A 111324-nucleotide genomic window follows, 5' to 3' on the forward strand; every position below is an offset into this window, starting at 1 on the left:
GCGTCGCCACCCGCCGAGATCGAGCGCGTCACCGAAGCGGTGATCAAGCACACCCGCAAGCTGGCTGCCACTCTGCGCAGGGAGGGCATCCGCTAGACCCCCTCGTTGGAAGGACTGCCGATGCGGCTGGATGGTGTTCTCTTCTTTCCCGTGACCCCCTTCGACGGCGACGGCGCCGTCTCGGAGCCGGTGCTGGCCGAGCACGTCTCCGCCGGGGTCGCGGCCGGGGCGGGAGCAGTGTTCGCCGCCTGCGGCACCGGTGAGTACAACGCCCTCGACCTCGCCGACCACGCCAAGGTCATGGCCACGTCGGTGGCGGCGGCGGGCGGGCGCGTGCCGGTGTTCGGCGGGGCGGGCGGGCCGCTGCCCACCGCCAGGGCCACCGCGCGGGCCGCCGCCGACAGCGGGGCCGACGGGTTGCTGCTGCTGCCGCCGTACCTGGTCAGCGCCCCGCCCGCGGGGCTGGTGCGGTACGTGCGGGAGGTCGCGGCGGCCACCGACCTGCCGGTCGTCATCTACCAGCGGGGGAACGCGCGCTTCTCCCCCGCCGCCGTGGCCGAGCTCGCCGCCCTGCCGAACGTGATCGGCTTCAAGGACGGGCTGGGCGACCTCGACCTGCTCCAGCGCATCATCCTGACCGTCCGGGCGGCCGCGCCCGCCGGGGAGTTCACGTTCTTCAACGGACTGCCCACCGCCGAGCTGACCGTGCCCGCCTACCGGGGGCTCGGGGTGAACCTGTACTCCAGCGCCGTGTTCGCCTTCGCGCCCGAGATCGCGCTGGCCTTCCACCAGGCGGTGACCCGCGGGGACGACCTGCTCGTGCGGCGGCTGCTCACCGGGTTCTACCTGCCGCTGGTGGAGCTGCGGGACCTGGTGCCGGGGTACGCGGTTTCGCTGGTCAAGGCAGGCGTACGGATGCGGGGGCTGGACGTCGGCGGCGTCCGCGCCCCCCTGACGGACCCGGCCCCCGACCATCTGGCCATCCTGCGCCACCTCATCGCGAGGGGCCTCGAACTGGCCACGCCCTGACCCGCTCCTGGCTTCGAGAAGCGCCTGGTGGGCCCGCTTTCCAGGGCCGTGGGCGGCCTGTCACGCCGTCCGCTGGCGGCCTGTCACGCCGTCCGTGGGCGGCCGTCCACCCGGCGCGGGATCCCGAGGGGGTTGGCGTCCTTGAGCTCGTCCGGGAGCAGCGCCTCCGGCCAGTCCTGGTACGCGACCGGCGCCACCCACCGCCCGATCGCCGTCGCCCCCACCGACGTGTACGCCGACGTCGACGCGGGCCACGGCCCACCGTGGTGCATCGCCCAGCAGACCGCCACCCCGGTCGGCCATCCGTTCCAGATCAGCCGCCCCGCCTTCCGGCCGAGCACCTCGACGATCGCCTCGGCCTCGTCCGGATCACCGCCGTGAACGGTCGCCGTGAGCGACCCCTCCAGCCGCTCCAGCACCCTCCTCAGCTCGGAAACTTCCCGATAGGTCACCACAACAGCCGCCGGTCCGAAGCACTCCTCCGCGATCCCCGGCAGCCGCTCGCCGAACGACTCCAGATCGGTCGTGAACACCTTGGGCGCCACCGCCCAGGCCCCCTCCCCCGGCTTCCCCTCCGCCAGCAGGGTCAGCTCGCCGAGCCGGCCGAGCCCGCCCAGATACCCGTCCCTGATCCGCTCGGCCAGCATGGGGCCGCCGCTCGTGCCCTCCACCGCCGCGACCAGCGCCTTGCGCAACTCGTCGTCCTCGGGCACGAACACGAGCCCCGGGTTCGTGCAGAACTGCCCGACCCCCAGCGTCAGCGACGCCGCGAACCCGCTCGCCACCTCCTGCGCCGGCGCCGACGGCAGCACCACGACGGGGTTGACGCTGCCCAGCTCGCCGTAGAAGGGGATGGGCGTCTCCCGCTCGTCGATCAGCTTCTGGATCGCCTTGCCGCCCGCCACCGACCCGGTGAACCCGGCCGCGACCACCCGCGGGTGGCGTACCAGGTCGGCGCCCGCCTGCATCCCCTGCACCAGCCCGAGCAGGTCCGGATAGGGCAGGGCGTTCCGTACGATCTTCGCCACCCGCTCGGACGTGTGCGGATGCCCCGGATGCGCCTTGACCACCACGGCACACCCCGCGGCCAGTGCCGAGGCGGTGTCCCCGCCGGCCACCGAGAACGCGAACGGGAAGTTGCTCGCCGCGAACACCGCGACGACCCCGGGCAGCGGATGGTTCATCCGCCGCACGTCCGGCCGCGGCGGCGTGAGCGCCGGGTCCGCGTGGTCGATGACGGCCTCCAGGTAGCCGCCGTCCCTGACGACCTGGGCGAAAAGCCGGAACTGGCCGGCCGTACGCGCCACCTCGCCCCGCAGCCGCGCCTCTCCGAGCGCGGTCTCCCGGTCGGCGAGTTGCCACAGTTCGTCCACGTGCGCGGTGAGCGCGTCGGCGACGGCCTCCAGCGCCGCCGCCCGCTCGTCCGCCGGGGTGGCGCGCCACGCGGCCCCGGCCGCCGTCGCCGCGGAGACGATCAAGTCGACCCCGGCGCCGTCGGTCTCGGGCAGGCCGCCGCCCACGGTCTCACCGGTCCTGGGGTCGTATCCGTAGATCATCGAGTGGCCCTTCGGAGTCTTGACACTTTCTCCGCCCGATTCTTACAGTTGCGGCAACCTGTCCACAAATCTGGCCATTGTTCACATATATGGACGGCGGTTCTGAAATGATTATCCGGCAGATCCACGTCACCCCCGTCGCCTTCCGGGACCCGCCCCTCCTCAACGCCGCCGGCGTGCACGAGCCGTGGGCCCTGCGGACCATCGTCGAGATCGTCACGGACGAGGGCATCTCCGGACTGGGCGAGACCTACGGCGACCTCGGCCACCTCACCAAGGTCCGCGAGTGCGCGCAGGTCCTGCTCGGGCTCGACGTCCACGCGACCAACGAGATGTACGCGCGCATCGCGGCCACCGTCGGCGACGTCGTCACCGACCTGCACGGACTGACCGGCGTCGCCACCAAGGAGAAGAGCGTCGACCGGGTCTTCTCCCCCTTCGAGGTGGCCTGCCTGGACGTCCGCGGCAAAGCGGCCGGCGTGCCCGTCGTGGACCTGCTCGGCGGGCGCGTCCGCGACGCCGTCCCCTACAGCGCGTACCTGTTCTACAAGTGGGCGGGCCACCCCGGCGCGGAGCCCGACCGCTTCGGCCCGGCCCTCGACGAGGCGGCCCTGGTGGCGCAGGCCACCCTCCTGATCAAGGAGCACGGCTTCTCCTCGATCAAGCTGAAGGGCGGCGTCCTGCCGCCCGACCAGGAGATCGCCGGCATCCGCGCCCTGCACGAGGCGTTCCCCGGCGTCCCCCTCCGCCTGGACCCCAACGCCGCCTGGACCGTCGAGACGTCCATCCGCGTCGGCCGCGAACTCGACGGCGCCCTCCAGTACCTGGAGGACCCCACGCCGGGCATCGCGGGCATGGCCGAGGTGGCCAGGGCCGTCCCGATGCCGCTCGCCACGAACATGTGCGTCGTCACCCCCGAACACCTGCCGCCCGCCATCGCCGCCGGCGCGATCGGCGTGCTCCTGCTGGACCACCACTACTGGGGCGGCCTCGTACGATCCGCGCACATCGCCACCCTCTGCGGCACCTTCGGCCTGGACCTGTCGATGCACTCCAACTCCCACCTCGGCATCAGCCTGGCCGCGATGACCCACCTGGCCGCCGCCACCCCGAACCTGACCTTCGCCTGCGACACCCACACCCCCTGGCAGGACGGCCAGGACGTGGTGCTCCCCGGCAGCCTGCGCTTCGTCGACGGCGCCGTACCGGTGCCCACCGGCCCGGGCCTGGGCGTCGAACTGGACCGCGACGCGCTGGCGGTCATGCACGAGCAGTACGAGACCTGCGGCCTCCGCGCCCGCGACGACACGACCTACATGCGGCGCATCGAACCTTCCTTCTCCGCGAAGATCCCCCGCTGGTGAACGTCGCCTACGTCTACCCCTGGGACGTCGTCGGCGACCCGGCCGCCCCCGCCCGCCTGGCCGAGCTGGGCGTGGACACGATCGCCCTGGCCGCCGGCTACCACTCCACCCGCGCCGCCACGCCGTACCACCCGGCACACCGCGTCCTGGACGTCCCCCATCCCGCCTTCTACCTGCCGATCCGCCCCCATGCCTGGTCCCGCCTGGTCCCCGCCGCCCCCACCTGGACCCCGCCGGACGCCTACCTCCAGGCCCAGACGGCCCTGCGGCAGGCCGGCCTGAAGGTCCATGCCTGGGCCGTCCTCACGCACAACTCCTACCTCGGAAGCCGGTTCCCCGACGTGGTCGTGCGCAACGCCTTCGGCGACCCGTACCCGTACGCGCTCTGCCCCGCCCATGAGGACGTCCTGGCGTACTGCGAGACCCTCGTCACGGAGATCCTCACCCTCGCCGAACCGGACGGCCTGATCCTGGAGGCGTGCGGGCCGATGGGGTTCGGGCATCAGGGCGTGCACGAGAAGACGTCCGGCGCCGACTGGACCCCCACCGACGCCGCCCTCCTCTCGTTGTGCTTCTGCATCGCCTGCGCCCCTCAATACCCCCCGGAAACCGCCGCACAGGTCCGCACCACCATCGACACCGCCAAACCCCCCTCCACCACCCTCCCCCTCCCGACCAGCCCCCCACCCGCCTCGACCAACCCCGCCGCTGCCTCCGAAACCCCGACCACCGCCCCTTCGGCTGCCGACATCTCAACCAGCTCCACCGCGACCTCTCCGCCCCCAACCGCCTCCACCGCAACCTCTTTGTCCCAAGCCGACACCACCGCGACGTCTTTGTCCCCAACCAACACCACCGCGACGTCTTTGTCCCCAACCGACACCACCGCGGCCACACGCGCGAAAGGCGTACCGCCCGCAGCTCCAAGCAGCGCACAGGCCGTCTCCCGTGCCCCCCACCCCCCGAAATCCCCCTCCGCAGGCCCCGGCACCCCGCTCCTGGACACCCCACCCCCGTGGCCCTCGGCCGCGGAGACCCCAGCTCCAGGGCTCTCAGCCTCGGAGACGTCAGCCTCAAAGACGCCAGCTTCCGGTCGGCCAACCTCAGAAATCCCACCCTCAGAGACCCCACCCTCACGGACCCTCACCTCAGAGAACCGAGCCCCAGAAGCTCGAGGTTCGGCGCCCCGAGCGTCAGGGAATCCAGCGCCAGGCCGCCGGGGCGTAGCGGCCGAAAGCGCTGCTCGGTCATTTCAGAGCACCACAGTCCGCACCCCCACCGCCTCGAACACCACCGGCCACCCCACCCCCCACCACCCCATCGACACGATGGACCTCGCCCTCGGCCCCCTCGCCGACGAGGTAAGAGCAACCCGGGTGAGACTGTCGGCCTCCCTCCGCCACCGCCTCATCTCAGCCGCCCGGCGAACAGCGCCGAACATCCCCATCACGCTGCACGCCGACCCGAACCCATGGGCCACCGGCGCCTTCGCCGCCCTCCCCTCGGGCGACCCAAACCTGAACGTCCTCGTGGGCAATTGCTGGGGCGACACCCGCACCGACGCCGCCCGCCTCACAGCCCTGGCGAACCTCTGCACGCCCGGCCAACGAGTAGGCGCCTACGTCCTGGCCCTCCCACCCCGCCCCGCCGACGCAGCCGCCCTGGCCGAACAACTGAAGATGTACGCCGATGCCGGCGCCACAGAATTCCACCTCTACCACGCAGGCCTGGCGTCCCCCCATCGCCTCTCCGCCATCGCAACCGCGCTCCGCCTCTTTGAGTAACCGCACTCCAACGGCCTGCACAAACCCCCGAAGCCCGACCACGAACCACTGGCCGATCACCGATCCGAACCGAGCCAACAGCGGGCCCTGAGCTCCAAGAGACCACCAACGGCGCAGCCCACACCCAGCCCCACACCTCACCACCAACAGGGCAGCCGCCGACAACTCACCGAAACACGGAACCACCTGATCAGTAGCGCCGCTCTGTGACCCGGCACCTCACACCCTCAGACGGACAGACACCAACCCAGCGGTGCCTCACTCCTCACCCGCCGATGCCTCTGTCGCGAAACGAGCCACCGTCGCAGAGAGCAGCGATGCACCAGGCACGCGTCGATCTCCAAGCCCTCGGATTCACACCGGAGAGCCCGCACGAGGTCGCTGACAGCTCGCCCTGCGAGCCGAAGCCCCAAGCGACGATCGACCAGCAAGCGTGATCGGCCATCTGGCGAAGGTCGGCGCAGCGGCAGCAGACGGTTGCGTCCGGTCGGGTGGTGTAGATCCGGCCTTGTACGGCGCGTCGCCTTCAACGACAGGGGGCCATCGCGTGAGTCTCTGTGTGAAACCGCCAAGTGACACGCAGAGGAGAAGCACACGATGGCCCTGGATCAGTCTGCCCTGTTAGAAGTCCTTTCGGTACTGAAGAACTCCGAGGCGAGCGAGCGCATCCGGCACGCCGCCGAGACCATCTACCAAGCCCTCATCGAGGCCGAGCTGACCGCGGTGATCGGCGCCGCCCCGAACGAGCGCACCCCCACTCGGTCGGCGCAGCGGAACGGGCACCGCCCACGCACGCTGACCACCACCGCCGGTGATCTGGAACTGCAGATCCCCAAGCTGCGCACCGGCTCGTTCTTCCCCTCGCTGCTGGAACGCCGCCGCCGCGTAGATCAGGCGCTGTTCGCGGTGGTGATGGAGGCCTACCTGCACGGGGTGTCCACCCGCAAGGTCGACGACCTGGTCAAAGCCCTCGGTGCCGACTCCGGCATCTCCAAGAGCGAGGTCTCGCGCATCTGCGCCGACCTGGACGAGGAAGTATCCGCCTTCCGCGACCGCTCCCTGGCCGGGCAGCAGTTTCCCTACCTGTTCCTGGACGCGACCTACTGCAAGGCCCGCGTCAACCGCCGGGTGGTCTCCCAGGCCGTCATCGTGGCCACCGGGGTGACTGCCGACGGCCGCCGGGAAGTGCTCGGCTTCAGTGTCGGCGACAGCGAGGACGGCGCGTTCTGGACCGCGTTCCTGCGCTCCCTGAAGGCTCGCGGTCTGACCGGAGTGCAGCTGGTCATCAGCGACGCCCACGCCGGCCTGGTCGCCTCCATCGGCGCGGTCCTGCTCGGTGCGGCCTGGCAGAGATGCCGCGTGCACTTCCTGCGCAACGTCCTGGCGACCGTTCCGAGAGGCTCGGCCGAGATGGTCGCTGCGGCCATCCGCACCATCTTCGCCCAGCCCACTCCGCAGATGGTGCGCGACCAACTCGGCGTGATCGCCGGCATGCTCGGCCGCCAGTTCCCCAAGGTCGAGGCGATGCTGCACGAGGCCGCCGACGACATCCTCGCCTTCGCCGCGTTCCCGCCCGCGCACTGGAAGAAGATCTGGTCGACCAACCCTCTCGAGCGGCTGAACAAGGAGATCAAACGCCGCACCGACGTGGTCGGTGTCTTCCCCAACCCCGAAGCCCTGCTCCGCCTGGCCGGCGCCGTCCTGGTCGAAGCCCACGACGAGTGGCAGGTCGCCGACCGTCGCTACCTGTCCGAAAGCTCCATGGCCCTGCTCGCCCCGCCCAGCACCGACCAGCAGGAGGTGGCGCACACCGAACTCATGACGGCATAGTCGAACCAGCAGAGCCTCACGCGAGAACCGAGCTACACCACTCCGCGGGACGTGACCGTCGCAAAACACCGTCGCACACAGACCTCCCTGCCACGATCATCGATTGCCCGCCTTGGCGCAGCAGTAGGCGGGCGAACACTCACCTACCAGCGCGAGCGAAGGAAGCCACAACCAGCCGCTTTCCAAGAGCACACCATGACACAGGCAACCCACCGCACCTCAACGGGCGCAAGATTCACACCACAGACCAGGCGCTCCCCCGCCACCCATCACCATCACCGTCCGGGACCCCAAGGTCACTCACCTGACCAGCGCCAGCCGCCACCCGACACACCCCGCCGTGTCAGCCGCCGGCGCAAGCCCGAACTCGCCGCCCCACTTCGCCCACCACCCGAACCGACGGCACTCATTCCATCATCGCAAGCCACTTCACGTGCGCTCCCCCGAACGGTCCTCTACGAGCCCCGACCGCGTCCATCAGCCACCGCGCGCTCGCCTCCGCCCCGGCGATCAACTCCGGCGGATACCCCAGCACCACCTGATGCTCGGCGAACTCGTCCTCATCGTCGAGAATGAGCCGCCCATCCCGCTTCCTGATCACGTCGAGATCGAGATCCAGCATGGTGACCTCGTCATCCCGCCACTCGGGAACCGTGGTGACATCCACATAGACCTCAGTGCGATGCGGTGCCGCATTGAACGATGCCGTCCACCAGGCATCCCGCGGGAACAGCATGATCGCGTGGTTGTCCCAGGTGATCGCCGGCCCATCCCCCTTGCGGGCTACCGTCCCGCCGGGCACGGCCACCCAAACCCCGTATTGATCGTCTCCGAGCACCGTGCCCGGATGGTTCCAGTGCAACGCCCCGCCGTACTTCCGAAACACCACCCGTACATCACTCATAGAACAAATCTACTTTTCGTCGCCCCCCACCACGAGAACCGAGAGGTCACCTCTCTCCTCCCCTCCTCAGCCCGCCCTCTCCCAGCCCCGTAGGCCCTGCCCTCGCCACAGACTCAGCCCCGCACAGCACATGCCTCAAGCCACGCAACACTCCCCAGAGCCGATGGCCCTTCCCCTTAACCAACTCCTAGAAGACGAGCCACCAATCAGCGGCCGCCCTGGCCGCCCTGGCGTGGATACCGGCAAGTAGTGAACGGAATCCTTTGGCGCCTTGAGACCGGATCGACCTGGCGAGAAATCCCAAAATGCTACGGCCCTGGCAAACCTGCTACGAACGCTACAAAGGCTGGACCGAAGGCGGAACATGGGCACGGGTCCTAGCGAATCACAAACCGAAGAAGCCCCTCCCCCCAGAACATCACCCACCCACCCACCCATCAACCCGCACACCCCGAAACACTCAAAAGACTCAAATCCCACCAGACAACCCCTGAAATCCGCGACAATTGCACCTAAGACGCAAAAAACACCTGGCCCTACTCGCCCCGAATCGTCCACCTTCGCCATTCCACCAGTATCAAGATAAGAATTCGCTACCACAACTAGGCCACCGGCTAGTAATCTTCACCCTGAGCAAGCCGAAACAGCGAACAGCTCCACACCCACCTGTTCAAGTAGGACAGATCGATCCGATACCGGATCCCATAGACACCCGCGCGGGCACTTAGAATCCCCCTCCATTTTGCCCGCGCGGGCACCTACCAGTTCCCCCATTCCGGCCCGCGCGAGCACCAACCCCTACACCTGTGCCCGCGCGGGCCGCTCCTTTGGGGTCGTGCAATGCCGCACAAACCCACCATCGATGTCCACACCCAAGCCCCACGAGCGCGTAAGCCCCCGAAGGGACAACCGCCTCCATCGCGACCAAACAGACCCTGTAACCCACCCCAGCATGTCCATCCTCAGTACGCCCCCATGCCGCTAGCGCCGCCCCCTGCCTACTGCCCCCATCTAGCCATCGGCCAACGACTTCAGCCGCACCTCCCCGAAACTAGACATGCATTTGCACGCCTCAGCACCGACATCACGCGGCTCCAGCGGAAACCCTCCCGCTGCCCCGGCTCCCCTACGCCGGAATACTCTCCCTTCGGCCCACGTCGATGCCGACACAGTCGACGAACACACCTCCTGGTCGAACCCACTGCCCCCGACTCGGTTGACGCGAATCGCCCCAGTACCGCACCCTGAAGCCGAGAACCAAAAGCCCCCTCAGCGGCGGCGACGTCGCCCGCGTCTTCGCGGCGTAGCCATGATCGAGCCTGATCAGTACCTACGCCTCGCATAAGGCCCGAACCAGCCGAGAATCGATCAAGGACGATTGCCGCGCATCTGGCAGACGAGGTTCCCATGGCACCCTGGACCCGCAGCCGGCCGAAACTCGGCCGACTGCCCAGAACCCAGAAGCCCAAATCACGAACGATGCGGCTCTGCTGAAGTGAGCGGTTCCACGAGCGTGGGCCTCGTGGGTGTGCCGAAGTTCATGCGCCAGCGAGGAACTTCGGGGATGTTTGGACCGGATCTCTTATGTGAGCGATGAAGTGCAGAACGATCGGTTCCGGCATCTGCCGGAGCGACCCGACCCGGCCACGTGGCGGTCCGGCGTAGACGAGGAACCGCTGCCGCAAGTCATCCTCGAGCCGGCGGAGGCGGAAGACACCGGCCTGCGCTGGGTGGCGCCCGAACCGGAAGCGGCACGACAGATCAGCGACGCGATCGTACGGCGCCGCAATTCCCATGTCTGAACCGGACAAGATGTAGCTCGTTTCAACGACTGAAGCGATCAAGCCCCTGCTCGGTGATGGTCTCCTCCAGCCGGTCATGGGGCAGCGTTCCGGTCTGCGCATCGGTGAGGTGTCCGATGAGCCAGTTGAGTGCGTTCTTCGCCTTCGCAAAGACGTCAGCTGATACCTCAGGTCCTCCTCCATACGACCGGCGACGCACGATCGCCCAATACGCACGGATCGGCTTCCCCAAGTCTCGACCCGGCCTTACGAAATCCGCCTCTTGTGAAGATCCCTTACGCCCAGAGAAGCATTGAGCACTGGGCGAACCAGGCCCGCTTGAATCACCGCCTTGCAGAGACCAACCCGCTCTCGTACGCCGCGATGACCAACTGCGCTCTGTCACGAGCATCCAACTTCGTGAGCAAGCGGCCGATATGTGTCTTGACGGTGGCCAAGCTCAACTGCAAGTGATCAGCGATCTCCCCGTTGGACAGCCCACGAGCGATCAACAGCAGCACTTCCCTCTCGCGCTCCGTCACCCTGTCCAACCCCTGTGGCCGCTGCGCCACAGGGGTCTTCGTGAACTCCTCGATCAAGCGTCGCGTCACCGTTGGCGCCAGCAAAGCCTCACCGCTGGCAACCACACGAACAGCAGCGAGCAGGTCAGCAGGCGGCGTGTCCTTAAGGAGAAATCCACTCGCACCGGCCCGAAGCGCGTCGTAGACATACGCATCCAGGTCGAACATCGTCACCACAAGAACCCGAGAGACATCCCCGATACGCCGAGTCGCCTCGATGCCATCCATGTGCGGCATGCGAACATCCATCAACACCACATCGGGTCGATGCTCCAGGACGACCGCCACTGCTTCAGCACCGGTTGACGCCTCGCCCACCACTGTCATGTCAGGCTCGGAGTCGACCAGCATCGTGAAGCTCCCCCTGAGCAGAGCTTGATCGTCAGCAACGACCACCTTGATCATGACACCTCCTGATACGGCAGACGCGCGAAGACACGAAATCCTCGTCGAGGCAGACTCGCCGCCTCAAAAACTCCGCCGTACATCATGACCCGCTCCCGCATCCCGATCAGCCCGTGGCCGGAGCCGTCCCCGGGCGACACCCGCCTTCCTGGGCCCTCGTCAACCACCTCGATCCGCACCTCGCCTCCGTCCGTCACGACAGAGACCTGACAGCGAGTCGGTGAGGCATGCTTGACCACGTTCGTGAGCGCCTCCTGCACGATGCGATACACGGACAGCTCGACGCCATCGGGCAACCGTCTTGCCTGCGCCGGCACCCCTCCTCGTCGTCCCCCCACTTCATTCGCGGCGACGGCTCCTCCGAACAAGCCTTCATCCGGCACACGGTCACCGGTCCACGGCATGGCCTGTTCCCCATCAAGAGGCCCACCTACTTCGCCGGGCCCCGTTCTTGGCCGTCCCCGTGGCTTGCTTTCAGCCTGACCCCGCAGACCTGGACTTGCCTGGCCGGCCTCATCTCCACCGATCCGGAGATCAAGGTCGATCTCGACCCCAGCTTGCCTGGCCTGCTCCACCAAACCCTCCAGGCCCGCGATACCCGGAACGGGAACAAGATCTGGCAGTTGGGTCGAACGGAGCATGCCTAGAAGATGGCGCATCTCCACCAGAGCACTCCGGCTGGCGGTCTCGATCACACGCAAGGCGTCGTGTGCTTCTTCAGGCCTGTTCGCCAGCACATGATTGGCCACGCCTGCCTTGACCGCGATCAATCCCACGCTGTGAGTCACGACGTCGTGCAGTTCCCGCGCGATGCGTAACCGTTCCTGCGTCACTGCATGCTCAGCCATTCGCTCGGCCTCACGAGCGGCGTACAACCTGCGCTCCCGGACGGCCCGACCGATGGTCCAGGCTCCGCCGAGCGCCGCGATGCCGACCAGCGGTTGATCGATGTGCACCAGCCAAGCTGGCGAGCCCCCGCGCGGCGCGCCGCCTGCGACCACCAGCCCGAAGACACTGATCATGCTGACCACACCGATGGCCGAGGACGGCAGCACGGCCCCGAACCTGTCGGACATCGCCACGATATAGATCGCATAAGCCGGTGCGATGCAGGCGTACCCCACCACGTCAACTGCAAGTGCGAAGACGGCGAGCGTCAGGGTGAAACAGAAGACGGGCACAGGCCACAGCCTTCGCACCGCCAAAGGCAGGCCCAGCCCGCACGGGAGGGCTATCTTCAACCACGGCGGCATCCCAGGCGCGGTGACCGCTGCTGTGACGAACACGAACGCAAACCCCAGCCCCGCTGCCAGATCGAGCACGATCAGCTGACCGCGGCTCCAACGCCTGGCGAAGAAGGGATGGTTCTCGTTCACGCGTTGAACGGTAGCCTCTCGCCGAGCTGAGCACGTCAGCCCAGGGTCTGACCTTCAAGTTCGAACCGTGGTCTGATGCGCCGCCGGCCCGGCATGCCGCATCTTCTTCAGCGTGATCGAACTTCAGCACCTCACCAAGCGCTACGACGACACGGTCGCCGTGGATGATCTGTCTTTCAAGGTCGAGCCGGGCCATGTGACGGGTTTCCTCGGCCCCAACGGCGCCGGCAAGTCCACCACGCTGCGCCTGATTCTCGGCCTGGACGCGCCGACCTCCGGCCAGGCTCTGATCGGGGGCCGACGATACGCCTCCTTGCGCAAGCCCATGTTCGAGGTGGGGGCGCTGCTCGACGCGAGTGCGGTCCATGGCGGGCGCAACGCCTTCAACCATCTGCTCTGCCTGGCCGCCACCAACGGCATCGGCGCCACACGCGTGGCTGAGGTGCTTGAGCTGGTCGGGTTGGCGAGTGTGGCACGAAAGCGCGTGGCCGGCTTCTCCCTCGGCATGAAGCAGCGACTCGGCATTGCCGCTGCGCTGCTCGGCGATCCTGGTGTGCTGCTGTTCGACGAGCCCGTCAACGGCCTCGATCCCGACGGGGTGCGCTGGATCCGCGACCTGATGCGGTCACTGGCTGCCGAGGGCAGGACCGTTCTGCTCTCCAGTCACCTGATGAGCGAGATGGCGTTGACCGCTGAACGCATCGTGATCCTGGGCCGGGGGCGGTTGGTCGCGCACTCCACGGTCAACGAACTGACCGCACGCCATCCCTCGCTGGAGGACGCCTACATGGCTCTGACGGCGAGCAGCGTCCAGTTCGGAGCAGCGAGATGAGGGCGGCCATGCTGGCCGAATGGCTGAAGCTCCGGTCAGTGACGTCCACCTGGCACGCGATGAGCGCGGCGGCTCTCATGGCGATGCTCGGCGTGGTCTGGACGCTCTACGTCAGCGACCTCGCCGAAGATCGAGGGACGATGCAGGCAGCCGCGCCGGAACAAGGATTCCTGCCCCTCCTTCAGATGAGCCTCACCGTGCTCGGCGTGCTGGCGGTCACGTCCGAATATGCGACAGGGATGATTCGCGCCAGTCTTACCGTCGTTCCGCGGCGCAGCACCTTATTTCTGGCCAAGGCCGTCGTCGTCGGCCTGGCCACGTTGACAGCGGCTCACGTCATCCTTCTGGTCACCTATTCGGCGAGCCGTCTGATCGCCCACGACCACCGGCTGGGCTTCAACGAGACTTCGCTGGCCGACGACGTGCCGATGCTGTTGGCCGCGGGAATCTCGGTGACCGCGCTGGCTCTGGTGGGGCTCGGCCTGGGCATGGCCACGCGGTCGACGGCTGGCGCGCTCATCTCGGTCGTGGCCTTGCTGTTCGTCCTGCCCGGTGTCGTCGTTTACCTACCTGCGCCGTGGAACACGCGTGCCGCATCACTGCTGCTGCCGAACCTGGTTCCCCAACTGGTCGGCGATCGCCTGTCGTCCCGACTTGGAGACGGCCTTCTTCCGCCTTGGGCCGCGCTGCTGGTCCTCCTGGCTTACCCGGTAATCACGCTCGTTGCCGGTTTCATCTCGCTCAAGCGGAGGGACGTATGAGTGTTCTGGCCTCGGAGTGGCTGAAGGTCCGTTCGGTCCGCTCTTCCTATCTCATCGTCGGCGTCAGTCTCGGCACGATCCTTCTGGGCCTTGCCTTGGCCTCCATGGCAGCCGGCATGTACGACGACGCCCCCGTGGAGCAGCGTCCGACTGCTCGGATAGCGGATCTGGAGGAGGTTCTGGTGATCGTCCCGCAGCTTTGCATGGGCATCCTCGGCACATTGGCCGTCACATCTGAATACGCCACCGGCTTGATCAGGACGAGTCTGACGGTCGTCCCCCGTAGATGGCCGCTTCTCGCTGCGAAGGCCGCCGTGGTCGGCGTCTTGAGCCTGCTCATTGGCCCGATGGCGGTGTTCGGGACGTATTTCGTCTCACGTTGGGTGCTTGGCGGCCGATTCTCGGGCGCATATCTGACCTCGTTCGCGGACAAGCTTCCGTTCCTGCTCGTCACCAGTTCCACGGTGGTCGTATTCGCGCTGCTCGGCTTGGGATTGGGCGCGCTTCTGCGTTCCGCCACCGGTGCGATCGCCTTGTTGGTGGGTCTGGTCTACGTCATTCCGATGATCGTGGGCAACATCCCAGAGCCTTGGAGTGAACGGCTGGGCTCGATCATGATCGGCGCACTTCCCCGCGAGATCACCGGCGACATCATCACCACGTCGGTGTACGGGGCACTTCTGTCTCCGCCTGCGGCCGCCACCGTGCTGGTGTTGTACGCGGTTCTTCCCCTGCTGGCCGCCATCTGGCTCATACGCAGGAGGGACGCTTGAAATGCCCACCCCATGGACCTTGTTGCGATGCACCATCTGCCGTCTCGTTCCACAACTGCCGGTACGGCAGGCACAGGTGCCTGCCGTACCGCTCAGTGGCTCAGACTTCGAGCACGACGGGAATGATCATGGGTCGACGGCGGTAAGTGTCGCTGACCCAACGGCCGACCGTGCGGCGCACGACCCGGCGGATCTCCTGCATGTCGACCACGCCGTCCGCGGCCTTGTCCTGAAGAGCTCTTTCGATCTGCGGAATGAACTCCTCGAACTGCGCCGGATCAATGCCGGAGCCTCGTGCGTGGATCTCGGGGCCGGCGGTGAGCTTGCCGGTGGCGGAGTCGACCACGACCACCACCGAGATGAACCCCTCGTCGCCGAGAATCCTGCGGTCCTTCAGCGAGGTGTCGGTGATCTCGCCTACCGAGGTGCCGTCGACATAGACGTACCCGGCGTGAACCGCTCCCACGATCTTCGCTCTGCCGTCGACCAGGTCCACCACAACGCCGTCCTCGGCGATCACGATGTGGTCATCGGGAACACCGGTGAGCGCGGCGAGCTTGGCGTGCGCCCTCAGGTGCCGCCATTCGCCGTGAACCGGCATGAAGTTCGAGGGGCGAGTCAGGTTGAGGACATAGAGCAGCTCGCCTGCGGCCGCGTGGCCGGAGACGTGCACCTTCGCGTTGCCCTTGTGCACGACACGAGCGCCCCACCTGGTGAGCCCATTGATCACCTTGTTGACCGCGGTCTCGTTCCCCGGCACCAGCGACGACGCCAGCAACACGGTGTCACCCTCGGCGATGCGGATCGGATGATCGCGATTGGCCATCCGCGACAGCGCCGCCATGGGCTCGCCCTGCGATCCGGTGCAGACGAGCACCACATCCTCCGGCGGCCACTGCTCGATGTCGCGCGAGTCGACGATCAACTCCGGCGGCACCTTGAGGTAGCCCAGATCACGAGCCACCCCCATGTTCCGCACCATCGACCGGCCCACCAGGGCCACCTTGCGGCCGTGCCTGGCCGCGGCATCCATCACCTGCTGGATGCGGTGCACGTGCGAGGCGAAGCTCGCCACGATCACGCGCTGCTCGGAGGTGCGGATCACCTCGTCGATGACCGGCCCGATCTCCCGCTCGCTGGTGACGAAGCCCGGCACCTCGGCGTTGGTGGAGTCCGACATCAGCAGGTCGACGCCCTCGGTGCCGAGCCTGGCGAAGCCGCCGAGGTCGGTGAGCCGGCCGTCGCTCGGCAACTGGTCCATGCGGAAGTCGCCGGTGTGCAGGACGATGCCGGCGGGCGTCCTGATCGCCACGGCCAGCGCGTCGGGGATCGAGTGGTTCACCGCGAGGAACTCGCAGTCGAAGGGCCCGAAGATGTGCCGTTCGCCCTCGACGACCTCGACCTTGGTCGGCTGGATCCGGTGTTCCGTCAGCTTGGCCTCGATCAGGGCCAAGGTGAGCCTGGATCCGATGAGCGGAATGTTGCGCCGCTCGCGCAGAAGGTAAGGCACCGCCCCGATGTGGTCCTCGTGGGCGTGGGTCAGCACGACGGCTTCGATGTCGTCGAGCCTGTCCCTGATGTATTCGAAGTCGGGCAGGATCAGATCGACGCCCGGCTGATCGGGCTCGGGGAACAGCACCCCGCAGTCGACGATCAGCAGCCGGCCGTCGTATTCGAAGACGGCCATGTTCCGGCCGATCTCCCCCAACCCGCCGAGCGCGACGATGCGCAGGCCACCGTAAGGCAGCTCCGGCGGGGGGCCAAGCTCAGGATGCGGATGGCTCATGCCCGGCCCCCATGGTCAAATCGTGTTCTCAAAACTCCCGGTTCCTCCCCGTTCCTATGCGTCTGTCAACTTCACCCCGCCGGCCACCAGGCAAGCACGCAGCTCGGCGATTTGCTTCTCTGTCGCGGCAACGAGCGGCAGACGCACCGGTCCCACCGGCACACCCACCAAGCTCAGCGCCGCCTTTGCCATGATCGCGCCACCGGCCTTCAGCATGATCCCGTCTACTACAGGGGCCACCTGGCCGTGTACCTCCAGCGCTTGCTTCACGTCACCGCTCCTGTGCAACTCGATCATGCGAGCCAGTTCGGAGCCCACGACATGTCCGACGACGCTGACGAACCCCGCGGCGCCGAGGGACAGCCAGGCGAGGTTGAGCAGGTCGTCGCCGGAGTAGAAGACGAGATCGGTCGCCGTCATGACCTGGCTCGCGGCAAACAAGTCGCCCTTTGCGTCCTTCACTGCCACGATGCGGTCGTGCTGCGCCAGGCGGATCAAGGTCTCGGTCTTGATCGGCACGCCGCTGCGCCCAGGGATGTCATAGAGCATCACCGGGAGCTCGGTGGCGTCGGCCACGAGGGTGAAGTGCTGATAGAGCCCCTCCTGCGGGGGCTTGCTGTAGTAGGGCGTCACCACCAGCAGCCCGTGGGCGCCCACCTCCGCCGCCTGCTTCGCGAGCTTGACGGTGTGGCGTGTGTCATTCGTCCCCACCCCTGCCACTACGGCGGCGCGGTCGCCAACGGCCTCCAGGACGGCGCTGACGATTCGTCGCTTCTCATCGTCCGAGGTGGTGGGCGACTCGCCTGTCGTCCCATTGACGATCAGGCCGTCGTTGCGCTGCTCGTCCACCAGGTAGGTGGCCAGGCGTCGTACGCCTTCGTAGTCGACGTCGCCGTCAGAGGTGAACGGCGTGACCATCGCGGTCAGCATGCGACCGAAGGGCGCTTCGGCGGTTCCAGTTGGCGATGCCATAGTGCGAACGCTACCTGGATTCGGAAAAACGTTGGACGTCGCCACCCCGCTTTGCCTGCCCGACGGAGCCATTTGCCCTCATTCGCAGGCATTTGGAGGAGCAAGGTGACAGGGATGACCGCATGGGGTAACCCGATCTACTTCGCTCGCGATCACCTCGCCAGCAGCCGAGTCTCCATCATATCCGCCCACGTCCACCTTTCCCTGGGCGGGGCCGAAGAGGGAAGATCAGCCACCACCCGGCGCCCCCTACCGGGACAGTTCGATCTGGTACCTGATGAAACCTCTGTTCTCGGCCACCTTGTCATACAGGCGGCGCGCGGTGCTGTTGGATTCGTGGGTGTTCCAGTAGACACGGGAGCAGCCGCCATCCCGAGCCCAGTCCGCAACAGCCTCGATCAGTTTGCGTCCCACTCCCTTGCCTCGGACATCGGGAGCGGTGAACAGATCCTGGAGGTAGCAGACGTCGGCGTCAGGGGCCGAGGTGCTGGCATGGACCAGGAAGTGGGTGATGCCGACGAGCCGCCCGTCCAGTCTCGCGCCGAAGGCGTGCATCCGAGTGTCTGCCTGGAACTCCTGCCAGGCCCGTCCATACATCTCGTCGGGTTCGACTCTCTGGTAAAAGTCGATGTACGCCCGGAACAAGCTCTCCCACGCATCCCGGTCGGACGGCATGAGCTTGCCAATGCTGATCACGTGGTCTCCTTACAGGCGCGGCCTCAGACAGCCGAGCCCAAGGGATGGACCGGGCCGACAACTAAGACGAAAGGCGGAGCTCACAACCTAGGGAGAAGGTGGCTCTCTACGACACGGCCACTTCTTCGGGATACCAGAAGACCACTCTTCCTGAGCCGACCACAGCCCGGGGGTATGCGGCACGAAATCCCGCCGCTCTCACCAGCCACCAATCCAGAGAGGCACTCCGACGCTGCACCGCCGCACAACCCCTCGGCGAGAGCACTGAGCTGCGGGAAATCCCGCCGACCGACAGCTCCTGTCGGCGCTAAGGCTCTACAGGCGCTGATGGCACTGGAGTGCCCCTGATGACGTTGCGCGTGTTGATGACCTTCTGGGCGCTGGTGGCCCCTGCGGGCGTTGGTGGCCCTGCGGGCGTTGGTGGCCCTAGGGGTGCAGGGGCCTTGCGGGTGCCAGGGGCCTTGCGGGTGCCGGCGGCCGGTGCTGACGGCCGTGCGGGTACCGATGACCCTACGGGGAGTGAGCGCTGTCCTCGGCTGCCCTCTTGGCCGCTGAGCACCACAGCTGGGACTCCTGCCGGGGCCGATCACGTGCGCCCGTTCAGCCCGTCACTCTCCGCGTTTGCGGGCACGCGCGGCTGCGGCCGTCTCGTGGTCGCGGGCAGGGACAGGGCAACTGGGTGCTGTTTCCGTTCCCATCCGACAGGTTCTTCTCTCAGCGCTCCGCTGTTGCGCGTCCCCCACCGTCCATCCGGCAAGTTGGGTGGGACATGCCGTGAAAAGACAGGAAGCGGAGCTCGACGTACTGAATGAGCTGCACAAGCGTGCCTCGACGGCTGCATCTGAGGGCGCGCATTGGAAGAGGTCGTCGATATGTGCTCGGGGGTACACACATCGACGACCTCTACCGGAGAATCGGTGTCCCTTACATCAGCGTTACAGGGTTTCTCCGATAATTTTGCGCCATCGCAAAGTTGGGGCTCCAGCAGTCATCGATGACGGTCGGTTACCTGTCGAATACGGCAACATGGGGCAACGCCTCACACGAACCCCCAGGGATGGACTAGTGGCCACCTCAGATCCGGTCTACCTGCGTGTCGTCGAAGACATCCGGCGGCAGATCCTCGACGGCACCCTCCCCCCAGGCGCGCCCATTCCCTCACGGGCGCAACTGACCCGTAAGTATCAGGTCGGTGAGACCGCTGCCCGTCACGCTCTACGCGTCCTTGCGGGCGAGGGTCTCATCATCGGCCGTGTTGGTTCAGGCCATTACGTCAGGGACCGTCCAAATTTGACCCCCTTGCATCGGTGGCGCTTCCTGGACCACCCTGCGCCGTTCGCATCCGACCTGCAGTCCCAAGGCAGGCGTGTGACGTGGGATTGGCACAGCGAACCGGCCGACGCCAGCCCCGATATCGCCAGACGTCTACGCATCGACGAACATTCCACGCTGACCAGAACGCACTACGTCTTTCGCGGCGACGGCAAGCCGATCCAACTTGTCACCGCCTACGAGCCGATGGCGTTCGTCGCCCACACTGAGGAGGAACGCCGTAGCTTGGTCGCGAGAATGTACGCGCATGGCATAAAGATCACCGAGGTCGTCGAGAGCATCCACACCCGGGTGCCCCAACCGGCCGAGAGCGATGCGCTCGATCTGGCGGCAGGGGTTCACGTTCTGCATGTCGAACGTACGCACTGGGCCGGCGAACGTCCTGTCGAAACGAGCGACATCGTCATCCCGGGCGATCGCTTCAGAGTGATGTACAGCATGCCCGTCTGACCGGTTCAGGGCTCCGGGTGGCGCCGCACCTCGCCGCCTGGAGCCTCACGTACCCACACAAAGGCCCCTGGGAAGCGACACCTCAAGGAACCGAAGGACCGCAGGCCGGATCGCCATCCGCCTACTCATCGGCCACAGGGCGCGGTAAGACTGGCCCTGCCCCATCGCCCTCGTGGCCCCACATGGGGACTACGCGCCATGAGGCTCCGATGTTCCGGTACTCGGTCGCCTCACAACCAATCCTCTTCCGACCGTGAATCACCTACAGCTTTGGCGCGAGGATCGCATCAGACCACGTCAAGAGCCGCTGCAACCTGAGCCGCGGATCACGAGTCTCGCCTGCTTGTGATCAGCGTTGGTGACGGGCCTCCGCGCCACTGCACAGGCTCACTGTTCGTAGATCAAGTCCGGCATCCGTCGTAGATGGCGGCTTGCGCCTGCGGGCGAGGAACGCCTCACTGCTTGCCCCGTCAGTAGTCGGTGTCCTGCACAGCCCCGGGCAGTCGGACGCGATCAGCCGCGCAGCCGCACGCGAATAAACCTGGCGACGTCGGTGGTCATCCTCGCGATAATGGCCGACGTGGAGCAGATCGAGGTCGTCGTCGCGCATAACGAGCGCGCGACCCTGCGTGCCGGGGACGTGTTTCTGAAGATCGACGCCGACCAGACGCGCACTGACGTCGAGGTCGAAGCCATGGCCATAGCGCCGATCCCGACGCCGAAGGTTCTGTGGCGCAAACCGCCCGTGCTCGCGCTCGCCACTGTTCCAGGGACGGCACTCGGTCGCCTGGGCGAGCCGTCCGTCGCGTCGCCGGCGGCATGGGCCGCGGTGGGTGCCGCCGTGCGGATGCTGCACGACGCACCCCTGCCACCATGGCCTGGTCAGAGCTTGGACGCGGTCACCTCGCGTCTCGACGCCGAATGCGAGTGGCTCGTCACGAATGGCGTCCTTTCGACCGATCTGGTCACGCGCAATCGCGAGGTGGCCGCGGCTGCGCTCCGGCCATGGAAACCGGTGTTCACGCACGGCGATCTTCAGATCACGCACGTGTTCGTAGAAGGCGACGAGGTCACCGGCGTAATCGACTGGTCCGAGGCGGGCCAGGGCGATGCGCTGTTCGACCTTGCCATCTTGACGCTCGGACATGAGGACCGCCTGGGCGATCTGATCGCCGGCTACGGGGCCGATGTCGACCTCGACGTGATCCGCGGGTGGTGGTCCTCGCGAAGCTTGCTGGCGATCAGATGGCTGATCGAGCACGGCTTCGACCCGTTTGCGCCAGGCTGCGAGATCGACGTGCTGAAAGCCCGGATGTGAGCTGGACGAGCTGACGGCCAGGAGCGCTGCTCCGCCGGGTCGAGTGAGGCGTATCCGCAAGCGCGTCGTCTTCCTGGCAGACGATGTGATGGCCTCGATGACCGCTAGCAGGCGGTCAACGACATCGGGCTGCCGAAGCACGACTCGAGGCGACGATACGCCTCGACTGCCGAAGGCGTGCGTCGCGAACATGCCCGCGACGAAGCCTCGGGGGTGTTGGTGTGGCTCGCGCTCGGCGGGATCTCCGAATCGACGCTAATGAAGCTCACTGCCCTGTATCGGAATCAGCGCGATAATCACCGCTTCGGCGAGCGAGCCTCCAACGAAGCCATCAACACGGCCCCTGGAAACATAGGCTTGAATGACAGAAATCCGGATATCCGATCGATTTCTCCTGCATAGAATCTGATGTCCGCGCATTCTGTCACTTTTTCGGACGAACAAGAGCGGTCGAGAGCAAGCAGTAGATCGTAAGTGGCGCTGCCGGGCACCCCGAGGCGAGCGCCTAGAGCACCCACCAGCGTCAATGGTCCCAACATCGACGCCGACCAGCCGCGTGTTCCAGCTGGCGACCATGCAGTGGCTGGGGAACAGCTCTCTCATCATGCCACGCAAGATCACTCGCCGGCTGGTTTGATGCGCGTCACGCCATTGCGAAGACGGTCATTCTTCGCAATCGTGGATCGCGGTTGCCATCAACGTAGCTCAAGCGCGATATATCCGCCCACTGCGTCCTTATCGGCCTGGATATCAGAGCCTGAGATTGTCGGTCCTCGTTGATAGAACGGGTGCGGAGGTTGCGAATGCGAGTCAAAGATCTGTGCGAGCGCGATCGGCCGCGAGAAAGGCTCATGTCGAGCGGCGCGGCGGCGCTTGCCGACCGGGAGTTGCTGGCCGTTCTGCTCGGCTCCGGCTTCCGCGGGGCGAGCGCGCTGGAACTGGCCAGTCAAGTCATCGAACACTGCGGCGATCTCGATGCGCTCGGGCGCGCTGATCCGCACCGGCTGCTCAGACTGCGAGGCATAGGGCCGGCCAAGGCCGCGCGCGTGGCGGCGGCCTTTCATCTCGTACGACGTGCGGCGTCGGAACCTGCGCGGATGCGCATCGCCAGCACATCCGACCTGGCGAAGGTCTGCGCCCCCTTACTGCGTGGCCTCGGGCATGAACGCTTCGTCGTGGTGGTGTGCGATACGCGCGGTGGTGTGCTGAAACGTTCGGTGCTGACAGAGGGTGGCGCCGATCACACGACGGTGCCCGTGCGGGAGACGATCTCCCTTGTGCTCACCACCGGTGGCGCCATGTTCGGCGTCGCCCATAATCACCCTGGAGGCTCTCTCGATCCCAGCGAGGCCGATCTGGAAGTCACCGCCCGCCTCGCCGAGGCCGCCCGGACAGTCGGGCTACGTCTCCTCGACCATCTCATCATCACGGATGCGGCTTGGAGGCGGATCTCCATGTGAATCATTTCATCCAGGACCTCGGCGGACGTATTAACGCGTGGCGCCCAAAAGGACCCTTCCTCCGGCAGCGCCGAACAGGAGAAACACATGAGGCGGCCATGAGAGCCTAATGGCACGAGTTGCGGCGCTAATGGACGTCGGCCGGCCAACACACTCATTCAGGCGTGGTCCCGCACACCCGGGAGAGCACGGGACCACGTTCTCCTTTCTTGCGAATAGATTTCGTGGTGCGAGAGGTCGGCGGCAAAGAAGGGACCGCGGCCCCTGAATCTGCTCGATGGCCGGCAGCACACGGCAGCCTGCGCCTGCACCCGTCCGTCCGTCAGTCCGCCAAGGAAGCCTGACGGGTGGCGCCGGGAGAGATCGCATGTCCGAGGCTCGCTTGACTACTCAAAGGACATGGGCCGGATTGTCCATCATCTCTAAAATGGTGACTGTTCGGGTTGCAGATTACTGTTGAGCGCAAGACGGTAGTCATGAGGAAAAGTCGTTGATGGCCTATGTCCTCGTCACAGGTGCTCGAGAATTTTGGCCAATCCTTGCCGATCTGCTGCGCTGGCCATGACGGAGAAGGCACACTGGTTCCTGCGGCCATTGCAAGCCTCCTTCACCCCTTGAATCGTTGCTATTCGAAGGAGCTTGCGATGGCCGTCCTTATTGTCCTGGTGACGAGGGTGAGAGCAGAAAGCAGCCGAGGATAGGGATAAATGCGCCATACGGACCTGACGAATGCGGAGTGGGAACGGCTGGTGCCGTTGCTGCCTGACGGCGACGTTGGACGCCGGCGGCACGGAGACCAGCGAACGCTGATCAACGGGGTGCTGTACCAGGCGCGAACCGGGTCGCCTTGGCGCAGCCTCCCGGATCGGTTCGGATGCTGGATCACGGTCTACAAACGGCAGCGCCGCTGGGCGGCGGATGGGACCTGGGGGCGTCTGCTCAGGGATGTGCAGGCCGCGCAAGGCTGCGGCAGGCACGTGAACGGAGATGTTGTGGTGCACCCTGGCGCTGTGGTGACCTACGACATCGGGCCGTCGGCTGGGGCTGCTCGCGAGACGGGGTCCGGATCGGTACAGCAGAGAGATCCGGTGTTGGCGAGCTTGGAACTCCGGCTGACCGAGGTGATCAAGATGGGGAAACGTAAGGGTTGATGTGAGGGCGCTGGTGCCGGCAGGCGCCTGTTGGTTGCCTGGGAAGGGGGGCCTGCCGTCCCGACTTGATCGGCTGTGTGATCAAGGGGCGGCGGGAGACTCGGTGTGGTGCTTCGCCTATGGGATCCATCCGGCCCACGGGCAAGTATCAAGCGTCCGGCTGATCATCGCCTACCTCCGCTCGGAGGGTCACTGGTGGGGGTGAGCGAGCTTGTTCAGTCGCTGACAGGTCGCGCCAATGCGGACAAGGGGCGCGGGAGTGCGGTGGCGGCCTGGGCGCCTCGGTCGTAGCTTTGGGCGCCGAGCGGCGCGGGGGGCCGCACTCGACGAGGCGGCGGAGGTCTCGTGACGTCCTGGTCGACGGTCACTTTGTGTGCAAAATGGTGATCACGAGTGTTGTGTGCAGCAGCCCGGGCGAGACCCAGCTTCCGCTTTTTACCAACGGCTCGCCTGTACGTCGGGAGGTGGGCCAGTCAGCAGGGTGTGATGCCCACGCATTTAGCCAATTCTGCGGTCCCTGTTTCGGGAGGCTGCTATCTCATATCCAACTATATGCCAGGCATGGCAGGACATGACGGTGCTACGTCCGCACTTCTGCGTGCTTCTACAGGCGGGCGAGCGAGGCTGAACGATGGCGTACCTTCGATCTGGCTGCTCATTTAAGCGCTCCGGCCCGACTGCGGCCCTTTGCCGCGGGCGGCGGCAGATTGATCCACCTTATCTAGGTGGTCTTATTTCCCCCGACAAGGCGGGCGAATGGGGATGTTCACTGGAAAAGCGTCGGTGGGCGGAGGAAGAAAACCACTCCGGGGCGCTTGTCGGGGATCGCTTCAGGCAGGGACGTCTTGCCAATATGTGCTCGCAGCAAGTGGGGGCCGGCCGCTGTGGGTGGGCTCCCTTGTCGTCCGCTGGTAGGGGGGTAGGGGTACGTGAACGTTGAGGTGGAGATCCTCGATCTACAACTCCGTCTGCAGGCGCTGGAGGCTCGCTCGTGCACGGGTGGGCGGGATGCGGTGTTGGCAGGGCTGGCTACGGCGAGGGCGGAGATCGTCGAGGTTCGCTCAGGGGTCGGTCGTGACTTTGAGATCCTCAACTTCGAGATCGCGCGCCTTCGCGAACGGTTCGACGAGAGCTGCAAGGCCAGCCTGGCGGAGACGTTGACGATGCTTGAGGGGCTACGGTTCCAGCTCGATGATCTCGGGCTCAGACTGGATCGCCTGTTGGCGAAAGATGATGCCTGAGCGGCCTTGAGCCCCCGGTCTGAGTCGGAGGCTCTTTGTTGGGGTCGCTCGACTGCTCCAACATTTGATGGCGATGATACTGGAGGTCGTCTTCAGAGCTCGTTTGGACCGGATCGGCCAGGAGAGGCGTCGGGAAATGGTGACGGCCATCCCGTGCTCCTTCTAGGGCCTTGTCCGAGAACGAAGGAGCCAACGTGATGGCCGCGAGGAACAGTGTGCCTTCTTCGAGATGGCGTGCAAAGCCGTTTCGAAACTGTGGCTCCTACTTCTCTCTTCTCGGCCTGGCTTCGGACGGAATGCCAACGCGTCCCTCTTAGTCAGGAAAATCGGGCTTGAGTGACAGCTTGTTGGCGAATTGCAGTACAGCGACCGGGCCGTTGAACGTTGCCCAGGATGGCGCAAGAATATCTTCAGGGGGCAAAGGGTCTCGGCAAGCCCTGGTGTGCAACTGCAGGCTTGTAGAGGTGCCGCCATCGTCGTTGGCCGGCGCTGCCGGCCACTCAGACGACCGCACGTAAGTAGACATTGTTCGTGTCGCGAGACGAATAGGTCCGCGGGGGCCTACGCAGGGCCGCAGAGCCGCGCTTGAGCGGCACAGGGAGCCTTGGGGGTGCGTTCGAGCGGGAGGGCTGGTTTTGTCAGGCTCTCCCGATAGGTTGCCTCAGGTGGGCGAACAACGCGGGGTTCGTGCTGCTGGAGGTAGCGACTCAGGGGCGGGGGCTTCTCTACGCCTAGAGGATGAGCCGAAGGTGAGTGCTGGTCTGGCGCGTGCCCGGGCTATCGGGCGTTGCCGGTCAGCAGACAGTCCCAGAGCAGCTGGGTTCTGAGGGCGGAGCCCCGGAAGGTCTCCTCCAGGATCGGGATGCTGCCATTCTTGCGGGCTCGGCGGATGAAGCGCTGCCCTCCGATCTGGCAGAGCTCGTAGATCATGGGCTCGCAGTGGCAGGTGTATGCCCGGACCCGTACGCGTTCGTAGGGGGAGCGGGTGGGATACCAGCGGATGGCTGTGCGGCCTGGGCGGGGTTCTGGGAGGTGGATGCCCATGCAGGGTTCGTAGTCCAGGGAGAGTACGGCCATGACCGGAGAATACGTCTGGTTGTATCCGGTCGTCTATTCGGAAAGATGACTCTGTCTGAGTAGGCAGGAGGATATGGGAGGGCTCGTATACCTTCGTCTATGTTGCCGGTGTGCTGGACTACGACGGCGACACCCACATCTACGTACAGATCGCGGAGATCCTTCGACGGCGGGTCGAGGGGCTCGTGTCTGGGCATCCCGTGCCGAGCGAGGCCGACATTCAGCACGAGTTCGGGGTCGCGCGGACGACGGCCCGCCGGGCCATCCACGTGTTGCGCGAGGAAGGGCTCATCTACACGGTCCAGGGCGAGGGAACGTTCGTCGGCGCGCCTGATGAAGCACCGCGTAAGCAGCGGAAAGTGCCGCTCTATCGGCAGATCGCTTCCGATATGGCCAAGCAGATCAGGGCGGGGCATTTCCAGCCCAAGCGGGCGATCCCGGGTGAGACAGCGTTGGTGCAGCAGTACGACGTGGCGCGGGAGACGGTGCGGCGGGCCATGGCGTTGTTGCGAGAGCAAGGGTGGATCTACACCGTGCCGCAGCGTGGGAGTTACGTGTCGCCGGAAGAGTCGTGGCCCCAGGATTGAGATTCACTCATCTGCTTGTATCCAGACGTCTAAGGTATGAGCATGCTCGACCGAGACGGCCCTGTGCCGATCTATGTGCAGATTGCCGAGATGATCGAGGGTCAGATTCTGAGAGGTGAGCTGCTGGCCGGCGAGGCGGTGATGAGCGAGCTGGCCATGGAGGCCGAGTTCGACGTGGCGAGGTCAACCGTCCGGAACGTGGTGCGGGAGCTGCGTCGGCGGCAGCTCGTGCACACAGTGGCAGGGAAGGGGACGTTCGTCGGAGGCGCCATGGATGGGGTGTGAGACGACGGCACAGGGAACGACGGAGGGGGAAGTACGCGGGAGTTGGGCGGGGCGGTTCGCTGAGGGCGCCGGTGCGGGGTGACGGCGGCGCGAGTTGTATCGCCTGCGCAGCAGGGCTTGAGTCCGGGGGCCTGCGAATGCGTGCCTGGCGAGAGGCGGATGCTTGGCCGGGAGTGGATGCTCGGCCCCAGGGGCGGATGCTTGGCCGGGAGTGGATGCTTGGCCAAGGGCGGATGCTCGCCCCACTGATGGATGCTTGGCTGGGAATGGGTGCTTGGCCGGGAGTGGACGCTTGGCCGAGGGGCGTGGTCGGGGTCTGTATATAGGTGGTTGATGGGCACGCTCCCCCCAAGCGTGGGTTGAGGGGCGTTGCGGTGGGGGGTGGTTGTTCGGGGGCTGGTTGTGTTTGGGGGGCTTGGTGTTTGGGCGCGGGGGCTAGGCGGGGAGTAGGCGGTAGTGGAGGCAGACGATTGTGGAGGTGTCGTTCACCTCGTGGCCCAAGGATGACCAGTAGCGCTGGTGGACGTCCCGCCAGTGCTGGATCGAGGTGAATCCTTCGCCTTCCGCCTCGGCGAACTCCCACGGCACTTCGGCGAACGGCACCAGCGCCACTGAGGTGATCTCGATCGTGGCGGCCTTCTCGCCGGCGTCGTTCACGAGGATCAGGTGTTCGCCGACGTGCTCGACCTCTTCGCCCTCCGCCTCGTAGTCGAGGGGTAGGAGACCGGCGGTGGCGGTCTTCGCGCCTGAGAGGGTGAGGTCGGTCAGCAGGGTGCGCACCTTGCCGGGCGTGCCGAGGGCGAGGACTCTGCGTCCGTCGATGCGGGGCCACATACGCGCATCCTAGAAGACGGGGATGATCTCCTCCGGGTCGATGACGTTCACCTCGACGCCTTCCAGGTCCAGTTCGGGTATGGCGGGGAAGGCGATGCCCCATCGTTCGACGATCGCGCGGACCTTCGCCATGGCCACGCCCCAGTTCTCCTTCTGTTCCTCGTACGACAGCACGCCCAGTCCCGCTTCCCTGGCGTGGTCCATCAGGACGCGGTGGTTGTCGAGGAAGTAGGGCGGGAGTTCCCAGAAACCTTCCGGAGGCTCCCAGAGAATCATGGAGAGGAACACGAAACCGGCCCGCAGCTGGCGGGTGATGAGGCTGCGGGTCTCGTCGGTGAGGCCCGGCCATTCGTTCTCCAGAATGGTCATGCAGATTTGCAGATGACGGGACTCGTCGAGGCCGATGCGCTGGAACATCTCGCCGAAGACCGGATGCCGGGTGCCCGTGGCCATGCCTCTGAACAGCGTGGAGGCGGCCATCTCGCCCATCATGAAACTCGTGAACAGGACCGGCAGCGAGTATCTTCCGACGGCGCTGGTGTAGCCGTTCCAGTAGCGGCCGCCGTTGTGGTAGAGCCAGCCGATGTTGTTGTGTGCGGCCTTTTCGAGATCGTCTTCGGGGGTCCAGTTCAGGGGGCCGCCGGGCCACAGCCGGGCTATGGTGCGCTGGCAGCACTCCTCATGGTTCATCTCGTCGCGGGTGATGGAGAAGAAGCACTTCCGGACCGGGTCTTCCTCGTGTTTCTCGAAAGCCTGGATGGTTGCGCGGGCGAACACGGCCGGGCCCGAGGCGTCGAAATTGGCGAGGACGGCGAACCAGTACATGATGCCCAGGCGCTGTTCGCGGGTGAAGTCGTCCGGATCGAGGCCGTCCCATGGGAGGTCGGCCGGGTTCCAGAGTTTGCGCTTGGACTTCTCGTAGATGGCCGCGAGTTTCTCGGTCTCCACGCGCCATTCCATCGGATAGATGTTGGGCTGCGGGATCTCCGGCGCGGGCCAGAAGCCGCCTTCCGGGATCGTGAGGTCCGCCATGGTTGTGACACCTCCCCTGCCATCCTGCGTGGCGGCGTCACGCCATGCAAGCTTCGCCGCGGCCCGGTGCGCACGTCGTCGTGCCAGGCCTTTCCCTACGAGCGGGTGCGCTGCGTGACGGCGACGCAGGCCAGGACGGCGAGTGCGGCGGCCACGGTGGCCGGGCCGAAACGTTCGCCCATCAGGACCCAGGCCCAGATGAGGGTCAGCAGCGGCTGCGCCAGCTGGGTCTGGCCGGCTCTGGCGATGCCGCCTCTGGCCAGGCCGGCGTACCAGGGGATGAAGCCGAGGAACATCGAGATCAGCGCCACGTAGGCGAAGCCGGCCAGGGCGGGGGCGGTCGTCGTGATGGGGGTGGTGAGGACCAGGACCGCGGTGATCACGGCGGTCAGCGGGAGGGAGAGGACGAGGGCATGGCTGATCACCTGCCAGCCGGGGGTCGTCCTGGTCAGGCGGCCGCCTTCGGTGTAGCCGAGCGCGGCTGACAGGAGGGCGCCGACCAGGAGCAGGTCCGGCCAGGCGGCGCCGGCCTGGCCTCGGGTGAGGGTGAAGGCGATGATCGCGGCGGCGCCGGCGGCGCAGGCGGCCCAGAACAGGGGGCGGGGGCGTTCGCCGGCCCGTACGACGGCGCAGGCGGCGGTGGCGGCGGGGAGCAGGGCGATGACCACGGCGGCATGGGAGGTGCTGGCGCCCAGGTCGAGGGCGAGGCTGCTGAACACTGGGAACCCGAAGACCACGCCCAGGGAGATCACGGCGTAGGAGGGCCAGTGGCGGCGTGGCGGGAGGAGGGGCAGGCGGGCGGCCATGAGGCAGACCAGGGCGATGAGGCCGGCGACGGCGGCGCGGCCGATGGCGACCAGCCAGGGGTCGAAGCCGCGCATCGCGTAGACGGTGCCGGGGAAGCTGCCGGAGAAGGCCAGGACGCCCAGGAAGGCCAACATCGTCCCTTGCCGGGCGCGGGCGGCTCCGCCGGCGCCCTTCAGGGCGTCGCGAAGGGTGGGGGCGCCGTTGGAGGTCCCGGTGCCGTTGGAGGTCCCGGCGCCGTTCGAGGTCGCAGCGCCGTTCGAGACCCTAGCGCCGTTCGAAGTGGCGGTGCCTTTGGAGATCTCGGTGCCTTTGGAGGTGGCGGTGCCGTTGGAGGTGGCGGGTCCCTTCAAGAGGGCCGGAGAGAAGGCGGGAGGGGCGGCGGGCTCCAGGACAGGAGCTGGGGAGGGGGAGGGTGAGGTGCTGGTCCTGTCGGACGGGCTGGAAGAGGTGGCCGGGTTCTGAGGGGCGGCCGGCTGGTTGTGGGTGGCGGAAGAGCCGGGGGTGGAAGAGCCCGGGGCGGGAGGTGGGGTGGGGGTTGTCTTGGGGCGAGGGGTGGGCGGGGGTGCTACTGCGTTTTGGGCGGTAGCGCTATCCTTGTCCTTCATGACCAACGATAGCAGTATCGCCCAGATTGCTGCGATACTGCGGGAAGAGGCCGCCCGTCTGGGGCCTGGTGCGCGGCTTCCGTCCAGCCGGGAGATCATGCGGCGGCACAACGTCAGCCCCGTGACGGTCTCGCGCGCCATCGGCCAGCTCGCCGCCGAAGGGCGGGTGGTGTCGCGTCCGGGAAGCGGCGCGTTCGTGGCGCCGCGGCAGGTCGTGCGCGGTCAGGACCCTCTGGACCTGTCCTGGCAGACGGTCGCCCTCGGCGACCGGGTGGTGGACGACGGGTCGGTGGCGGCGCTGCTCGCGCAGCCGCCCGAGGAGGTGGTGCCGTTGACCGGCGGCTACCTGAACCCGGGGTTGAGGCCGGACAGGCAGCTTGCGGCGGCCGCCGCGCGGGCGGTGCGCCGTCCGGACGTCTGGGCGACGCCGCCGTTGAACGGCCTGCACGAGCTGCGCGGCTGGTTCGCCCGCCAGGCCGGGGGCGACGTGACGGCGGCGGACGCGCTGATCGTCAGCGGCGGCCAGGCGGCGCTGACGCACGCGTTCAGGGCGCTGGCGGCCCCCGGGACGCCGGTGCTGGTCGAGACGCCCACCTATCCCGGAGCGCTGGCGGCGGCCAAGGCGGCCGGGCTGCGGGCGACGGCCGTGCCGATGGACCGCGACGGCGTACGGCCGGACCTGCTCGCCGAGGCGTTCGCCGTCACCGGCGCGCGGGTGTTCTTCTGCCAGCCCACCCTGCACAACCCCACCGGCGCGACGTTGCCCCTGGAGCGGCGCGCGCAGGTGCTGGAGGTGGCCAGGGCGGCGGGGGCGTTCGTGATCGAGGACGACTACGCCCGCTACCTGTCCCCCGCCGCTCCCCCGTCGCTGGCCTCCATGGACGCGCACGGCACGGTCGTCAACGTGGGCTCGCTGACCAAGATCCTGTCCCCCAGCCTGCGGGTGGCCGCGGTCGTGGCCCGTGGGCCGGCCGCGCACCGGCTGCGGGCCAGCCAGCTCGTCGAGTCGTTCTTCGTGGCGCGGCCGTTGCAGGAGACGGCGCTGGAGTTCGTGGGCTCGGCGGCGTGGGGCAGGCATCTGAACGCCGTGCACGCCGAGATCGCGACCAGGCGGGACGCGCTCGCCGCGGCGCTGGCGGCCCACGTCCCGGGGGCGGAGGTGCATCTGCTTCCGATCGGCGGTCTGCACCTGTGGCTGCGGCTGCCCGCGGAGGTGGACGAGAACACCCTGGTCGAGACGGCCCGGCGGTACGGGACGCTGGTGAGCCCAGGGCGGATGTACTACCCGTCGGAGCCGCCGGGCCCGCGGATCAGGGTGACGCACATGGCCGCCGCCAACCTGACGGTCCTGGCGGAGGGGGTGCGGAGGCTCGGGCGGGCGCTGGACGCACAGGTCCGGTGATGGGACGCCCGGTTCGGGCGACACGGGCGCGCCCGGCCGCGATCATCGCCCCACGGGCCGCCCCACCTCAGTCGGTGGGCGGGGATCGACACGCGCGGATCAACACGCGCGGATCGACACGCGCGGATCGACACGCGCGGACGTGACCACGGGCTGGCGCGGACGGGCTGGCGCGGACCAGCCGGCGCCGAAGAGCGGACGCAGATGGGCGGACGGCTGGCGGCGGGCGCGGAGGCCGTTGGAGCGGGTCGTCGTACGGGTGGGGGGAATGTGTCGGCGGGTGTTCAGCGACGTGCCCGGGAATCGTTCGCGCTCATGGTGTTCGATGCGGGTATGCGGTGACAACACCAAGACACGCGCATACCGGGCGTGGAAGCGGGGTTCGCGTCATCTCCAAGGCTCAAACACCGATACGGTGTAACTCGTGCCTTGTGGCACGAACGGCAGGCGAAGGAGCGGGCCGAGATGGCAGACGTAGGCGTCCGGGCGGCCCGGCGCGAGGATGTTCTCCAGGTTGCGAATACTCAGATCCGCGCCTGGCGCTACGGATATCGGGAGTTCCTCCCGGAAGGCCCACTCGAGCAGATGACGGGGCCGGCGGCCGAGAAGATGTGGCTGCGTCAGTGGGACGAGGCGATCGTCGCCCCGCCCGGCCCCTCGTGCCGGGTGCTGGTCGCGGTGGAGACCATCCTCGACACCGAGGGTTTCCCCGCGCTGGGTGCGGGCGGCAGCGCGGCGCTGACGACCCCGCGCGGCGGCGAGCGGGTGGTGGGGCTGGCCTCGCACGCCCCCGCCGAGGACCCCGACCTGGATCCCAGCAGGGTCGCCGAGATGCTGACGCTGCTGGTCGATCCCGACTTCGTCCGCCGCGGCCACGGCAGCCGCCTGCTCAACGCCACCGTCGACTACCTGCGTGAGGACGGCTTCCGCCAGATCGTCACCTGGGTGTTCGCCGACAACTACGCTGTGCTCGGTTTCCTGGAGTCGGCCGGCTGGGGCGAGGACATGGCCGAACGCGTCCTCGACATGGGCCGTCCGATCCGCATGGTCAGGCTCACCACGGATATCAGCTAGAGGTTCGACAGCATGGCAACCCCCGGTCAGTGGACCGCAGGCGCGCGCCCGCGCACGCTTCCCAACGCCGTAGTCCCCGTCATGGTCGGTACGGGCGTGGCGATCGGCGACGGCGGATTCGTCTGGTGGCGCGCGGTCCTGGCGCTGCTCGTGGCGCTGTCCCTGCAGATCGGCGTCAACTACGCCAACGACTACAGCGACGGCATTCGCGGCACCGACGACCAGCGCGTCGGCCCGATGCGGCTCGTGGGCTCGCGGGCGGCCACGCCCCGGCAGGTCCTGACGGCGGCGCTGGGCTGCTTCGCGGTCGCGGCGGTGCTCGGGCTGGTGCTGGTGGTCGTGACGCGGGCGTGGTGGATCCTGCTGGTGGGGGTCGCGTGCATCGCGGCGGCCTGGTTCTACACCGGCGGCAAGCGGCCCTACGGCTACCGCGGCCTGGGCGAGCTGGCGGTCTTCGTGTTCTTCGGCGTGGTCCCGGTGATGGGCACCGCGTACGTGCAGACCGAGCAGCTGAGCTGGACGGCGTTCCTTGCCTCGATCCCGGTGGGGTTGTTGTCCTGCTCGATGCTGGTGGTCAACAACCTGCGCGACGTCCAGACGGACGGCACGTCGGGCAAGCGCACGCTGGCGGTGGTGCTCGGCGCCGAGCGCACCCGGGCCTTGTACGTGTTGTGCCAGGTGGTGCCGTTCGTGGTGGCGCTGGCGATGATCGCGGTCACGCCGTGGGCGGCGCTGGCGGCGCTGGCCGCGCCGCTCGCGGTCACGCCGATCAGGACCGTGCTGGGCAAGGCCGTCGGGCCGGCGCTGATCGCGGTCCTGCAGCAGACGGGCAAACTGCAGATGGCGTACGGCCTGCTGTTCGCGGTCGGCCTGGCGATCACCCTGTAGCCAGTCACAGCAGTCGGCCTGGCGATCACCCTGTAGCCAGTCACAGCAGTCGGCCTGGCGATCACTCTCTAGCCAGGTACGGCGGTCGGCTTGGCGATCACTTTGTAGCCGGGGCACAACTGGCTCCCAGCACGCTCGTATGTCCCGATAACTCACCAGGTCACCCCCCTACGGTTCACTGTGTGCGCACACACCCAGCGACCCTCAGGAGGGGCCATGGAACAACGCGGGATCGAACTGGTCTCGGCCGGCGAAAGGTACGGCCGCCCGCGTGACCTGCTTTTCCTCTGGTCCGGGACGACGATGGGCATCTTCACCCTCGTCTACGGCATCACGATCGTGGCGGCGTTCCAGCTCAGCTTCACGCAGGCGGTCATCGCGATCGTCATCGGCAACCTGCTGTCGTTCCCGCTGGTCGGCCTGACCAGCCTGCAGGGCCCGGCCACCGGCACCTCCACCATGGCGGTCTCCAGGGCCGCCTACGGCCCCAAGGGCGCCCGCGTGCTCAGCTTCTTCGGCTGGCTCAACATGGTGGGCTTCGAGGCCGGCGGCATGGTGCTCATCACGTTCGCGGCGCTGTCGCTGCTGGAGCAGGCGGGGGTGAGCGACCAGGGGCTCGGGCTCAAGGTCGTGGTGATCCTGGTGGCGGCGGCGATCCAGCTCGTGCTGCCGCTGATCGGGCACGCCGCGGTGATGAAGGCGCAGAAGTACTTCACCTGGGTGTTCGTCGTGCTGTTCGGCCTGATGGCGATCCTGATCGCGCCCAAGGTGGAGCTCGGGGGCGGCGGCGGGTCGGCGGACTTCGCCACGTTCACGATGGCGATCGCGATGATCATGTCGGCGGGCGGGCTGTCGTGGGGGCCGCTGGGCGGCGACTACTCCCGCTACCTGCCGGCGAACTCCTCCAGGAAGGCGGTCTTCGGGTACGCGGCCCTGGGCGGATTCGTCCCGTACGTGCTGCTGATGACGCTCGGGGCGGCCGTGGCGACCGTGGTCAAGGACAACACCGACCCGATCTCGGGGCTGCCGGGCGCGCTGCCGCAGTGGTTCGTGGTGCCGTACCTGCTGCTGGCGATCGTGTCGCTGTTCGCGGTCAACACCACCGACCTGTACTCCTCGGGGCTGAACCTGCAGGCGGCCGGGATCAAGGTCAAGCGCTGGGTGGCGGTCGTCGGCGACCTCGTGCTCTGCGTGCTCATCACGTTCGTGGCGGTGACCTCGAACAGCTTCAACACCATGCTCAACAACTTCCTCGCGCTGCTGATCATCTGGCTGGCGCCCTGGGCCGGGGTCTACATCACCGACTGGCTGCGCAGGAGGGGACGCTACGACGCCGAGGCGCTGTTCGACGAGCAGGCGCCCGGCCAGGTCCGGTGGCCGGCGATCATCGCGCAGGTCCTGGGCATGGTGGCGGCGGCCCTGTGGATCAACTCGGCCGTCTTCGTCGGGCCGCTGTCGGAGGCGACGGGCGGCAGCGACTTCAGCATCTTCGCGGGCTTCCTGGTGGCCGGTGCGGCGTACGCGCTGCTCGTGCCGCGGCCCGCCGTACGGACTGTGGAGGCATGATGGACCGCGACCTGCTGGACGTGGCGTACGGGCGGCGGCCCGCGGACACGATCATCACGAACGGCACGCTCGTCAACGTGCTGACCGGCGAGCTCTACCCGGCCGAGATCGGCATCGTGGGCGGCCGGATCGCCGCCGTCGAGCCGGTGCTGGAGCGCGGCCCGGACACCGAGGTGATCGACGCCCGCGGCGGCTACCTGGTCCCCGGCCTGATCGACGGGCACCTGCACATCGAGTGCAGCAAGTTGTCGGTCACCAGCTTCGCCGACCTGGTGGTGCCGTTCGGCACGACGAGCGTGGTGTCGGGGCTGGACCAGATCCTCGTGGCCGAGGGGCTGCCGGGCGTCCGGCGTTTCCTGGACGAGTCGGCGGCGACCGGCATGCGAATCTGGTGGGGTGCACCCGCCAAGGCGCCCTACACCGTGCCGGAGTCGACCGTCGGGCATCCGTTCGGTCCGGCTGAGCACAGGATCGCCCACGAATGGCCGGAATGTGTGGGGATCTGGGAGACCGTCCAGGAGATGGTGGAACACTCCGATCCTGCCGTCATGGAAGCCCTCGACCTGGCTCGGGAGCGGCGCCTGCCGGTGTTCGGCTGCGCGCCGCTGTCCGACCCGCGCCGGATCAGCGGGCTGGCGGCGGCCGGGGTGCGGCTCGACCACGAGTCGTACTCGCATGAGGAGATGCTGGAGAAGCTGCGCCGCGGCATGTACGGCATCATCCGCGAGTCCTCCGTCGCCCACTTCCTCGACGAGAACATCAAGGCCGTGGCCCTGGCCGGCGCCCGCAGGCTGGCGTTCTGCACCGACGACGTGCACGCCGCCGACGTGCTGGCGGGCGGCCACATGGACAAGCTCGTCCGGATGGCGGTCGCGGCGGGGGTCGACCCGGTGACGGCGATCCAGATGGCCACGGTGAACTGCGCGGAGATGTACCGCATCGACCACCTGGTGGGCAGCCTGTCCCCCGGCCGGTTCGCGGACGTCCTGATCGTCGACTCGCTGGAGGACTTCCGGGTCCGCGAGGTGATCGCCAACGGCGTGCCCGCCGCCCGCGACGGCCGGATGGTCACGCCGACGCCCGCCCCCGAGCGCGGCCCGGTCCGGCCGTTCCCGATCGCCCCGGTCACCGCCGGCGACCTGGTGCTGCGCGCCGAGGGCGAGCAGGCGACCGTGCTGACCCTCGGCTTCACCGAGCAGGTCTTCGTCCGCAGGAGGCGCGACGTGACCCTGCCGGTGAGCGACGGCGTCGTGGAGCCGTCCGTGGAGCAGGACGCGCTGCTCGTCACGGTCGTCGAGCGCTACGGCAAGACCGGCAACAAGCCGGTCGCCATGGTCAGCGGTATGGGCCTGCGGGCCGGCGCGATCGCCACCAGCGCGGCGCCCGACGACAACAACATCATCTGCGTGGGCGCCTCCCGCGAGGACATGGCGCTGGCCGTCAACACCGTCGCCGAGCAGGGCGGCGGCCAGGCCGTGGTGGTGGACGGCGAGGTGCGGGCGCTGCTGCTGCTGCCGGTCGGCGGCATCGTCTCCGACCTGCCGGCCGCCGAGATGGCGGTGCTGGAGGAGCGGCTCGACGACCTGGCCCGCGAGCTGGGCTGCACGCTGCCGGCGCCGCTGATGTACCTGTTCTTCCTGTCGATCACCGCGATCCCCGACTACGCCGTCACCGACCTCGGGCTGGTCGACTGCGTACGGCTCGAGGTCGTCGACCCCATCCTCACGGAGGTTTGATCATGAAGGACTTCATCGCCGGTCTTCCCAAGTGCGAGCTGCACCTGCACATCGAGGGCACGCTGGAGCCGGAGCTCAAGTTCGACCTGGCCCGGCGCAACGGCATCGCGCTGCCCTACACGTCGGTCGAGGAGATGCGGGCCGCCTACTCCTTCGACGACCTCCCCTCCTTCCTCACGGTCTACTACGAGGGCATGCAGGTGCTGCGCACCGAGCCCGACTTCTACGACCTGGCCATGGCCTACCTGCGCAAGGCCGCCGAGCAGAACGTGCGCTACGCCGAGATCTTCTTCGACCCGCAGGCGCACACCTCGCGCGGGGTGCCGTTCGACGTGGTGATCCGCGGGCTGCGGCGGGCGCTGATCGACGCCGACCGGCAGCTCGGCGTGCGGGCCCAGCTCATCATGTGCTTCCTGCGCGACTTCCAGGCCGAGTACGCGATGGCGACGCTGCTGGAGTCGCTGCCGTACAAGGAGTGGATCGTCGGCATCGGCCTGGACTCCGACGAGAAGGGCAACCCGCCGGCCAAGTTCGCCGCCGTGTACGAGCGGGCCCGCCAGGAGGGCTACCTGCTGACCATGCACTGCGACGTCGACCAGGACAACTCGATCGAGCACATCCGGCAGGCGATCGAGGAGATCGGCGTCGACCGGATCGACCACGGCGTCAACATCCTGGAGGACCAGCGGCTGGTGGACCTGGTGCTGGCCCGCGGCATCGGCCTGACCTGCTGCCCGATCTCCAACGGGTACGTCACCGACTCCATGAAGGCCGAGGGCATCCGCAAGCTCATGGAGCTCGGCGTGCGGGTGACGATCAACTCCGACGACCCGGCGTACTTCAACGGGTACGTGGGCGAGAACCTGGTGGCACTGCAGGAGGAGCTGCAGCTCACCCGCGAGGAGCTGGCCCGGCTGGAGCGCAACGCGTTCGAGATCACCTGGCTGCCGCGGCACCTGAAGGACGCCTACCTGGCCGAGGTCGACGCCTACCTCGCCTGAGAAGTCCCGGGAAAACCTCCGGCGGGGGCCGCTTAGAACCCCGCTGGAGGGGCAGGCTGTCTGGTCGCAGGCGTGAGCCGCAGCCGAGCGCGAGGGATTTGTTGAACAGGACCGCTGTTCCGGCCGGAATCGACGAGTTCGAACGGGCACTGGCGCGGAGTGTCGTCGTCGCCGCCCGTGCGATGCCCGACTCTCCGCTGGTCAGCGTGACGTTGTGCACCGAACGCGGCATCCGTTCGGCGGCGTGCGCACACGCCCGTGCCAGGGTGCTCGACGGCATGCAGTCGGCGGCCGGGCGGGGGCCGAGCTTCGACGCGATCGAGGCCGGGCGCGCGGTCACGGCGGCCGGTCTGGCGGCCGGCGACGCCCGCTGGGGGTCCTTCTGCCCGCAGCCGCACGGGATCCTCAGCCTGCACGCCGAGCCGCTGACCTCCGAGGGGCGGCTGCTGGGCACGCTCAACCTCTATTCGGCGGGCGCGGGCGGCTTCGCCGCGCGGACGCACGTCGCGGCGCAGGTGAGCGCCGCGACGATCGGCGTGCTGTTCGACGTGGCGATCGGCGCGGCCCGTACGCGGGAGGTGGCGGCGCAGCTGAAGGAGGCGCTCGGCACCCGCCCGGTCATCGACCAGGCGATCGGCATCGTCATGGCGCAGCGCCGGTGCACCGCGCACCAGGCGTTCGAGATCCTGCGCAACGTCTCCCAGGACCGCAACCTCAAGGTGCACCACGTCGCGGCGACGATCGTCCGGTCGGTGAGCGGCGGCCCGCCGCAGCGGCCGCGGTTCGAGGATCCGCCGCCCGACGACCACGGGCACCCGGCATAATCGCCCTATGCCCTCCTTTCTCGCCCACGACGGGACCGAGCTGGCCTACCACGTATCCGGGACGGGCGAGCCGCTGGTGTGCGTGCCCGGCGGCCCCGGCCGCGCCTCCCGCTACCTGGGCGACCTCGGCGGCCTGCCCCGGCGGCTGATCCGGCTGGACGGCCGGGGCACCGGCGACTCGGCGATCCCGGCCGACCCCGGGACGTACCGGTGGGACCGGCTGGCCGAGGACGTCGAGGCGTTGCGGGAGCACCTTGGGCTGGATCGCATGGACCTGCTGGCGCACTCGGCGGGCGCGAACGTGGCCGTCCGGTACGCCGGGCTGCATCCGGCCCGCCTGAGGTCGTTGTGCCTGGTCGCGCCCTCACCGGTCGCCGTCGGCTTCATGGCGACCGAGGAGGACTGGCAGGCCGGTCTGGAGCTGCGCGCGCACGAGCCGTGGTACGCCGCCGCCCTGGCGGAGTTCCTGGCGGACGAGGGCGTGGAGCGCCACCGGTTCTTCTACGGCCCCTGGACCGAACGCGCCGCGGCCCATTCCGCCAGTGCCGAGGAGGAGTGCGGCGAGGCCGCGGCGGACGGCTTCTACGCGCCGTCCCCGGTGACGCCCGAGGAGGTCGGGGCCGGGCTGGCCGCGCTGGACGCCCCGGCGCTGCTGCTGACCGGCGACCTGGACGTCCACCCCTGCCGCCTCTACGCGCGGCCCTTCGCCGCCCTGTTCCGCGACGCCACGCCGGTGACGCTGCCCGGCGCCGGGCACTTCCCGTGGGTGGACGACCCGGGCGCGTTCGTCTCCGCGGTGTCCGGTTTCCTGGACAAGACGGCCTGACGCGCAGGGCATGATGGGGGTGGACGCCGGGACAGGAAGGACTCACCACGTGCGGCAGGAACTCGCGGTCACCAACGGGCAGGCCGCCGGGGTGCGCGGCGCGCTGGCGGGCAACCTGCGGCGCACGCGGCTGGCCCGGGGGTTCAGCGTCCGCGAGCTGGCCGAGCTGACCGGGGTGAGCAAGGCGCTGATCTCACAGATCGAGCGCGGCGTGGCCAACCCGACGATCGAGGTGCTGACCCGGCTGGCGGGGGCGCTGGAGCTCACCTTCGCCGAGCTGACCCGTACCCGGCTCGCCGAGCCCGAGGTGCTGCGCAGGAGCGAGGGCCTGCCGGTGGCGGTGGGCGACACGACTGTGCGCGGCCTGTTCGCGGCGGCCGACCGGCGGCGGTTCGAGCTGGCCGAGGGCGAGTTGCCGCCGCTGACGCGCAGCGCCAGGAGCGCCCACGGCCACGGGTCCGTGGAGCACGCCTACGTGGTGTCCGGCGAGGTGACGGTCGAGAGCGACTCGTGGTCGGTGCGGCTGGGCGAGGGCGACGCGGTGCGGTTCGGGGCCGAGGTCGACCACGTCTACTCCACCGGCGAGCGCGGCTGCCGGATGCTCACGCTGATCTCCTACGACTAGCCGGGCCAGCGGCTGCTTCCGTCGGGCACGCTGGCCAGCAGCTCGCGGGTGTAGGGGTGGGCGGGGGCGTCCAGCACCCGGTCCACGTCGCCGGTCTCGACGCATTCGCCGGCCCGCAACACGTACAGGCGGTCGGCGAGCTGGCGGACGACGGCCAGGTCGTGGGTGATGAACAGCAGGCCCATGCCCAGGCGTTCCTTGAGCCCGGCGAGCAGGGTGAGCACCTGCGCCTGCACGGAGACGTCGAGGGCGGAGACGGGCTCGTCGCAGACCAGCAGGCGGGGCTCGCCGGCCACGGCCCGCGCGATGGCCACGCGCTGCCGCTCGCCGCCCGACAGGCCGGCCGGGCGCTTGCGGGCGAGTGCGGGGTCGAGGCCCACCAGGCGCAGCAGCGCGCCGACGTCCGTGGGGCGTCCGTCGGCGGCGAGCGCCTCCTTGAGCGTCGCACCGACGGTACGCGCCGGGTTGAGCGTCGAGTACGGGTCCTGGAAGATCATCTGTGCCGTCCGGCGGGCCTGGCGCACCGCCTGGCGGGACATGCGGGTGGGGTCGGAGCAGTCGAGCCCGTCGAGGGTGATGACGCCCGCGTCGGGGCGTTCCAGGCCGGTGACGCAGCGGGCCAGCGTGGTCTTGCCCGACCCCGACTCGCCGACGACGGCCACGACCTCGCCCGGCGCCACGGTCAGGTCAACACCGGCCAGGGCCGGCCGCGACGCGCCCGCGTACGTCTTCCGCAGGCCTGTCACCGCCAGCAGCGGCGCGGCGGCGGTGCGCGGCGGCGACGGCACGCCCGGCGGGGGCGGCGGCGCCTCGGGCAGCGCGGCGGCCCGTACGCAGGCCGACAGGCGAACCTCCGCGCCCGGCACCGGAACCAGGGCCGGGACGCCCGCGCGGCACTCCTCGCCCGCGTGCGCGCACCGGTCGGCGAACCCGCAGCGCCCGGCCACCGCGTCGTGAGCCGGCACCGAGCCCGGCACGGACGGGATGACCGGCAGCCGCCGGTCGGCGGGCGGCTCGGCGGCCAGCAGCGCCCGCGTGTACGGATGCCGCTGCTCCTTGCGCAGCTCGGCGGCGCGCCCGACCTCCATGACCCGGCCCGCGTACATGACCACGACCCGGTCGCACATCGAGAACGCCAGCCGCAGGTCGTGCGTGATGAGCAGGAACGTCATGTCCCGTTCGCGCTGGATGCGGCGGATGAGGGCGAGCACCTCGCGCTGCGTGGTGGCGTCGAGGGCGGTGGTCGGCTCGTCGGCCAGCAGGATCCGCGGCGCGGCGGCCAGCGCGCAGGCCAGGCCCACCCGCTGCCGCATGCCGCCGGAGAGCTGGAACGGGTAGCGGCCCGCCACCTCGGCCGGCAGGCCCACCTCGGCCAGCAGCCGCGGCACCTCGGTGTTGGGGTCGGCGCCGTCCGGCAGGCCGTCGGCGATCTGCTTGCCGGCCCTGCGCAGGGGGTTGAGCAGCGTGAACGGGTCCTGCATGAGCAGCGAGACCGTGCCGCCGCGCTGCCGCCGCCTGGCCCTGGGGTCGTCGTCGACCCGTCGCCCGTCGATCTCGACCAGGCCGGTGGACTCCAGCCCGGCGGGCAGCAGCCCGAGCAGCGCGCGGACGGTCAGCGACTTGCCCGAGCCGGACTCGCCCACGATCGCCACCGACTCGCCGGCGGCGACCTCGAAGGACACCTGCGACAGCAGCGTACGGCCGGTGTCCGGCTGCCGTACGGTCAGGTCGGCCACCCGCAGCATGGTCACCGGGCCCTCCGCTCGAAGCGTTCGTGCAGCCAGTCGCCCACCAGGTTGAGCGCGGCGGCGGTGACGATCACGGCCAGGCCGGGCGCGATGACCGCCCACGGGTTGGCCAGCAGCTGGGTGCGGTTGTCGGCCAGCGTGCGCCCCCAGTCGGGCGATCCGGCCGGGACGCCCAGGCCGAGGAAGGACAACGACGACAGCGAGACCAGGGCGAAGGCGAAGTTCAGGAAGGCCGAGGCCAGGCTGACCGGGACGATGTTCGGCCAGATGTGCCGGGTCATGATCCGCCAGGACGACAGGTTCTTCAGCAGCGCCGCCTCGACGTAGGGCCGGTGCCGCTGCTCCAGGACCGCGCCGCGCACCACGCGCGTGTCGGTGGGCGCGAACAGCACCACCAGCACGGCGACGGCCAGGCCGTAACCGCCGCCGAGCACGCCCGCCACGACGATCGCGACCAGCAGCGCGGGCAGCGAGAACATCAGGTCGGCCCAGCGCATGACCAGGGTGTCCGTCCAGCCGCCGAAGTAGCCGGCGGCCAGGCCGAGCAGGTTGCCGATCAGCATGGAGCCGGCGGCCACGGCGAACGCCCCCGGCACGGCGGTGCGGGCCCCCGCGACGAGCAGGCTCAGCACGTCGCGGCCCAGGTCGTCGGTGCCGAGCGGGTGGCCGGGGCCGGGCATGGAGATGCCGGTCATCAGGTCCTGCGCGGTGGCGCCGGGGACCAGCCAGGGCGCGAACGCGGCGGCGGCCACGACGACCACGAGCACGGCCAGCGCCAGCGGCACGGCGATCGGGAACCGGCGGATCACGGCACGCCCGCGCGTGCGGGCCGGCGCGGTCACGACGCGCCCCCGCCGAGCCGCACGCGCGGATCGGCCACCGAGTAGGCGACGTCCACCAGCAGGTTGACGGCGGCGATCAGGAGGGTGAGCAGCAGCGCAAGCGCCTGCACCACCGGCACGTCCTTGAAGGTGACCGAGTCGACCAGCAGCGACCCGAGCCCCGGCAGCGCGAACGTGACCTCCACCAGCACGGTCCCGGCGAGCATGCCGGTGACGACGAGCCCGGCCGCGGTCAGCACGGGCACCAGGGAGTTGCGCATGGCGTAGCCGAGCACGACGGGCGCGCTCAGGCCGCGGGCGCGGGCGAAGACCACGTAGTCCTGGTCCAGCTCGCGGACGAGCGCGGCCCTGCTGAAGCGCAGCAGCATCCCGGCCGCCCCGGCCGCCAGCGCGACGGCGGGCAGCGTCAGGTGCCACAACTCGCTCGCGAACCCCTCCCCCGTGCCGTAGACGGGGAACCAGCCGAGCCCGAGCGCGAACACCACGAGCAGCAGCAGGCCGACCGCGAACGGCGGCGCGCTCAGCCCCACCACCCCGGCGGTCACCACCAGGCGGTCGCTCGCCCGGCCCTTGCGCAGCGCGCCCAGCACGCCGAGCGGCAGGCCCGCCAGCGCGGCCAGGAGCGTGCCGTAGCCGGTCAGGACGAGCGTGCGCGGCAGGCGTTCGCCGAGCATCCCGGCGACCGGCTGGCCGGTCCTGATGGAGGTGCCGAGGTCGCCGCCGAGCACGCCGCCGAGCCAGCGCAGGTACTGGACGGCGACGGGGTCGTCGAGGTGGTAGCGGCCCCGCAGGGCGGCGATCGTGTCGGCGGTGGCCGGACGGGTGCCGAGCAGGGTCTGCTGGATGTCGCCCGGGGCCAGGTAGAGCAGGCCGAACACGCCGGCCGACAGCAGCAGCACGACGGCCGCGGTGCCCGCGGACCTGCGCAGCAGGAACCCGGCCCAGCCCATCACAACACCCCGCCCCCGGTCAGCCAGCCGATCACGCGCTCCGCCGCGTCCCTGCGGTGGGCGGGCTCGACCAGCTCGTGACCCTCCCGAGGGTAGAGGACCAGCTGAGTGCTCACGCCCGCCGCCGACCAGGCACGATAGAGCTGTTCGGCCTGGCCGGGAGGGGTGGTGCGGTCGCGCTCGCCGTGCAGGATCAGGGTCGGGGTGGCGGCCTCGGCGGCCTTGGCGGCGTGGTGCACGGGTGAGCGGGCGGCCAGGCGTTCGCGTCCCTCGCTGGTGGCCGGGTCGGCCCCGGCGTGGTAGAGCGGGTCGAAGCCGCCCGCGAGGTTGCTGGCGGTGGAGAAGCTCAGCCAGTCGCTCACGCCGGACATGACGACGGCGGCGCGGAAGCGGCTCGTGCGGGTGACGGCCCAGGCGGTCAGGTATCCGCCGTAGCTCAGGCCCATGACCGCGGTCCGGCCGGGGTCGGCGACACCCGCGGCGACCAGGTGGTCCACGCCGGCCAGCACGTCGTCCAGGTCCGCCGCGCCGACCTGGCCGATGACCGCGCGGGCGTAGTCCTGGCCGCGGCCGCTGCTGCCCCTGGGGTTCGGCAGCAGGACGGCGGCGCCGGCGTGCGCGAGCGGCACGGCGAGCTGGTTGGACTCGGCGGGCGCGAACGAGCTGGACCACAACCAGGTGGGCCCGCCGTGCACCATGACGACCAGCGGCCTGGGTCCCTCTCCGGCGCCGGGGGTGGTGAGCAGCAGGCCGCTGACCGGCAGGCCGTCGCGGCCCGTCCAGGTGATCTCCTCCTGGTGCGCCGCCAGCCCGGCCAGCCCGGCGTTGAGCGCGGTGACCGCACGCCAGTCGCCTTCCCGCAGGACGGCCACGGCGACCTCGGGCGGCTGCTCGGGGCTCTCCCAGCAGGCCGCGGCCACCGTGCCGGTGCGGTCCACGGACAGCGAGGGCTGGCCGTCGCGGCCGCCCAGCGTTCCCCGGGCCGTCCAGCGGCTCAGGACGCGGCCGTCGGCGGCGCTGAGCACCCCGCCGTGCACGCCGGTGCCCGACCAGCCGGTGAACCACAGGGTGTCGTCGTCCAGCCAGCCGAGGTCGGTGACGTCGTCCAGGTCGCCCAGGTGGGCGACCTCCCCCGTGACCAGGTCGGCCCGCAGGACTCGGCCGGAGACGATCGACAGCCCCTCGACCACCACGGCGGCCCGTCCGCCCGGGGCCAGCCGGGGCCGGGCGAGCTGCCAGGACGTGCGGTGCAACGTGCGCACCTCGCCGTCCTCGACCAGGTCGAGCCGGGGCCGGTAGTACCCGGCGGGCGTCTCGTCTTCCGAGGTCACGGCCAGGGCGCGGCGTCCGCGCCAGTCGGCGTCCCACACGGTCAGGCCGGGCAGCGCGAGCCGGCGCGGGCGGTCGTCGCCGATCTCGAACCAGGCCAGGCGGCGCAGCCGGCCGCCCGGCGTCAGGACGAAGGGGTCGGACGGGTCGTGCACGCGCAGGCCCAGGTGGCTGCCGTCGCGCTCGCTGCCGGGGTCGGCCAGCCGGACCAGGACGGTGCCGTCGTCGCCGGGGATCAGGTCCTCGATCTCGCCGTCCACGCGGGCCCGCCAGCCCTCGACGGCCAGCTCGGACGGCGACGGCGTGCGCAGCAGCCGCCCGTCGGGCAGCCAGCGGACCGGTCCGTGGCAGTCGCCGTCGGCCTCCATGGCGCCGTCGAGGCCGACGACGTACGCGACGCCGTCGATCACGCAGGCGACGCGGTCGCCGCCGGGGTGCAGCGACACCGACTCGGGATAACGCATCCCGGCCAGCGCCTGATGCACGTCGATGGGGTCGCGCGTGCCGGCCGTCCGGCTCGCGTGGATGGCGTCGGTCATCAGCGTGCGGCCACCTTCGTCGCCCACGGGCCGACGAAGAAGTAGGGCCCGAAGCCCTCGGCGGCGACCGCCCTGCCGAACGCGGTGGCCGCCTCGCCCCACCACAGCGGCTGGTACGGCACGTCCGCCGCCGCCCTGACCAGCGCCTGGCCGAGCAGCTTGCCCCGGGCGGCGTCGTCGGTGCCCGCCTTGGCCTGGTCCAGCAGGCCGGTCACCTCGGCGTTGTCGTACTCGGCGATGTTGGTGCCGTTCTCGCCGGTGGCGCCGCCGTGCAGGAGCTGCTGGACGTACTCGGCGGGGTCGCCGGTGGTGGCGAAGTACCAGCCGAGGTAGACGCCGGAGCCGTGCTTGCCGAGGTCGGCGATCCACTGTTCGAGCGGCACCTCCTTGACCTCCAGCGTGATGCCGATGGTCTTGAGGTTCTCGGCCAGGGTGAGCGCCGCCCGCCCGAGCTGCGGGCCGCTGCTCGGGTAGGTGAGCGTGTCGGCGAACCCCTGCGGCGTGGCCGACTTCGCCAGCTCGGCCTTGGCCTGGGCCAGGTCGAAGCCGTACTGGGGGATGGCCGCGTACAGGGCGGCGACCTCCGCCTCGTCCAGCACGCCGCCCCACTGGGCCGGGTCCGGGACGGCGGTGGCGACCTTGCCGTGGCCGCGCAGCACGCTCCTGACGATGCCCTCGCGGTCCACGGCGTGGGCGACGGCCCGGCGCACGTGCACGTCGTCCCAGGGCTTCTTGGCCGTGTTGAAGGCCAGCGTGACCAGCGAGCGGTCGGCGGCGGTCAGCACCTGCGCGCCGGGCACCGCCTTCCACTGGTCGATCTGCTCGGCCGGCACGTTGAGCGCGACGTCCACGTTGTCGCCGCGCATGGCCAGCAGCCGGGTGGACTCCTCGGGGATGAAGTCGATCCTGATCTGCCGGAAGGCCGGCCTGCCGCCCCGGTAGGCGTCGTTGCGCTCCAGCGTGACGTGCGAGTCGGGGGCGAACTCGGCCACCTTGTACGGCCCCGTCCCCAGCAGCTTGCCCTCCGGCGTGCCGATGCGCTCGCCGGTGGCCTCGATGAACTTCGCGCTGGTCACCAGCAGCGTGCCGGGCGTGGGCACCCACGCGAACGCCGCGTCGGGGCTCTTGAGCTTGATCGTCACCTCGGCGTCGCCGGTGGCCTCGATCGTGTCCACGTTGGCGTAGGCGTAGGCGAAGGCGGTGGTCGAGCCCTTCCTGGCGTGCAGGTTCAGGCTGGCGACCACGTCGGCGGCGGTGAGCGGGCTGCCGTCGGAGAAGGTCACGCCGGGGCGCAGCTTGTAGACGTAGGTGGTGGCGTCCTTCCTGGCCCAGGACTCGGCCAGGGACGGCTGGAGGCTGCCGTCCGGGCCGACGCCGACCAGGGACTCCTGCACGAGGAGGGCCACGACGTAGTTCATGATGCCCGCCTCCTTGGCCGCGTCCAGCGACCCGATGGAGGAGGGCAGCGCGACGCGCAGGACGTCGAGGCTCTTCTTGGCGGCCGTCCCCGCCTCCTGCTCGGCCGGCCCGCACGCCGACAGCAGGCCGGGCAGCACGGCGAGCGCCCCCGCGAAGGCGGCGGACCGCAGGACAGAACGCCGGGAGACAGGCAGATCGGCCACCGGGGGACCCTACTTTCACACGACCGGTCAACCCGCCTAGCTGCAGTGTCTACCGGTAAACTCCAGTTGGCACATGAGAGTATTCGGCGTCTGCGCCACCAGTCAAACCCACCTAACGAATCGGAAATACATGATCACCGTGTACAGCGCTCCCTGGTGCGGTCACTGTCACCGGCTGAAGGCGCAGCTCTCCCGCGCCGGCATCCCGTACACCGAGATCGACGTGGACGAGACCCCCGGCGCCGTCGACCTCATCGCCGAGCTCAACGGCGGCTCCTGGCTCATCCCCACGGTCGTCTTCCCGGACGGCTCCGCCCTGGTCAACCCGGGTGTGGAGGAGGTGCGGGCGCGGCTCAGCGCATCCTGAGGGCCAGCATGAAGTCGACCCGCTCGTCCCAGGAGTTGAGCGACCTGCCGGTCAGCTCCTCGATCCGGCGCAGCCGGTAGCGCAGCGTGTTGACGTGCACGTGCAGGCGCTCGGCCGTGGCCGCCCACGAGCCCGACTCCTCCAGGTACGCCTGCAACGTCTCCAGCAGGTCCGTCTGGTTGGCCGCGTCGTACGACTCCAGCCGCCCCAGCAGCCGCGACCGGAACGCCCGGCGCAGCTCCCCCGGGATGGCGGCCAGCAGCGTGCGGTGGGAGCTGACGTCGTCGCCGGTGATCACGCTGACCCGGTCGCCGCTCAGGCCGGCCAGCGTGAGCGCGTGCCTGGCCTCCTCGATCAGGCTGCTCAGCGCCGCCGGGCCGGTCGTCACGCTGCTCACCCCGAGCGTGATGCGGCCCTGACCGAGCCCCGCCTCCAGGGTGCGCGCGCCCCTGAGCACGTGGGCCGTCAGCTCGTCGGCCGTGTTGCCCGCCAGCGGGACGAGCGCGACCGCCTCGGCGGGGCCGGTGGCCGTGACGATGCCGGGCGCCAGCGGCCGCAGCAGCTCGTCCAGCACGGGCACGGCGACCTCGTCGCCGCCGCCGTCGAGCCGCGCCGACAGGGCGACGGCCAGCAGGCCGTGCTCGGTCTCCACGTGCAGCGTGTGCAGCCGCGACACCACGCCGGGCAGCGCCGCGTCGCCCGACTCCAGCAGCGTCAGGAGCTGGTCGAGCACCCGCCGCTCGATGCGCTGCGCCGCCTCCAGCCGCGAGCGCTCCAGCGCCACCAGCGCGGCCAGCTCGACGACCAGGTCCTCGTTCTCGCCCTGCACCTGCTCCCCCGCGTACGCCAGGAACCAGTTGGCGATGCGGTGCGGCGCCCCCTTGCTGACCGGGAACACCGACAGCGCCGTGCCGTCCTCCTGCGTCACCATCCCGGGCAGGAAACGGGCGGTCAGGAACGTGTGCGCCAGCCGCAGCCGGGCCGCGGCGTCCAGCGGCTGGGAGCCGACGACCACCCGGCCCGTGGGCGAGAGCACCCAGCAGGGCACGTCCAGCTCGCCCGCCACCGCCGTGACGAGCTTGGTGAGGCTGCCGCCGTCGACCAGGGTGCTTGCCAGCCGCCTGCGGGCGGCGTACGCGGGCCGCGGCGGCGTGCCCAGCTCGGCGATCAGGGCCCGCAGGACGTGCTCGGTGACCTGGCTGAACGGCACGTCCACCGGCAGGGTGAGCAGTGGCAGCCCGGCCTCGGCGCAGGCGTCGATCAGGTCGGCCGGCGGCACCTTGAGCGCGGTGCCGGCGACCAGCGCCGCCACGTCCCCGAGCTTGGCGACGAAGTCGCGCGAGGAGGACGGGCCGGTGTGCCAGGTCAGCTCGGTGAGCACCAGCTCGCCCGCCTTGACGAACATGGCCGGGTCGGGCAGGTCGGTCGTGGCGACGCCGCGTACGCGCCGGTCGAGCAGGTCGTGCCCGGTCAGCACCTTCAGGGCGAGCTGGCCGGCCTGGAGGAGGTCCCTCAGCCGCATGGCCAGCCTTCCCGGCGCCAGGCCGCGTCCCAGAACATCCACTCGTAGCGGGCGGTGGTGAGCGCGCGGTCGAGCAGCCGCAGCCGCTCCTCGCCGGCCGGCGCCAGCCCGTCCAGCAGATCGAGCACTCCCGCCACGGTCTCCTGGTAGCCCTCGCCGCCGTAGGTGTCGATCCACCAGGCGTAGAGCGGGTCGGGAGAGGACCGGCCGAGCAGGGTCTCGCCGACCCGGGCGTAGATCCAGTAACAGGGCACGATCGCGCCCAGCGCCTCCGGGAACGTGCCCAGCGAGCACGTGCGGACCAGGTACGACGTGTACCCGACCGTCGTGGGCCCGGCGGGCGTCTTGCGCGCGTCGGCCTCGTCCAGCCCGAACGCGGCCAGCAGCTCCACCACCAGGCTGTGCTCCACCTCGACGGTCATGGCGGCGTCGCGGGCGAAGCGCTGCACACCGGACGGCTCCGGCGAACGCGCCGCGCACGCCGCCAGCGCCCTGGCGTAGTCGGGCAGGAAGTGCGCCTCCTGCACCACGTAGTGGCGGAACGCCTCCCGCGGCAGGGATCCGTCGGTCAGCCCCGACAGGAACGGGTGGGCCAGGATCTGGTCGTACACACCGCCGACGACCTGCCACAACTCATCACGAAACCGGCTCACCCGCCCAGGCTATCGGCGCATCACGACCCGCGGCGCCACCTCGATGCCCAGCTCGCGCTCGTGTTCCACCAGCGCCCGCAGCTCCGGCCCCCACTCGGCCTCGGGCAGCACCGCGAAGCCGTGCCGCTCATACCAGGGGGCGTTCCAGGGCACGTCGCGGAACGTCGTCAGCGTGACCGCCGGCGCCCCGACCGCCCGCGCGTGGTCGGCCACCGCCTCCACCAGCCGCCCGCCGATGCCCTGCCGCATGTGGTCGGGGTGCACCGCGAGCTGGTCGAGATGCAGGTTGCCGTCGACCCGGCCGATCAGCGCGAACCCGGCCGGCGGGTCGCCCTCGACCAGCACCGAGGTCGCGTCCGTGACGTCCTCGACCATCGTCGTGCCCGCCGGGAAGACTATGCCGGCCTGCTCGAACAGCTTGTCGGCGGCCAGTTCCACAGAGATCAGCCCGGCCAGCTCGCCGGGGTCGGCCCATCGCACCATGACGACACGGTCTCATGTTTCGGGTGGACCACGCCGCTGGTATTAGTGTTGATGATCGTAGGCCCGGCTGTGCGGAGCCGGGACCCTCTCCTCACGACGTGCCCATGACCCCAGTCACATGCGGTCATGGGCACGTCGTGCAGCGGTCACAGGTCGAGCAGGGGCTCCAGGCCCACGGTGAGGCCGGGCAGCTCGCGCACCCGGCGCACGCCCAGCAGCACGCCCGGCGTGAACGCCGACCTGCTCATCGTGTCGTGCCGGATGGTGAGGATCTCGCCGTCGCCGCCGAGCAGCACCTCCTGGTGGGCGATCAGCCCGGACAGACGCACCGCGTGCACGTGCACCCCGCCGACGTCGGCGCCGCGGGCGCCGTCGAGGGCGGTGCTGGTGGCGTCGGGCATCCCGCCGAGCCCGGCCTTGCCGCGCGCCTCGGCCACCAGCTCAGCGGTACGCCGGGCGGTGCCCGAAGGGGCGTCGGCCTTGTTCGGGTGGTGCAGTTCGATGATCTCGACGGACTCGAAGTGGCGGGCCGCCTGCTGCGCGAAGTGCATCATGAGCACCGCCGCGATGCCGAAGTTGGGGGCGATCAGGCAGTTGACGCCCGGCGAACGCTCCAGCCACCCGCGCACGGTCTCCAGCCGGCCGGCGTCGAACCCCGTGGTGCCCACCACCGGGTGCACGCCGTGGGCGATGGCCCATTCCAGGTTGCCCATGACCACGTCGGGATGGGTGAAGTCGACCACCACCTCGGCGCCTTCGAGCCCCTCGACGGGATCGTCCTTGTCGAGCGCGGCCACCAGCTCCAGGTCGTCCGCAGCCTCGACCGCCTTGCACACCTCGACGCCCACGCGACCACGCGCGCCCAGCACACCAACCCTGATCACGCCCCCAACCCTATTACGCCCGCCACCCCCTCCCAAGCACCCCCCGGACCGTGAAGGGGGAGAGCGGAATCCCGCTCTCCCCCTTCAAGACGACCCCGGCCGGGGCGAACCCGGTCAGGCGATGGCCTCCGAGAAGTCCTTGTCCCCGTACGGCCCGATGACGGCCAGCGTGAGCGGCCGGCTCAGGACGTCACGGGCGACCTCCCCGATCTCGTCGGGGGTGACCGCCTCGATCCGGGCCAGCACCTCGTCGACCGACATCAGCTCGTCGTAGACCAGCTCGTTCTTCCCGATCCGCGACATGCGCGACCCGGTGTCCTCCAGCCCGAGCACCAGCCCGCCGCGCATCTGCCCCTTGCCGCGCATGATCTCGTCGGCGGTGATGCCTTCGGCCACCACCCGGGACACCTCGTCGCGGCAGATCTTGAGCACGTCGTCGATCTTCGAGGGCAGGCAGCCCACGTAGATCCCGAACTGCCCGGTGTCGGCGTAGGCCGAGGTGTAGCTGTAGGCCGAGTAGGCCAGCCCGCGCTTCTCCCTGATCTCCTGGAAGAGCCGGGAGGACATGCCGCCGCCCAGCGCGGCGTTGAGCACGCCGAGCGCGAACCTGCGGTCGTCGGTGCGGGACATGCCGGTCGTGCCGAGCACCAGGTTGGCCTGCTCGGTCGGCCGGTCCAGCACCCTGACCCCGGAACGGGTCTCGGCGCCCGGACCGCTGGTGCGCGGCGGGGCGAACTCGTAGGGGCCCTCCAGCGCGCCCGCCCGCTCGTACGCGCGGGCGACCAGCTCGACGACCTCCTCGTGCCGCACGTTCCCCGCCACCGACACCACCGTCGTACGCGGCCGGTAGTACCGGTGGTAGTACTCGGCGATGCGCTCCTGGCCCAGGGCGTTGATCGAGTCGACCGTGCCCAGGATGGGCCGGCCGATCGGCGAGTCGCCGTAGAGCGCGGCGGCGAACTGCTCGTGCACCACGTCGGACGGGTCGTCGTCGTGCATGGCGATCTCTTCCAGGATCACCCCGCGCTCGGACTCGACGTCCTCCTCGGTGATCAGCGAGCTGGTCACCACGTCGGCGAGCACGTCGACCGCCACGGGCAGGTCCTCGTCGAGGACCCGCGCGTAGTAGCAGGTGTACTCCTTGGCGGTGAAGGCGTTGATCTCGCCGCCGATGCCCTCGATGGAGGCCGAGATCTCCATCGCGTCCCGCGTGGGCGTGCCCTTGAACAGCAGGTGTTCGAGGAAGTGGGTGGCCCCCATGTGCTCGGGGGCCTCGTCACGCGAGCCGATGCCGACCCACATGCCGACCGCGACGCTACGCACGGTCGGCATGGTCTCGGTCACCACACGGAGCCCGCCCGGCAGGACGGTGCGCCTGACGACCCCGGCTCCGTCCTTGCCGGGGTGCAGCGTGGTGGTCATCACGAGGCCTCCTGCTTCGGGGGTGCCGAGAACTGTGGTTGCCCGGTCACGAGTTGCGGTCGTCGCCCTCGTTGGGGCGGCTGGTGCGCACGCGGGTCCGGGTGCGGCGGGGCCGCTCCGGCTTGTCCTCGGCGGCGGCGGAGTCGGCCTCGGGCGCGGGAGCCTCGCCGTCCTCGGCGCCGGCCGCGGCCTTGGCCTCCTTCTCGGCGGCCTCCTTCTCGATGACCTCGACGGGCACGAGGGAGAGCTTGCCCCGGCCGTCGATCTCGGCGATCTCGACCTGGATCTTCTCGCCGACGCCCATGACGTCCTCGACGTTCTCGATGCGCTTGCCGCCGTGCAGCTTGCGGATCTGGGAGACGTGCAGCAGGCCGTCCTTGCCGGGCATGAGCGAGACGAACGCCCCGAAGGCCGCGATCTTGACGACCGTGCCCAGGTAACGCTCGCCGACCTCGGGCATGTGCGGGTTCGCGATGCCGTTGATCGCCGAACGGGCCGCCTCGGCGGAGGGCCCGTCGGTGGCGCCGATGTAGATCGTGCCGTCGTCCTCGATGGTGATCTCGGCGCCCGTGTCGTCCTGGATCTGGTTGATCATCTTGCCCTTCGGGCCGATGACCTCGCCGATCTTGTCGACCGGGACCTTGATCGTGATGATGCGCGGCGCGGTCGGGTTCATCTCCGCCGGGGAGTCGATCGCCTCCTGCATCACGTCGAGGATCGCCAGGCGGGCGCCCTTGGCCTGCTTCAGCGCGGCGGCCAGCACGGAGGCGGGGATGCCGTCGAGCTTGGTGTCGAGCTGCAGGGCGGTGATGACGTCCTTGGTGCCGGCGACCTTGAAGTCCATGTCGCCCATGGCGTCCTCGGCGCCGAGGATGTCGGTCAGCGTGACGTAGCTGCCGCCCTCGCTGATCAGGCCCATCGCGATGCCGGCGACCATCTCCCTGAGCGGCACACCGGCGTCCAGCAGCGCCATCGTGGACGCGCAGACCGAGCCCATCGAGGTGGAGCCGTTGGAGCCGAGGGCCTCGGAGACCTGGCGGATGGCGTACGGGAACTCCTCGCGCGAGGGCAGCACCGGGATGAGCGCCCGCTCGGCCAGTGCGCCGTGACCGATCTCGCGGCGCTTGGGCGAGCCCACGCGGCCCGTCTCACCGGTGGAGTACGGCGGGAAGTTGTAGTTGTGCATGTAGCGCTTGGTCCGCTCGGGGTTGAGCGTGTCGATGTTCTGCTCCATGCGCAGCATGTTCAGCGTGGTGATGCCCAGGATCTGGGTCTCGCCGCGCTCGAACAGGGCCGAGCCGTGCACCCGGGGCACCACGTGGACCTCGGCCGACAGGGCGCGGATGTCCTTGGTGCCGCGGCCGTCGATGCGGACGCCCTCCTTGACGACCCGCTCACGCATGAGCTTCTTCATCACCGAGCGGAACGCGGCGGAGATCTCCTTCTCGCGCCCCTCGAACTCGGGCAGCAGCCGCTCGGCGGCCAGCGCCTTGACCTTGTCGAGCTCGGTCTCGCGCTCCTGCTTGCCGGCGATGGTCAGCGCGGCGGCCAGCTCGGTCTTGATCGCGGCCTCGACCGCGTTGTAGACGTCGTCCTGGTAGTCGAGGAAGACCGGGTACTCGGCGGTCTCCTTGGCGGCGACCTGCGCGATGCGGGACTGCGCCTCGCACAGCACCTTGATGAACGGCTTGGCGGCCTCAAGGCCCTGCGCGACGGTCTCCTCGGTCGGCGCGACCGCGCCGTCGGCGACCAGCTTGAGCGTGTCCTTGGTGGACTCGGCCTCGACCATCATGATCGCGACGTCGCCGTCGTCGAGCAGGCGGCCCGCCACGACCATGTCGAACGTGGCCCGCTCCAGCTCGGGGTGCGTCGGGAAGGCCACCCACTGGCCCTCGATCAGCGCGACCCGCACGCCGCCGATCGGGCCGGAGAACGGCAGCCCGGCGAGCTGCGTGGACAGCGAGGCGGCGTTGATGGCGACCACGTCGTAGAGGTGGTCGGGGTTGAGCGCCATGACCGTGGCGACGACCTGGATCTCGTTGCGCAGACCCTTGACGAACGACGGGCGCAGCGGCCGGTCGATCAGGCGGCAGGTCAGGATCGCGTCCTCGGACGGACGGCCCTCACGGCGGAAGAACGAGCCGGGGATGCGGCCCGCGGCGTACATGCGCTCCTCGACGTCGACCGTGAGCGGGAAGAAGTCGAAGTTCTCCTTGGGAGCCTTGGACGCGGTGGTGGCCGAGAGCACCATCGTGTCGTTGTCGAGATAGGCGACGGCGGAACCCGCCGCCTGGCGCGCGAGACGACCGGTCTCGAACCGGACCGTGCGCGTGCCGAAAGAGCCGTTGTCAATGACGGCTTCAGCGGTGTGGACACCCTCCACGGGGGACCTCCTTGTGGTCGGTCACCCGCGCCCTCTTTTCTCACCGGCACCCTCGTGCCTATGAAGGGACCCGCTCGTCGGACGGCTGCCCATCCGTCGTGCCCGGTGGCACGGTGGCGGCGATCCGTCAGCGTGTCCCCCATAGAAGGTGCAGCGCCGGTCTTCGATCGAAGCGCCCGGTCGTTCGTACCGGAAGCCACTACCGAGGACCGGCCCGCAGGCGTCGCGGGTCGCATGGTGCTGAATCGGACGCGGGGGCTGTGTGTCTCGGATATTCAGTTGTACGCCGACGGCGCGGCGGCTCGCCGCCACGACGCGCCGGTCGTGTGTGCTCCTACCCACATGGGCGGAGCCATATGAGAAGGGAGCGGCGCCGGGCGCCGCTCCCTTTCATGCTATCGGCGCAGACCGAGTCGCTCGATGAGCGAACGGTAACGCTGGATGTCGACCTTCTGCAGGTACTTCAGCAGACGACGCCGGCGACCGACGAGCAGAAGCAGGCCACGACGGCTGTGGTGGTCGTGCTTGTGCGTCTTCAGGTGCTCGGTGAGCTCGCTGATGCGCTTGCTGAGCAGCGCGATCTGCACCTCGGGCGAACCGGTGTCGCCTTCGGCCGTCGCGTACTCACTGATGATGGTCTTCTTGGCAGCGGTGTCGAGGGACACGGCTCTCCTTCGATCTACGGACACGCGCGAATGAGATGAGAGTGCGAACGACCGTGCGTGCCTACAGTCGCCGCGTGAAGGCCGTCATGGGCAGCGCAGCAGCGCCACCGTTACAGAGCCGACATGCAAGGTTACCATCGGAGTCAAGCGTTTCGCGCCCGCGAACGTCCCGCGCCCGCCGCGGCCGGTGTCACGACGTGATGCGGCGGGCGGCGTCGACGTCGGCGTGGATCTGGTCGATCAGCGCCTCGATCGACTCGAAGCGGGTGTTGCCCCTCAGCCGGGCGGCGAACTCCACCGCCACGTGCACCCCGTAGAGCTCCAGGTCGTCGCGGTCGAGCGCGTACGCCTCCACGGTACGCGGCACGCCCTCGAACGTCGGGTTCGTGCCCACCGAGATCGCCGCCGGCCACCGCTCGCCCTCGTACGGCGCGGGCAGGTTGGCCACCGGGACGCACTCCAGCCACCCCGCGTAGACCCCGTCGGCCGGGATGGCCGTCTGCTGCGGCGTCTCGACGTTGGCGGTCGGGAAGCCGAGCTGCCGCCCCCGCTGGTAGCCGCGCACCACCACGCCCTCCACCCGATGGGGACGGCCCAGCTCGGCCGCGGCGCCCTCGACGTCACCGGCGACGATCAGCTCGCGCGCGGAGGTCGAGGAGACGCCGTCGAGCAGGGGCACCACCTCGACCTCGAAGTCGTACTTGTCGCCCAGCGTGCGCAGCGTCTCGACGTCGCCGGCGGCGTGGTGCCCGAACGTGAAGTCCGCACCCACCACGACCACCGCCGCCCCGAGGCGCTCGCTCAGCACGCCCTGGGCGAAGTCGTCGGGGCTCGTCCTGGACAGGTCGAGGGTGAACTCCACCACCTCGACGTCGTCGATGCCCAGCTCGGACAGCAGCTCGGCGCGCCGCTTGAGCGTGGTCAGCCGCGCCCGCCGGGTGCCCGGCCGCACCACCTCGTCGGGATGCGGCTCGAACGTGACCGCCACGCTGCGCGCCCCCCGCTCACGGGCCAGCTCGACCGTCCGCTCGATCACCTTGCGATGCCCGCGATGGACCCCGTCGTACACGCCGATGGTCACCACAGACCTTCTCGAACCCCGCACGCTAGGCCCCATTCGTTCGTGGCAGATCAATCCGACACAAGCCTGCCATGCACCTCCCGCTCACCTCCAATCGAGGGGCGGAGCGCGGTATTCCCGCAAGTAGGATGAGCCATCATGCCTCGATACGCGCTCCTGATCCTGCCCGCCTTCAACCGGGTCTACGGCGAGAGCTCCCCACGTCTGACCAGGGGCGAGCTGGCCGTCTTCAGCGACCACGCCATCGAGAACACCGTGCTGGACAGCGCGGAGACCACCATCGGCGGCGTCCCGTACATCACGTTCGAGACCGCCGAGCCGCTCTCCGAGCCCGACGTCGCGCTGCTGTCCAACCTGTCCTCCGTCTACGCGGTCTTCGGCGTCGAGGGCGACCTGCTGCGCCCGCTGGCCATGCGCCCCCTCGACCGGCTGAGCAGCGACCTGCTGACCATCCAGAAATACGCCGGCAAGACCAACGAGCACTTCACCAAGCTGCTGCTCAACGTCACCGTGCTCGCCTCCGACCGGCCCATGTCCGGCAGGTTGTCGGTGTTCGACCCGATGTGCGGCCGCGGCACCACCCTCAACCAGGCCCTCATGTACGGCTACGACGCCTACGGCCTCGACGTCGACGGCAAGGACTTCGAGGCGTACACGACGTTCATCAAGACCTGGCTGCGCAACAAGCGGCTCAAGCACACCGCCGAAACCGTGCCGGTGCGGCGGGCGCGGGCGCTGGTGGGGCGGCGGCTCAACGTCACGTTCGGGCTGTCGAAGGAGGCCGTCAAGGCGGGCGACGTGCAGCAGCTGGCCGTGGTCAACGCCGACACGCTCAAGAGCCGCGAGTTCTTCAAGCCCCGCACGTTCGACGTCGTCGTGACCGACGCCCCCTACGGCGTCCAGCACGGCAGCAAGGGCGGCGGCGGCCTGTCCCGCAGCCCGCTGGAGCTGCTGCGGCAGGCCGTGCCGGTCTGGGCCGAGCTGCTGCGCCCCGGCGGCGCGATGGGCATCTCCTGGAACACCTACGGCGGCAAGAGCGCCGAGCTGGCCGCGATCCTCGCCGGCGCGGGCCTGGAGGTCATGGACTACCCCGACTTCGAGCACTGGGTCGACCAGGCGATCGTCCGCGACATCCTGGTCGCCCGCAAACCCGCCTGACGAGCGAAGGCCGCGGCTCAGCCCGTCAACCCGCCTGACGAGCGAAGGCCGTGGCTCAGCCCGCGAACACGGCCAGGGGCTTGGCGATCCGGCCCTGCTCCTCCACCAGCGCCAGCAGCTCGCCCTCCGGCCCGAACACGCCGATCGGCCCGGCCCCGAGCCCGGCCGCGGGCAGCCGGCCGCCGTGGCCGATCACGCGCGCCTCCTCGGCGGTCACGTCCCGGCGCGGGAACGCCGCCGACACCGCCTCGCCGATGGGCAGCACCACGCACTCCTCGGCGAGCTGGTCGATGCTGCGGGCCAGCGACAGGTCGTAGGGGCCGACCCGGGTCCGGCGCAGGCTCGTCAGGTGGCCGCCGACGCCGAGCGCGGCCCCCAGGTCCCGGGCCAGGGCCCGGATGTAGGTGCCGCTGGAGCAGGTGACGACCGCGTCGACGTCCACGACGTCGCCGACGGCCCTGATGTCGAGCACGTCGAAGCCGTACACGGTGACGGGCCGGGCCGCGAGCGCGACCTCCTCGCCCGCGCGGGCCATCTTGTACGCCCGCTGCCCGTTGACCTTGATGGCGCTGACCTGCGGCGGCACCTGCATGATGGCGCCGGTGAGCGCCTCGACGCCCTTGTGCACCTCGGCCGCGCCCACCTCCGCCGCCGACGCCGTGGCGACGGTCTCGCCCTCGGCGTCGTCGGTGTTGGTCGACACGCCCAGCCGGATCGTGGCCTCGTAGACCTTCTCGGTCAGCGCCAGGTGCCCGAGCAGCCGGGTCGCCTTCTCCACCCCGATCACCAGCACGCCCGTGGCCATCGGATCGAGCGTGCCGGCGTGCCCGACGCGGCGGGTGCCCGCGATGCGCCGCATCTTGGCCACCACGTCGTGCGAGGTCCACTCGCCCGGCTTGTCGACGATGATCAGACCGCTCTCGGCCATCCAGCCTTCCCCAGCTCTCGTCTGAACTTGGCCATGGTCTCCTCCACGCTGTCGTAGGAGGTGAACCCGGCCGCGTTGTGATGCCCGCCGCCGCCCAGCGCGGCGCACACGGCCGCCACGTCGACCCCGCCCTTGGACCTGGTCGACACCTGCCAGTCGCCGTGGTCGTCCTCCTTGAGCACGACCGCGATCTCGGCCTCGTCGGTACGGCGGACGATGTCGATCATGCCCTCGATCTCCGAGTACGGCAGCCCGTACGCGGCCCGATCGACCCGCGGCACGTACGTCCAGACCATCGAGCCCTCCAGCTGCACCCGGTCGAGCGCCCTGGCCAGCACCTTGAGGTAGCCGAACGGCGAGCGGTCCCACAGCTCGCGGGCGATCTCGTCGGTGTGCAGGCCCGTGGCCACCAGCCGGGACGCCATCCGGTGCACGGCCGGCGTGGTGGAGGCGTAGCGGAAGGAGCCCGTGTCGGTCACCAGGCCGGTGTACAGGCAGGTGGCGATGTCCCGGTCGAGGCTGCCGCCGAGCCGGTAGATGAGCTGCTCGGCCAGCATGGCCGTGGCCGCCGCCCGCGGGTCGATGAGGCTGTGCGTGCCGAACCCGGCGTTGGACGGGTGGTGGTCGATCACGATGACCTCCTCCGCCCTGGCCGCGTTGGGGCTGAGCAGGCCCAGCCGCTCGAACGTGGAGGAGTCGAAGGTGATCATCAACGCCGGGGCCTCGGGATAGTCGGCCGGCGGGCACAACATCTCCTGCCCCGGCAGGAACCGCAGGATCCGCGGGACCGCGAAGTACTGGTCACCGAAGGAGGCCACGACCCGCTTGCCGATCGAGCGCAGCACGTAACCGACGGCCAGCATCGAGCCGAGCGCGTCGCCGTCGGGCGACACGTGACAGGCCAGGGCGACCTCGTCGACCTGGCCGATGAGCTGGACCGCGCGCTCCCAGGCGGCCTCGGGGATGTCCGTGGCCTCCTGGGAGGGCTGCTCGGCTCGGGCGCGCACGTGCGACGTCACGCCTGGTCGTCCTCACCCTCATCGGGCTTCTTGTAGGGGTCGGCCTCGCCGGCGTAGGCCGCGCCCTCGGCCCGGCGCGCCACCTCGGCGTCCCGCGCCCTGGCGGCGTTGATCAGGTCGTCGAGCTGGCGGGCGCTGTCGGGCAGCGGGTCGTGCCGGAACGTCAGCGTCGGGGTGAAGCGCACGCCGGTCTGGCGGCCCACCTCGGCGCGGATGATGCCCTTGGCACTCTCCAGGGCGGCCGCGGTGTCGGACCGCTCCGCGTCGGAGCCGAACACTGTGTAGAACACCGTCGCGTCACGCAGGTCAGCCGTGATCCGCGTGTCGGTCACGGTGACGAAGCCCAGGCGCGGGTCCTTGATCCGGCGCTCCAGCATCTCGGCGACGATCTGCTGGATGCGGTCGGCGAGCTTGCTCGCTCGTGCGGCATCCACCATGTTCGCTCCCCCTCACGCACGACCTGGCCGTGCTGTCGTTCAATCTTCGTCGTTGTAGAGGCGCTGTCTGGCTGACAGCAACTCGATCTCAGGGCGGAAGGCCACCATCCGCTCGCAGGCGTCCATCACCTCTTTGCAGTTACCCGCGGAGGCGGAGATCACCGCGACGCCCACCTCGCACCTGCGATGCAGGTCAAGATGGCCGGTCTCGGCCACCGCGATGGACGGGTAACGTCGCTGCAGCTCGGCGATCAGAGGACGGACGACAGAGCGCTTCTGCTTCAGCGAACGCACGTCGCCGAGCAGGATGTCCAGGGTCAGAGCACCCACATACATCGTGTGAAACCACCGCTTGGCCTGGTGGGGTGGAAGCACGACCGGCCCGCTGCGGTGGGAAGGGGGCCCGGGCGTGCGAGAGGCGCCCGGCGGAGGTTCCGCCGGGCGCCCGGCCGCGGGTCAGACCCGCGGCTTCTCCCGCATCTCGAACGTCTCGATCGTGTCGTCGATCCGGATGTCGTTGTAACCGACACCGATGCCGCACTCGAAGCCCTCGCGGACCTCGGTGGCGTCATCCTTGAAGCGACGCAGGGACGAGACGGTCAGGTTGTCGGCGATGACGACGCCATCGCGGATCACCCTGGCCTTGCTGTTGCGGACGATCGTGCCGGAGCGGACCAGCGAACCGGCGACGTTGCCGATCTTCGGCACCTTGAAGACCTCGCGGACTTCTGCGGTGCCCATCTGGACCTCTTCGAACTCGGGCTTGAGCATGCCCTTGAGCGCCGCTTCGATCTCCTCGATCGCCTGGTAGATGACCGAGTAGTAGCGGATGTCGACGCCCTCGCGCTCGGCCAGGTCGCGCGCCCGAGGCTCGGGGCGGACGTTGAAGCCGATGATGACCGCGTTGTCGTCGGCGACGGCCAGGTTGACGTCGTACTCGGTGATGGCGCCGACCGCGCGGTGCAGGACACGGAGCCTGACCTCGTCGCCGACGTCGATCTTGAGCAGGGCGTCTTCCAGGGCCTCCACCGAACCGGACACGTCACCCTTGATGATGAGCTTGAGCTCGTCGACGCGACCCTTCTCAAGGTCGCTGAACAGCTCTTCGAGGGTGCGGCGACGGCTCGACTTCGCCATGTCGGCGCTGCGCTTGCGCGCCGCGCGCTGCTGGGCGATCTGGCGGGCCATCCGGTCGTCGGTGACGACGATGAAGTTGTCACCGGCGCTCGGCACGGCCGTCAGACCCATGACCAGGACCGGACGGGACGGCGTGGCCTCCTCGACCGGGTCGCCGTTGTCGTCGAGCATCGCGCGGACGCGGCCGAAGGCCTCGCCACACACGATCGAGTCGCCCACGCGCAGCGTGCCGCGCTGGACCAGGACGGTCGCGACGGGGCCGCGGCCCTTGTCGAGGTGCGCCTCGATCGCGATGCCCTGGGCGTCCATCGTCGGGTTGGCCCGCAGGTCGAGCTCGGCGTCGGCGGTGAGCAGGATCGCCTCGAGGAGGTTGTCGATGCCCGTGCCGTTCTTCGCCGAGATGTCGACGAAGAGGGTCGAGCCGCCGTACTCCTCGGCGACCAGGCCGTACTCGGTGAGCTGGGCGCGGACCTTGTTGGGGTCGGCACCCTCCTTGTCGACCTTGTTCACCGCGACCACGACCGGCACGTCGGCCGCCTGGGCGTGGTTGAGCGCCTCGATCGTCTGCGGCTTCACACCGTCGTCGGCCGCGACCACCAGCACCGCGATGTCGGTGGACTTGGCGCCTCGGGCACGCATGGCGGTGAACGCCTCGTGACCCGGGGTGTCGATGAAGGTGACCTTGCGGTCTTCGCCCTCGTGCGTCGTGGCGACCTGGTAGGCACCGATGTGCTGGGTGATGCCACCGGCCTCGCGCGCCACCACGTTGGTCTTACGGATGGCGTCGAGCAGCTTGGTCTTACCGTGGTCGACGTGACCCATGACGGTCACGACCGGCGGACGCGCGGCGAGGTCGCCCTCGTCGCCCTCGTCCTCGCCGAACTCGATGTCGAAGGCCTCGAGAAGCTCGCGGTCCTCCTCCTCCGGGCTGACGACCTGGATGTTGTAGTCGAGCTCGGCGCCGAGGAGCTGCAACGTCTCCTCGTTGACCGACTGGGTCGCGGTCACCATCTCGCCGAGGTGCAGCATGATCTGCACGAGCGAGGCGGGGTTCGCGCCGATGCGGTCGGCGAAGTCGGACAGCGACGCGCCGCGCGGCAGGCGGATCGTCGCGCCGTTGCCGCGAGCGACCTGCACACCGCCGATCGCCGGCGCCGACATGTTGTCGAACTCCTGGCGCCTCTGACGCTTGCTCTTACGACCACGCGCGGGACGGCCGCCGGGACGCCCGAACGCACCCGCCGTGCCACCGCCGCGGCCACGGCCACCGCCACCCGGACGACCGCCGAAGCCACCGCCGCCACCACCGGGACCACCGGTGCCGGTACGGGGACCTGCGCCGCCGCCACCGGGACGACCGGCGAAGCCGCCGCCGCCGCCGGGACGACCGCCGCCACCGCCGGGACGGCCACCGCCGCCACCGCCGCCGGGACGACCGCCACCGCCGCCGCCACCGGGACGCGGGCCACCGCCCGGACCGGCAGGACGACCCTGCGGCATCATCATCGGGTTGGGACGCGGCCCACCCGGACGCGGACCACCGGCGCCGGGACCCGGACGCGGACCGGCCGCACCGGGCGGACCGGGACGCGGACCCGCAGGACGCGGACCGGCCTCGCCGCCGCCACCGGGACGCGGCGGACGCGGCATCGCGCCGTCACGCGGCGGACCCTCACGACGCTCGCGCTGACCGGGGCCACCGCCGTCGCGGTTGCCGCCGGGACGCGGCGGACGCGACTGGCCCATGCCGCTGGCGTTGGACGAGAACGGGTTGTTACCCGGACGCGGGCCACGCGGACCCGGCTTGGGACCGGGACCAGGACGCGGGCCGCCGCCTGCGGGCGCACCCGGACGCGGAGCCTGCTGCTGACCGCCGCCGCCACCGCCGGAAGGCTGCCCGGGACGAGGCGCCGGACCGGGCTTGGGACCCGGACGGGCGGCGGGACCCGGACGCGGCCCCGGAGTCGGACGGGCGGGCGCGCCGGAACCGGCCGCGCTCTCGAAGCGGGCCTGCGGAGCCCCGGAGGTCTCGCCGCGCGCAGCCTCGGGCTGCTGCTGCGGCTGGTGGGGCATCGGCACCGGCGGACGCGGCTGCGCGCCGCCCGCGGGAGCCGCGGGGCCGGGCCGCGGCCCTGGCCTCGGAGCCGGACCCGGACGCGGAGGAGTAGGGGTCGGCGCCTCCGCGGCGCCGTTGCCGGCCTGGTGTTCTGCCGGACGGGGCGCAGCCTTGGGCGGCTGCGGCCTGTTGGACGACGAACCGCCGCCCCTGGAGGGCCCACCCTTCGATGCGCCCAGAGCTTCGGTGAGCCTGCGGACCACCGGCGCCTCGATGGTCGAGGACGCCGAACGGACGAACTCCCCCATCTCTTGGAGCTTGGCCATGACGACCTTGCTCTCTACGCCGAACTCCTTAGCGAGCTCGTATACCCGGACCTTCGCCACTGCACTCCCTTACTCGGCCCGGGAGGCTGGCTGTGCCGTCCGGACCGTCGTTAACTTGACGTCTTCATCGCCGCGTGCTCATCAGGCGCTCATAGCAATCTGACTCCGCCCATCAACTCGGCGTCCTACATGACATTTCGTGATTCCTCCTCCAGGTGTGCCCGCACTCGCGAGACGTCAAGCGGCCCCGGCACGCGGAACGCGCGCGGGAACGCTCGGCGACGCTCGGCAAGCTCCAGACAGCTCAAGGACGGATGCAGCGATGCACCGCGGCCAGAAAGCCGTCCTCGCAGATCAGGGACCAGATGGTCCTCGATCCGCACCAGGCGGAGCAGCTCGGACTTAGCCGTGCGAACCCTGCAGCCCACACAGGTGCGCTGTGGGGCCGCGTGGCCACCATATTCCAGCTTACCGTGTTGACGCATCTACGGAACCGGCGGCATCCTCGGCTTGTGTGTCAGGCCGGATGTCAATGCGCCATCCGGTGAGCCTGGCGGCAAGCCGGGCGTTCTGCCCTTCCTTGCCGATGGCCAGCGAAAGCTGGTAGTCGGGGACCGTCACCCGTGCGACCCGTCCTTCGAGATCGAGAACCTCGACATGGGAAACACGGGCCGGCGACAGCGCATTCCCGACGAACTCGCCCGGATCCTCGGACCAGTCGATGATGTCGATCTTCTCGCCGTGCAGCTCGGCCATCACGCTGCGGACGCGCGAGCCCATCGGGCCGATGCAGGCGCCCTTGGCGTTGACGCCCGGCTTGCGCGACCGGACCGCGATCTTCGTGCGGTGGCCGGCCTCGCGGGCCACCGCGGTGATCTCCACGGTGCCGTCGGCGATCTCGGGCACCTCCAGCGCGAAGAGCTTCTTGACCAGGCCGGGGTGGGTGCGCGACAGCGTCACCGACGGCCCCTTGTGGCCCTTCTTCACCTGCACCACGTAGGCGCGGATGCGCTCGCCGTGCACGTAGTCCTCGCCCGGGACCTGCTCGGCGTGCGGCAGCACGGCCTCGATCTTGCCGAGGTCGACCAGCACCACGCGCGGGTCCTTGCCCTGCTGGATCACGCCCGAGACCAGCTCGCCCTCGCGGCTGGCGAACTCGCCGAAGTTGATCTCGTCCTCGGCGTCGCGGAGCTGCTGCAGGATGACCTGCTTGGCGGTGGTCGCGGCGATCCGGCTGAAGTTGCCCGGAGTGTCGTCGAACTCCCTGACGACGTCGCCCTCGTCGTCGAGCTCGGCCGCCCAGATCGTGACGTGGCCGCTGCCGCGGTCGAGCTGGGCGCGCGCCTTGGGCGCCGCGCCCTCGGTGCGGAAGTAGGCGATCAGCAGCGCGTCCTCGATCGCCTTGACGACCAGGTCGAAGGAGATGTCCTTCTCCCGCTCCAGGCTGCGCAGGACGCTCATGTCGATGTCCACGAGGCTTCCCCCTTAGCCTTCGTCGCCGTCGACGTCGTCGGTGTCGTCGATCCGGCGGAACTCCACCTGCACCCGGCCTCGGGTCAGGTCCTGGTAATCGAGCCGGCGGGCGGAGCCGGCGACGTCGAGGTCGACGCCGCTCTCGTCCGCCGCCAGAACGCGGCCCTCCACCACGGTGCCGTCTCTCATCTCGGCCTTCACCAGCCGCTTGGCGGCACGGCGCCAGTGGCGCGGCTCGGTGAGCGGGCGGTCGACGCCCGGAGAGGAGACCTCAAGGGTGTACGCGGCCTGCCCCATCACGTCGTCCTCGTCGAGCGCCGTGGAGACGGCCTGGCTCACGTCGGCGATGTCGTCGAGGCTCACGCCGCCGTCGCGATCGACGATCACGCGCAGCAACCGCCTCTTGCCCGCCTGGGTGACGGTGACGTCCTCCAGATCGAGGCCCTCCGCGCCGACCACGGGCTCCAGGAGCTTCATCAGGTGGTCGCGGGATGATGCGCTGCCCATATCGACCTCCCCTATTGTCATGTCTCAGCCGGGCGGACCTCGCCACTGGCTCTCCGCCGTCTGGCTGCGCAGCCAGCGACGACAGTTGACACCCTATCTGTACGGAGGCACGGAGAGAGCGCCACTCGTCGTGGTCGAGTGGCGGAGCGTCGCCTGACGGCGTTCCCGGGCACCAGCCCGTACGATGCTATCTGCGTCCGCAGTCACCTGGAGCCGTCGCCGTCGGCGCCCCGGTCACTGGGGTCCCTCGTCACCGGGTCCGTAGTCACCGGAGGTCCAAGCCCGTGCGCCCGCGTCACCTCTCCAGGCGAGCCGTGCTGGCGGGCGGAGCGGCCGCCCTGACGGCCTGCAGCGCCTCGGGTCCCGCCGGGCCCGCGACCCCGGCGCCCGACTCTCCCGAGACCGTCCTGCTGCGGCAGGTGGTCGCCGACAAGGAGCGCACGGTCGCCCTCTACTCGGCGCTGATCGCGGACGGCGCCGACTCTCTGGAGCCCTTCCGCGCCCGGCACCAGACGCACCTGGCGGAGCTGCGCAAATACCTGCCCGCCGGGCCGCCGCCCGCCTCGCCGCCCGTCTCGTCGCCGGCTGTCTCCGCGCCCGCCTCGCCGGGCGCGGCGCCCAGTGCCACGCCGTCGAAGTCCCCCAAGCCCACGCTGTCACGGCTGCGGGACGTGGAGCGCCGGGCCGCGGCGCAGCGGCCCCGTCAGCTCGCCGGTCTGTCCCCCGGCGTGGCCCAGCTCCTCGCCAGCATCGGGGCGTGCGAGGCGGTCCACGCCGTGTCGCTGCCCAAGTCGTCGTGAACGGGATCGTGATGAACAGGATCGTGGTGGCAGCGTCGTGACGGCCGGGGACGACGTCGAGAAGCTGCGCAAGGCTCTGGCCGCCGAGCACGCCGCCGTGTTCGCCTACGGGCTCCTGGGGGCGCGTACGGGCGGCTCCCTGCGGGACCTGACCGGCGCCGCGTACGAGGCCCACCGGGCCCGCCGCGACCAGCTCCGCAATCTGATCATCGGCCGCGGGGGCCGCCCGAACGAGTCGGAGCCCTCCTACGCGCTGCCGTACGTGCCCACGGGCGCCGCGCAGGCCGCCCGGCTGGCCGTGCAGCTGGAGAACGGCATCACGGCCGCCTACCTGGAGCTGGCCGCCGCCGCGGACCCGGCGCTGCGCAAGTACGCCGCCCTGGCCATGCAGGAGTCGGCGACCCGCGCCTACGCCTTCCAGCCGGCACCGCCCGCGGCCTTCCCCGGCATGCCGGGCAGCACCCCGCCTCCGACGCCGCCTCCCACGCCGGCACCGTCCCGCTCCGGCGGCTGACGACACCACGCCCGGCCCGGCACCACGGCCCCCCATCACGGGCCCGGACAGCGGTCCCGGCCCCATCACGGGAGCCGGGACAACGGACCAGTCCCATCACCGGAGCCGGACAGCCACCCGGCCCGCGGGGGTGTGGGTCAGCGGCAGGCGGCCAGGATGCGGGTGGCGGCCTCGGCGAGGGGGATCTCCTCCTTGACGCCGGTCACCCGGTCGCGCAGCTCGATGACGCCCTGCGACAGCCCGCGCCCGATCACCACGATCGTGGGCACGCCCAGCAGCTCGGCGTCCTTGAACTTGACGCCCGGCGAGACCTGGGCGCGGTCGTCGACGAGCACCCGCAGCCCCTGCGCCTCCAGCTCGCCGGCCAGCTCAAGGGCGGCCTGGACCTGGTTCTCCTTGCCGGTGCCGACGATGTGCACGTCGGCGGGCGCGACCTCGCGCGGCCACACCAGGCCGAGCTGGTCGTGGGCCTGCTCGGCGATGACGGCCACGGCCCGCGAGACGCCGATGCCGTAGGAGCCCATGGTGATGCGGACGGGCTTGCCGTCGGGGCCGAGGGCGTCGAGACCGGCGGCGTCGGCGTACTTGCGGCCGAGCTGGAAGATGTGGCCGATCTCGATGCCGCGGTCGATGGACAGCGGGGAGCCGCAGCGGGGGCAGGGGTCGCCGGCGCGCACCTCGGCGGCCTCGATCGTGCCGTCGGGGACGAAGTCGCGCCCGGCGACCACGTCGGCGGCGTGCTTGCCGGGCTCGTTGGCGCCGGTGACCCAGGAGCTGCCGGTGACGACGCGGGGGTCGACGAGGTAGCGGATGCCGAGCTCGCGCAGGATCTGCGGGCCGATGTAGCCGCGGACGAGCCCGGGGTGGGCGGCGAAGTCGGCGGCCTCGAAGATGGCGGGCTCGCCGGGCGCGAGCGCGGCCTCCAGGCGCTTGAAGTCGACCTCGCGGTCGCCGGGCACGCCGATGATCAGCGTCTCGACCTTGTCGGAGCCGGGGGTGGTGACCTTGACGACGACGTTCTTCAGCGTGTCGGCGGCGGTGACGGACAGGCCGTGGCGCTCGTTGACGTAGGACACCAGGGACTCGATGGTCGGGGTGTCGGGCGTGTCGAGGACCCGCATCGGCGCGGCGCCGTCGAGGTCGCGGGCGGGCGGCGCGGTGGTGGTGACGGCCTCGGCGTTGGCCGCGTAGCCGCAGGAGTGGCAGGCCACGAACGTGTCCTCGCCGGTGGGGGTCGGCGCCAGGAACTCCTCGGAGGCCGAGCCGCCCATCGCGCCCGAGGTGGCGAACACGATCTTGTACTCGATGCCGAGCCGCTCGAACGTGCGGATGTAGGTCTCGCGGTGCTGCTCGTAGGAGCGCTTGAGACCGTCGTCGTCGAGGTCGAAGGAGTAGGAGTCCTTCATGAGGAACTCGCGGCCGCGCAGGATGCCGGCCCGGGGCCTGGCTTCGTCGCGGTATTTGGTCTGGATCTGGTAGAGCGTGACCGGGTAGTCCTTGTACGAGGAGTATTCGCCCTTGACCATGTCGGTGAAGAGCTCCTCGTGCGTGGGGCCGAGGAGGTAGTCGGCGCCCTTGCGGTCCTGGAGCCGGAACAGGGTGTCGCCGTATTCGGTCCAGCGGCCGGTGGCCTCGTAGTACTCGCGGGGCAGCAGGGCGGGGAAGAGCACCTCCTGGCCGCCCATCCGGTTCATCTCCTCGCGGACGATCCTGGTGACGTTCTCCAGCACCAGCTTGCCGAGGGGCAGCCACGAGTAGATGCCGGGGGCCACGCGGCGGACGTAGCCGGCGCGGACGAGGAGCTTGTGGCTCGGCACTTCCGCGTCTGCCGGGTCGTCCCGCAGGGTGCGAAGAAACAACGACGACATGCGCAGCAACACGGCTACTCCTTGCTCGGGCCTGGATCTGAAGGATTACAGGCTATCGACTCGGGGAGCCGCGCCGCGCGGCGTTAATCGGGCGCGGGTCCGGATCGGCCCGGATCGCCGGATTCGCGGCCGGTACGCGGGCTCAGGCCGAGAGGGGCAGCCAGCCGCCCACGAAGACGCCCAGGCAGAGGGTGAACAGTCCGGCGAAGACGGCCGAGACCGCCAGGGCGCGCACGCGGGCCCGCCGGTTCCTGCGCAGCACCGCGACCAGGGCCACGGCCAGCAGCGCGACCACCGTGGCCGGTCCGGGCCAGAACGACTGCTCGCTGTCGATGAAGCCGGGGGTCGCCCGGTCGACGACGTCGGCGATCAGCAGCGCGCCGATCGCGCCCGCGGCCAGGTCGCCCCAGCGGTCCCGCCTGCGGGTGACGTAGGCGAGCAGGCCGAGTCCGACGAGCAGGCCGACCGTCCAGTTCAGCCCGGCGACGCCGCCGCCGATGACGTCGAAGCCGTCCACACCGCGCAGCGCGCCCGCGCCCATGGCCGCGACCAGGGTGGACACGGCCGCCAGGAACGTGGTCAGCAGCGCCCAGCCGAACCCCGACGCGGTGGCGCCCACGACCAGCGCGAGGGTCAGGTAGGCGTACGGGTCGTAGAGCTGGCCGAACCATTCGGGGCCCTTGCCGGCGGTGAGCATGCCGATGAGGCCGACGGCCAGTCCTGCCAGGAAGGCCGCCAGCACATGGCGTTCCATGCGGCGCAGACGCCGGTCGCATTCGGCGAAGTCGGCGTACTCGATCGCGGTGTGGTTCATCTTCATTCCCTGGTCAATCCCTCCCCCGGAAATGTCTAGGGATGACCGCATCCAGATTATGTATCCATCCAAAAAAGGCAAATTTCGGTCATCCGTATCTAAGACAAGCAATCGCTTGGTTTACCATGCTCGGGTGACCCTCTCCGATGAGCTCGGCGCCGTCGTCCGTGCCTACCTCGCCGACCGGCCGGACGCGACCTGGCAGGCGTTCGCGCGGGACGTGGGCGCGGCGGGGCTGCTCGTGCCCGAGCGGTACGGCGGCGCGGGCTGCGGCCCGGCCGAGGCGGCGGCCGTGGCCGAGGAGCTGGGACGCGCGCTGTCACCCCACCCGTTCCTGCAGTCGGCCGTGCTGGCCGTCGGGGCGCTCATGGCCGACGGGGACGAGGACGCGCGGGCCCGGCTGCTGCCGGAGCTGGCCTCGGGGGCGGCGACGGCGACCGTCGTGCTGCCGGACGACGGGGACCTGGCGCTGGCGGACGACCGGCTCTCGGGCTCGGCGCCGTACGCGCTGGACGGCGAGATCGTGCTCGTCTACACCGGCGGGCACCTGGTCGAGGCCGAGCCGACGCGGCGGACGGCGTACCCGACCATGGACGAGACCCGCCCCCTGGTCTCCCTGACCTTCGACCGCGCACCCGTACGAAGGCTGGGCCCGGGGACGTCGTGGGCCCGCGTACGCGACCTCGGGATCGCGGCCCTGGCGGCCGAGCAGACCGGCGGCGCGGCGCGCTGCCTGGAGATGGCCACCGAGTACGCACGCTCGCGCCGGCAGTTCGGCCGGCCGATCGGCTCCTTCCAGGCGATCAAACACAAGCTGGCCGACGTCCTGCTGCTCGTGGAGTCCGCCCGCTCGGCGGCACGGGCGGCGGCGGAGGCGGCGGCTGCGGAGGCGGCGACGGCGGACACAGAGGCGGAGGTCTTCGCGGCCGTCGCGGGGTCGTACTGCGCGGAGGCCTACCTGACGGCGGCCGGCGAGAACATCCAGGTGCACGGCGGGATCGGGGTGACCTGGGAGCATCCGGCGCACCGGTATCTCAAGCGGGCCACGTCCGACGCCCAGCTCCTGTGCCCGCCGCGGACGCACCGCGCCCGCCTGGCCGCGCACGTCTTCGGCGAGGCGTGAGGCGGCTCAGCCGCCGAGCAGCTCCTCCCACGGATGGCGGGTGTTGGTGCGGCGGGTGGTGTCGAGCGCCTCGGCCAGACGCCACAACCCCGGCCGCGCGCGCACCCGCGCCCGGCCCATGGGGTCGATCGCGCGCAGCTCGAAGCGCACCCCCAGCACCTCCAGCACCGCCGAGCCCGCGCCCGCGGGGCCGGCGGCCGTGAGCGGCGCGCCGCCGGCGTCGCCGACCTGGCCGGCGAGCAGCGCGGCCACCTCCGAGGCGTACGGCCCGTCGCGCCACTCGATGTGCCAGCTCCGGTCGGCGCCGCGCCACCACGTCAGGTCGCGGCACGACTCGATGACGTCGGCCTCGGTCGCGAGGGCGGCCATGACCCGGCCGAAAGCCTCGTAGCCGCGCGCGTCGGGGAGCGAGGGATCGTCGTCGCCATGGTCGTGGAACGTGCCGTCCTTCGACCGCCGCAGCGCGTGCTTTCGCCTCACAGCAACCACTCTGATCGGCGGCGCGCCCTTCCCGCAAGTGTTCGGCCCTGATACGCTCTACCAAGCGAGCGCTTGGTTCACTACTTTCGCCGGAGGCGCGATGACGTCCCTACGGATCAGCCTGGGGTACGAACTGGAGGTCCGCGGCCGCACCCGCGAGGTCGAACGACAGGCGTTCCAGAACGTGATCGAGCAGGTCGTCCTCGGCGATCGGCTGGGGTTCGACACGGCCTGGTTCGTCGAGCACCACTTCACCAGGGGCTTCTCCCACTCCTCCGCCCCCGACCTGGTCCTCGCGGCCATCTCGCAGCGCACCGAGCGCATCCACCTCGGGCTCGGCGTGGTGCTGCTGCCGTTCCAGTCGCCCATCCGCACCGCCGAGCGGGTCGCCACCCTCGACGTGCTGAGCGGCGGCCGGGTCGAGTTCGGCACCGGACGCGGCGCCTCCCCCCTGGAGTACCAGGCCTTCCAGCGGCCGTTCGAGAAGTCGCGGCAGATCTGGGAGGACTCGCTGGAGGCCACCCTCGCCATCTGGCGCGCCGACGGCGAGCCGATCAGCAGGTCGACCGAGTTCTTCGAGATCCCCGACGTGGCCGTCTACCCCCGTCCGGTCCAGGAGCCGCACCCGCCCGTGTGGGTGGCCTCCACCTCGCTGGAGGGCTACCTGGCCGCCGCCCGGCACGGCTACAACCTGCTGGGCATGACGATGCTCAAGGGCCTCGACGACGTCGCCGCCGACATCGCAAAATACCGGGAGTGCCTGGCCGAGAGCGGTTTCGACCCCGCCTCCCGGCGCGTGGCGCTGATGATCCCCTGGTTCGCCGCCCCCACCCGGGACGAGGCCACCGCCACCGCCGCCGACGCCGTCCTGTGGTACATCCGCCGCCAGGTCAACCTGGTCACCCCGCCCGACTACTACGACGCCCGGCACGCCACCCACCGCGTGCTGGGCCAGCTCGCCGCCGGGATGCCGCCGGAGGAGGCGATGGCCACCCTGCGCGAGCACCTCATGGTCGTGGTGGACGACGTCGAGGGCTCGCGCAAGGCCCTGGCCAGGATCGCCGAGGCCGGCGCCACGGACCTGATCATCCAGGCGCAGGTCGGCGGGCTGGCCCACGAGAAGGTGTGCGAGTCGATGACGCTGTTCATGAACGAGGTGGCCCGTTGACCGCCGCCCGCTGGCTGACCCGCGACGACCTCGCCTCGTCCGCACGCACCGCCGAAGGGCTGCTGCTCGTCGCGCCCGACCTGTCCAGCGTGTTCCCGCTCGGCCCGGAGGACGCCGCCGCCGCGACCGGGCTCACCGCGGCGGCGCTGCGCGCGGCCGGCGTCGGCGGGCGCGACCGGGTCGTGGTGGCGCTCGCCGAGCCCGCGGGCGCGTTGTGGACCGCCGCCGCCGCGCAGGTCGCGCGGGCCGCCGCCGCCGTCGAGCCGCGCGGCCGCCTGCGCCTGCACCACGCGCTGACCGCGCTCGGCGCGACCACGCTGGTCAGCACCCCGACGGGCGCGATGGACCTGCTGGCCCGCCTGCACCTGGAGTTCCTGCTCGACCCGCTCGACCTCGGGCTCGACCACATCGTCCTGACCGGCGAGATCGCCTCCAGGCGGACGATGGGACATCTGGCCGGCGAGTTCGGCTGCGCGGTCACCGAAGTGCTCGCCAGCCCGTTCGGCGGGGCCGCGCTCGCGTTCAGGGCCGCCGAGGACGCGCCGCTCACCCCGCTCGCGGACGGCGTGCTGGGCCTCGCCTCGCTGACCAAGGACGACCTGGCCGGCCCTCAGGACGCACTCGCCGAGGTGGTCCTCACGCCGTCCGGGCACTCCACGCTGGGCGACGCCGTGCTCAGGACCGGCCTGGTGGCCAGGGCCGACGGATCCGGCGGCTCCGGGCTGCCCGCGCCCGCGCACACCGTCGGCGACCACGTGCTGGTCAGGGGCGTGTGGCTGGCGTTGCCGCGGGTCGAGAAGGCGCTGTCGAAGATCGACGGCGTGACCGGCTGGGAGCTGTCGGTCGAACGCCAGGGCACCCTGGACGCCGCCGCCCTGACCGTCTCCTTCGGCCGGGAGAGCCTGGTCAGGAACCCGATGTGGCGGTCGAGGATCGAGCAGGCCGTGCGCGCCCTGACCCCGATCTCGATCGACGTCCGCATCGCCCAGGACGTCCTGGAGACCCCCGTGCCCGGCACGGTGGACGACCGGCGCGGCCACCATCTCGGCCGGGACAGGGCCCTCGTCAGCTAGCGCGACGGAGTAGCCGATGGCATCGATGCCCGACTGGGGGACGCTCCCCCGCATGCTGCGCGACCAGGCCGCACGCCACCCGGACGCCGTCGCGGTCGTCGAGGGCGGCGCGCGCGTCACGCTGTCGGAGCTCAGGACGGGAGCCGCCGAGGTCGCCCGCGGGCTGATCGCCCTCGGCGTGGAGCCCGGCGACCGGGTGGCGATCTGGGGCCCGAACTCGGCGTCCTGGGTGCGGCACGCGTTCGGCGTCTGGGACGCGGGGGCCGTCCTCGTGCCGTTGTCGTCGCGGTACAAGGGCATCGAGGCGGCCGGGCTGATCGGCCGGACCGGGGTGAAGGTCGTCATCGTCGGAGATCCGCCGCTCGCCGGCCTGCTGCCGCCCATGGACGCCCGGGTGGCCGTGCGCGCGGCCGGCGACCTGGAGGCGGGCGGGGTGAGCGCACGGGCGGCCGAGGAACGGGCGCTGGCGGTCGGGCCCGGCGACCTGTGCGAGATCATGTCCACGTCCGGCACCACGGGCACGCCCAAGGGCGTGATGCTCGACCACGCCCAGGTCCTGCGCGGCTACTGGGACTGGGCGGAGATCGTCACGCTGGACGAGCACGACCGCTATCCGGTGATCGCGCCGTTCAACCACGGGTTCGGGCTGAACGCCGGGCTCGTCGCGTGCGTGCTGCGGCGGGCCACGATGTTGCCGATCCCGGTGTTCTCGCCGGACGCCCTGATGTCGCTGATCTCCTCCGAGAAGGTGACGATCCTGGCCGGGCCGCCCACCCTGTTCGCCCGGATCCTGGACGAGCTGGACCGCGCCGACCGGGACGTCTCCTCGCTGCGGGTGGCCATCTGCGGGGCCGCCTCCGTGCCCGCCACGCTGATCACCCGGCTGGCCGAGCGGGTCGGCCTGGAACGGATGATCAACGCGTACGGGCTGATGGAGGGCACGGTCGTGTCCATGACCCGGGCCGGCGACCCCATCGACGTGATCGCGAACACCACCGGCAGGGCCGTCCCGGGCATCGAGGTCAAGATCGTGGACGACGACGGCAAGGAGGTCGCGCCCGGCCGGCGCGGCGAGATCCTGCAACGCGGCTACGGCGTCATGCGCGGCTACTGGGACGACCCCGCCAGGACGGCCGAGGTGATCGACGCCGACGGCTGGCTGCACACCGGCGACGTCGGCGTGCTGGACGAGGCGGGCAACCTCGCCATCGTGGACAGGAAGAAGGAGCTCTACATCGTCAACGGGTTCAACGTCTCCCCCGCCGAGGTCGAGTCGCTCCTGCTGCGCGAGGGCTCGCTGGCCCAGGCCGCCGTGGTCGGCGTGCCCGACCCGGTCTCCGGCGAGGCCGGCGTGGCGTACGTGGTGCCCCGGCCGGACGCCCGCGTCACCGCCGACGCGCTGCTGGCCTGGGCGAAGGCCAACATGTCCAACTACAAGGTGCCCAAGCGCGTCGAGGTGGTGGACGCGCTGCCGGTCAACGTCAACGGCAAGGTCGACAAGCTCGCCCTGCGCTCGCGGGCCGTCCCCGGATAGCGGCGTTTCAGGGGCTGCCATGAGGGGCCCCGTGAGCGAGAATCCGGTTGGACGGGTATTCACGGGAGACGGGTTCACCTGCGGGCGACCGGGGATACATCGAGCACACGGGCCGGTTGCACCTCTAGGGACGCGTCCTCCGCGTCGCACCTTCACCGGCATGAGGAGGCAGCGTGGCGTTGCACGTGGCGGTCATCGGGTCGGGGCCGGCCGGGATCTACACGGCCGAGGCGCTGGTCAAGCAGTCGGCCGAGCCTGTGCTGGTCGACGTCCTGGAACGGCTGCCCACGCCGTACGGGCTGGTCAGGTACGGCGTGGCGCCCGACCACACCTCGATCAAGTCGATCGCGAACTACCTGCGCAGGGTCCTCGAACTGCCCCAGGTGCGCTTCCTCGGCGGCGTCACGCTGGGCGACCACGTCTCGGTCGCGGACCTGCTTCGCGTCTACGACGCGGTCGTCTACTGCACGGGCGCGATGGTCGACCGGCGGCTCGGCATCCCCGGCGAGGACCTGCCGGGCAGCGTCGCGGCCACCGACTTCGTCAACTGGTACTGCGGCCACCCCGACGTCGATCCCGGCCGCTTCACGCTGGACAGCTCCGAGGTCGCGGTGATCGGGGTCGGCAACGTGGCCGTCGACGTCGTCCGCGTGCTGGCCAAGACCGCCGAGGAGCTGCGGCACACCGACGTGCCCCACGACGTCCTCGACCGGTTGAGCCAGAGCCAGGTCAAGGCGATCCACATGGTCGGCAGGCGGGGGCCCGAGCACGCCAAGTTCACCCTGAAGGAGCTGCGCGAGCTCGGCGAGCTGGCCAACGCCGACGTCTGCGTGCGCCCCGACGAGGCGGCCGTCCTCGGCGCCGACTTCCCGCGCCAGGTCCAGGGCAACATCAAGGTCCTGCAGTCGTGGGCCGGCCGCGAGCCCGTGGGCCGGCCGCGCCGCCTCGACGTGCGCTTCTGGCTGCGGCCGGTGGAGATCCTGGGCGCCGACCGGGTCGAGGGGCTCCGGCTCGAACGCACCCGCCTGTCGGAGGAGGGCCGCGTCGTCGGCACCGGCGAGTACGAGACGCTGCCCGTCGGCATGGTGCTGCGCTCGGTCGGCTACCAGAGCGTCCCGCTGCCCGGCGTGCCGTTCTCCGAGCGGACCATGACCGTGCCCAACGAGGCGGGCCGGGTGCGTCCGCGCGAGTACGTGGCGGGCTGGCTCAAACGCGGGCCGACCGGCGTCATCGGCACCAACAAGTCCGACGCCGCCGAGACGGTCCGCACGCTGCTGGCCGACCTGGAGGGCGAGTCCCTGGAGGGCGGCGCGCCGGTGTCGCGGCCGACGGTCGAGTCGCTGCTGGCCGAGCGGGGCGTGCGGCCGGTGACCTACGACGACTGGCTGGCCATCGAACGGGCCGAGGGCGAGCTGGCCAGGTCGCTCGGCCGGGGCGAACGCGTCAAGCTGGTCGGCGTCGACACCATGCTCCGCGCCTGCGCCCACCCGGAATGAGCCCGTACGTGCACGACGAGCCCGTGCCCGGCTTCGCCGAGGTCCACGCGGCGCAGCAGGCCCGCTACCCCATGGCCGAGCCGGGCTGGCAGCCGGTCCACACCGTCTACGTGCCGGCCGACCGTTTCTCCGCCTCGACCGTCGCCGAGTGGGGAGGGCGGGCGCTGTCGCTGGCCGAGGCGCATCTGGAGGCGTTCGCGCCCGGCGTGCGCGACCGGGTGCTCGGCAAGCTGGCCCGCGAGCCGGTCGAGGACCTGCGGATCGACTTCGAGGACGGCTACGGCGTGCGCCCGCACGAGGAGGAGGACGGGCACGCCGAACAGGCCGCGCGGGCCGTGGCCCGCCTGCACGCCGCCGGGACCCTGCCGCGGCGGTGGGGGCTGCGGGTGAAGTCGTTCGCCGACGGCGACCCGGCGAGGTCGGTGCGCACGCTCGGCGGCTTCCTGGCCGGGGTGCTGGAGCGGGCGGGCGAGCTGCCGGCGGGGTTCACGGTGACGTTCCCGAAGGTGCTGATGGAGGCGTACCTCGGACAGTTCGCGGGCGTGCTGGAACGGCTGGAGACGCGGCTCGGCCTGTCCGGTCTGCGCTTCGAGATGCAGGTGGAGGCACCCCAGACGCTGCCCTTCCTGCGGGCCGAGCTGCCCGGGACGCTCGGCGGGCGGCTGGCCGCGGCGCACTTCGGCGTGTTCGACTACACCGCCGCCATCGGCCTGCCGCCGCACGAGCAGCGGCTCGACCATCCGGCCTGCGACCACGCCAGGCACGTGATGCAGACGGCGTTCGCGGGCACGGGCGTGGAGCTGTCCGACGGCTCGCTGGCCGCCGGGCCCGCCTCCGACCGGGCGGACGACGTCCACGCCCTGTGGGGCAGGCACGCCCGGCTGGTCGGCCATTCCCTCGCCCACGGCTTCCACCAGGGCTGGGACATGCATCCGGCGCAGCTCGTCAGCAGGTTCGCCACCGTCTACGCCTTCCACCTCGCCCACTACGACTCCTACCGGGAGCGCGTACGGGCCTGGGAGGAGCGGCGGGCGGCCGGGGGCGGCGTCATGGACGAGCCGGCCACCGTCAGGACGCTGGCCGCCGCCCTCCGCCGCGCCGACGCGGCCCTGTACCCCTGAGGCGCGCGTCCAGAGGATCCGCGGGGCCCTGAGGGGCTCAGTCGCGCTCGACCAGGGAGCGCCACTGCCGGACCAGCCGCCACTCGACGGGGTCCGTCCAGCTCGCCCGTACGGCCGAGCCCACGTGGAAGGCGCGGATGCCGTAGTCCAGCAGGTCGGGCACGTGAGCGGGCTTGAGCCCGCCGCCGGCCAGGATGATCGACCCGTCGCCGGCCTCGGCCCTGGACCTGAGCGTGGACAGTCCCGCGCCGACGCCCTGGGGGGAGCCGGAGGTGAGCACGGTGGCCAGGTTGGGCAGCAGCCGCACGGCCCGCCAGGACGCCTGCACGTCGGCGGCGTGGTCGACCGCGCGGTGGAAGGTCCACGGGAGCGGCGAGACGGCGTGGATGAGCGCCTCGGTGGCCGCCAGGTCGACCACGCCCGCGTCGTCGAGGAAGCCGAACACGAACCCGGCCGCGCCGGCCTGCGCGAGCGCCTTGGCGTCGCGGCGCAGCCGGTCCAGGACGTCGGGGTCGGCGGTGAAGTTGGCCTCGCAGCGCAGCATCACCATCTGGGGAAGGGGGCACTCCGCGGCGATCGCGGCGACCGTCTCCGGTGCAGGGGTGAGCCCGTCGGCCGCCATGTCGGCGACGACCTCCAGGCGGTCGGCGCCGCCCTGCTCGGCGGCCACGGCGTCGCGCACATTGAGCGCGATCACCTCAAGGAGGGATCCGGTCATGGCAAAGAGGTTATATGGCGCTCTGTCCACTTGCGCCGGAAACGCACGTGCCCATCGGGGCCGCTGCGGTACATGCCGACGAGGTGACCTGCCGCCTGACGTGAGGTGGCGCGCGACCACCGGCCGGGCCCGGCCCCCTTCCGGACCGGGTCCGGCCAGAGGGGTTCGCTAGGCGCTGATCAGCTCCGCGACCGTCAGGTCACGGAAGGCCGTCGTGGACAGGTCGCGCGACGGCCGCTGGAACAGGGCCCCGGACGAGCGGTGCGGCAGGTCCACCGTACGGACGTGCCGGAAGCCGCGCATGCGGTAGTACTCCTGCAGCCGCGGGTTGGCCTTGGCGCAGTCGAGCCGGAGCCAGGGCAGCCCGGCGGAACGGGCCGCCGAGCAGGCCCAGTCGAGGAGCGCGTCGCCGAGCCCGCTGCCGGACCACGGCCTGGCCACGGCCAGCTTGTGGACGTAGAGCGCGGCCCCCGGGTCGTCGGCCGGGGTCCAGAACTCCGGGTCGGCGTTGCCGTCGAGGGCGATGGTCGCCACGGGCGGGGCCTGGACGTCGGGGTCTAGATAGCGCAGCTCGTCGTCGAGCAGGTACAGGACCCGCTCCTCGATGAGCGGCTCGATCCGCTCGGGGCCGAATCCCTGCCGCGGCCACTGCCGCACTCCCTGGGTGTGCAGCCACTCGGCGGTGTCCGCGAGCAGCCTGAGCACGCCGGGAAGGTCCGCGGGCTCCGCGCGCCGGAGTGCGAGCGGGTGAAGGAGGGTGTTTGTGTGCATAATACAGCCCTTCGATGCGTTGGGTGCCCATGCCGACACACAGCGTGATGACGCAATGTCGCGCAGGGGCGATATGGGTCCTCAACCCGATATATATGGATAAATGGCGATTTAGGGGAGTATGCACGACTCCCCTAGGCCAGCGAGGCGGCTTTCTCGCTGCGCCCGGCCGGCGGGATCACCCCTTCAACCGAGCCCGTCAGCGGCGACGATCGAGCTCGTATCTGATCAGATGTTTGTCGGCGGGCAGCACCGACACAGCGACACGCACTGGCATGTCGGCCCCGTCGTATCCGACTCGGACGTAGACCATGACTGGCGTGCCGAGTTCGAGTTGGAGGCGCTCGGCCTCCTCCTGGTTGGGCATACGGGCCCAGATGTCGTCGACGACGCGTATCTGCGCGTGCCCGAGTTCTTCCAGAACCCTGTTCGCCCCGCGCGCGATGTCTCCGGGCCTGGCGATCTCGGAGTCGGCGACCAGATCACGGGGGAAGTAGGAGTCGTTGGTGTTGTACGGCTGGCCGTCGACGAACCGCAGGCGGCGACGCACGACCGCCAGCTCTCCGTCGGCCAGTTCCAGCCTGCTGGCGATCTCCTCGACGGGAGAAACCGTCAGCACTTCAATGTACTGGCTCGGGGCCCGGCCTTCCTGCGCAACGGCGTAGGCGAAGGCCTCCTTCAGTTCTCCGGTGGGCTGCGGCTCCAGCTCGCGCTGCGGGTAGATGAGCAGCGGCCTGCGGTCGCGGACCACCGTGCCGCGCCTCGGCGTGCGCGTGACCAGCCCCTCGTTGACGAGCTCCCCGAGAGCCAGCCTGACGGTGTTCCTGCTCACCCCGTGGTCTTCCATGAGCTGTGCCTCGGTCGGCAGCTGCGCCCCGGGGCCGAGGACACCCGAGTAGATGGCTCGACGCAATTCCGCCGCCACCTGCTGATACAGCACCGACCTTGCCACTTTCACCCCTTTTGTTCCAACAATTTAGACGATCTGGTTCTAGCAGGCCACAACCCCTTGACCGAAGCCCCTCGACCGGCCCATCATCCATTCGTTGGTACAAATCCATCTAAAGGCCGGTGAGGGGGTGGAGGCCAAGTGTTGCCGGTTCACTCGGACACGCCGTTCCTGCCCTGGCAGGACCCCCGCGAAGCAACTCGTTTACTGCGTTACGCGTTGCGGCGCGACGGGTTCTCCCACAAGCACCAGAGCAAGGAAAAGGCGATGTCCGTGCTCTCGGTGTCGACCGAACCGACCGTGTGGTGCATAGACGGATCCTTTGTCTGGAACGAGGAGGGTGGCGCCCCCGTCACGCACCCCATCGATGACCCTGTCGGTGCGGCTCGACGCAGCACCGTTCGTCACCGGCGGCACGTGCCTTCGCACACCCCCACCGACTCCGTGCGCGAACTCGCGGCCTAGGACTCCATCCCTCGCCGGAGTCCTGGCGTCGCCGCGCACGGGGCAGGAAGCGCGTCCTGGCGGGTCCCCCACGCCCGCCAGGACGCGCCTTCCTCCGAGAGGGACCCTCTTGCGCCGCCGTACCGCCCCCGTGCCCGGAGGGCTGCGCGCCATCCGAGCCAGGCCCGGGCCGGCGGCAGGAGTCAGCGGTCGTGACCTCGGTGTCACGTCTGTCGCCGAGTCGCTACCGCACACGTACGCCGCCACGTCCGGGTCGCCTCCATGGTTGACGCCTCAGCTTCATCATCAACCCTCACGGGCCAACCTGTAGGCACCTTCGCAATGGTGGGACTGGTGGGAATTTCCGGTACGAATCGAATGTCCGGTTCTGGACCGATCAGCGGGAGGATGTGCGCTCGGGCGAATGGGCATCCGCGTCCCCGTCCAGGGGCTCCCAGTCGAGCAGGGTCAGCCGGTCGTCGATGCGCGTGCGCACCCCTCGTACGCGCTGGCCGGGCAGCGGCTCGGGAGCGACGCCGCGCCAGTTCCCGTGCACCAGGCAGCCGGGGACGGCGTCCAGCCGGACCATCACCACGACGTACGGCTCCTCCGAACCCGGCAGGAAGGCCCGGCGGTTGACGATCCAGCTCTCGACCACGCCCTCGGCCGGCACCGGGAGCCACCGCCACGCCTCGCCCCGGCAGGACGGGCAGAAGGCCCGCGCCGGGAAGCGCGCGGTGCCGCAGCCGTCGCAGCGCTGCACCGCGAACCCCTCCCGCGCCAGGCGCTCCCACCACTCGGCGGAGTCGCGGTCGGGCTCGGGACGGGGACCGTGGGTCATGGGTCACGACCTCCTGAGGATCAGCGCGGAGGTGGCGGGCAGGATGTAGCCGGGCTGGGCCGTCGAGAGCGCCACCTCGGCGCCGGGCACCTGACGGTCGCCGGCCTCGCCCCGGAGCTGGGCGACCGCCTCGGCGACGTGGTTGAGGCCGTGCACGTACCCCTCCGACAGGAAACCGCCGTGGGTGTTCACGGGCAGCTCGCCGTCCGGCGCCGTGGCGCCCGACTCCACGTACGGGCCGCCCTCGCCCTTGGCGCAGAAGCCGTAGTCCTCCAGCTGCACGATCACCGAGTACGTGAAGCAGTCATAGATCTCGGCCACGTCCACGTCGCCGGGGCCGAGGCCGGCCTGCGCGTACAGGCGCGGGGCCAGGGCGGCGGCCGCGGTCACCGTGGGATCGGCCGGGCCCGTGCCCGACAGGTGGGACGTGCCGCCGCCCCAGGCCGCCGCCGAGATCAGGACGGGGTGGCGGCGCAGGTCGCGGGCGCGTTCGGCGGTGGTGACGACGAGGGCGCAGGCGCCGTCGGTCTCCAGGCAGCAGTCCAGGAGGCGGAACGGCTCGGCGATCCACCTGCCGGCCAGGTAGTCCTCCAGCGTGATCGGGGTGCGCATGAGGGCCCGCGGGTTCTTGACCGCGTTGGCTCGCTGGGTGACGGCGACGCGGCCGAAGTGCTCGGGCCTGGTGCCGTACCGGAGCATGTGGGCGCGGGCGTACATGGCGTACTGCTGCGGCGGGGCGAAGTAGCCGTACGGGGCCTGGTACTGGACCTCGGGACTGACCGGCACGCCGCGCCCGGTGCCGCCCATGCGGAACTCGGAACGGGCGTTGATCGCGCGGTAGCAGACGACGGTCTCGGCCATCCCCGTCGCCACGGCCAGGGCGGCCTGGCCGACGACGGCGTGCGAGACGCTGCCGCCGCCGAACTGGTCGAGGTGCCAGGCGAGGTCGGGCAGGCCGAGGGCGGGGGCCACCAGGGAGGGCGCGGCCGAGTCGCCGACGCGGTGGGTGGCCAGGCCGTCCACGGCGTCCGGGGGCAGGCCGGCGTCGTCGAGGGCGGCCAGGACGGCACGGCAGGCCAGGGTGAGGGTGCTGACGCCCGAGTTCTTGGTGAAGGGGGTGTAGCCGATCCCCGCTATGGCGGTCACATCCCGGAAATCAAGCAAGCGCTTGGGCACACAGAGCACGCTAGACCCACCTTTTTCCCCATGTCAACCGCGGGCGACCCGGTCACCGGACGGCGGGCGGCAGCCGGGGCGGGGTCCGGCGGGTTGACAGGGTCTCCGGAACGAGCCTAGTGTCCAAGCAAGCGCTTGGTATGTATGATGGGCGCAGTCGGTGACGAGGAGGCGGACCCCATGAGCACACACGCTGCCCGGCTCATCGCGCCGGACGGCTGTCGCGGCCTTCCGACGCCCTACCAGCGCAGCAGGACTCGTAACGGAGCCGCCATGCCGCCCGGCCCTACACAGCACAACGGGAACGGCCACATCGACGGCCGCCGGTTCCGTCAGGTCCTCGGCAGGTTCGCGACCGGCGTGGTGGCGATCACCGCCCTCGACCCGGCGAACGACCAGCCGTGCGGCCTGGCGGCCAACTCCTTCACCTCCGTCTCGCTCGACCCGCCGCTGGTGGCCTTCTGCGTGGCCCACACCAGCACGAGCTGGCCCCGGGTGCGCGGCGCGAAGGTCGTCACCGTGAACGTGCTGGCCGAGCATCAGCAGCCGGTCTGCGCGCAGATGGCGGCCAAGGGCGGCGACAAGTTCGCCGGCCTGGCCTGGACCGGCTCCCCCGGCGGCAACCCGGTGCTCGAAGGCGCGCTGGCCTGGCTCGACTGCGTGATCGAGGCCGAGCACCCGGCCGGCGACCACATGATCGTGGTGGCCCGGGTGCTGCAGCTCGACACGCACGCCGACGGCGGCCCCCTGGTCTTCTTCCAGGGCGGCTACGGGGGATTTGTTGAGCCTTCGTGAGCAGGCCCGCGCCTGGCTGGAGGAGAGCCTGTCCGGCGAGTTCGCGCACGTCCGCGGTCTCGGCGGCCCCGGCAGGGAGCACGAGGGGCACGACCTGCGCCTGGCCTGGGAACGCCGGCTCGGCCAGGCGGGCTGGACCTGCCTGAGCTGGCCCGAGCGGTACGGCGGCCGGGCCGCCTCCCTCGACGACCAGGTCGCGTTCTACGAGGAGTACGCCAGGGCCGACGCCCCCGCCCGGGTCGGCCTGATCGGCGAGGGGCTGATCGGCCCGACCATCCTGGAGTTCGGCACCGACGAGCAGAAGGACCGGTTCCTCCCGCCGATCCAGCGCGGCGAGGAGCTGTGGTGCCAGGGCTACTCCGAGCCCGAGGCCGGGTCCGACCTGGCGAACGTCCGGACCAGGGCGCGGCTCGAAGGCGACGAGTGGGTGATCACCGGGCAGAAGGTGTGGACGTCGCTGGCCCACGTCGCCGACTGGTGCTTCGTCCTGTGCCGTACCGAGGAGGGCTCGCAGCGGCATCGCGGGCTGTCGTACCTGCTGGTGCCGATGGGCGGGCCGGGCGTCACCGTACGCCCGATCAGGCAGCTCACCGGCACCTCCGAGTTCAACGAGGTGTTCTTCGACGGCGCGCGCACGGCGGCGGGGAACCTGCTCGGGGCGCCGGGCGAGGGCTGGCGGGTGGCCATGGCCACGCTGGGCCACGAGCGCGGCGCGTCCACGCTGGGGCAGCAGATCGGGTTCCGGCGGGAGCTGGCCGAGGTGATCGCGACCGCCCGACGGACCGGGGCGGCGAAGGACCCGGTGCTGCGCGACCGGCTCGTCCGGTCGTGGCTGGAGCTGGAGATCATGCGACTGAACGCCCTGCGGATGCTGGGCCCGGACCCGGGCCCGGAGGCGTCGATCGCCAAACTCTACTGGTCGGAGTGGCATCGACGGCTGGGCGAGCTGGCGCAGGAGGTGCAGGGCAAGGCCGGGCTCGTGGCGGCGGACGGCCTGAACGACCTGCAGCGCTTGTATTTGTTCAGCCGGGCGGACACGATCTATGCCGGGTCGAGTGAGATCCAGCGGAACATCATCGCCGAGCGCACTCTTGGACTCCCCCGCTGATTGGAGCACGGATGGCACCGCCCTATCCGAAGTCGCACGGTCTGCTCGACGGCAAGGTCACGCTGGTGACCGCCGCCGCGGGCGCGGGCATCGGCTACGCCACCGCCAGGCGCTGCGCGGAGGAGGGGGCGACGATCGTCCTGTCCGACCGGCACGAGCGCCGCCTGGCCGCCGCCGCCGAGGCGCTGACCGAGCTGACCGGCGTCAAGCCGCTGGCGGTCCCGTGCGACGTGACGTCGGAGCCGCAGGTGCTGGCGCTGTTCGACGCGGTGGTGGAGGCGCACGGCCGGCTCGACGTGGTGATCAACAACGCCGGCCTCGGCGGTACGGCCCCGCTGGCCGAGATGACCGACGAGCAGTGGCACGCGGTGCTCGACGTCACCCTCAACGGCACCATGCGCTGCACCAGGGCGGCGGTCCGGCACATGATCGGCCAGGGCTCCGGCGTGATCGTGAACAACGCCTCGGTGGCCGGCTGGCGGGCGCAGCGCGGGCAGGCGCACTACGCGGCGGCCAAGGCCGGGGTGATGGCGCTGACGAGGTGCGTCGCGCTGGAGGTCGCCGAGCACGGCGTCCGGGTGAACGCGGTGGCGCCGTCACTGGCCGTGCACCCCTTCCTGGCGAAGGTGACGAGCGAGGAGCTGCTGGCGGAGCTGGCCGCCAAGGAGGCGTTCGGGCGGTCGGCCGAGCCTTGGGAGGTGGCCAACGTGATCGTCTTCCTGGCCAGCGACTACTCCTCGTACATGACGGGCGAGACCGTCTCGGTGTCCTCGCAACATCCCTGACCTGGCCCTGTCAGGGAGAATTCGGGGTAGGCGGCGGGCATCGGGCGGGCTACCGTCCGTTGCATGGGCACACGCTCCTCCTTCCTGCTCGACGTCCTGATCAGCGAGTTCGGCGAGTCGATCAAACGGGACCCGGCCGCCTTCCGGCGCAAGTTCCGCAAGATGGCGGCCTCCCCCTTCGCCTTCTACCGGGGCAGCGCCGGCCTGTTCTACGCCGACCTGACCGGCGACTTCGCCGACGGCTCCTACCTCGACGAGCCCACAAGCCGGGTGTGGATCCACGGCGACCTGCACGCCGAGAACTTCGGCACGTACATGAACGCCTCCGGGGTGCTGGTCTTCAACGTCAACGACTTCGACGAGGCCTACGTCGGCCCCTACGTCTGGGACCTCAAGCGCTTCGCCGCCAGCGTGGCGCTGATCGGCTACGCCAAGGCGCTGTCGGACGAGACGATCAGCGCGCTGGTGACCGAGTTCGCGCGGGCGTACCTGGCCGAGCTGCACGGCATCGCCACCGGCGGCGACGAGGCCATCGGCTCGCTCACCCTGGAGACCACCGGCGGCGTGCTGCACCGGGTGCTGCAGACGGCGCGGCTCAGCACGCGGGTGGCGATGCTCGACGTGGAGACCGTGATCGAGGACTACGACCGGCGCTTCGCCCTCATGGACGGCCGGGAGGAGGTCGACGCCGCCACCCGGGAGCGGGTGCTGGCGGCGTTCGAGGGCTACCTGGCGACGCTGCCCACGCCGTCCAGCCCGGTCGAGCACGTCGTCAAGGACGTGGCGCTGCGCAAGGGCGTGGGCATCGGGTCGGCGGGGCTGCCGTCGTACAACCTGCTGCTGGAGGGGCGTTCGCAGGCGCTGGAGAACGACGTCATCCTCTACATGAAGCAGGCCCAGGCCCCGGCCGTGGCCCGGTACGTCGACAACGAGAAGGCGGCCTCCTACTTCCTGCACCAGGGCCACCGCACGGCCGAGTCGCAGCGGGCGCTGCAGGCCTACGCCGACCCCTGGCTCGGGTACGCCTCGCTCGACGGGGTGGGCCAGCTCGTGGCCGAGGTGTCGCCGTACTCGGCCGACCTCGACTGGGACGACGTCAACGAGCCCGACGAGCTGCGTTCCATCATGCGCGACCTGGGACGGGCGGTGGCCCGCATGCACTCGGTGGCCGACGACGAGTCCAGCCACGACCTGGTGGACTTCTCGACGGAGGAGGCGATCGTCGCGGTCATCAATGGCGATCAATCCGGATTCATCGGCATGTTGGTGGATTTCGCCCACCGATATGGGGCACAGGCTCGTGAAGACCATCAACGGTTCGTCGACCTGTTCAGGAACGGTCGCCTGCCCGGCCTGTGAGCCCTCGCGGCGGCCGCGGAGGAGCATCGTGCGTCATCTCATTGGGCTGCTGCTGGGAACCGAGGAGGACTGGCCGGCGGCGTTCGAGACCGTGTTACGCCGGTTGGGGCCGATCAAGGGGGTGGGCGAGTTCGACGTCGAGCGCATCACGATCGAGCCGTTCGACCTGCGTGCCAAGCCACGTCACGAGCTGGTGATCGACCGGCTGGCGTACTGGTACTACCACCCCCGCGAGTGGCTGAAGAAGATCGCCATGATGGACGACGTCTATCTGCTGAACAGCCCGTTCACGTTCCAGTCGATGGAGAAGCACGCGGCCTACTGCGCGATGATGCGGCTCGGGCTCAAGGTGCCGGAGACGGTGCTGGTGCCGTACAAGAACCCGCTGGACAACTCCCGCTACGCCTACACCGCCGAGCGCTACAACCGGGCCTTCGACCTCGACGCGGTCGCCGAGCGCATCGGCTATCCGCTGTTCATGAAGCCGTACGACGGCGGCGCCTGGCGGGGCGTCTCCCGCGTCCGCGACCGCGACGAGCTGCACCGCGCCTACGACCAGAGCGGCGAGATGCTCATGCACCTCCAGCAGTCCGTCGAGGGGTACGACGCCTTCGCCAGGTCGTTGTCGATCGGCGCGGAGACCATGGTCATGCGCTTCCGCCCCGACGAGCCGATGCACGCCCGGTACGCCGTGGACCACGAGTTCCTCTCGCCGTCCGTGGGTGAGGAGGTCGTCACCGTCGGGCGGCTGGTGAACGCGTTCTTCCGCTGGGAGTTCAACTCCTGCGAGACGCTGGTCAAGGGCGCCGACGTGCACCCGATCGACTACGCCAACGCCTGCCCCGACGTGGCCCTGACCAGCCTGCACTACTACTTCCCCTGGGCGATCAAGGCGCTGGTGAAGTGGAGCGTGTTCTGCGTGGCCACCCGCCGCCGGCCGCGCATCGACCTGGAGACGCACGACTACTTCGAGGTCACCGGCGACTACGGGGAACGGCTGGCCCGGTACCGGAAGCTGGCCGACCGGTATTTCGAGGTGGACCGGTACGAGGAGTTCTGCCGTACGCATCTGGGACACATCGACGAGATCGTGCTGGATTGGGTGGCCGGGCCGGAGTTCGACCGGTTACTGGTCGACACGGTGGCGGCCACGTACCCGGCGGCCGAGCGCGAGCGGTTCACCGAGCACTTCCGGGGGCTGCTGCGACTCTGGGTGAAGGACGAGGGCAGCTAGTAACCGACCAGTCGGTATGGCATGCTTCCGGAACATGAGTCTGTTCTCGGTGGAAGGCAAGACGGTCGTCGTCACCGGCGGTTCGCGCGGCATCGGCCGCATGATCGCCGCCGGGTTCGTGGCGGCCGGCGCGACCGTCGTCATATCGGCACGCAAGGCGGCGGAGGTCGACAAGACCGCCGCCGAGCTGGGCTGCACGGCCGTCCAGGCCGACCTGTCCACGCCCGAGGGGGTGGACACGCTGGTCACGGCGGTGGGCGGCCCGCTGCACGTGCTGGTCAACAACGCCGGCGCCACCTGGGGCGCGCCTCTGGAGGAGTATCCGGAGCACGCCTTCGACAAGCTCTGGGACATCAACGTCAAGGGCGTCTTCTACCTGACCCAGAAGTTCCTGCCGAACCTGCGCCAGGCGGCCGGCCCGGACGACCCGGCCCGGGTGATCAACGTGGGCTCGATCGACGGCATCCGGGTGCCCGCCCTGGAGAGCTACGCCTACTCCTCCACCAAGGCGGCCGTGCACATGCTGACCCGCCACCTGGCCAGGCAGCTGGCCAAGGAGCACATCACGGTCAACGCCATCGCCCCCGGCCCGTTCGACTCCAAGATGATGGCCTTCGCCCTGGACGACCCCTCCACCCGCGCCGCCATCGCCTCGACCGTGCCCCTGGGACGGATCGGCCGGCCCGACGACATGGCGGGCGCGGCCGTCTTCCTGTCCTCGCGGGCGGGGTCGTACCTGACGGGCACGGTCATCCCGGTGGACGGCGGGATCTCCTGCTGATCAGACCAGCTCCCCCAGAGCCCTGGCGAAGTTCGCCGGGGCGTCCGGCGCGTAGCGCAGGAACAGGTACGGCTCGGTCAGCTCCAGCTCGATGACCACCGGCGTGCCGTCGGACAGCCGGACCAGGTCGATCCTGGCGTAGAGAAGGGCGTGGGGAATGGCTGCTAGCACCTTCTCGGCCAGGTCGACCTGGTCCGGGGCCGGGGTGCGGAGCTCGGCCCGCGCGTTGTAGTCGAGGGTGGTCCCCGCCGCCAGCATCGGATGGCGGCGGACGGCGTGGCTGAGGCGGCCGTTGAAGTACAGCAGGGAGGTCTCGCCCTCCGACTCCACCATGTCGAGGTAGGGCTGGACCATCGGCTGCCGCCCCGCGGCCTGGAGCGCGGCGGCCAGCTCCGCCGCCTTGTCACGGTCGGTGGTCCTGGTCGTGTCGCGGGCTCCGGCGGAGATCGCGGGCTTGACGACGTACTCGGGCCAGTCGGGCAGGTCGTGGGCGGACCAATGGGTCGGCACGGTCGGCACGCCCAGGTCTCTCAGGTACGTCTTGTCGGTGTTGCCCTCCAGGACGACGGCCGGGTTGAGCAGCTTGGTGACGGACTCGACGCGGCGGGCCCAGGCCAGGAACTCCGCGCGCCGGTCGATGTAGTCCCAGGCCGATCGCACCACGACGGCGTCGTAGGCGCTCCAGTCGGCGGCGGGGTCGTCCCAGCGTTCGGCGCGGCCCTCGATGCCGTTGGCGTGCCAGTGGGAGAGCGCGAGGTCACGCTCGTCGTCCTGGCCGGTTGGGTCATCAAAGGTGACATATGCACAGTTCGTCATCCAGGGATGGTAGTGGGGGCGGGCCGGGCCGCCTCGACCCGGCCCGCACGGGGACGCCCTCTCCGCGCCGGAGGGCGCCCCCGGGCCTGGCTAGGAGTCGACGCTGGTGCCGGCGTGGCCGGCGTCGTCGGCGGTCGTGGCGTTGCCGTTGACGTTGTTGACGCTGGTGGCGTCGGTGCCGCTCACGTTGACGTTCACGACGTTGCCGAAGTTGTTGCCCGACTGGGAGGTGTCGTGATTGGAGCTGGAGTTGCCCGCGGTGACGTCGGCGTGGGCCGGGGCGGACAGGAGCGTCAGGGCGGCGGCCGCGGCGACGGCGCCGGTGGTCACGCAGAGCTTCTTCATCATGTCGATGTCCCTTCCTCGGAGCTGTACGGAGGTCAGTAGAAGATGTAGGTCACCGCGATGCCGCCGTCGGTGGCGGTGGTCGCGACGCCGTTGATGTTGTTGACGTTGGTCGAGTCCCAGCCACCGCGGTTGGCCGCGGAGACGTCGCCGAAGTTGTTGCCCGACTGCGACGAGTCGCTGTTGCTGCTCCAGTTGTCGGACCAGGTGTCAGCGTGGGCGGGAACGGCCGATATGGCGACGCCGGCGGCCGCGGCCAGCACGGCACCTGCGGCGCACAGCCTTTTGATCACTTCTGCTCCTTCACCGGTGTGGACCCCTGCGAGGCGGCGGGCGCCAAGATTCTGGGCAGCCGCCGCCCCCTTTTTGACCTTCTGTGACCCATTGGGATCAAGGTCAATGCGACTATATAACTCTGCGTTGCCGTTCGGTAGCACAGAGTTATCAGAACATTGTTCGCCGCCGACGCTGACATGAGGTGGCAGTGACCCGGCCCTAACGTCCGGCCATGATCTACGAACTACGGCGGTACACCCTTCACCCCGGACGGCGCGACACCCTGATCACGCTGTTCGAGCGCGAGTTCGTCGAGCCGCAGGAGGCGCTCGGCATGCGCGTCGCGGGCACCTTCCGCGATGCCGACGCGCCCGACACCTTCACCTGGCTGCGCGCCTTCCCCGACATGCGGGCGCGCCGGGCGGCGCTGGAGGGCTTCTACGACGGCCCCGTCTGGCGGGCGCACCGCGACGCCGCCAACGCCACGATGATCGACTCCGACGACGTGCTGCTGCTCCGCCCGTCCGGTCCGGAGCTGCCCTCCTGGGAACGGCCGCCCGCGGGCGCCGCCGAGCCGCCCGCCGCCCTGTACGTCGCGACGATCTGCCACGTCGGGGAGGGCTTCGCCGAGTTCTTCGCAGGTCAGGTCGCGCCCGCGCTGGCCGAGGCCGGGACGCCGCCGGTCGGCTGCCTGGAGAGCGAGCACGCCGAGAACACCTTCCCCCGCCTGCCGGTCCGGGCCGGGGAAAACGTGTTCGTGTGGTTCACCCGGTTCGCCCGGCCCGAGGACGAGCGCCCGGCGGACCTCTCCATGCTGACCCCCCGCCTGACCGCGCCGCCGGTGCGGCTGCGCCTGCGTCCCACCGCCCGGTCGTCGATGCGCTGACGACTTCTTCCAACTTTCGGGCCCTCGGCGGAGTTGATGTCCTACATGGACCGCTACGAGGGGTTCCACGAGTTCGTACGCGCCCGTCAGCAGTCGCTGATGCGGACCGCGTACCTGCTCACCGGAGACCCCCATCTCGCCGAGGACCTGTTGCAGACGGTCCTCACCCGTGTCGCCTCGCATTGGGGCAAGCTCGCCGAGGACGGCAGCCCCGAGGCGTACGCGCGCCGGGCCCTGGTGAACCAGACCATCTCCTGGCGCCGGCGCAGGCGGCGTACGCGCTGTCCAAGCTGCGCGCCCTCACCCCCGCGGAGGTGTACCGATGAAGACGCTGCGCGAGGACCTGCACGCGCTGGCCGAGCAGGCGCCGGTCGTCGACCTGGGGGCGCGGGCCGTCCTGCGCGCCCGGCGCAGGCGCGCGACCCGCCTGGCCGTGAGCGTCGCGGCGGCGGTCTGCGTGATCGGGGGCGGCGGCGCCGTGCTCCTGCAGCAGGCGCGTCCGGCGCCGCCGATCGTGCTCACCCCGCCGGCGGCCACCGTCCTTCCGCTGCCCGCCAAGGGGGTCGCGCCGGCCGAGCAGTTCTACCGGCCGATCTGCCGCACCGGCGGCCCGGCGTGCCCGTGGCGGCTGGTGACCCGGGACGGCGCCACGTACGAGCTGACCGACGGGCCGCAGAACGGGCCGGTCGAGGCGACGGCCGACGGGCGCCGGATCGCCTACTACAGCCCCGGCAGGCGCGCGATCGTCGTCCGGGACCTGGCCGGCGGCCAGATGTGGACGTCACCGCTGCCGCAGGACGACCAGGACTTCGCCGCCGAGTACGCGCTGCGGCTCTCCCCCGGCGGCCTGCGGTTCGTGGTGGCGGCGACGGGCGCGCCCCGGCTCGTGGACGTGGCGGGCGGCACGTCGATCTCCCTGCCGAAGGGCTCGTGGCCGGTGAGCGTGGCCGACGGGACGGGCCCGGTCGTGCTGGCCAGGGCCAAGGGGGACACCACGGCGCTGTGGGTGCTCGGCCGCGACCCGGTGACGGTCGCGGAGCACACCTACGACTTCAGCGCCCTGGCCCCGGACGGGCGCACGATCGCCCGCGTCGGCACGACCCTCGACCGGAGCCGCGAGCCCATGGTGCAGCGCGACGGCACGATCGTCGTCTTCGACGTCAAGGGAGGCGCGGAGCGCCGGGTCAGGCCGTCCGGGCTCGCCGAGGGGCTGCGGCCGGCCAAGCTGGGCGGCTGGACGTCCTCCCGCGAGGTGACGTTGCTGGCCCATCCGGACGACGACCCCCGCGCCGTCGCCGTGGTCTATGCGGTGGACGTGACCTCGGGGCGCGCCACCGAGCTGTTCGCGCTGCGGGGGGACGGCCAGACGTCCGTGCCCGGGCTGGTCCGCTAGCCGGCGGGGATCAGGGGGCCGCGCCGTAGACGGGCTCGGGGGCGGGCGCGGCCTCCAGGAGCGTGGCGACGGCCTCGCCCACCTCCTCCGGCGACCAGCGGGCGCCCCGGTCCGCGGCGGGGCCGTGGCGCCAGCCGGTGGCCAGCGCGATCGTGCCGCCCTCGACCTCGAAGACCCGGCCCGTCACGTGCGCGGAGGCCGCCGAGCCGAGCCAGACCACGAGCGGGGCGACGTTCGCCGGGTCCATGGGGTCGAACCCGGCCTGCGGCCTGGCCATGGTCGCCGCGAACACCTCCTCGGTCATCCGGGTGCGGGCGGCCGGCGCGATGGCGTTGACGGTGACGCCGTAGCGGGCCAGCTCGGCGGCGGCGACCTGGGTGAGCGCGGCGATCCCGGCCTTGGCCGCCGAATAGCCGGCCTGGCCGACGCTGCCCAGCAGGCCCGCGCCCGAGGAGGTGTTGACCACCCTGCCGGACACCTCCTCGCCCGCCTTCGACCGCTCCCGCCAGTACGCGGCCGCGTGCCGCAGCGGCAGGAAGTGGCCTTTGAGGTGCACGCGGACGACGTCGTCCCAGTCCTGCTCGGTCATCGAGACCAGCATGCGGTCGCGCAGGAAGCCGGCGTTGTTGACCAGGACGTCCAGCCGGCCGTACGCGCTGACGGCGGTCTTCACCAGCCGGGCGGCGCCGGCCCAGTCGGACACGTCGTCGCAGTTGGCCACCGCCCGGCCGCCGAGGGCCTCGATCTCGGCGACGACCTCGTGGGCCGGGCCGGCGGACGCGCCGCCGCCGTCGCGGGCGGTGCCGAGGTCGTTCACCACGACGCGGGCGCCCTGCCGGGCGAACTCCAGGGCGTGCTGCCTGCCGATGCCGCGTCCGGCGCCTGTCACGATCACCACGCGGCCAGCGCAAATGCCCACAAGACCTCCCAAGGGGATCATGCACAGATATCAAGAAATATCGTCAGAAGCTAGGTGTTGCCAGGCGGGGATCTCGCCGCCGCCGTCCACCCGTACCTCGGCGCCGGTCACGTAGCCGGGGGCGGCCAGCCACAGGCAGGCCGCGGCCACGTCGGCGGGCGTGGCGGGGCGGCCCGCGGGGATGGCGGCGTCCGCCCGCCCCTGGCCGGTGTACCGCTCGGCCGCCGTGGTGTCGGCCAGGCCGACCACGACCGAGTTGACCCTGACCTCGGGGGCCCATTCGGCGGCCAGGCAGCGGGCCAGGTGGTGCAGGCCCGCCTTGGCGGCGCCGTACGCGGCGGTGCCGGGCGAGGGACGGGCGCCGCTGACGCTGCCGATCATCACGATCGCCCCGCGGGCGGCGGCCAGCAGCGGGTGGGCCCGCTGGGAGACCAGCAGGGGGGCGGTCAGGTTGAGCTCGATGACGCGGGCGTGCAGGCGCGGCGAGGTGCCCGACACGGGGGCGGGCGGCGAGCCGCCGGCGTTGTTGACCAGCACGTCCAGCCGGTCGAACCCGGCGACCAGCCGTTCGACGTCCGCCGGGACGCGCACGTCGGCCTGGACGAAGCGCAGGCCGTCCAGGGGGCCGGGGTCCTTCCTGGCGCAGACCGTCACGTCGGCGCCGGCCGCGCGGAAGGCCCTGGCGATGCCCGCGCCGATGCCCTGGGTGCCGCCCGTCACCAGCACGGACCTGCCCGTGTAGTCGTAAGTGACCGTCACGGGTGCTACCGTACCAAGCAAGCGTTAGGTGCGACCAGGGAGCGCGATGGGGATCACACTGCGGGACGGGCCGATCGCCGAGGTCGTGGTGGACGTGCCGCCGGTGAACGCGTTGACCGTCCAGGGCTGGGCCGACCTGGCGGCGGCGGTGCGCGCGGCCGGGCGCGACCCGGCGACCAGGGTGGTGGTGCTGCGGGCCGAGGGCCGCGGGTTCAACGCCGGCGTGGACATCAAGGAGATGCAGGCTGATCCCGGGCACACGGCGCTCGTCGGCGCGAACCGGCAGTGTTTCGAGGCGTTCGCGGCCGTCTACGAGTGCGAGGTGCCGGTGCTCGCCGCCGTGCACGGACACTGCCTGGGCGGCGGCGTCGGCCTGGCCGGCAACGCGGACGTGGTGGTGGCCAGCGAGGACGCCTACTTCGGGCTGCCCGAGGTGGACCGCGGCGCGCTCGGGGCGGCCACCCACCTGGCCCGGCTGGTGCCCCAGCACCTCATGCGGGCCATGGTCTACACGTGCCGGAACGTCACGGCGGCCGAGCTGCACGCGTTCGGGTCGGTGCTGGAGGTGGTGCCGCGCGACAAGCTGCGCGCGGCGGCGATGGAGGTGGCCGGGCTGATCGCGGCCAAGGACCCGTACGTCATCCGCCGCGCCAAGGAGTCGCTGAACGGCATCGACCCGGTGGACGTGCGGCGCAGCTACCGCTTCGAGCAGGGCTTCACCTTCGAGCTGAACCTCATGGGCATGGGCGACGAGCACAGGGAGCGGTTCCGATGAGCAAGGTGATGTCCGTCGAGGAGGTCGCGGCCTCGGTGGAGAGCGGGATGACGGTCGGGATCGGCGGCTGGGGCTCGCGGCGCAAGCCCATGGCCCTGGTGGGCGGCCTGCTGCGGACGTCCGTCCGGGATCTGACGGTCGTCTCCTACGGCGGCCCGGACGTCGGCATGTTGTGCGCGGCGGGCAAGGTGCGCCGGGTCGTGGCGCCGTTCGTCACGCTCGACTCCATCCCCCTCGAACCGCACTTCCGGGCGGCCAGGCAGGCCGGCACGGTCGAGTTCACCGAGTACGACGAGGGCATGTTCATGTTCGGGCTGCTGGCGGCGGCGCACCGGCTGCCGTTCCTGCCGACGCGGGCGGGGCTGGGGTCCGGCGTGCTGCGGGTCAACCCGGAGCTGCGGACCGTGCGCTCGCCGTACGGGGACGGGGAGGAGCTGGTCGCGGTGCCCGCCCTGACCATGGACGTGGCGCTGGTGCACCTGAACCGGGCCGACGCCCGCGGGAACGCGCAGTACCTGGGCCCCGACCCGTACTTCGACGACCTGTACGCCAAGGCGGCCGGGCGCTGCTACGTGTCCTGCGAGCGGCTGGTGGACACCGCCGACCTGCTGAAGGAGGGGCCGGTGCAGTCGTTGCTGATCAGCCGGTCGATGGTGACCGGCGTGGTCGAGGCGCCCGGCGGGGCCGGGTTCACCTCCTGCGAGCCGGACTACGGGCGCGACGAGGAGCGGCAGCGGCGGTACGTGGAGGGCGGCGTCGATGAGTGGAAGTGAGACGAGCAGGGCTGACGTGTGTGTGCTGGCCTGCGCGGAGGCGTTCAGGGGCGACGGGGAGATCCTGGCGGCCGGGATCGGCGGGGCGATCACGGTGCTGGCCGCGCGGCTGGCCCGGCTGACGTTCGAGCCCGATCTGCTCACCTCCGACGGCGTCTGCCTGCTCACCGGCGACGTGCCCGCGCTGGGGGCGGCGCCCGGGGTGGTGGAGGGGTGGCTGCCGTTCCGGGAGCACCTGTGGCTGGTGCTGAACGGCCGCCGGCACGTGATGCTCGGCGCGAGCCAGATCGACCGGCACGGGAACAGCAACATCTCCTGCATCGGCGACTGGGCCCGCCCCAAGGCGCAGCTCCTCGGGGTGCGCGGGGCGCCGGGGAACACGCGGTGCGACCCGACGAGCTACTGGATCCCGCGGCACTCGCGGCGGGTGTTCGTGCCCGAGGTGGACATGGTGAGCGGGCTGGGCACCGACCGGGGGGCGTACGAGCTGCGGCGGGTGGTGACGGACCTGGCGGTGCTCGACTTCGGCACGCCCGACGGCTCGATGCGCCTGGTGTCCACGCATCCGGGGGTGAGCGTGGCCGACGTGCTGGCCGCCACCGGCTTCGACCTGGTCGTCCCGCCGGAGGTGCCCACGACGCGGGAGCCGGACGCGGTCGAGCTGGCCGTCCTGGACCGGCTGGATCCCGGCCGGGCGCGCGACCGCGAGGTGGCCCGGTGAGGACGGCGCTGACCGAGCTCACCGGCTGCCGCCATCCCGTCGTCCAGACCGGCATGGGGTACGTCGCGGGCGCCCGGCTGGCCGCGGCCGTCTCGGCGGCGGGCGGGCTGGGCGTGATCGGCGCCGCCACCATGTCGGTGCCCGAGATGACGGCGGCGGTCAGGCGGGTCAAGGAGCGGACCGACGCCCCCTTCGGGGTGAACATCCGCTCCGACGCCGACGACGCGGCCGAGCGGGTGGCGGTGATGATCAGGGAGGGCGTGCGGGTGGCGTCGTTCGCCCAGGCGCCCCGGCGCGAGCTGATCGCCCGGCTCAAGGACGCGGGGGTCGTCACCATCCCGTCGGTGGGAGCGCGCCGGCACGCCGAGAAGGTGGCCGCGTGGGGTGTGGACGCGGTGATCGTGCAGGGCGGCGAGGGCGGCGGGCACACCGGCCCGCTGGCCACCACGCTGCTGCTGCCGCAGGTCGTGGACGCGGTGGACATCCCGGTGATCGCGGCGGGCGGCTTCTTCGACGGCCGGGGCCTGGTCGCCGCGCTGGCCTACGGCGCGTGCGGGATCGCCATGGGCACCCGGTTCCTGCTGACCCGCGAGTCCCCGGTGCCCGGCGCGGTCAAGGACGTCTACCTGGCCGCCCGCGAGACCGTCGTGACGACCAGGGTGGACGGCGTGCCGCACCGCGTGCTCAGCACCCCGTTCGTGGCCTCGCTGGAACGGTCGCGGCTGCTGCGCGCGGTGCTGAACGGCGCCCGGTTCCGGCGGCTGTCCGGCCTGTCATGGGGCGCGCTGGTCCGCGAGGGACGCCGGATGCGCCGCGGCCGGGAGCTGACCTGGGCCCAGGTGCTCCAGGCGGCCAACACGCCGGTGCTGCTGCGCGCGGCGATGGTGGACGGCCGGGCCGACCTCGGGGTGATGGCCTCGGGTCAGGTGGTGGGCGTGATCGAGGACCTGCCGTCGTGCGCCGAGCTGATCGGCCGGGTGATGGCCGAGGCCGAGGAGGCGCGCAAACGCCTGGCCTGACCCCACGCGGAGCCTGACCCCACGCGGAGCCTGACCCCACGCGGAGCCTGGCTCACAGGACGGTGATGCCGCGGGCCAGCAGGATGGCGTTGGCCTGGGTCTGGTTGATGATCGCGCCGGCGAAGGCGCGCAACTTGGCGTCGTCGGGCTGCCCGAGGTCGGCGCCGCGCAGGTCGGCCTTGGCGAACGTGGTGTTGAGCAGCCGCGTGCCGATGAGCCGGCAGTCGCTGAAGGTGGCCTCGGTGAAGTCGCAGCCCGACAGGTCGGCGTCGTCGAAGCGCACGCCCTCGATGAACTCGCCGCGCAGCGAGCAGCCGCCGAGGTTGGCCAGCGTCAGGTTGCACCGCGCGACCTTGAAGCCGGTGCCGCGCGAGGCCGTGAGCGCGGCGCCGATCATGCGGCAGCCCTGGAAGGAGGCGTCGGTGAGCAGGGCGCCGCCGAACTGGGCCGAGGACAGGTCGACGTCGGTGAACGTGGCGTCGATCAGGTCGGCGTCGTTGAACCTCGGGCGCATGCCGCCGCCGCCCGCGAAGACCGCGCCGTCGAGGTCGGCCTTGCGCAGGTCGGCGCCGTCGAGCACGCAGGACTCGAAGCGGGAGCCGGCGAGTGCGGCTCCGGACAGGTCGGCCTCGGTCAGGTCGCAGCCGCGGAAGACGTGCGGCCCGTCGTCGGGGAGGGCGGGGCGGCTGTGGGAGAGGTCTTCGCCGTCGAGGATCACGGTGTCACAGCGTACCGGTGAGCACCTCCGCCGCCGCCTGGCCGCAGACCCGCGCCGACCCGTACGTGGCGATGTGCACGGCGCCGAGGTCGGAGCGGGCGGGCAGGCCCATCTCCACGACGACGGCGTCCGGCCGGGCGCTGAGCAGGTGCCGCAGCGCCTCGCCCTGCCAGGCGTAGCGGTGGGCGTCGCGGACCACGATCACCAGGGGGCGCTGCGCCGCCTCGCCGATCAGCCGCTCCAGCCTGGCCCCGGTGGTGTCCCCGGCCGCCAGCCGGGTGACGGCGGTGCCGGGCAGCAGCCGTCCGAGCGGCTCGCCGACGCCCCACGGGGTGCCCTTGTCGATGGCCAGGTTCATCTCGGGCGTCAGCTCGACCACGTGCGCCGCCCCGGTGAGCGGCAGCACGGGGGCCGTGGACCTGCGGGTGACGCGGACGGCCCGGCGGGCGGCGGAGAGCCCGAGGTAGCCGTCCTCCGGTACGGGGCTGCCCGAGGAGGTGGTCCAGGCGGCCAGCTCGCGGACCCTGCGTGCGGCGTCGGCCAGTCGCTCCTCGGGCAGCAGTCCTTCGGTCACGGCGGCGGCGATGGCGTCGCGGACCTCGACGGCGGTGGCCTCGTCGGCCCGCTCGCCGCCCACGCAGATCGCGTCGGCCCCCGCGGCTATGGCGCGGGCGGAGGCGCCCCCGATCCCGTACGCCCCCGACACCGCGGCCATCTCTATGCCGTCCGTGATGATCATTCCCTGGAAGCCCAGCTCCTCGCGCAGCAGGCCCGTGAGGACCTTGGGGCTGAGCGTGGCGGGCAGTTCGGCGTCGTAGGAGGGCACGAGCAGGTGGCCGGTCATGATCGACCTGACCCCCTCCTTGATCGCCTCCCGGAACGGGAAGAGCGCCTCCTCGATGCCGGCGTCGGCCACCACGGGCACGCCGTGGTGGGAGTCGACGGTGGTGTCCCCGTGGCCGGGGAAGTGCTTGGCGCAGGCGGCCACCCCGGCCGACTGCATGCCGCGGACGAACGCCCTGGTGTGCCGGGCGACGAGCGCGGGGTCGGCCCCGAAGGAGCGCAGGCCGATGACCGGGTTGTCGGGGTTGGAGTTCACGTCGGCGGACGGGGCGAAGTCGATCGTGATGCCCGCGGCCGCCAGTTCGCCGCCCATGTCCCTGGCCAGCGCCTCGGTGAGGCCGACGTCGTCCACGACGCCGAGCGCGTACCCGCCGGGACGGCTGCTGCCGGTGCTCACCTCCAGCCGGGTGACCTCGCCGGACTCCTCGTCGGTGCCGACGAGCACCGCGGGGTTCTCCGCGCGCAGCGCGGCGGTGAGCCGGGCGACCTGCGCGGGGTCGGCGATGTTGCGGGAGAACAGCACCACGCCGGCCAGTCCCTCGCCGAGTCGGCGGCGGAGCCAGTCCGGAGGCATCTGTCCCGCGAAACCAGGGAGGAGGACGGCGTCGGCGAGGCGAAGAAGGTCACCGCTGAGGGGCATGACCCGAAATCTAATAGGAAAGTTTCCTATTTGCTAGAGGCATTTTCTGATGTCAGCCCGGTTCCTTCCGTGTCTTATTCAACCATTGCCGCAAATGCTCACTTCAGTTGCGCGGCGCGGCGTTTCAGCCGAGGCGTTCGATGACGGTGACGTTCGCCTGTCCCCCGCCTTCGCACATCGTCTGCAGGCCGTACCGGCCGCCGGTGCGTTCGAGTTCGTGCAGCAGCTTCACGGACAGGACCGCGCCGGTCGCGCCGAGCGGATGGCCGAGCGCGATGGCGCCGCCGTTGGGGTTCACCCGGGCCGGGTCGGCGCCGGTCTCCTTGATCCAGGCCAGCACGACGGAGGCGAACGCCTCGTTGATCTCGATCGCGTCGAAGTCGTCGATGGCCAGGCCGGTCCGGCCCAGGGCGTGGGCCGTGGCGGGGATGGGCGCGGAGAGCATCATGATCGGGTCCGCGCCGCGCGCCGAGAGGTGGTGCACGCGGGCGCGCGGGGTCAGCCCGTGGTCGCGTACGGCCCGGGGCGAGGCGACCAGCAGCGCCGCCGCGCCGTCGGAGATCTGGGACGCCAGCGCCGCCGTGAGCCGCCCCCCTTCGGTCAGCGGCCGGAGCGCGGCCATCTTCTCCGGCGTGGTGTCCCGGCGGGGGGCCTCGTCGTCGGCGACGCCCTCGCAGGGGACGATCTCGCGCCGGAAGCGCCCCTCGTCCACGGCCCGCAGCGCGCGGCGGTGGGACTCGTAGGCATAACGCTCCATGTCCTCGCGCGACAGGTCCCAGGCCACCGCCATCTGCTCGGCCCCGGCGAACTGGGAGACCTCCGCCGTGCCGTAGCGGGCGGACCAGCCCTTGGACCCGGCGTACGGGGTCTCGTGCCCGAGCGGCCGGCCCGCCAGCATGGCCGAGGAGATCGGGATCATGCTCATGTTCTGCACGCCGCCCGCCACCACCAGGTCGCTGGTGCCCGACAGCACGGCCTGGGCGGCGAAGTGCAGGGCCTGCTGCGAGGAGCCGCACTGGCGGTCGACGGTGACGCCCGGGACCTCCTCGGGCAGCCCGGCGGCCAGCCAGCAGGTGCGCGCGACGTCCCCGGCCTGCGGCCCGATCGTGTCCACGCAGCCGAAGATGACGTCCTCGACGGCGGCGGGATCGGCGTCCGCGCGGTCCATCAGCTCGCGGAGCACGTGCGCGCCGAGGTCGGCGGGGTGGGCCGCGGCCAGCCCGCCGTTCCTGCGCCCGACGGGGGTACGGACGGCGGCGACGATGTAAGCCTCATTCATCCCCGCATCCTAACAAGCGCTTGGTAAGCAAGATAATGCCCTACGAGCTGGGGCTGACGTGTGAACAAGCGATTGTCTGAGGGCTCATAATGGGAAACGTGACCACGCGAAAGAACTCCGGCACCACCACGTCACCGGCGAAGCGTCAGCGCGCCTCCTCCACTGGGGCGGCCTCAGAGCGGCGCGACCACCTCGTCAAACTCGCCGCGGAGCTCTTCGCGCGCAAGGGCTTCCAGGCCACGACCGTACGCGAGATCGCCGACGAGGCGGGCATCCTGTCCGGCAGCCTCTACCACCACTTCGACTCCAAGGAGACGATCGTCGACGAGGTGCTGTCCACCTTCCTCGACGACCTCATCGCCCGCTACCGCGCCGCCGTCGACACCAGCTCCGACGCCCGCACGGTCCTGTCGGAGATGGTCCGCATCGGCTTCGGCACGCTGGAGCCCCACCGCGCCGCGATCACCGTCATGCAGAACGACTGGAACTACCTGCGCCAGTTCGAGCGCTTCAACTACCTGGTCAAGGCCGAGGACGAGGTCGAGCAGATCTGGGTGACCCAGATCAAGGCCGGTCAGGCGGCCGGGCTGTTCAGGGCCGACGTCGATCCCAAGCTGACCTACCGGATGATCCGCGACACCATCTGGGTGGCCGTGCGCTGGTTCCGTCCCGGCGGCAGGCTCAACACCACCGCGCTGGCCGAGCACTACATCACGGTGCTGTTCGACGGGCTCGCCACCGGCGAGCGCACGACCCAGCGTCAGGGATGAGCCTGGGCAAGGCGGTGCGGCTGGCCCTTGAGGAGGCCGCCGAGCCGGACAAGGCCGAGCCGATGCGCGCGTACATGAAGTCGGAGATGCCCTTCCTCGGCGTGCAGGCCACGCCGAGGCGGGCGGCGCTGCGGCGGGTGTTCGCCCGCCACCGCATCGACTCCGCGCCCGAGTGGCGGCGCGCGGTGCTCTCGCTGTGGCGGGAGGCCGAGTACCGCGAGGAGCGTTACGCCGCCGTCGAGCTGACCGGCCACCACTACTACCGCGACTTCCAGACCCTCTACACCGTGCCGATGTACGAGGAGATGATCGTCACCGGCGCCTGGTGGGACCTGGTCGACGAGCTGGCCACCCATCGCGTCGGCGACCTGCTGGCGGCCTTTCCCGACACCATGCGCCCGCTCATGCTGGAGTGGGCGGCCGACGCCGACCTGTGGAAGCGCCGCACGGCGATCCTGTGCCAGAACCGCTTCAAGTCCCGCACCGACACGGCCCTGTTGTACGCCTGCATCGAGCCCAGCCTGTCCGACACCGACTTCTTCGCCCGCAAGGCCATCGGCTGGTCCTTACGCGAGTACGCCAAGACCAACCCCGACGAAGTCATCCGATACGTCCGCGCCAAGGGCATCTCCGGCCTGAGCCGCCGCGAGGCCCTGAAGAACCTGCCTGTGAGTTAGCCGTCCTCATCTGGTCCAGAGCGCGTCCTGCACCGCCTGCACCAGCGCCATCAGCTCCGGCGTCACGCGCTCCCGCGCCCAGGCCAGCGCGTAGGTGATGCGCAGCTCCCCCGCCTCCAGCGGCACGAACCGCACGTCGTCCCGTCTGACGGACCTGACCAGGAGCTGCGGGATCGGCAGCACCCCCGCCCCGGCGGCCACCAGGTCGAGCGCGGCGGCGAAGTCGTCGTCGGCCACCATCCGCGCACGCCCCGGCAGCCCCGCCCACGGCCGGCTCCCCGGCGTCAGCAGCACCTGGCCGCCCAGGTCGTCCGGCGTGACCCTGCCGTGCCCGGCCAGCCGGTGCCCGAGCGGGACGGCCAGATGGTCGACGGACACGTGGAAGCGGGCCGCCGTGACGAACTGCGCGGGCGCCGGCGTGGCCAGGATCGCGGCCGAGACCTCCCCGCCGCCCAGGGCCTGGGCCGCGGCGCCCCGTCCGGCCACGACGAGTTCCACGCCGATCGCCGGGGCGCGCCCGGCCAGCCGTCTGGCGATGCGCGCGGCGAGCGTGCCAACCAGCGGTGGATAAGCCAGGTGAATCGTCGGCCGGGCCAGTCTGGCGGCTTCCGCGGTGAACGCCTGGGCCGATTCGAGCACCTGCCGGGCGTACGGCAGCAGGCCCTTGCCCTCGGCGGTCAACCGCACCTCGCGGGCGTTGCGCTCGAAGAGCCTGACCCCGGCCGCGCGTTCGAGCCGGGTGATGGCCTGGCTCACGGCGGGCTGCGACATGCCCAGGTCGGCGGCGGCGGCCGAGAAGCCGAGCCGCTCGGCGACCAGGAGGAAGCAGTGGATCTCCTTGAGCATAAGCAGCACTTATCGATGATGCACCACCTCGGTCCCGCCGGACACGATTCCCGCATCTGACCGACGTGATCGAGGAGCTGAGATGTCGCCATTCCCCACGTCCACGGTGCTCGGGTACCCGAGGATCGGGCCGCGACGGGAGCTGAAGCGGGCCCTGGAGTCGTACTGGGACGGGCGGTCCGGCCGCGCGGAGCTGGAGCGGACGGGCACGGAGATCAGGGAGCGGACCTGGCGGCGGCTGGCCGAGCTGGGCCTGGACGGGCTGCCGTCCAACACCTTCTCCCTGTACGACCACGTGCTGGACACGGCGGTGCTGCTGGGCGCGGTGCCCGAGCGTTACCGCGCGGCCGAGGACCCCTACTTCGCGATGGCCAGGGGCACCGAGGGGCTGGCGCCGCTGCGGATGACGAAGTGGTTCGACACCAACTACCACTACATCGTGCCGGAGATCGGCCCGGAGACCGTCTTCAAGCTGGACGCCGCCAAGCCGCTCGCCGAGGTGCGCGAGGCCCGCGCACTGGGCTACGAGACGCGGCCCGTCGTGGTCGGGCCGGTGACGTTCCTGCTGCTGGCCGGGGCGCCCGAGCGGCTGGAGGACGTGCTCGGCTGCTACGAGGAGCTGCTCGCGGCGCTGGCCGCCGAAGGCGTCGAATGGGTGCAGCTCGACGAGCCGGCGCTGGTCGGCGACCGCACGCCCGAGGAGCTGGCGGCCGTGCGGCTCGCCTACGACCGGCTGGGGTCGGCGGCCGTCCGCCCGGGGCTGTTCGTGGCCTCCTACTTCGGCGACCTCGGGCCCGCGCTGCCGGTGCTGGCCGGCACGCCCGTCGAGGCGGTCGGCGTGGACCTGGTGCGCGGCGGCGCCATGCCCGACCTGCCGGGCAAGACCGTGGTCGCGGGCGTGGTGTCGGGCCGCGACGTGTGGCGCACCTCGCCGGAACGCGCCCTGGCCGCCCTCGGCGGCGTGCGCGCGGACCGGGTGACGGTGAGCACGTCCTGCTCGCTGCTGCACGTGCCCTACGACGTGGACGCCGAGCCCGACCTCGATCCGGCGCTGCGGGAACGGCTGGCGTTCGCCGAGCAGAAGGTGGCCGAGGTGGTGGCGCTGGCCCTCACCGTCGCCGAGGGGCCGGACTTCCGGGGGCCGGTCCCGGCCGCGCCCTCGGTGCCGCTGACCGCGCCGGCCGCGCCGCAGGAGCGGGCGCCGTACCCGGTGCGGGCCGCCGCCCAGGCCGCCCACCTGGGCCTGCCCGTGCTGCCGATCACCACCATCGGCTCGTTCCCGCAGACCGGCGAGCTGCGCGCGGCGCGGGCAGCCGTGGTGGCCGGGACGCTGCCGGAGGAGGACTACGAGCGGCGCGTCGAGGCCGAGATCGAGCGCGTCGTCAGGGTGCAGGAACGCCTCGGCCTGGACGTGCTCGTGCACGGCGAGCCCGAGCGCAACGACATGGTGCAGTACTTCGCCGAGCACCTGGACGGGTTCGCGGTCACCAGGAACGGCTGGGTCCAGTCGTACGGGTCGCGCTGCACCCGGCCGCCGATCCTGCACGGCGACGTCGGCCGTCCCGGGCCCATCACCGTGCGCTGGGCCTCCTACGCGCAGTCGCTCACCGCCAAGCCGGTCAAGGGCATGCTCACCGGGCCGGTGACGATCGTGGCCTGGTCGTTCGTCCGCGACGACCTGCCGCTGCGGGACGTGGTGTTCCAGGTGGCCGACGCGGTGCGCGAGGAGGTGCGCGACCTGGAGGCGGCCGGGGTGTCGATCATCCAGGTGGACGAGCCCGCCCTGCGCGAGCTGCTGCCGCTGCGGCGGGCCGCGCAGGCCGACTACCTGGAGTGGGCGGTGGCGGCGTACCGGCGGGCCACCTCGGGCGCGGCCGACCGCACCCAGATCCACACCCACCTGTGCTATTCGGACGCCGACCAGATCCTGGCCGCCATCGACGGCCTGGACGCCGACGTCACCACGATCGAGTCGGCCCGCTCGGGGGCGCGCATCCTGGGCGCGGTGCGCGCGTTCGGCCGCGGCCTCGGCCCCGGCGTGTACGACATCCACTCCCCGCGCGTGCCCGGCGCGGACGAGGTCGAGGACCTGCTGCGCAGGACGCTGGCGGCGCTGCCGGCCGAGCGGGTCTGGGTCAACCCCGACTGCGGGCTGAAGACGCGCACGTACGAGCAGGTGGAAGCCTCGCTGGCGCACGTCGTCGAGGCGACCGGGCGGCTGCGGGCCGAGCTTCAGCCGTAGCGCTCGGTGAACTCCTCGACCGTCATCCCGAACAGGATCCCGTCGTCGTAACGCCCGGCGGCGAAGCGGCTCCTGCGCCGGCGGCCCTCCTCGACGAAGCCGAGCCGCCGGTGCAGGGCCTGCGACGGGTCGTTGGAGCTGTAGACCCACGCCTCGGCCTTCTGGAAGCGGCGCTCGGCGAACATGTAGCGCAGCAGCAGGACGATCGCCTCGCTGGCGTAGCCCTTGCGATGGTGGGGCGTGCCGATGGAGATGCCGTAGCAGAACGTGCCGTGCATGCGCTCGACCTCGTGCGTGTTGAGCATGCCGACCGGCCGGTTGTCGCCGGCGTCGGCGATCACCAGGCGTAGCTCGTCCATGTCGGACTCCTGCTCGGCCAGCTCCCTGGCCCACTTCTGGGCCTGGGCGGCCGAGCGGGGCGGAGGCAGCCGCCAGCCGTTCCTGGCCGCGTCGGTGTCCTCCTCGAAGGCGAAGAGCGCCGCCCAGTCCTCCGGTTCGATGGCCCTCAGGCGCACGCGCTCGCCGACCCACGCAGACGTCATGATGTGGAGCAAACCAGAGCACGCCCCCCGCGCGCGAACCCTTTTCCGGCCCTCACCCGCGCCCGTACGTGTCCTCGGCCCGCCAGAAGTACCAGAGCCCGAGGGTCAGTCCGGCGGCCGCCCAGAACGCGCAGCTCAGCCAGACGAGCGGGCGAGGGCTGGAGGCGTGGATCAGGATGTCGCGCATGAACTCGATGGTGGAGGCGGCCGGGTTGAGATACATGACGTCGGCCACCCACTGCGGCAGCCCGACCCCGCCGACCGGCTCGCCGGTGACCGGGTCCGGATATCCCACGATCTTGTACTGGATCGAGAAGAAGACCCCGGAGGCGTACAGCCAGGTCCGCAGGACGAACGGCAGGAGCTGGTTCACGTCGCGCAGCGAGGCCCCCAGACGCGCCAGGACCAGGCTCAGCCCGATGTTGAACATCGTCTGCAGGAGCAGGGCGACCGGGACCAGCAGCCAGAACCAGGTGGGGAACTCCCCCATGACGACCACGAGGACGAGCAGCACCCCCATGGAGACGGCCGCCTGCCGCAGTTCCTGAAGGGTGTAGGCCAGGGGCAGCGCGGCGCGGGGGAAGTGCAGGGCGCGGATGAGCGAGAGGTTCCCCGAGACGGACTTGGCCCCCGCCGAGGCCGACCGCTGGCTGTAGGTGAAGACGAACATCCCCGTGACGAGGAAGGCCGCATAGTTCTCGATGTGCTCGTGTCCGCCCAGGACGAGGCCGAACATGACCCAGTAGATGCCGGCGTTCAGCAGCGGCGTCACCACCTGCCAGAGTTGACCGAGCGCGGAGGCGGAGTACTTCGAGGCGGTGCGCGAGGTCGCGTACACCAGGATGAAGTGCCGGCGTTCCCATAATCGGCGCAGGTAGACGCGCATGTCCGGGCGGGCCATGGATCGCCGCAGCCCGTGACGGGTCGCGAGGGCGGCGAGTGATTCCTGTTCGGGCGCGGATGGCATGGGAGTCTCCTCACGGCCTGCTGCGTCGCGGAATGCCCAGGAGTCTAGGTTCCGGGGCGGCGAGACGGGCGTCCTGGCGCGCCTTCGAGGGGCGTCGGGTCAGGTGGCTCGTCCGTCGAGGAAGTCGACGACGCGGGCGTTGAGGTCGGCGGGCTCGTGCCACGGCATCGCGTGATGGGACAGGCGCGGCAGCACCGCGGTCCGCGCGCCCGGCAGCAGGCGGGCGGCGGCCGACGCGACGCGGTGCGGGGAGTGCGCCTTGCCGCGGCCGGCGACGAGCACGAGGGCGGGCGTGGTGAGCCCGCGCAGCGATCCGGGCTCGGGCCGTTTCCCGGTGACGACCTTCGTGTCCGGGAACTCCGCGGCCAGGCCGTAGAGCCGCAGCCAGGCGGGGTCGGCGGGCGCGCCGCCGGTCTCCCACTCCAGGAAGGCCCGGGCGCGCGAGGCCGTCGGCCGCAGCAGGGTGGGCAGCGCGCGGGCCAGGTATCCGGCCCGGAACCCGCCGAAGCACTGCGTCGGGTCGAGCAGGACGAGCCGCTCGACCCGCCGGGGTGCGTGGAGCGCGTACGTCAGGGCGATCCACCCGCCGTAGGAGTGTCCGCACACCGCGGCGCTGTCGATGCCGAGGCCGTCGAGCACGCCGTCCAGCCAGCCGAGCAGGTCGCCGGCGCTGCGCGGGGGGCGTTCGCCGCGGATGCTCCGTCCCGGCTCGCCGATGCGGTCGACGGCGTACACGCGATGGCGGCGGGCGAACGCGGCGACGTTGGCGAACCACATCGCCGCCGTGGTGCCGCCGCCGTGCAGCAGGACCAGCGGCGGGCCGTCGGCGGGGCCGCACGCGTTCACCCGGGTCGTGCCGTACGCCGAGACCAGGTCGATCGGCTCGACCGGAACCGGCCAGCGTTCGAGGACCGCGTCGTAGGCGGAGAGGAAGTCCGACATGCCGCACCTAACTGAATAGCTTGCTCAGCAATAATCTCGCTGGGCGAGATAATGCCATACTGGTGGCATGACGACGCCGCCGCCGGAGCATGCCGCGACCGTGCACGACCAGGACGCCGGGATGCGGCTGGTCCATCTGCTGCGCGCCGTCACCGTGGAACTCGACCGCATGGGCGAGCGGTTCGCCGCCGCGCACGCCCTGCACCCGACCGACGTACGCGCCCTCATCTGCCTCCTCGACGCCGCCCGCACCGGCACCCCCGCCACCCCCGGAACGCTGGGCACACACCTCGGCCTCAACTCCGCGGGCACCACGGCGGTGGTGGACCGTCTGGAACGGCTCGGTCACGTCCGCCGGGAACGCGACACCCGGGACCGGCGGCGGGTGCTGCTGAAGGTCGACGAGAGCGCCGTCACGCTCGGCTGGAGCTTCTTCGGCCCGCTCATCCAGGAGATCGTCGCCCTCATGGGCCGGTACGACACCACCGAACAGGCCACGATCGAACGCTTCCTCAGCGACGTCCACAAGGCCGTCACCCAGGGTTAGGCCGGCGGCTCAGGTGAACATGGCTGTCGCAGCCTGCTCTCGGCCTGGAGGTTCCCGGCCAGTTCCGCCAGGGTCGCCCCGCAGCGGACGTTGGAGAGCCCGCTGTCACGGGACACGAGGGGGACACGGAACGCGACCCAGCCGCCGGTCACGTCGGTGATCCGCCACCCGGGAAACCCGCCGAGAACTTCCTGGACCGTCAGGCTCACGCCCGTGCTCCGGCGGTGAGCGCGGCGCTCTGATGCGACCTGCGCGGTTCCGCGCAGCGGAGAGCGACTCGCCGTGCCGCTCTTCCCGGCCCCGGACCGGTACGCCAAGTGAAGCCAGTGTGAGCGGACCTTCCAGGCTCGCCGAGGCAGGGCGAACCGGTCGGAGCTCGTGGAGGTCTTTCCCGACCGTGCCGGCGTGCCTCGTGAGCTCTGGCTACGGCTACTCACCGACGCTCAGGAGCGGGTGGACGTCCTCGTCTTCTCAGGGACGTTCTACGCCCAGACGCAACCCCGGATCGCCCGCTTGCTCAGCGAGATCGCGCAGCGCGGTGTCGCGATCAGGTTGTGCTTCGGCGCCCCCGACGCGCAGTCGGTGGAGACGCGAGATCGCGAGGAAGGGCTGGGCGGAACACTGCCCGCCAAGATCCGCTCATCCTTGACCTACTACCGGACGCTGCCGGACGTGGATGGCTGCGAGATTCGTCTGCACGCGACCACCCTGTACGCCTCGCTGTTCCGCTACGACGACGACATCCTGGTCAACCCGCACGCGTACGGCGAACCAGCCTCCGCCAACCCGACCTTCCACTTCCATCGCCTCGACGGGGGGACGATGGCCGAGCACTACATGTCATCCTTCGAGCGAGTCCGGGCCGGAGCCGTTCCGTGGTCCGGCGCGCAAGTCTGAGGAGGCGTTCCCCGTGGGACGAGTCGAGTACTGGAACGACCCGGACGCCCCCAAGGCCAACAGCCTGGTGCCGGCCTGCGGGACGTTGACCGTGGACGACGCCGGCCGCATCCTCATGCAGCGCCGGCGCGACACCGGTCAGTGGGCGTTGCCGATGGGCAAGATGGAGATCGGCGAGACCCCTTCACGGTGCGCCGTACGGGAGACGGAGGAGGAGACCGGCGTCCGCGTCGAGCCCACCGGCCTCCTCGGCGTCTACTCCGACCCGGGCCACATCGTGGCCTACACCGACGGCGAGGTCCGTCAGGAGTACGAGGTGATGCTGATCGCCCGCCCGGTCGGCGGCCGTCCGGAGGCCAACGACGAGGCGAGCGACGTGCGCTGGGTCGAGCCGGGCGAACTGCACACGCTCGACATCCATCCGACCCAGTGGCGACAGCTCAACGACTATCTGCGGCAGAGGCATCCCCACGTCGATTGAGGTCGGCCGGTTACGGCGGCAGCGTCTAGTAGATCATTCCTGACGGATGGTGCAGGCGCCGGAGGTCGGCGTAGCCGGAGGCAATCCGGCGCGCGGCCAGTGATGGCTCGACGGCCGGATCCGCATCCGCAGCGAGAAAGGCATCCGATGGGGCGGACGCCCCGTCTCCGCCGCAGCCTGATCAAACGCCCCTGGTGGAGAACGTCAGATGCTCGCACTACGGGCGATGCGGTACAGCACGTTCGGACGCAGTGGCCCTTCGGGCTCGGTGGGGTCGTCGAAGTCGTCGGCCGGGTCCCGGGTCATGCCGATCCGGCGCATCACCGCCTGGGAACGAAGGTTGGTGGCCGTTGTGACAGCGAGGATCTCAGGAAGCTCAAGAGCGTCGAAGCCGTGGGCCAGGACTGTCAGCGCAGCCTCGGTGGCGTAGCCCTGGCCCCAGGCCGAGCGGGCGAGCCGCCAGCCGATCTCCACTCCTGTGAACGGCATGTGGTCGTCCACTTCGTCCAAGCCTGCGAAGCCGATGAACTGGCCCGTGGCCTCCACCTCAACCGCCCACCACCCGTAGCCTCGCTGGTCGAACTCGGCCTGAAATTGCGACACGGAGGCATCGCTCTGTTCGCGGGTAAGCAGGTCGCCCAAGTGCTCCCGGACCTCGGGATCGGCGTTCATGGCCGCCCACGGTTCAAGGTCGGAGTCACGCCATCGGCGCAGGACGAGGCGCTCGGTACGCAGTTCAGCCATGCCGGCCAGCCAACATGAGCTTTGACCCCCAGGCAACCAATTTTCTTGTGACACCGCCTCCCAGAAACACAGGCCGCTCCAAGGGCCGACGAAGCGACCACCGATCCGGCGAACGTACGCGGTCAGAGCACTGGCGCCGGCGGGGCCATGGCGCCGCCATGCGCGGGGGTTGCGCCGCCAGGCGCCTCAAGGAGAATCGCCTGAGCTCACGAGGCGCGAAGCGCCCCATCGGCGAAGACCATTGGCCGAAGGCGACGTCCCCCTATTTGAGGGCTCCGGAGGTCAGGCCGGACTGGATCTGGCGCTGGAACACCGTGTAGACCACCAGCATCGGCAGGATCGCCAACGTCAGCGCGGCGAACAGCGCCGACCAGTCCTGGTCGTACCCCGCGGACGTGGAGATGTCAGCGATCCCCTGCGTAAGCACCCATTTGTCCCGGTCCTGGAGCAACACCAGCGGCAGCTGGTACTGG

General features: G+C 70.6%; 110 protein-coding genes and 3 pseudogenes (2 of these 113 only partly in view). 58 read left to right on the top strand and 55 right to left on the bottom strand.

Annotation, left to right across the window (positions count from 1 at the left end):
* Both ACIBQ6_RS24375 and ACIBQ6_RS24380 read left to right on the top strand, forming a co-directional pair.
* Nucleotides 1-96, top strand: the final stretch of a protein-coding gene (locus ACIBQ6_RS24375; protein WP_358291848.1) for an IclR family transcriptional regulator. 666 nt of this gene lie to the left of the window's left edge; 96 of the gene's 762 nt are visible here — the last part of the coding sequence; the start codon falls outside the window, past its left edge; it ends in the stop codon at nt 94-96.
* 24 nt (nt 97-120) lie between these two features.
* The gene (locus ACIBQ6_RS24380) at nt 121-1029 is read left to right on the top strand and encodes a 5-dehydro-4-deoxyglucarate dehydratase (RefSeq protein ID WP_397214628.1); all 909 of its coding nucleotides are present in this window, start codon (nt 121-123) and stop codon (nt 1027-1029) included.
* An 83-nt stretch (nt 1030-1112) separates the two neighbouring features.
* On the opposite strand, the gene ACIBQ6_RS24385 is transcribed toward ACIBQ6_RS24380, so the two are convergent.
* Nucleotides 1113-2585, bottom strand: coding sequence for an aldehyde dehydrogenase (NADP(+)) (locus tag ACIBQ6_RS24385; protein WP_397214630.1), 1473 nt, complete (start codon nt 2583-2585; stop codon nt 1113-1115).
* 107 nt (nt 2586-2692) lie between these two features.
* Here ACIBQ6_RS24385 and ACIBQ6_RS24390 point away from each other — a divergent pair, with 107 nt between their 5' ends.
* Nucleotides 2693-3949: a glucarate dehydratase family protein gene (locus tag ACIBQ6_RS24390; RefSeq protein ID WP_397214632.1), complete on the top strand. Its 1257-nt coding sequence runs from the start codon at nt 2693-2695 to the stop codon at nt 3947-3949.
* Between the two features lie 592 nt (nt 3950-4541).
* Here ACIBQ6_RS24390 and ACIBQ6_RS24395 read toward each other — a convergent pair.
* Nucleotides 4542-4844 (bottom strand): hypothetical protein, encoded by a 303-nt coding sequence (locus ACIBQ6_RS24395; protein WP_397214634.1) that lies wholly within the window; start codon nt 4842-4844, stop codon nt 4542-4544.
* Nucleotides 4845-5277: 433 nt separating this feature from the next.
* Between ACIBQ6_RS24395 and ACIBQ6_RS24400 the strand changes: the two genes are divergently transcribed.
* Together ACIBQ6_RS24400 and ACIBQ6_RS24405 are read left to right on the top strand one after the other, a co-directional pair.
* A complete protein-coding gene (locus ACIBQ6_RS24400; protein ID WP_397214636.1) occupies nt 5278-5733 on the top strand; it encodes a hypothetical protein in 456 nt (151 codons plus the stop codon).
* A 597-nt stretch (nt 5734-6330) separates the two neighbouring features.
* Complete coding sequence (locus ACIBQ6_RS24405) at nt 6331-7563, top strand: IS256 family transposase (RefSeq protein ID WP_397214638.1); 1233 nt, start codon at nt 6331-6333, stop codon at nt 7561-7563.
* 406 nt (nt 7564-7969) lie between these two features.
* On the opposite strand, the gene ACIBQ6_RS24410 is transcribed toward ACIBQ6_RS24405, so the two are convergent.
* The gene (locus ACIBQ6_RS24410; RefSeq protein ID WP_358291838.1) at nt 7970-8467 is read right to left on the bottom strand and encodes a DUF402 domain-containing protein; all 498 of its coding nucleotides are present in this window, start codon (nt 8465-8467) and stop codon (nt 7970-7972) included.
* 234 nt (nt 8468-8701) lie between these two features.
* Here ACIBQ6_RS24410 and ACIBQ6_RS24415 point away from each other — a divergent pair.
* Together ACIBQ6_RS24415 and ACIBQ6_RS24420 are read left to right on the top strand one after the other, a co-directional pair.
* Nucleotides 8702-8848 (top strand): annotated as a pseudogene (locus tag ACIBQ6_RS24415) (transposase); the annotation flags it as partial.
* Between the two features lie 1205 nt (nt 8849-10053).
* Nucleotides 10054-10269, top strand: coding sequence for a hypothetical protein (locus tag ACIBQ6_RS24420; protein WP_397214640.1), 216 nt, complete (start codon nt 10054-10056; stop codon nt 10267-10269).
* A 323-nt stretch (nt 10270-10592) separates the two neighbouring features.
* Here the strand turns inward: ACIBQ6_RS24420 and ACIBQ6_RS24425 are convergent, their stop codons facing one another.
* A complete protein-coding gene (locus ACIBQ6_RS24425; protein ID WP_397214642.1) occupies nt 10593-11234 on the bottom strand; it encodes a response regulator in 642 nt (213 codons plus the stop codon).
* On the bottom strand, nt 11231-12610 hold the full coding sequence (locus ACIBQ6_RS24430) for a sensor histidine kinase (protein WP_397214644.1): 1380 nt from the start codon (nt 12608-12610) through the stop codon (nt 11231-11233). The genes ACIBQ6_RS24425 and ACIBQ6_RS24430 overlap by 4 nt, the downstream gene beginning before the upstream one ends.
* Before the next feature lie 112 nt (nt 12611-12722).
* Between ACIBQ6_RS24430 and ACIBQ6_RS24435 the strand changes: the two are divergent.
* The 3 genes and pseudogenes from ACIBQ6_RS24435 to ACIBQ6_RS24445 all read left to right on the top strand — a co-directional run.
* Nucleotides 12723-13373, top strand: a pseudogene (locus ACIBQ6_RS24435) (ABC transporter ATP-binding protein); the annotation flags it as partial.
* Between the two features lie 77 nt (nt 13374-13450).
* Nucleotides 13451-14203, top strand: a complete 753-nt coding sequence (locus tag ACIBQ6_RS24440) for an ABC transporter permease (protein ID WP_397214646.1) — start codon at nt 13451-13453, stop codon at nt 14201-14203.
* Entirely contained in the window at nt 14200-14976 is a 777-nt protein-coding gene (locus ACIBQ6_RS24445) for an ABC transporter permease subunit (RefSeq protein ID WP_397214648.1), read from the top strand. Before ACIBQ6_RS24440 ends, ACIBQ6_RS24445 begins: the two co-directional genes overlap by 4 nt.
* 100 nt (nt 14977-15076) lie before the next feature.
* Here ACIBQ6_RS24445 and ACIBQ6_RS24450 read toward each other — a convergent pair whose 3' ends face one another.
* The 3 genes from ACIBQ6_RS24450 to ACIBQ6_RS24460 all read right to left on the bottom strand — a co-directional run bounded on the left by ACIBQ6_RS24450 (nt 15077) and on the right by ACIBQ6_RS24460 (nt 18430).
* Nucleotides 15077-16762, bottom strand: coding sequence for a ribonuclease J (locus tag ACIBQ6_RS24450; protein WP_387683415.1), 1686 nt, complete (start codon nt 16760-16762; stop codon nt 15077-15079).
* 54 nt (nt 16763-16816) lie between these two features.
* Nucleotides 16817-17734 carry a 4-hydroxy-tetrahydrodipicolinate synthase gene (gene dapA, locus ACIBQ6_RS24455; RefSeq protein WP_387683417.1) on the bottom strand — a complete coding sequence of 306 codons (918 nt, stop codon included), beginning with the start codon at nt 17732-17734 and terminating at the stop codon, nt 16817-16819.
* A 249-nt stretch (nt 17735-17983) separates the two neighbouring features.
* Complete coding sequence (locus ACIBQ6_RS24460; RefSeq protein ID WP_364344650.1) at nt 17984-18430, bottom strand: GNAT family N-acetyltransferase; 447 nt, start codon at nt 18428-18430, stop codon at nt 17984-17986.
* A 1065-nt stretch (nt 18431-19495) separates the two neighbouring features.
* On the opposite strand from ACIBQ6_RS24460, the gene ACIBQ6_RS24465 reads away from it, so the two are divergent.
* The 5 genes from ACIBQ6_RS24465 (at nt 19496) to ACIBQ6_RS24485 (ending at nt 25382) form a co-directional block, all read left to right on the top strand.
* Nucleotides 19496-20212, top strand: coding sequence for a GntR family transcriptional regulator (locus ACIBQ6_RS24465; protein ID WP_352320788.1), 717 nt, complete (start codon nt 19496-19498; stop codon nt 20210-20212).
* Nucleotides 20213-20783: 571 nt separating this feature from the next.
* A complete protein-coding gene (locus ACIBQ6_RS24470; RefSeq protein ID WP_397214650.1) occupies nt 20784-21530 on the top strand; it encodes a phosphotransferase family protein in 747 nt (248 codons plus the stop codon).
* Nucleotides 21531-22333: 803 nt separating this feature from the next.
* Nucleotides 22334-22990, top strand: a complete 657-nt coding sequence (radC, locus tag ACIBQ6_RS24475; RefSeq protein ID WP_358298369.1) for a DNA repair protein RadC — start codon at nt 22334-22336, stop codon at nt 22988-22990.
* 707 nt (nt 22991-23697) lie between these two features.
* On the top strand, nt 23698-24141 hold the full coding sequence (locus tag ACIBQ6_RS24480) for a transposase (RefSeq protein ID WP_397214652.1): 444 nt from the start codon (nt 23698-23700) through the stop codon (nt 24139-24141).
* A gap of 929 nt (nt 24142-25070) precedes the next feature.
* Nucleotides 25071-25382: a hypothetical protein gene (locus ACIBQ6_RS24485; RefSeq protein ID WP_397214654.1), complete on the top strand. Its 312-nt coding sequence runs from the start codon at nt 25071-25073 to the stop codon at nt 25380-25382.
* A 777-nt stretch (nt 25383-26159) separates the two neighbouring features.
* On the opposite strand, the gene ACIBQ6_RS24490 is transcribed toward ACIBQ6_RS24485, so the two are convergent.
* Nucleotides 26160-26459, bottom strand: a complete 300-nt coding sequence (locus ACIBQ6_RS24490) for a hypothetical protein (protein ID WP_358298375.1) — start codon at nt 26457-26459, stop codon at nt 26160-26162.
* Nucleotides 26460-26569: 110 nt separating this feature from the next.
* Here ACIBQ6_RS24490 and ACIBQ6_RS24495 point away from each other — a divergent pair, with 110 nt between their 5' ends.
* Together ACIBQ6_RS24495 and ACIBQ6_RS24500 are read left to right on the top strand one after the other, a co-directional pair.
* Nucleotides 26570-27046, top strand: coding sequence for a GntR family transcriptional regulator (locus ACIBQ6_RS24495; RefSeq protein WP_358298377.1), 477 nt, complete (start codon nt 26570-26572; stop codon nt 27044-27046).
* A gap of 42 nt (nt 27047-27088) precedes the next feature.
* Nucleotides 27089-27331, top strand: coding sequence for a GntR family transcriptional regulator (locus ACIBQ6_RS24500; protein WP_358298379.1), 243 nt, complete (start codon nt 27089-27091; stop codon nt 27329-27331).
* 435 nt (nt 27332-27766) lie between these two features.
* On the opposite strand, the gene ACIBQ6_RS24505 is transcribed toward ACIBQ6_RS24500, so the two are convergent.
* The 3 genes from ACIBQ6_RS24505 to ACIBQ6_RS24515 form a co-directional block, all read right to left on the bottom strand.
* Complete coding sequence (locus ACIBQ6_RS24505; RefSeq protein WP_364340249.1) at nt 27767-28165, bottom strand: ASCH domain-containing protein; 399 nt, start codon at nt 28163-28165, stop codon at nt 27767-27769.
* 9 nt (nt 28166-28174) lie between these two features.
* Complete coding sequence (locus tag ACIBQ6_RS24510; protein WP_397214657.1) at nt 28175-29197, bottom strand: hypothetical protein; 1023 nt, start codon at nt 29195-29197, stop codon at nt 28175-28177.
* Nucleotides 29198-29292: 95 nt separating this feature from the next.
* A complete protein-coding gene (locus ACIBQ6_RS24515; RefSeq protein ID WP_397214659.1) occupies nt 29293-30138 on the bottom strand; it encodes a DMT family transporter in 846 nt (281 codons plus the stop codon).
* A gap of 79 nt (nt 30139-30217) precedes the next feature.
* Between ACIBQ6_RS24515 and ACIBQ6_RS24520 the strand changes: the two genes are divergently transcribed.
* The 11 genes from ACIBQ6_RS24520 (at nt 30218) to ACIBQ6_RS24570 (ending at nt 40551) form a co-directional block, all read left to right on the top strand.
* A complete protein-coding gene (locus ACIBQ6_RS24520) occupies nt 30218-30466 on the top strand; it encodes a hypothetical protein (RefSeq protein WP_397214661.1) in 249 nt (82 codons plus the stop codon).
* Between the two features lie 141 nt (nt 30467-30607).
* Nucleotides 30608-32011, top strand: a complete 1404-nt coding sequence (locus ACIBQ6_RS24525; protein ID WP_397214663.1) for a PLP-dependent aminotransferase family protein — start codon at nt 30608-30610, stop codon at nt 32009-32011.
* Between the two features lie 268 nt (nt 32012-32279).
* A complete protein-coding gene (locus ACIBQ6_RS24530; RefSeq protein ID WP_397214818.1) occupies nt 32280-32432 on the top strand; it encodes a CGNR zinc finger domain-containing protein in 153 nt (50 codons plus the stop codon).
* Nucleotides 32433-32596: 164 nt separating this feature from the next.
* A complete protein-coding gene (locus ACIBQ6_RS24535; protein WP_358298391.1) occupies nt 32597-33085 on the top strand; it encodes a GNAT family N-acetyltransferase in 489 nt (162 codons plus the stop codon).
* A gap of 12 nt (nt 33086-33097) precedes the next feature.
* Entirely contained in the window at nt 33098-33973 is an 876-nt protein-coding gene (locus tag ACIBQ6_RS24540; protein WP_397214665.1) for a 1,4-dihydroxy-2-naphthoate polyprenyltransferase, read from the top strand.
* Nucleotides 33974-34189: 216 nt separating this feature from the next.
* A complete protein-coding gene (locus tag ACIBQ6_RS24545; protein WP_364340261.1) occupies nt 34190-35539 on the top strand; it encodes a cytosine permease in 1350 nt (449 codons plus the stop codon).
* Nucleotides 35536-37275, top strand: coding sequence for an adenine deaminase (locus ACIBQ6_RS24550; RefSeq protein WP_397214667.1), 1740 nt, complete (start codon nt 35536-35538; stop codon nt 37273-37275). The genes ACIBQ6_RS24545 and ACIBQ6_RS24550 overlap by 4 nt, the downstream gene beginning before the upstream one ends.
* A 2-nt stretch (nt 37276-37277) precedes the next feature.
* Nucleotides 37278-38276 (top strand): adenosine deaminase, encoded by a 999-nt coding sequence (locus ACIBQ6_RS24555; RefSeq protein ID WP_352365297.1) that lies wholly within the window; start codon nt 37278-37280, stop codon nt 38274-38276.
* Between the two features lie 101 nt (nt 38277-38377).
* A complete protein-coding gene (locus tag ACIBQ6_RS24560; RefSeq protein WP_397214669.1) occupies nt 38378-39100 on the top strand; it encodes a GAF and ANTAR domain-containing protein in 723 nt (240 codons plus the stop codon).
* A 7-nt stretch (nt 39101-39107) separates the two neighbouring features.
* Nucleotides 39108-39926 (top strand): alpha/beta fold hydrolase, encoded by an 819-nt coding sequence (locus ACIBQ6_RS24565; protein ID WP_397214671.1) that lies wholly within the window; start codon nt 39108-39110, stop codon nt 39924-39926.
* Between the two features lie 49 nt (nt 39927-39975).
* Nucleotides 39976-40551 (top strand): XRE family transcriptional regulator, encoded by a 576-nt coding sequence (locus ACIBQ6_RS24570; protein WP_358298403.1) that lies wholly within the window; start codon nt 39976-39978, stop codon nt 40549-40551.
* Here ACIBQ6_RS24570 and ACIBQ6_RS24575 read toward each other — a convergent pair.
* From ACIBQ6_RS24575 to ACIBQ6_RS24595, 5 genes are read right to left on the bottom strand one after another with little or no spacing between them, the layout of a single operon-like run.
* The gene (locus ACIBQ6_RS24575) at nt 40548-42296 is read right to left on the bottom strand and encodes an ABC transporter ATP-binding protein (RefSeq protein WP_397214820.1); all 1749 of its coding nucleotides are present in this window, start codon (nt 42294-42296) and stop codon (nt 40548-40550) included. The genes ACIBQ6_RS24570 and ACIBQ6_RS24575 overlap by 4 nt on opposite strands.
* Nucleotides 42297-42298: 2 nt before the next feature.
* Entirely contained in the window at nt 42299-43141 is an 843-nt protein-coding gene (locus ACIBQ6_RS24580; protein WP_352365305.1) for an ABC transporter permease, read from the bottom strand.
* Nucleotides 43138-44091: an ABC transporter permease gene (locus ACIBQ6_RS24585; RefSeq protein WP_358298405.1), complete on the bottom strand. Its 954-nt coding sequence runs from the start codon at nt 44089-44091 to the stop codon at nt 43138-43140. Before ACIBQ6_RS24585 ends, ACIBQ6_RS24580 begins: the two co-directional genes overlap by 4 nt.
* Nucleotides 44091-45959, bottom strand: a complete 1869-nt coding sequence (locus ACIBQ6_RS24590) for a prolyl oligopeptidase family serine peptidase (protein ID WP_397214674.1) — start codon at nt 45957-45959, stop codon at nt 44091-44093. The genes ACIBQ6_RS24585 and ACIBQ6_RS24590 overlap by 1 nt, the downstream gene beginning before the upstream one ends.
* On the bottom strand, nt 45959-47581 hold the full coding sequence (locus ACIBQ6_RS24595) for an ABC transporter substrate-binding protein (RefSeq protein ID WP_397214676.1): 1623 nt from the start codon (nt 47579-47581) through the stop codon (nt 45959-45961). Before ACIBQ6_RS24595 ends, ACIBQ6_RS24590 begins: the two co-directional genes overlap by 1 nt.
* Nucleotides 47582-47711: 130 nt before the next feature.
* Between ACIBQ6_RS24595 and ACIBQ6_RS24600 the strand changes: the two genes are divergently transcribed.
* Nucleotides 47712-47948 (top strand): glutaredoxin domain-containing protein, encoded by a 237-nt coding sequence (locus ACIBQ6_RS24600; RefSeq protein ID WP_352365313.1) that lies wholly within the window; start codon nt 47712-47714, stop codon nt 47946-47948.
* Here the strand turns inward: ACIBQ6_RS24600 and ACIBQ6_RS24605 are convergent.
* From ACIBQ6_RS24605 to ACIBQ6_RS24640, 8 genes are all read right to left on the bottom strand, one after another.
* Complete coding sequence (locus ACIBQ6_RS24605) at nt 47935-49470, bottom strand: PucR family transcriptional regulator (RefSeq protein WP_397214678.1); 1536 nt, start codon at nt 49468-49470, stop codon at nt 47935-47937. The genes ACIBQ6_RS24600 and ACIBQ6_RS24605 overlap by 14 nt on opposite strands.
* Nucleotides 49461-50123, bottom strand: a complete 663-nt coding sequence (locus ACIBQ6_RS24610; RefSeq protein WP_352320742.1) for a TenA family protein — start codon at nt 50121-50123, stop codon at nt 49461-49463. Before ACIBQ6_RS24610 ends, ACIBQ6_RS24605 begins: the two co-directional genes overlap by 10 nt.
* Before the next feature lie 9 nt (nt 50124-50132).
* The gene (locus tag ACIBQ6_RS24615; protein ID WP_358298416.1) at nt 50133-50606 is read right to left on the bottom strand and encodes a GNAT family N-acetyltransferase; all 474 of its coding nucleotides are present in this window, start codon (nt 50604-50606) and stop codon (nt 50133-50135) included.
* 146 nt (nt 50607-50752) lie between these two features.
* Nucleotides 50753-51490, bottom strand: a complete 738-nt coding sequence (gene dapB, locus ACIBQ6_RS24620; protein WP_357988077.1) for a 4-hydroxy-tetrahydrodipicolinate reductase — start codon at nt 51488-51490, stop codon at nt 50753-50755.
* 114 nt (nt 51491-51604) lie between these two features.
* Nucleotides 51605-52912, bottom strand: coding sequence for a M16 family metallopeptidase (locus tag ACIBQ6_RS24625; RefSeq protein ID WP_397214680.1), 1308 nt, complete (start codon nt 52910-52912; stop codon nt 51605-51607).
* 46 nt (nt 52913-52958) lie between these two features.
* Entirely contained in the window at nt 52959-55295 is a 2337-nt protein-coding gene (locus ACIBQ6_RS24630; RefSeq protein ID WP_358298420.1) for a polyribonucleotide nucleotidyltransferase, read from the bottom strand.
* 395 nt (nt 55296-55690) lie between these two features.
* Nucleotides 55691-55960 (bottom strand): 30S ribosomal protein S15, encoded by a 270-nt coding sequence (rpsO, locus tag ACIBQ6_RS24635; RefSeq protein WP_090945762.1) that lies wholly within the window; start codon nt 55958-55960, stop codon nt 55691-55693.
* 190 nt (nt 55961-56150) lie between these two features.
* Nucleotides 56151-57077, bottom strand: coding sequence for a bifunctional riboflavin kinase/FAD synthetase (locus tag ACIBQ6_RS24640; protein WP_397214682.1), 927 nt, complete (start codon nt 57075-57077; stop codon nt 56151-56153).
* 102 nt (nt 57078-57179) lie between these two features.
* Here ACIBQ6_RS24640 and ACIBQ6_RS24645 point away from each other — a divergent pair, with 102 nt between their 5' ends.
* Nucleotides 57180-58199 (top strand): SAM-dependent methyltransferase, encoded by a 1020-nt coding sequence (locus ACIBQ6_RS24645; protein WP_358298424.1) that lies wholly within the window; start codon nt 57180-57182, stop codon nt 58197-58199.
* A 55-nt stretch (nt 58200-58254) separates the two neighbouring features.
* On the opposite strand, the gene truB is transcribed toward ACIBQ6_RS24645, so the two are convergent.
* From truB to rimP, 8 genes are all read right to left on the bottom strand, one after another.
* Complete coding sequence (truB, locus tag ACIBQ6_RS24650; protein ID WP_397214684.1) at nt 58255-59127, bottom strand: tRNA pseudouridine(55) synthase TruB; 873 nt, start codon at nt 59125-59127, stop codon at nt 58255-58257.
* A complete protein-coding gene (locus ACIBQ6_RS24655; RefSeq protein WP_364340294.1) occupies nt 59109-60146 on the bottom strand; it encodes a bifunctional oligoribonuclease/PAP phosphatase NrnA in 1038 nt (345 codons plus the stop codon). Before ACIBQ6_RS24655 ends, truB begins: the two co-directional genes overlap by 19 nt.
* Nucleotides 60143-60583: a 30S ribosome-binding factor RbfA gene (gene rbfA / locus ACIBQ6_RS24660; protein ID WP_358298430.1), complete on the bottom strand. Its 441-nt coding sequence runs from the start codon at nt 60581-60583 to the stop codon at nt 60143-60145. The genes ACIBQ6_RS24655 and rbfA overlap by 4 nt, the downstream gene beginning before the upstream one ends.
* 39 nt (nt 60584-60622) lie before the next feature.
* Nucleotides 60623-60919 (bottom strand): DUF503 domain-containing protein, encoded by a 297-nt coding sequence (locus ACIBQ6_RS24665; protein WP_352320823.1) that lies wholly within the window; start codon nt 60917-60919, stop codon nt 60623-60625.
* A gap of 120 nt (nt 60920-61039) precedes the next feature.
* Entirely contained in the window at nt 61040-64162 is a 3123-nt protein-coding gene (infB, locus tag ACIBQ6_RS24670) for a translation initiation factor IF-2 (protein ID WP_358298432.1), read from the bottom strand.
* Nucleotides 64163-64287: 125 nt separating this feature from the next.
* Entirely contained in the window at nt 64288-64587 is a 300-nt protein-coding gene (locus tag ACIBQ6_RS24675; RefSeq protein WP_352365338.1) for a YlxR family protein, read from the bottom strand.
* A complete protein-coding gene (nusA, locus tag ACIBQ6_RS24680; protein WP_397160885.1) occupies nt 64571-65575 on the bottom strand; it encodes a transcription termination factor NusA in 1005 nt (334 codons plus the stop codon). Before nusA ends, ACIBQ6_RS24675 begins: the two co-directional genes overlap by 17 nt.
* 12 nt (nt 65576-65587) lie before the next feature.
* Nucleotides 65588-66082 carry a ribosome maturation factor RimP gene (rimP, locus tag ACIBQ6_RS24685; protein WP_358298436.1) on the bottom strand — a complete coding sequence of 165 codons (495 nt, stop codon included), beginning with the start codon at nt 66080-66082 and terminating at the stop codon, nt 65588-65590.
* 284 nt (nt 66083-66366) lie between these two features.
* Between rimP and ACIBQ6_RS24690 the strand changes: the two genes are divergently transcribed.
* Nucleotides 66367-66882, top strand: coding sequence for a hypothetical protein (locus ACIBQ6_RS24690; RefSeq protein WP_397214687.1), 516 nt, complete (start codon nt 66367-66369; stop codon nt 66880-66882).
* A gap of 37 nt (nt 66883-66919) precedes the next feature.
* Nucleotides 66920-67396, top strand: a complete 477-nt coding sequence (locus tag ACIBQ6_RS24695; protein ID WP_397214689.1) for a ferritin-like domain-containing protein — start codon at nt 66920-66922, stop codon at nt 67394-67396.
* Between the two features lie 137 nt (nt 67397-67533).
* Here ACIBQ6_RS24695 and ACIBQ6_RS24700 read toward each other — a convergent pair whose 3' ends face one another.
* The gene (locus tag ACIBQ6_RS24700) at nt 67534-69276 is read right to left on the bottom strand and encodes a proline--tRNA ligase (protein WP_397214691.1); all 1743 of its coding nucleotides are present in this window, start codon (nt 69274-69276) and stop codon (nt 67534-67536) included.
* A gap of 130 nt (nt 69277-69406) precedes the next feature.
* Nucleotides 69407-70078 (bottom strand): hypothetical protein, encoded by a 672-nt coding sequence (locus tag ACIBQ6_RS24705; protein WP_358298444.1) that lies wholly within the window; start codon nt 70076-70078, stop codon nt 69407-69409.
* Nucleotides 70079-70211: 133 nt separating this feature from the next.
* On the opposite strand from ACIBQ6_RS24705, the gene ACIBQ6_RS24710 reads away from it, so the two are divergent.
* Complete coding sequence (locus tag ACIBQ6_RS24710) at nt 70212-71201, top strand: acyl-CoA dehydrogenase family protein (RefSeq protein ID WP_397214693.1); 990 nt, start codon at nt 70212-70214, stop codon at nt 71199-71201.
* A 6-nt stretch (nt 71202-71207) separates the two neighbouring features.
* Here ACIBQ6_RS24710 and ACIBQ6_RS24715 read toward each other — a convergent pair whose 3' ends face one another.
* Nucleotides 71208-71681 (bottom strand): hypothetical protein, encoded by a 474-nt coding sequence (locus ACIBQ6_RS24715; protein WP_352365354.1) that lies wholly within the window; start codon nt 71679-71681, stop codon nt 71208-71210.
* A gap of 100 nt (nt 71682-71781) precedes the next feature.
* Here ACIBQ6_RS24715 and ACIBQ6_RS24720 point away from each other — a divergent pair, with 100 nt between their 5' ends.
* The 5 genes from ACIBQ6_RS24720 (at nt 71782) to ACIBQ6_RS24740 (ending at nt 78073) form a co-directional block, all read left to right on the top strand.
* Nucleotides 71782-72849 carry an LLM class flavin-dependent oxidoreductase gene (locus tag ACIBQ6_RS24720; protein WP_397214695.1) on the top strand — a complete coding sequence of 356 codons (1068 nt, stop codon included), beginning with the start codon at nt 71782-71784 and terminating at the stop codon, nt 72847-72849.
* Nucleotides 72846-73922, top strand: a complete 1077-nt coding sequence (locus ACIBQ6_RS24725; protein ID WP_397214697.1) for a hypothetical protein — start codon at nt 72846-72848, stop codon at nt 73920-73922. Before ACIBQ6_RS24720 ends, ACIBQ6_RS24725 begins: the two co-directional genes overlap by 4 nt.
* A 16-nt stretch (nt 73923-73938) precedes the next feature.
* Nucleotides 73939-75456, top strand: a complete 1518-nt coding sequence (locus tag ACIBQ6_RS24730) for an AMP-binding protein (protein WP_397214699.1) — start codon at nt 73939-73941, stop codon at nt 75454-75456.
* A 173-nt stretch (nt 75457-75629) separates the two neighbouring features.
* Nucleotides 75630-76952: an FAD-dependent oxidoreductase gene (locus ACIBQ6_RS24735; RefSeq protein WP_397214701.1), complete on the top strand. Its 1323-nt coding sequence runs from the start codon at nt 75630-75632 to the stop codon at nt 76950-76952.
* A gap of 8 nt (nt 76953-76960) precedes the next feature.
* Nucleotides 76961-78073, top strand: coding sequence for a DUF6986 family protein (locus ACIBQ6_RS24740; RefSeq protein WP_397214703.1), 1113 nt, complete (start codon nt 76961-76963; stop codon nt 78071-78073).
* 37 nt (nt 78074-78110) lie between these two features.
* Here the strand turns inward: ACIBQ6_RS24740 and ACIBQ6_RS24745 are convergent, their stop codons facing one another.
* The 3 genes from ACIBQ6_RS24745 to ACIBQ6_RS24755 form a co-directional block, all read right to left on the bottom strand.
* On the bottom strand, nt 78111-78791 hold the full coding sequence (locus tag ACIBQ6_RS24745) for a copper homeostasis protein CutC (protein WP_358298459.1): 681 nt from the start codon (nt 78789-78791) through the stop codon (nt 78111-78113).
* Between the two features lie 168 nt (nt 78792-78959).
* Nucleotides 78960-79496 (bottom strand): GNAT family N-acetyltransferase, encoded by a 537-nt coding sequence (locus ACIBQ6_RS24750; protein WP_358298461.1) that lies wholly within the window; start codon nt 79494-79496, stop codon nt 78960-78962.
* A gap of 265 nt (nt 79497-79761) precedes the next feature.
* Nucleotides 79762-80502: a GntR family transcriptional regulator gene (locus ACIBQ6_RS24755; RefSeq protein WP_352363150.1), complete on the bottom strand. Its 741-nt coding sequence runs from the start codon at nt 80500-80502 to the stop codon at nt 79762-79764.
* A gap of 150 nt (nt 80503-80652) precedes the next feature.
* On the opposite strand from ACIBQ6_RS24755, the gene ACIBQ6_RS24760 reads away from it, so the two are divergent.
* On the top strand, nt 80653-80976 hold the full coding sequence (locus ACIBQ6_RS24760) for a hypothetical protein (protein ID WP_397160906.1): 324 nt from the start codon (nt 80653-80655) through the stop codon (nt 80974-80976).
* Between the two features lie 376 nt (nt 80977-81352).
* Here ACIBQ6_RS24760 and ACIBQ6_RS24765 read toward each other — a convergent pair whose 3' ends face one another.
* Both ACIBQ6_RS24765 and ACIBQ6_RS24770 read right to left on the bottom strand, forming a co-directional pair.
* Nucleotides 81353-81796, bottom strand: coding sequence for a Zn-ribbon domain-containing OB-fold protein (locus tag ACIBQ6_RS24765; protein ID WP_397214705.1), 444 nt, complete (start codon nt 81794-81796; stop codon nt 81353-81355).
* A 3-nt stretch (nt 81797-81799) separates the two neighbouring features.
* The gene (locus tag ACIBQ6_RS24770) at nt 81800-82960 is read right to left on the bottom strand and encodes a thiolase C-terminal domain-containing protein (RefSeq protein WP_358298636.1); all 1161 of its coding nucleotides are present in this window, start codon (nt 82958-82960) and stop codon (nt 81800-81802) included.
* Nucleotides 82961-83245: 285 nt separating this feature from the next.
* On the opposite strand from ACIBQ6_RS24770, the gene ACIBQ6_RS24775 reads away from it, so the two are divergent.
* The 6 genes from ACIBQ6_RS24775 to ACIBQ6_RS24800 all read left to right on the top strand — a co-directional run bounded on the left by ACIBQ6_RS24775 (nt 83246) and on the right by ACIBQ6_RS24800 (nt 89034).
* On the top strand, nt 83246-83767 hold the full coding sequence (locus ACIBQ6_RS24775; protein WP_387682130.1) for a flavin reductase family protein: 522 nt from the start codon (nt 83246-83248) through the stop codon (nt 83765-83767).
* The gene (locus ACIBQ6_RS24780) at nt 83754-84875 is read left to right on the top strand and encodes an acyl-CoA dehydrogenase family protein (protein WP_358298467.1); all 1122 of its coding nucleotides are present in this window, start codon (nt 83754-83756) and stop codon (nt 84873-84875) included. The genes ACIBQ6_RS24775 and ACIBQ6_RS24780 overlap by 14 nt, the downstream gene beginning before the upstream one ends.
* An 11-nt stretch (nt 84876-84886) precedes the next feature.
* Nucleotides 84887-85660 (top strand): SDR family oxidoreductase, encoded by a 774-nt coding sequence (locus tag ACIBQ6_RS24785; protein ID WP_352363141.1) that lies wholly within the window; start codon nt 84887-84889, stop codon nt 85658-85660.
* Nucleotides 85661-85723: 63 nt separating this feature from the next.
* Nucleotides 85724-87019 carry a DUF2252 domain-containing protein gene (locus ACIBQ6_RS24790; RefSeq protein ID WP_397214708.1) on the top strand — a complete coding sequence of 432 codons (1296 nt, stop codon included), beginning with the start codon at nt 85724-85726 and terminating at the stop codon, nt 87017-87019.
* 28 nt (nt 87020-87047) lie between these two features.
* Nucleotides 87048-88253: a hypothetical protein gene (locus ACIBQ6_RS24795; RefSeq protein WP_397214710.1), complete on the top strand. Its 1206-nt coding sequence runs from the start codon at nt 87048-87050 to the stop codon at nt 88251-88253.
* Nucleotides 88254-88287: 34 nt separating this feature from the next.
* Nucleotides 88288-89034, top strand: coding sequence for an SDR family oxidoreductase (locus ACIBQ6_RS24800; RefSeq protein WP_358298473.1), 747 nt, complete (start codon nt 88288-88290; stop codon nt 89032-89034).
* Here ACIBQ6_RS24800 and ACIBQ6_RS24805 read toward each other — a convergent pair whose 3' ends face one another.
* The 3 genes from ACIBQ6_RS24805 to ACIBQ6_RS24815 form a co-directional block, all read right to left on the bottom strand.
* Nucleotides 89035-89850, bottom strand: coding sequence for a hypothetical protein (locus ACIBQ6_RS24805; RefSeq protein WP_358298475.1), 816 nt, complete (start codon nt 89848-89850; stop codon nt 89035-89037). It lies immediately after the preceding gene.
* A gap of 90 nt (nt 89851-89940) precedes the next feature.
* On the bottom strand, nt 89941-90198 hold the full coding sequence (locus ACIBQ6_RS24810) for a hypothetical protein (RefSeq protein WP_358298476.1): 258 nt from the start codon (nt 90196-90198) through the stop codon (nt 89941-89943).
* Between the two features lie 32 nt (nt 90199-90230).
* Complete coding sequence (locus ACIBQ6_RS24815; protein ID WP_358298478.1) at nt 90231-90488, bottom strand: hypothetical protein; 258 nt, start codon at nt 90486-90488, stop codon at nt 90231-90233.
* A 215-nt stretch (nt 90489-90703) separates the two neighbouring features.
* On the opposite strand from ACIBQ6_RS24815, the gene ACIBQ6_RS24820 reads away from it, so the two are divergent.
* The 3 genes and pseudogenes from ACIBQ6_RS24820 (at nt 90704) to ACIBQ6_RS24830 (ending at nt 92750) form a co-directional block, all read left to right on the top strand.
* Complete coding sequence (locus tag ACIBQ6_RS24820) at nt 90704-91357, top strand: NIPSNAP family protein (protein WP_397214712.1); 654 nt, start codon at nt 90704-90706, stop codon at nt 91355-91357.
* A 45-nt stretch (nt 91358-91402) separates the two neighbouring features.
* Nucleotides 91403-91624: pseudogene (locus ACIBQ6_RS24825) on the top strand (sigma factor); the annotation flags it as partial.
* Nucleotides 91625-91679: 55 nt separating this feature from the next.
* Complete coding sequence (locus ACIBQ6_RS24830; protein ID WP_397214714.1) at nt 91680-92750, top strand: hypothetical protein; 1071 nt, start codon at nt 91680-91682, stop codon at nt 92748-92750.
* 10 nt (nt 92751-92760) lie between these two features.
* Here ACIBQ6_RS24830 and ACIBQ6_RS24835 read toward each other — a convergent pair whose 3' ends face one another.
* Both ACIBQ6_RS24835 and ACIBQ6_RS24840 read right to left on the bottom strand, forming a co-directional pair.
* Nucleotides 92761-93690, bottom strand: a complete 930-nt coding sequence (locus ACIBQ6_RS24835) for an SDR family oxidoreductase (RefSeq protein WP_358298485.1) — start codon at nt 93688-93690, stop codon at nt 92761-92763.
* Between the two features lie 9 nt (nt 93691-93699).
* The gene (locus ACIBQ6_RS24840) at nt 93700-94428 is read right to left on the bottom strand and encodes an SDR family oxidoreductase (RefSeq protein WP_358298487.1); all 729 of its coding nucleotides are present in this window, start codon (nt 94426-94428) and stop codon (nt 93700-93702) included.
* A gap of 46 nt (nt 94429-94474) precedes the next feature.
* Between ACIBQ6_RS24840 and ACIBQ6_RS24845 the strand changes: the two genes are divergently transcribed.
* The 4 genes from ACIBQ6_RS24845 to ACIBQ6_RS24860 are packed head-to-tail and all read left to right on the top strand — an operon-like array spanning nt 94475 to nt 97716.
* The gene (locus ACIBQ6_RS24845; protein WP_397214717.1) at nt 94475-95203 is read left to right on the top strand and encodes an enoyl-CoA hydratase family protein; all 729 of its coding nucleotides are present in this window, start codon (nt 94475-94477) and stop codon (nt 95201-95203) included.
* A complete protein-coding gene (locus ACIBQ6_RS24850; protein ID WP_397160934.1) occupies nt 95200-95976 on the top strand; it encodes a CoA transferase subunit A in 777 nt (258 codons plus the stop codon). The genes ACIBQ6_RS24845 and ACIBQ6_RS24850 overlap by 4 nt, the downstream gene beginning before the upstream one ends.
* Nucleotides 95963-96697: a CoA-transferase subunit beta gene (locus ACIBQ6_RS24855; RefSeq protein ID WP_397214719.1), complete on the top strand. Its 735-nt coding sequence runs from the start codon at nt 95963-95965 to the stop codon at nt 96695-96697. Before ACIBQ6_RS24850 ends, ACIBQ6_RS24855 begins: the two co-directional genes overlap by 14 nt.
* Nucleotides 96694-97716, top strand: coding sequence for a nitronate monooxygenase (locus ACIBQ6_RS24860; protein ID WP_358298495.1), 1023 nt, complete (start codon nt 96694-96696; stop codon nt 97714-97716). Before ACIBQ6_RS24855 ends, ACIBQ6_RS24860 begins: the two co-directional genes overlap by 4 nt.
* 52 nt (nt 97717-97768) lie before the next feature.
* Here the strand turns inward: ACIBQ6_RS24860 and ACIBQ6_RS24865 are convergent, their stop codons facing one another.
* From ACIBQ6_RS24865 to ACIBQ6_RS24875, 3 genes are all read right to left on the bottom strand, one after another.
* Complete coding sequence (locus ACIBQ6_RS24865; RefSeq protein ID WP_397214721.1) at nt 97769-98434, bottom strand: pentapeptide repeat-containing protein; 666 nt, start codon at nt 98432-98434, stop codon at nt 97769-97771.
* Between the two features lie 4 nt (nt 98435-98438).
* Entirely contained in the window at nt 98439-99917 is a 1479-nt protein-coding gene (locus ACIBQ6_RS24870; RefSeq protein ID WP_358298499.1) for a glycoside hydrolase family 3 N-terminal domain-containing protein, read from the bottom strand.
* A gap of 124 nt (nt 99918-100041) precedes the next feature.
* Nucleotides 100042-101196 carry an acetyl-CoA C-acetyltransferase gene (locus tag ACIBQ6_RS24875; protein ID WP_397214723.1) on the bottom strand — a complete coding sequence of 385 codons (1155 nt, stop codon included), beginning with the start codon at nt 101194-101196 and terminating at the stop codon, nt 100042-100044.
* Between the two features lie 98 nt (nt 101197-101294).
* Between ACIBQ6_RS24875 and ACIBQ6_RS24880 the strand changes: the two genes are divergently transcribed.
* Together ACIBQ6_RS24880 and ACIBQ6_RS24885 are read left to right on the top strand one after the other, a co-directional pair.
* Entirely contained in the window at nt 101295-101966 is a 672-nt protein-coding gene (locus ACIBQ6_RS24880) for a TetR family transcriptional regulator (RefSeq protein WP_352363105.1), read from the top strand.
* On the top strand, nt 101963-102643 hold the full coding sequence (locus tag ACIBQ6_RS24885) for a DNA alkylation repair protein (protein WP_358298503.1): 681 nt from the start codon (nt 101963-101965) through the stop codon (nt 102641-102643). The genes ACIBQ6_RS24880 and ACIBQ6_RS24885 overlap by 4 nt, the downstream gene beginning before the upstream one ends.
* A 6-nt stretch (nt 102644-102649) precedes the next feature.
* Here ACIBQ6_RS24885 and ACIBQ6_RS24890 read toward each other — a convergent pair whose 3' ends face one another.
* Complete coding sequence (locus tag ACIBQ6_RS24890) at nt 102650-103489, bottom strand: LysR family transcriptional regulator (RefSeq protein ID WP_358298691.1); 840 nt, start codon at nt 103487-103489, stop codon at nt 102650-102652.
* Nucleotides 103490-103571: 82 nt separating this feature from the next.
* On the opposite strand from ACIBQ6_RS24890, the gene metE reads away from it, so the two are divergent.
* Complete coding sequence (gene metE / locus ACIBQ6_RS24895) at nt 103572-105731, top strand: 5-methyltetrahydropteroyltriglutamate--homocysteine S-methyltransferase (RefSeq protein WP_397214726.1); 2160 nt, start codon at nt 103572-103574, stop codon at nt 105729-105731.
* Here the strand turns inward: metE and ACIBQ6_RS24900 are convergent.
* From ACIBQ6_RS24900 to ACIBQ6_RS24910, 3 genes are all read right to left on the bottom strand, one after another.
* Entirely contained in the window at nt 105722-106273 is a 552-nt protein-coding gene (locus tag ACIBQ6_RS24900; RefSeq protein ID WP_397214728.1) for a GNAT family N-acetyltransferase, read from the bottom strand. The genes metE and ACIBQ6_RS24900 overlap by 10 nt on opposite strands.
* 52 nt (nt 106274-106325) lie before the next feature.
* Nucleotides 106326-107240, bottom strand: a complete 915-nt coding sequence (locus tag ACIBQ6_RS24905; protein ID WP_397214730.1) for an ABC transporter permease — start codon at nt 107238-107240, stop codon at nt 106326-106328.
* Between the two features lie 99 nt (nt 107241-107339).
* A complete protein-coding gene (locus ACIBQ6_RS24910; protein ID WP_397214732.1) occupies nt 107340-108182 on the bottom strand; it encodes an alpha/beta fold hydrolase in 843 nt (280 codons plus the stop codon).
* A 67-nt stretch (nt 108183-108249) separates the two neighbouring features.
* Here ACIBQ6_RS24910 and ACIBQ6_RS24915 point away from each other — a divergent pair, with 67 nt between their 5' ends.
* From ACIBQ6_RS24915 to ACIBQ6_RS24925, 3 genes are all read left to right on the top strand, one after another.
* Complete coding sequence (locus ACIBQ6_RS24915; RefSeq protein ID WP_397214734.1) at nt 108250-108729, top strand: MarR family winged helix-turn-helix transcriptional regulator; 480 nt, start codon at nt 108250-108252, stop codon at nt 108727-108729.
* A gap of 453 nt (nt 108730-109182) precedes the next feature.
* The gene (locus ACIBQ6_RS24920; RefSeq protein ID WP_397214736.1) at nt 109183-109626 is read left to right on the top strand and encodes a hypothetical protein; all 444 of its coding nucleotides are present in this window, start codon (nt 109183-109185) and stop codon (nt 109624-109626) included.
* A gap of 13 nt (nt 109627-109639) precedes the next feature.
* Entirely contained in the window at nt 109640-110107 is a 468-nt protein-coding gene (locus ACIBQ6_RS24925; protein ID WP_358298518.1) for an NUDIX domain-containing protein, read from the top strand.
* Nucleotides 110108-110311: 204 nt separating this feature from the next.
* Here the strand turns inward: ACIBQ6_RS24925 and ACIBQ6_RS24930 are convergent, their stop codons facing one another.
* A complete protein-coding gene (locus ACIBQ6_RS24930; RefSeq protein WP_397214738.1) occupies nt 110312-110851 on the bottom strand; it encodes a GNAT family N-acetyltransferase in 540 nt (179 codons plus the stop codon).
* Nucleotides 110852-111113: 262 nt separating this feature from the next.
* Nucleotides 111114-111324: the 3' end of a carbohydrate ABC transporter permease gene (locus ACIBQ6_RS24935; protein ID WP_352363084.1), read on the bottom strand. Its footprint extends 707 nt past the window's final position; 211 of the gene's 918 nt are visible here — the last part of the coding sequence; its start codon lies beyond the right edge, outside the window — the gene reads right to left on this strand; it ends in the stop codon at nt 111114-111116.

It is taken from the genome of Nonomuraea sp. NPDC049655 (genome assembly GCF_044465465.1).
Classification (GTDB): Bacteria; Actinomycetota; Actinomycetes; order Streptosporangiales; family Streptosporangiaceae; genus Nonomuraea.

What these genes read in the sequence shown, in the direction of transcription:
- ACIBQ6_RS24805 (WP_358298475.1), bottom strand. Translation starts at nt 89,850, where the DNA reads ATGACGAACTGTGCATATGTCACCTTTGATGACCCAACCGGCCAGGAC.
- ACIBQ6_RS24440 (WP_397214646.1), top strand. Translation starts at nt 13,451, where the DNA reads ATGCTGGCCGAATGGCTGAAGCTCCGGTCAGTGACGTCCACCTGGCAC.
- ACIBQ6_RS24820 (WP_397214712.1), top strand. Translation starts at nt 90,704, where the DNA reads ATGATCTACGAACTACGGCGGTACACCCTTCACCCCGGACGGCGCGAC.
- ACIBQ6_RS24565 (WP_397214671.1), top strand. Translation starts at nt 39,108, where the DNA reads ATGCCCTCCTTTCTCGCCCACGACGGGACCGAGCTGGCCTACCACGTA.
- radC (WP_358298369.1), top strand. Translation starts at nt 22,334, where the DNA reads ATGCGAGTCAAAGATCTGTGCGAGCGCGATCGGCCGCGAGAAAGGCTC.
- ACIBQ6_RS24855 (WP_397214719.1), top strand. Translation starts at nt 95,963, where the DNA reads ATGAGTGGAAGTGAGACGAGCAGGGCTGACGTGTGTGTGCTGGCCTGC.
- ACIBQ6_RS24555 (WP_352365297.1), top strand. Translation starts at nt 37,278, where the DNA reads ATGAAGGACTTCATCGCCGGTCTTCCCAAGTGCGAGCTGCACCTGCAC.
- ACIBQ6_RS24640 (WP_397214682.1), bottom strand. Translation starts at nt 57,077, where the DNA reads ATGGGGCCTAGCGTGCGGGGTTCGAGAAGGTCTGTGGTGACCATCGGC.
- ACIBQ6_RS24900 (WP_397214728.1), bottom strand. Translation starts at nt 106,273, where the DNA reads ATGACGTCTGCGTGGGTCGGCGAGCGCGTGCGCCTGAGGGCCATCGAA.
- ACIBQ6_RS24835 (WP_358298485.1), bottom strand. Translation starts at nt 93,690, where the DNA reads ATGATCCCCTTGGGAGGTCTTGTGGGCATTTGCGCTGGCCGCGTGGTG.
- ACIBQ6_RS24535 (WP_358298391.1), top strand. Translation starts at nt 32,597, where the DNA reads ATGACGGGGCCGGCGGCCGAGAAGATGTGGCTGCGTCAGTGGGACGAG.
- ACIBQ6_RS24470 (WP_397214650.1), top strand. Translation starts at nt 20,784, where the DNA reads ATGGCCGACGTGGAGCAGATCGAGGTCGTCGTCGCGCATAACGAGCGC.
- ACIBQ6_RS24480 (WP_397214652.1), top strand. Translation starts at nt 23,698, where the DNA reads ATGCGCCATACGGACCTGACGAATGCGGAGTGGGAACGGCTGGTGCCG.
- ACIBQ6_RS24845 (WP_397214717.1), top strand. Translation starts at nt 94,475, where the DNA reads ATGGGGATCACACTGCGGGACGGGCCGATCGCCGAGGTCGTGGTGGAC.
- ACIBQ6_RS24530 (WP_397214818.1), top strand. Translation starts at nt 32,280, where the DNA reads ATGTGTCGGCGGGTGTTCAGCGACGTGCCCGGGAATCGTTCGCGCTCA.
- ACIBQ6_RS24905 (WP_397214730.1), bottom strand. Translation starts at nt 107,240, where the DNA reads ATGCCATCCGCGCCCGAACAGGAATCACTCGCCGCCCTCGCGACCCGT.
- ACIBQ6_RS24445 (WP_397214648.1), top strand. Translation starts at nt 14,200, where the DNA reads ATGAGTGTTCTGGCCTCGGAGTGGCTGAAGGTCCGTTCGGTCCGCTCT.
- metE (WP_397214726.1), top strand. Translation starts at nt 103,572, where the DNA reads ATGTCGCCATTCCCCACGTCCACGGTGCTCGGGTACCCGAGGATCGGG.
- ACIBQ6_RS24600 (WP_352365313.1), top strand. Translation starts at nt 47,712, where the DNA reads ATGATCACCGTGTACAGCGCTCCCTGGTGCGGTCACTGTCACCGGCTG.
- ACIBQ6_RS24525 (WP_397214663.1), top strand. Translation starts at nt 30,608, where the DNA reads ATGACCAACGATAGCAGTATCGCCCAGATTGCTGCGATACTGCGGGAA.
- ACIBQ6_RS24590 (WP_397214674.1), bottom strand. Translation starts at nt 45,959, where the DNA reads ATGACCGACGCCATCCACGCGAGCCGGACGGCCGGCACGCGCGACCCC.
- ACIBQ6_RS24510 (WP_397214657.1), bottom strand. Translation starts at nt 29,197, where the DNA reads ATGGCGGACCTCACGATCCCGGAAGGCGGCTTCTGGCCCGCGCCGGAG.
- ACIBQ6_RS24500 (WP_358298379.1), top strand. Translation starts at nt 27,089, where the DNA reads ATGCTCGACCGAGACGGCCCTGTGCCGATCTATGTGCAGATTGCCGAG.
- rbfA (WP_358298430.1), bottom strand. Translation starts at nt 60,583, where the DNA reads ATGGTGGATGCCGCACGAGCGAGCAAGCTCGCCGACCGCATCCAGCAG.
- ACIBQ6_RS24400 (WP_397214636.1), top strand. Translation starts at nt 5,278, where the DNA reads ATGGACCTCGCCCTCGGCCCCCTCGCCGACGAGGTAAGAGCAACCCGG.
- ACIBQ6_RS24425 (WP_397214642.1), bottom strand. Translation starts at nt 11,234, where the DNA reads ATGATCAAGGTGGTCGTTGCTGACGATCAAGCTCTGCTCAGGGGGAGC.
- ACIBQ6_RS24385 (WP_397214630.1), bottom strand. Translation starts at nt 2,585, where the DNA reads ATGATCTACGGATACGACCCCAGGACCGGTGAGACCGTGGGCGGCGGC.
- ACIBQ6_RS24745 (WP_358298459.1), bottom strand. Translation starts at nt 78,791, where the DNA reads ATGACCGGATCCCTCCTTGAGGTGATCGCGCTCAATGTGCGCGACGCC.
- ACIBQ6_RS24765 (WP_397214705.1), bottom strand. Translation starts at nt 81,796, where the DNA reads ATGACCCACGGTCCCCGTCCCGAGCCCGACCGCGACTCCGCCGAGTGG.
- ACIBQ6_RS24785 (WP_352363141.1), top strand. Translation starts at nt 84,887, where the DNA reads ATGGCACCGCCCTATCCGAAGTCGCACGGTCTGCTCGACGGCAAGGTC.
- ACIBQ6_RS24910 (WP_397214732.1), bottom strand. Translation starts at nt 108,182, where the DNA reads ATGTCGGACTTCCTCTCCGCCTACGACGCGGTCCTCGAACGCTGGCCG.
- ACIBQ6_RS24705 (WP_358298444.1), bottom strand. Translation starts at nt 70,078, where the DNA reads ATGAACCACACCGCGATCGAGTACGCCGACTTCGCCGAATGCGACCGG.
- ACIBQ6_RS24800 (WP_358298473.1), top strand. Translation starts at nt 88,288, where the DNA reads ATGAGTCTGTTCTCGGTGGAAGGCAAGACGGTCGTCGTCACCGGCGGT.
- ACIBQ6_RS24490 (WP_358298375.1), bottom strand. Translation starts at nt 26,459, where the DNA reads ATGGCCGTACTCTCCCTGGACTACGAACCCTGCATGGGCATCCACCTC.
- ACIBQ6_RS24410 (WP_358291838.1), bottom strand. Translation starts at nt 8,467, where the DNA reads ATGAGTGATGTACGGGTGGTGTTTCGGAAGTACGGCGGGGCGTTGCAC.
- ACIBQ6_RS24380 (WP_397214628.1), top strand. Translation starts at nt 121, where the DNA reads ATGCGGCTGGATGGTGTTCTCTTCTTTCCCGTGACCCCCTTCGACGGC.
- truB (WP_397214684.1), bottom strand. Translation starts at nt 59,127, where the DNA reads ATGGCCGAGAGCGGTCTGATCATCGTCGACAAGCCGGGCGAGTGGACC.
- ACIBQ6_RS24930 (WP_397214738.1), bottom strand. Translation starts at nt 110,851, where the DNA reads ATGGCTGAACTGCGTACCGAGCGCCTCGTCCTGCGCCGATGGCGTGAC.
- ACIBQ6_RS24550 (WP_397214667.1), top strand. Translation starts at nt 35,536, where the DNA reads ATGATGGACCGCGACCTGCTGGACGTGGCGTACGGGCGGCGGCCCGCG.
- ACIBQ6_RS24875 (WP_397214723.1), bottom strand. Translation starts at nt 101,196, where the DNA reads ATGAATGAGGCTTACATCGTCGCCGCCGTCCGTACCCCCGTCGGGCGC.
- ACIBQ6_RS24450 (WP_387683415.1), bottom strand. Translation starts at nt 16,762, where the DNA reads ATGAGCCATCCGCATCCTGAGCTTGGCCCCCCGCCGGAGCTGCCTTAC.
- ACIBQ6_RS24890 (WP_358298691.1), bottom strand. Translation starts at nt 103,489, where the DNA reads ATGCTCAAGGAGATCCACTGCTTCCTCCTGGTCGCCGAGCGGCTCGGC.
- ACIBQ6_RS24515 (WP_397214659.1), bottom strand. Translation starts at nt 30,138, where the DNA reads ATGTTGGCCTTCCTGGGCGTCCTGGCCTTCTCCGGCAGCTTCCCCGGC.
- ACIBQ6_RS24870 (WP_358298499.1), bottom strand. Translation starts at nt 99,917, where the DNA reads ATGCCCCTCAGCGGTGACCTTCTTCGCCTCGCCGACGCCGTCCTCCTC.
- ACIBQ6_RS24915 (WP_397214734.1), top strand. Translation starts at nt 108,250, where the DNA reads ATGACGACGCCGCCGCCGGAGCATGCCGCGACCGTGCACGACCAGGAC.
- ACIBQ6_RS24575 (WP_397214820.1), bottom strand. Translation starts at nt 42,296, where the DNA reads ATGCTGCGGGTGGCCGACCTGACCGTACGGCAGCCGGACACCGGCCGT.
- ACIBQ6_RS24505 (WP_364340249.1), bottom strand. Translation starts at nt 28,165, where the DNA reads ATGTGGCCCCGCATCGACGGACGCAGAGTCCTCGCCCTCGGCACGCCC.
- ACIBQ6_RS24850 (WP_397160934.1), top strand. Translation starts at nt 95,200, where the DNA reads ATGAGCAAGGTGATGTCCGTCGAGGAGGTCGCGGCCTCGGTGGAGAGC.
- ACIBQ6_RS24545 (WP_364340261.1), top strand. Translation starts at nt 34,190, where the DNA reads ATGGAACAACGCGGGATCGAACTGGTCTCGGCCGGCGAAAGGTACGGC.
- ACIBQ6_RS24585 (WP_358298405.1), bottom strand. Translation starts at nt 44,091, where the DNA reads ATGGGCTGGGCCGGGTTCCTGCTGCGCAGGTCCGCGGGCACCGCGGCC.
- dapA (WP_387683417.1), bottom strand. Translation starts at nt 17,734, where the DNA reads ATGGCATCGCCAACTGGAACCGCCGAAGCGCCCTTCGGTCGCATGCTG.
- ACIBQ6_RS24390 (WP_397214632.1), top strand. Translation starts at nt 2,693, where the DNA reads ATGATTATCCGGCAGATCCACGTCACCCCCGTCGCCTTCCGGGACCCG.
- rimP (WP_358298436.1), bottom strand. Translation starts at nt 66,082, where the DNA reads ATGGGCAGCGCATCATCCCGCGACCACCTGATGAAGCTCCTGGAGCCC.
- ACIBQ6_RS24730 (WP_397214699.1), top strand. Translation starts at nt 73,939, where the DNA reads ATGGCATCGATGCCCGACTGGGGGACGCTCCCCCGCATGCTGCGCGAC.
- ACIBQ6_RS24665 (WP_352320823.1), bottom strand. Translation starts at nt 60,919, where the DNA reads ATGTATGTGGGTGCTCTGACCCTGGACATCCTGCTCGGCGACGTGCGT.
- ACIBQ6_RS24810 (WP_358298476.1), bottom strand. Translation starts at nt 90,198, where the DNA reads ATGATGAAGAAGCTCTGCGTGACCACCGGCGCCGTCGCCGCGGCCGCC.
- ACIBQ6_RS24885 (WP_358298503.1), top strand. Translation starts at nt 101,963, where the DNA reads ATGAGCCTGGGCAAGGCGGTGCGGCTGGCCCTTGAGGAGGCCGCCGAG.
- ACIBQ6_RS24720 (WP_397214695.1), top strand. Translation starts at nt 71,782, where the DNA reads ATGACGTCCCTACGGATCAGCCTGGGGTACGAACTGGAGGTCCGCGGC.
- ACIBQ6_RS24790 (WP_397214708.1), top strand. Translation starts at nt 85,724, where the DNA reads ATGGGCACACGCTCCTCCTTCCTGCTCGACGTCCTGATCAGCGAGTTC.
- ACIBQ6_RS24405 (WP_397214638.1), top strand. Translation starts at nt 6,331, where the DNA reads ATGGCCCTGGATCAGTCTGCCCTGTTAGAAGTCCTTTCGGTACTGAAG.
- ACIBQ6_RS24675 (WP_352365338.1), bottom strand. Translation starts at nt 64,587, where the DNA reads ATGCGTCAACACGGTAAGCTGGAATATGGTGGCCACGCGGCCCCACAG.
- ACIBQ6_RS24540 (WP_397214665.1), top strand. Translation starts at nt 33,098, where the DNA reads ATGGCAACCCCCGGTCAGTGGACCGCAGGCGCGCGCCCGCGCACGCTT.
- ACIBQ6_RS24830 (WP_397214714.1), top strand. Translation starts at nt 91,680, where the DNA reads ATGAAGACGCTGCGCGAGGACCTGCACGCGCTGGCCGAGCAGGCGCCG.
- ACIBQ6_RS24775 (WP_387682130.1), top strand. Translation starts at nt 83,246, where the DNA reads ATGCCGCCCGGCCCTACACAGCACAACGGGAACGGCCACATCGACGGC.
- ACIBQ6_RS24605 (WP_397214678.1), bottom strand. Translation starts at nt 49,470, where the DNA reads ATGCGGCTGAGGGACCTCCTCCAGGCCGGCCAGCTCGCCCTGAAGGTG.
- ACIBQ6_RS24625 (WP_397214680.1), bottom strand. Translation starts at nt 52,912, where the DNA reads ATGACCACCACGCTGCACCCCGGCAAGGACGGAGCCGGGGTCGTCAGG.
- ACIBQ6_RS24615 (WP_358298416.1), bottom strand. Translation starts at nt 50,606, where the DNA reads ATGGTGCGATGGGCCGACCCCGGCGAGCTGGCCGGGCTGATCTCTGTG.
- ACIBQ6_RS24645 (WP_358298424.1), top strand. Translation starts at nt 57,180, where the DNA reads ATGCCTCGATACGCGCTCCTGATCCTGCCCGCCTTCAACCGGGTCTAC.